The following is a 114,087-nucleotide window of genomic DNA, read 5'->3' as shown; positions in this document are numbered from 1 at the left end:
AGCCATTACGTCAATATTCCTGGCGGATAAACCGCCGAAAGTTAATTAATTACCGTTAAATTTTTGCGGTAACTGTTCGGTGTGAATGAAGTCATTTTCTTAAAGGTTTTAATAAACAGGCTGGGGCTGCTGTAACCCGATTCGTAAGCGATATCGGTGACAGAGTAGTTAGTAATTTCCAGCTGTTTTTTGGCAAAATTGATGCGGATTTCATTAATAATTTGAACAGGCGTTTTACGGTAATAGCGCTGCGTGGCGCGCGTTAAATATTCCTGCGATTTACCCGACAGCGCCACCATGTTTTCCAGGGCGTTATCGCTGAACTGTCCTTTGTCGTGCATCAGCTCCACGGTACTGCGCAGCCACTGAGGAATATCATCCACCACCTGCTGTTCTTCACGGTGATGGCGAAGACGGTTCATGACGTAGAACGTCACGGTTTCAATAAATTCATCAAATTCATTGTCGCGGAAATTCAGCGAGGCGATAACCGTTTCAATCCAGGTCATAAACTCATTTTTAACGCGATACACCTGTGACGCCACAAAGCAGAACGGAACCAGCGGCAGATAGTGCTTCTCGAAGAAACGCCTGCTCACCCCTACGTTAAGAATGCGCGTCGCACCAAACTCATAAAAGCTCTGGTGATAGGACCCCATCGGCAGGAAGACGAAATCGCCACGCTCAAGCAGGACGCGCTTACCGTTAATCTCCTGATAGTAGCGGCCGGTCAGAACAATCGTGAACTCGTAGTAGTCATGCTGGTGCAGACCGCTGGCGCTCTCCGTTTTGTTGTAAATCACCACGTGAAAATTCTTGCCATTAAACAGCTGCTGCTCATGTGCGGTTTTGATTTCCATCGTGCCGACCTCCTGGTGCCTGTTCAGACTTACTGCATCTTCTCGTGAAGCTCGATGAGCTCCGCTACCATCTCGCGCGCCAGCATGGAGGTCATCAGGTGATCCTGCGCATGTACCAGCACCAGACTCACTTTCATCTTCCCTTCGCCCTGGTCGCTTTCGATGAGTTTCGTCTGCACCAGATGCGCTTCGTTTAACGCCGTACGGGACTGCTCCATCATGGTTTTCGCGGCAACAAAATCGCCCTGCTTAGCCTGCTTAAGCGCCGCATACGCCAGGCTTCGCGCCTGCCCGGAATTGATGATGAGCCCCATCACCACCTCTTCCAGATCGTTCACTGCGGTTTCTTCGGCAACGATACTCTCTAAATCTAACATCTTTAAGCTCCTTTACGCTGGCGCGGGTTGCCCCGCGCCGTGCAATTTTAGAATTTCAGTGCGAGGGCGATATCCTCCTCGCTCTCTTCTTCATCGATAACCGTTGCAGCCTTGTTCGCAATCGCCACGAACGGCATGTAGAGCAGGGTTGCAATCCCGAGGTTGAATATCGCCAGCAGGAAGGCGGCCACGCTACCGTTGGTGTTGAAGAACGCGCCCAGACCAGCTGGCATCGTCCACGGCGCAATGTTGGTCACCGGCGGGATAATGCCCAGGTAATACGCCGTCAGCGTAATCGCGGCCAGCAGCGGCTGAACCAGGATGAATGGAATGAACATCACCGGGTTCATGATAATTGGCAGACCAAACAGGATCGGCTCGTTAATCTGGAAGATGCCTGACGGCAGGGCCAGCTTCGCAACCTGACGATGGTCGGCGCGGCGAGAGACAATAAAGACCGCGATGATCAGACCCAGCGTCGCCCCGGTACCGCCCAGGAAGATATAGGAGTCAAGCATCGGCTTCGCCCACACATGGAAGGTTTTACCGGCCGCCAGCGCCGCATCGACGGAGCCGTACTGCTGGTAAAGCGCGACGTTTTCCAGTGCCCACGGGGTCATAATACCGCTGTCCAGCGCCGCCAGTGCCAGTGAACCATGCACGCCGAAGAACCACAGCAGGGAGGTAAAGATGACATACGCCCAACCGACCACGCTACCCATCGACGCCAGCGGCGTTGAGATAGAGTCCATAATGATCTGGTGGAAGTTAGTCCCCCAGTGTGAGAGCGCCCAGGCAATAATCCCCATGATGGAGAGAATAATGAAGCCCGGTATCAACGCGGAAAATGAACGAGAAACGGAGGCCGGAACGCTATCCGGCAAGCGGATAACCCAGTTGCGGCGAATAATAAAGGTGAACATTTCGGCCACCACCAGTCCGATAATAATACCGGAAATGATGTTTGCCCCACCCAGCCAGTTGGCGCCCACGGCGTAAGCGTCGCCCACGCTGTACGGCGTGACGGTCATAAACGCGGCAATGGACAGTAAGCCCGCCGCCAGCGGATCCACCTTACGCTCTTCCGCCAGGGCCATTCCAATAAAGAAAGGCGCCATTAGCGACATAATACCCAACGTACCGTTGTATACGTTGCCGCCAATGGCTTTTAAACCATTAAGGGTTTCAATAGTGGAAGCATCTAACCTAATTCCTAATGAATAAAAAAAGGAACCTTCTCCAAAGCTGAGAAAAACGTTGTTAATTAAAACGAACATTGCCCCGGCTAATGTCAACGGCATTAATTTAATAAAGCCGTTCTTAATGGCATTAACGTGAGGCTGCTTTCCTATTTTAACAGCAAAAGGAAGGAGTACCTTTTCAAGTGAAGCGATGACTTTACTCATAGGAAAATACCCTTAAATGCCGCAACGACCGTTACGGCGTATTGTGTGTGAAATAACTCTTTGACGGGAAAAATAAAAAATTAATTAGCAGCTTTTTTAATCGCCGCAACAGCAGTTTTTAATACACCTAAACCATCAATCTTGCCGTATAAAACGGAATCGATCACTTCGACCGGCTTATTAGGGAGCAAACGTTGAATTTCTGGCAGCATATAAGCGATTTGCGGCCCGAGTAAAATTACATCTGCTGTCTGACCCTTTTCGCCCGCCAGCGTTTCCGGAAACGCCTCAATCACCACAGGGACTTCATATTTTTCGGCCTGCGCGCGCATTTTTGAAACCAGCAGCGAAGTGGACATGCCCGCAGAGCAGAACAAGTAGATATGTTTCTTTTCCATGATAATTTCCCTCTTATTGGTCTGACCGCCGTCGCGCTATCACTCGACTCGCTATCCTGGCTGACGGGCAGTGTGCTGAACATTGTTTGTCGTTGAAGTGAGTATACGCAATGGTACAGGGAGGGGATAATTCTGGATAGACTCAAATTGTCTCTCATTGACCTGGCTTGTTGACTACCTTCACATTTCAGGCAAATATTTCGCGCTAAGAAATAAGATTTACGTATGCATAAAAAAACCGGCCATCAGGCCGGTTTGTTAACACTTTCAGGCAAGCGCGGTTACTGCGCCTTAGGTGCCTGTGGATCGGTGTCGTATTCAGCGCAGCTCTGGTAGCCCGAATTGATCACGTGACCGGTATCATCCAGGGCGACAAAGTAGGTTTCTGCCTTACCATTACGTTGACCCAGAATATAGGTCTGGCAGGTGCCACGCGCGTGGATCATAGTGACTTCTGAAGAAGGTTTACCGGCAATGGCTGCAACCTGGGAACGCGTCATGCCTTTTTTGACGTCTTTTACCACTGGCTGTGTGAACTGATCTGTGGTGCGATCGTAAGCTGTACACCCAGCCAGCATAGTCAGTACCGCCGCTGCGCTTAAAATTCCTGCTACGTTCTTGTTCATATTCCGTCCTCTTGTTTATCAGCGTGTTAACTAAGCATGGGATAAAAATTACTATTGTTCAACTTTGCGAGTTACGCCAGACGAATTTCGGAAAATTCTAATAAAACAACGATAAGCTGCTAAATCGCTGTAAAACAGTACACTCAAAACTGTGATCCTTGTCGTTTCCCCGACAAAGGGTTAGTTTTAACAGATCACACTTTCTGTTTGGTTCTGCATAGGGAGGGCGTAATGGCTCTGCAACAAGAAATTATTCAGGCGCTGGGCGCGAAACCTGCGATTAATGCCAATGAAGAGATCCGTCGTAGCGTTGATTTTTTGAAAGCTTACCTGTCCGCACACCCTTTCCTGAAGACGCTGGTACTGGGTATCAGCGGCGGTCAGGACTCCACTCTGGCCGGTAAACTTAGCCAGATGGCCATCACCGAGCTGCGTGACGAGACCGGTGACACCGCACTGCAATTTATTGCCGTACGTCTGCCGTATGGCGTGCAGGCCGACGAGCAGGACTGTCAGGATGCGATCGCCTTTATTCAGCCGGACCGTGTTCTTACCGTAAACATCAAAGGTTCGGTACTGGCAAGCGAGCAGGCCTTGCGTGAAGCCGGTATTGAACTGAGCGATTTTGTTCGTGGCAACGAGAAAGCCCGTGAGCGCATGAAAGCGCAGTACAGTATCGCAGGGATGACCAAAGGGGTCGTCGTCGGCACCGACCACGCCGCGGAAGCCATCACCGGTTTCTTCACCAAATACGGCGATGGCGGCACGGACATCAACCCCCTCTTCCGCCTGAACAAGCGTCAGGGTAAGCAACTGCTGGCGGCGTTGGGCTGCCCGGAGCACCTGTATAAGAAGGCGCCAACGGCAGACCTGGAAGACGATCGCCCTTCCCTGCCGGATGAAGCCGCGCTGGGTGTGACCTATGACAACATCGATGATTATCTGGAAGGCAAAACGCTCGACGAGGGTACCGCAAAAATTATTGAAGGCTGGTATCTGAAAACCGAGCACAAACGCCGTCCACCCATTACGGTGTTTGATGATTTCTGGAAAAAGTAAAAGCAAAACGGTAACTCAGTTTTGCAGGCCGGGTAAGGCGTAACCGCCACCCGGCTCTTTTTTAACCACCAAACACCTGCTACACTGTATGCCTGAACAGTATATGGAGCAGTATGTGAGCAGGCGTCAATCCGCCCCGCGTCTTGAGTTTGAAGCGGCGGCTATCTACGAATATCCCGAGCATCTTCGCCCCTGGCTTGAGGCGCTGCCTAAACAGCCTGGCGTCTATTTCTTCCACGGCGACAGCGACACCATGCCGCTCTATATCGGCAAAAGCGTAAATATCCGCAGTCGGGTGATGTCGCACCTGCGTACGCCGGACGAAGCGTCGATGCTCAGACAGTCCCGGCGGATCACCTGGATCGAGACGGCAGGTGAACTGGGCGCGCTTCTGCTCGAAGCCCGGCTCATCAAGGAACAGCAGCCGCTGTTTAACAAACGCCTGCGCCGCAACCGCCAGCTGTGTTCCTTGCAGGTTAACGCGGGAAAACCGCAGGTCGTTTATGCCCGGGAAGTGGATTTTTCGCATGAACCGAATCTTTACGGTCTGTTTGCCAACAAACGTGCCGCACTGCAAACTCTGCAATCCCTTGCTGATGAATTACAGCTTTGTTACGGCCTGTTAGGACTGGAAGCGACTACCCGCGGTCGCGCCTGTTTCCGCTCCGCGTTGAAACGCTGCGCCGGGGCGTGCTGTGGAAAAGAGAGCGTTGAAGAACATCATGCCCGGTTTATGGCTGGCCTGGCCTCAATCAGCGTCAACTGCTGGCCGTGGGAAGGCGCGGTGGCGTTGAAAGAGACCCGCGATGCGATGACGCACTATCACGTCATCCGCAACTGGCTCTGGCTTGGCGCGGTTGAAAGTCTGGATGACGCTGCCGCCCTGCTGCGCACACCTGCCGGGTTCGATCAGGATGGCTACAAAATTCTCTGTAAGCCGCTGTTAACCGGTAAATATGAGATAGTCATGCTCAATGACCCGGCAGCCAGGTAATTTCACTGAACAGCAGCGACCCCTTCGTTTCCAGTAGACGGAGGGTATGGCTGCCCTCTTGCCAGCTGGCGCCCTGATCGGCGGTCAGTAATTTATCGCCCAGTTGCCAGGCGCCGCTTAATACGAACGCCACGCCACCGCGTGATGCGAAGGTAGTGAACGTCCGGGTAGCAACGCGCACTTTTGCCTGGCAGTGCTCCCGTCGGGTCATGACATTGAAATCCATCGACATCTGCCCCTCCGTGAGCACGGCTTTCACCGTCAAATCGCCCGCAAAGCCGTAAGGCTGATGGTGTTTCAGGGTATGGCAAAACGCCCTCCCCGCATCCAGCGTCACCTCGCCGCCTTCCAGCAGCGTAATCACCCGGTCAACGCCCGGAAACGCGGAGAATTCGCCGTTACTGGCGATGGAGGCGATGCTGGCCCGCCAGGAAAAATCCCGCGTCGCGGGAGGGAAACAGCAAATCTCACGCGTCTCACCCGCGCCGTTACGCCAGAGACTGACGGGTATTTTACGGATATCAAAGAATTCCATGACCACTCCTGAAGGACGCACCGTGCGCCAGGGCATTTTCACAGACGTATTATCGGCAACGGTATGGCCAGACCTTAGGCATGGGGCAAAAGAAAAACCGCCGGTCCTGTCCACAGCGTTTTCGCTTGTGTAGACAGGAGCCCGGCGGTCTTAAGAGAGTGAACCGATTATTCGGCTGGTGCAGGCATTTTACCTTCCGGCGCTGCACGTTCTGTCAGACGCTTCTCAAAATTGGCATTAAATTGCTTTTTCTGTTCCGGCGTCAGAATGTTGTAAATCTTGTTCTGGGTTTCCATGTGGGCCAGCATGCGCGCTTTATGCTGCTCGGCCATTTTGTCGATCTGCGCTTCTGCTTTTGCTTTGTCGAAGCTGTCGCTGGCAATGATGTCATGCATCGCGCGGCGCTCTTCCAGCGGAGGACGTTTCATCTGGTCACGCTGACTTTTCCTGATGTCGCGGATCTGCTGCTTCTGCGCATCGGTCAGGTTCAGATCTTTAAACATCATCATCTCATGATGCATACCCGGCTTGCCTTTATGATGCATCATCATTTTGCCTTCTGCCGGCGCGGCGGTAGTGGTCGCGGTATCGGCGGCGAACGCCATGCTGGTAGCGCCCAGAGCCAGGGTAGAGGCAACAAACAGTGCAGTTAATTTACGCATAATGTCTTTCCTTACTTTCAGTTATTCTTCGGCGCTATGCCGTGTTGACGAGATTAACTTTACGGGGTTTATCGTCAATTAGTCAGAGCAACGGTAAAACAATGAAAGTATAAAAAACACGTTTTCGCCAATTATGGAGAAATTAAGGAAAAAGCGTGGAGAGATGAAACAAAAATATTCAACAGGATGATTTTAAAGAGATTATGGAGGAGTATAGCGAAGTGCCGTTTAATAATAAAGCAATTCTCCAGGAATATTCCGCAAACACTTCCAGAGCGCTTTTAACGTTAAGAAATTAATTCTTCGTTTCCCCTCCGGTCTGCGCGAGGGGAGACAATCAGGGCATTTTTTCCAGCATCAACCCGGCTCGTAAACCAAACGCGACTGACGGGTTAGGAAATAAAACATATTCCGTGGGGTTCTGTACCGCATAGCGCGTCTCACCATCTTCCGCCAGCAGGACGCCCTGGCGAAACGGCGTGAAGTTCAGCGTATGGGGCGCCATATGAAGCTGGAAAGCTTCACTTTGACGCGTGATCTGCTGTACGACCCGATAGCGCACGACGGGTTCCCGGGTGGGTTCCGGCGCAACCCCTGCGAGCAACGCCCGAAGCGCCTGATGCGTAGGGGCAAAACGCGTCAGGTCGTTTTGCCCGAACGGCAGCGCTTTTCCCAGCTCCAGCGTGCAGGACAGCGCGCCGAAATTCTCGCAGGTGAAGTGGGTAAACGTGCCGCCCGGCGTCTGGTGGAAAACCAGCGCTTCCAGTCCCGCGTCGCCAAGCCAGGTCAGAAACGCCTCATCCCACGGCTGATGGCGCTGCGGTAACACGCCAAAACGTACGTGGTACGAGGCGCGGATGGCGGTATGCAGATCGAGGTGCCAGCGCGTCTCCCCCGCCCCGGCAAAAAACGCCGTGACCACCTTCTCCAGCCATTGCGCACGTGTCGTTTCATCACTCTGTGGAAATTGCGCCCAGCGGCCACCAAACATTCGGTTGATGTCGCTCACGAGATACCGTTTGTTTTGCGCCAGCGCAGGCGGATTTCCCAGTACCACCAGCAGACGGCAGTGCAGCGTGATCTCTGCGCGATACAGCGCGCGCAGCAACAGATCGACAATCTCCACGGGCGCGGTTTCATTCCCGTGAATGCCGGTAGAAAGCAGCAGCGACAGGTTATATTGCCCCGTCGGCATCAGTTCAAGCACGCCCGGCCCCAGCCATCGCCAGTGGAACGAGGGGCCTTCCCCCTCGTGCCGCTCCGGTGTCTCTTCAGCCAGCGTCAGCGCCAGAAAGTTTTCCATATCGTCTCCTTAGCGCTGGAACGGATAAACCGATCCCAGTTGCAGGATGGTTGATAATGCATCCAGCGTCTCGCGGCCTTCGCGCAGCAGCTGCGGATCAACCAGATCGGCCTGAACCAGACGGTCACGATAGTAGCGGTCCACCCAGTCATTGAGGGTATTGAACAGCGTGTCGTTCATCATCACCGACGGATTCACGGCCTGCATTTCCTCCGGCGTTAACACCACGCGCAGTCGCAGGCACGCCGGTCCCCCGCCGTTGGCCATACTTTCCCGCAGATCAAACACGCGCAGTTCATCAATCGGGTTATCCGCCTGTACCAGTTCGCTGAGATAGCGCCAGACGCCCTGATGGTTGCGGGACTCCTGCGGCAGCACCAGCATCATGCTGCCGTCATCCCGGCTCAGCAGCTGGCTGTTGAACAGATACGTTTCGACCGCATCCTGCACGCTTACCGCCTGCGTGGGCACCAGAATCGGCATAAATCCCGGCACGCGTTCGCGCAGCGTGGCCAGCAACTTTTCCTGATGGGCAAACGCCTGCTCGTGGCAGAACAGCACCTGACGGTTGGAAACGGCAATCACGTCGTTATGAAACACGCCCTGGTCGATCACCTGCGGATTTTGTTGGGCAAAAATCACCTGAGTAGGATTAACCTGGTTCAGCCGTGCAACCGCCTGGCTTGCGGCTAAGGTTTGTCTCGCCGGATAACGAACCGGCGCGGCGTGGCCGCCCTCTTCCCGTCCATAGATAAACAGCTGCAAACCCGGATCGCCGTAATCGCCACCCAGACGGTTGTGGTTTGCCGCCCCTTCGTCGCCAAACATCGCGACCTGCGGCAGCGCCGAATGCACCTCAAAATGCGCATCATGATTAAAAATGGCGCGCAGCACGCGCCCGGTGGTCTCCGCTTCGCTGGCGCGGTGGAATTTGTTGTTCAGGTTAGCGACGGTCAGATGCACTTTGCCGTCCAGCGTATCCGCCGACGGCGCGACGGTGGCGGCATTCGCTACCCACATTGAAGAGGCTGAACTGGCCGCGGAAAGCAGCTGTGGGGACTGCGTACCGGCTTTTTCAACCACCTGTTCATCCGTACCGCTGAAGCCCAGCTGGCGCAGCACGGCCACGTTCGGCCGCTCCTGCGGCGGGATTACCGCCTGCGGGAAACCGGCATCGGACAGCGCCTTCATTTTCAATAGCCCCTGCTTGGCCGCCAGCTTCGGGTTCGAGACCTGGAAACGGTGCTTCGTCGAAGCTTCATTGCCGAACGACAGCCCGGCATAGTGGTGCGTCAGCCCCACCAGTCCGTCAAAGTTAACCTCACGCGCTTTCATGGGCGTCACCCTCTGTAAAATCCAGCCCCGGATTCAACGTCTCCGGCAGAGTCAGCGCCGGGGTTTCCAGGCTTGCCATCGGCCACGCGCAGTAATCGGCGGCATACCAGGCGCTGGCGCGATGGTTGCCCGATGCCCCTACGCCACCAAACGGCGCGGTGCTCGCCGCGCCGGTCAGCGGTTTGTTCCAGTTCACGATCCCGGCGCGCGCTTCCAGCAGCAGCTGGTCGAATTTCTCGCGATGCGGGGATATCAAGCCGCTCGACAGGCCGTAGCGGGTGTTGTTGGCCATCTCGATCGCCGATGCAAAATCGTCATAGCGCCAGACGCACAGCAGCGGGCCAAAGACCTCTTCATCCGGCACGTTGCTCGTCGCACTCATCTCAATAATCCCCGGCGTCAGCAGCGATGTGCCCGGCATTACCTGCTTCGGCTCCAGCAGGGTTTTCGCCCCGCGCGCCACGTGCTCCTGCCACGCTTTCAGCACGTTCAGCGCCGCCTGCCCGGAGATCAGCCCGCCGATAAACGGCTGCGGCTCGGTATCCCATTTCGCGGGAACCAGACGCCCGCTCACCTCCACCAGACGCTTAAGAAACGCATCCCCCTGCGCGCCGCGTTTAACCAGCAGGCGGCGGGCGCAGGTGCAGCGCTGTCCGGCGGTAATGAATGCCGACTGAATGGTCAGGTGGACCGCAGCATCGATATCATCCGGATCTTCCACAATCAGCGGGTTGTTGCCACCCATCTCCAGCGCCAGAATTTTTTCCGGCTGCCCCGCCAGCTGACGATGCAGCTGATAACCCGTTCCGGCACTGCCGGTAAACAGCAGACCGTCAATGTCGCTCAGCGCACTCAGCGCCTGACCGGTTTCACGCCCGCCCTGCACCAGATTCAGCACGCCCGGCGGCAGCCCCGCCTGCTCCCAGAGTTTTACCACCGCTTCTCCGGTTAAGGGGGTTAACTCACTCGGCTTGAAGATGACGGTATTTCCCGCCAGCAGCGCAGGCACAATATGCCCGTTCGGCAGATGCCCGGGGAAGTTGTACGGGCCAAACACCGCCAACACCCCGTGCGGACGGTGGCGCAACGTGGCGGCGCCGTCCGGCATCCCGGTATGCTGCTCACCGGTGCGGGCGTGGTACGCCTTCACCGATATACCGATTTTATTGATCATCGCCGTCACTTCGGTTGTTGCCTCCCAGCGCGGCTTGCTGGTTTCGCAGGCAATGATGCGGGTCAGCTCTGCTTTATTGGCCTCCAGCAGCGCAGCAAATTTCTCAACCAGCGCCTGGCGCTCGGAGAATGGCCGTTTCGCCCATGCCGGAAACGCGCGGCGTGCAGCCTGGCAGGCCTGCTCAACCTGCCCGGCGCTGGCGTCGCTCCCCGACCAGAGCACCTCCTGGCCGACCGGGTTAGTTTTTGTCCGCGCATCACCTTCGCCCGTTACCCAGTCACCGTTAATCCATAGAGTCATGCTGTTTTCTCCTCAGGGCAGAGCCGCACCAGGCGAACCGTGTCGCCAGCGTTACATTTCAGGGCATCCAGTTGCGCAGCCGTCAGTACCAGACGCTCGCATGTTGGGTTGGTTCGCACCAGCATGGCGCGGAAGTTGGCGTAATTCTCGTTCGAGACCAGGCAGGCTGGCCACTCGCCCGGCGCGGGCTGGCCTTCTGAAACCTCAACCAGGCGGCTTTTACGGATGGCGCGTACGCGGTCAATATCGCATTCCAGCGTTGGACCGCCGTCAAAGATGTCGACGTAATTGCGGTAGCGAAAACCCTCTTTCTCCAGCACTGCACGGGCCGGGGCGGTTTGCGGGTGAACTTCGCCGATCACCGCCTGCGCTTCCGGCGTTAAGAAATGGGTATAAATAGGATGCTTCGGCATTAACTCGGCGATAAACGCCTTCTGACCGGTACCGCACAGGTAATCCGCCCGGCTAAATTCCATGGAGAAGAAGCGTTCGCCCAGGCTCTCCCAGAACGGCGAGTAGCCCGTCTCATCAATTACGCCGCGCATCTCCGCGACCACTTTTTCGTTGAAGCGGTCGCGAAAGGCGGCCATAAACATGAAGCGCGATTTGGAGAGCAGATAACCGTTACCCTCTTTGCGCCAGTCCGGATCGAGAAACAGGGTGCAGAGTTCGCTGGCGCCGGTATGGTCATTACAGAGAAAGAGCGTCGGCAGCGCGTTGTAGACGTTCAGCTCTTTCGAGGCGTGGACCATCGTGCCGACGCGGTAGTTGTACCACGGATCGTTGAGCCCGACGGCCACTTCGATAGCGCAAATCCCCGCCACGGTTCCCGTGTCGGTCTCTTCCAGCACGAACACATAGCCCTGTTCGCTTTTTGGCAACGTCCCCTGCCAGGTTTGCAGGGCGCGCTCAATGCGCGCCGACAGCGTTTTTTCATCGGCAGGCAGCGAGGTCAGCCCGCCCCCTGTCTTACCGGCAAGCTGCATAAGCCCGGCGAGATCGCCGTGCGCAACGGGACGGATGACCATCATGATGACACCCCGGACTTCACCTGTTCGCAGGCCAGCGCAAAACGATCTAACCCGGTTCTGACCTCTTCCTCACTGACGATCAGCGCAGGGGCAAACCGCACCACGTTAGCGCCGGCAATCAACACCATCACGCCCTGCTTTGCCGCTTCCTGTGAAATCAGCTTCGCTTTGCCAGCAAACTCAGGGGCAAGCTCACAACCTATCAACAGCCCCAGACCGCGGATCTCTTTGAACATGCCGGTCTGGTTATTGATGGCGGTAAGACGCTCAACAAACCACTGGTGACGCTGCTTCACGCCGCTAAGCACCTCAGGAGTGTTGATGATATCCAGCACCTGTCCGGCGACAGCGGTTGCCAGCGGGTTACCGCCGTAAGTGGTGCCATGGGTGCCCACGGTCATCACGCTGGCGAATGTATCGGTGGTCAGCATCGCCCCCACCGGGAAGCCGCCGCCGAGCGCTTTGGCTGTTGAAAGCACATCCGGGGTCACGCCATAGTGCATGTAGGCGTACAGCTCACCCGTGCGGCCCACGCCGGTCTGGACTTCGTCAAAAATCAGGACCGCGTTATGCCGATCGCACAGCTCGCGCAGCCCTTGCAGGAACGCTTTCTGGGCGGGCATGACGCCGCCTTCCCCCTGCATGGGCTCGACAATCACCGCACAGGTGGTGTCGTCAATCAGCTCGCTGGCAGAGTGTAAATCGTTATACGCCGCATGACGGATATCCGGCGGCAGCGGCGCAAAATCCTGAGAATATGAGGGCTGACCACCCGCACTGACGGTAAACAGCGTGCGGCCATGGAAGGCATTTTTAAAGGCTACGATGCCGCTCTTGTGCGGGCCGAATTTATCGTGCGCATATTTGCGCGCCAGCTTCAGCGCCGCTTCGTTCGCTTCCGCGCCGGAGTTACAGAAAAAGACTTTTTCTGCGAAAGTGGCGTCGATCAGCTTCTTCGCCAGACGCAACGCCGGTTCGTTGGTATAACCGTTGCCGGTATGCCAGAATTTCGCCGCCTGATCATTCAGCGCCTGCCGCAGCGCCGGGTTTGCATGCCCCAGCGCATTCACCGCAATCCCACCCGCAAAGTCGATATACTCTTTGCCCTGCTGATCCCACAGGCGAGAGCCCTCCCCACGTACCGGAATAAAAGCCGCCGGAGCGTATACCGGCATCATCCATTCATCGAAATTTTCACGCGTAACTGACAGAGACATAGCGACCTCATCCGGTAAATAAAAGGTTGTTTAAATGTTAAATAATTGAGTGTTTGCACTGTGAATGTAGATTGCAGCGTTCGTGCCAGCCAGCGATAAAAATGCATAAACGGATTTGGGCAACACAATATCAATGAGTTACAATATGGAGTTATTCACTGTTAATGCATAAATAGTGAATATTTTCACGACAAGCGGCGCTTTGCCGCACGAAAACAAGAAAGAGTATGCACATGCCAAATATAATTCTGGAATTGTGATCGCTCGCGAAATTTATCGGTCCTTTACGCCCTGTTCGAGGGCAAAACGCGTCGAAATGGTGCAAATATTGCACCGTCGGCATTATCTGTCGCAGTAATTGGACGAAGCGGATAACAGACGACGTAAATTCTGCTACCATCCTTGCACTATTCACCTTGCATTGGCAGCGACTATGAAATTTGTCTCTTTTAATATCAACGGCCTGCGTGCCCGCCCTCACCAGCTCGAAGCGATTGTTGAGCAACATCAGCCAGATGTGATCGGCTTGCAGGAGACAAAAGTTCACGACGATATGTTCCCGCTCGAAGAGGTAGCGAAGCTGGGCTATAACGTTTTTTACCACGGTCAGAAAGGCCACTACGGCGTTGCGCTGCTGACCAAAGATACGCCGGTGTCGGTGCGTCGTGGCTTTCCGAGTGACGGTGAAGAAGCACAGCGTCGTCTCATCATGGCTGAGCTGCCTTCCCCGCTGGGTAACATCACAGTGATTAATGGTTACTTCCCGCAGGGTGAAAGCCGCGACCACCCGACCAAATTCCCGGCCAAAGCCAAATTTTATCAGGATCTGCAAAACTACCTTACGACCGAACTCAACAAAGATAATCCGGTGCTGATCATGGGGGATGTGAATATCAGCCCGACTGATCTGGACATTGGCATTGGCGAAGACAGCCGCAAGCGCTGGCTGCGCACCGGGAAATGTTCCTTCCTGCCGGAAGAGCGCGAGTGGATGCAGCGCTTGCTTGACTGGGGGCTGGTGGATACCTTCCGCACCGCTAACCCGGAGACGCAGGATCGCTTCTCGTGGTTTGACTACCGCTCTAAAGGCTTCGATGACAACCGGGGCCTGCGTATTGATCTGCTGCTGGCGAGCGCCCCCCTGGCCGAACGCTGCATCGAAACCGGTATCGACTATGATATTCGCAGCATGGAAAAACCGTCCGACCATGCGCCGGTATGGGCAACGTTCAAGCTGTAATCCTCAGTGAATATTAAAAAAATCAGTCTCCTGTGCGCCCTTCTGGGCGCATTTGTTTTGATCGTTGTTTTGCTTCCTCCGGGCATGCTCTCCCTCGACACGCTAAAAATACACCAGCAAACGTTGCTTGATCGTGTGGAGCAGGCGCCCCTTCAGAGCGCGCTGATCTATTTTGCGGTTTACGTTCTGGTCTCTGCGCTGTCGATACCCGGGGCTGCGCTTCTGACGCTGCTCGGCGGGGCGATTTTCAGCCTGTGGGAGGCGACGCTGTTGGTGTCATTGGCCTCGACGCTCGGCGCCACGCTTGCCATGCTCGTCAGCCGTTATCTGCTGCGTGACTGGGTGCAACGGCGCTTTGCCGCACAGATGAACACGATCGATGCGGGGATGGTTCGCGATGGCGCGCGCTACCTTTTTGCCCTGCGCCTGATGCCGTTGTTTCCGTTCTTTCTGGTCAATTTGCTGATGGGGCTAACCCGTATCCAGGTGCGTCACTACTGGTGGGTCAGCCAGCTTGCGATGCTACCTGCCACCGTCATTTATCTGAACGCCGGACGCGAGCTGGGAAAACTCACCACGCTGCGCGATATTCTGTCGCCGGGACTGCTGTTCGCCTTTACACTATTAGGGTTATTACCGCTGGTCACTCGCTGGCTGTTTTCCCGTTACATCCCTTCGATTAAAAAGTGAGGCATTATGCGCCGGGTGCGTTTTTGCGCGTTTCTGACGAGTCTGCTGCTGGCAACCTCTGCCTTCGCCGCAGAAAGCTGGCAATCCATTCAGCAACAGGCCACCGGGCAGACCGTCTGGTTTAACGCCTGGGGCGGTGACGAGGCCGTTAACCGCTACCTCGACTGGGTGAGCGGCGAGATGAAAACGCACTACGCCATTAACCTGAAGATCGTTCATCTGGCCGATGCCGCCGATGCGGTGAAGCGGATCCAGACGGAACAGGCCGCAGGACGCAGCAGTAACGGGTCGGTGGATCTACTCTGGGTAAACGGGGAAAACTTCCGCACGCTGAAGGAGGCAAACCTGCTGCTCACCGGCTGGGCGCAAACCCTACCCAACTGGCGTTACGTCGATACCCGTAAACCGGTCACGGAAGATTTTGCCATCCCGACCGATGGGGCGGAATCCCCATGGGGCGGCGCGCAGTTAACCTTCATCGCCCGTAAAGCGAGTATGCCGATGCCTCCGGCAGATCCCCACGCGCTGCTGGCTTACGCTCAGCAGCACCCTGGCAAGGTGAGCTATCCGCGACCGCCGGATTTTACCGGCACGGCGTTTCTTGAACAGCTTCTGCTGGCATTGACCGCCCATCCGGAGGCATTAAAAAACGCGCCGGACGGCACCTTTGCAGAGATCACCGCGCCGCTGTGGAACTATCTTGATACGCTGCATCCCCTGCTGTGGCGCGAAGGGAACGATTTTCCGCCATCGCCTGCGCGCATGGATACGCTGCTGGCCAGCGGCAGCCTGAACCTGTCGCTCACCTTTAACCCCGCTCATGCGATGCAAAAGGTGGCGAGCGGTGAACTGCCTGCCGACAGCTACAGTTTCGGCTTTCTCAAAGGCATGATCGGCAACGTCCATTTTGTCGCTATCCCGGCAAATGCCAGTGCGAGCGCAGGGGCGAAAGTGGTGGCAAATTTCCTGCTGTCACCGCAGGCGCAGATCCGCAAAGCCGATCCTGCCGTCTGGGGTGACCCGAGCGTGCTGGATGGTGCCAAACTACCTGCGAAAGCGGCAAAACAGCTTCATGCCTTTACCCCTTCAGGCACGCCTGATGTGCTTCCCGAACCGCACGCCGCCTGGGTTAACGCCCTGGAGCAGGAATGGCTTCGCCGCTACGGAACCCGCTAAGCGGGCTGGTATGGGCGGCAATGGCGGTCATCTATCTGCCACTGCTTCCCGCCAGCGGCATGCTGCTGGCCCCGGCGTTTTCTCTCAGTAACTGGGCGGCGCTGTTTGCCGACCCGCAGCTGCCGCAGGCGCTGGCCGCTACGCTGGTATCAACCCTCATCGCGACGCTGGGTTCACTGTTTATCGCCCTGAGCCTGCTTGCGCTTCTCTGGCCGGGTGATGGCTGGCAGCGCCTGAGCACCCGTCTGCCGTGGCTGTTAGCCGTGCCGCACGTCGCCTTCGCCACCAGCGCGCTGCTGCTGTTTGCGGAAGGCGGTCAGTTTTACCGGATCTGTACAGTCTGTTCGCCGCAGCTTGACCGCTACGGTATCGGGCTTGGCCTGACGCTTGCGGTCAAAGAGAGCGCGTTCGTTCTGTGGGCAATCTACGCCGCACTGCCTGAAAAGCGCCTCGCACAGCAGAAAATTGTCCTGCATACCTTCGGCTACGGACGAATGCAGGCGCTTAACTGGCTCGTCCTCCCGGCTATCGCCCCCGCGCTGGGCGCCGTGATGCTGGCGGTGCTCGCCTGGTCGCTTTCCGTGGTGGATGTGGCGATCGTGCTCGGGCCGGGCAACCCACCTACGCTGGCGGTGCTGGCCTGGCAGTGGCTCACGCAGGGCGATGCGCAGCAGCAGACAAAAGGAACGTTGCTGTGTCTGGTGTTGCTCCTGCTGCTGGCCGCACTTGCCGCGGTGGGATACAGCCTCTGGACGGCTTGGCGGCGCGCCCAGCCTGATGTCTCGGGGGTACGTCGCGCTTCGCATACCGCGTTGCCCGCACGGACGCTGGGCGGGTTACTGCCGCTGTGCGGCGTGCTCTGTGCGCTGGTTCTGCTGATGCTGGCACGCCGGGGCGACATCGGCCCCGTCAGCGACAGCCTTTCACTGGGACTGCTGTCCAGCCTGACAGCGCTGGCCATCCTCATGATCTGGCTTGAGTGGGGACCCCAGCGCGGCGCGGTGTGGATCTGGCTGCCGCTTGCCCTCCCGGCGCTGCCCCTCGTGTCCGGGCAGTATGCCGTGGCGCTGTGGCTGGGCATCGACGGCCAGTACGCTGCGGTGCTCTGGAGCCATATGCTCTGGGTTCTCCCGTGGATGCTCCTGGTGCTGCAACCGGCCTGGCGCAGGCTCGATCCCCGGCTTATCCTCACCGCCAGAACGCTGGGCTGGCGACAGGCGAAAATTTTCTGGTTAGTGAAATGTCCCCTGATGGTTCGTCCGGCCCTGCTGGCCTTTGCGACCGGCTTTTCCGTGAGCATGGCCCAGTACATGCCCACCCTCTGGCTGGGAGCGGGTCGTTTTACTACTCTGACGACGGAGGCGGTCGCCCTCAGCAGCGGCGGCAGCGTTCCGATCCTCGCCAGCCGGGCGCTGGGTCTGTTGCTGTTAACCAGCAGCGTATTTGCCCTTGCCGCACTGCTCGCCCGGTTCGTGGGCCGTTACAGACAAGGATTACGTTAATGCTGAACGTGAAAAATCTCACCATTGCGCCACTCTTACGTGAGGTCAACTTCCGCGTCCCGGCAGGGGAGATTCTCACGCTGATGGGACCCTCCGGGAGCGGGAAATCGACCCTTTTCGCCTGGATGGTGGGCGCGTTATCCGCTGATTTTAAGGCGCACGGCGAGCTGTGGCTGAACGATCGACGCTGCGATCTGCTCCCCGTGGAAACGCGCGGGATCGGCATTCTGTTTCAGGATGCCCTGCTGTTTGACGCCTTCAGCGTGGGGCAAAACCTGATGCTGGCGCTGCCGGCGCACGTTGCCGGACGCGCGCGGCGCGACGCGGTAGAGCAGGCTCTTGAATCTGCCAGGCTGGCAAACCTCTACGCCAGCGATCCGGCGACCCTTTCCGGCGGCGAGCGCGCCCGGGTCAGCCTGCTGCGCGCCCTTCTCGCCCAGCCGCAGGCATTGCTGCTCGACGAACCGTTCAGCCGACTGGATAAAACGCTCCGCGCCTCATTCCGGGCGTGGGTATTCGAAACCACTCGCCAGCGCAAGATCCCGGTGGTGCTGGTCACGCATGATGAGGAAGATATCCCGCCCGGCGGAGAGGTGATTGAGATTTCTCGCTGGCAATAATGTGCTAACGCAATGTTTTTGGCTTCAGGAGAGACGACAATGCCACCCTCTTTTAATGACGTCAGGTTTTTCGATGAAACGTGTTTCTCAACTGACCGCGCTGGCTCTGATCTGCGGCCTCGCCTCACTCTCCTCCATGGCGGCTGATATGCCCCACTCCCTCACGCTGGACCAGCTCCAGGCGCAAAACGGCGCGGTAATTGATACGCGCATCAGTGCGTTCTATAACGGCTGGCCGCAGACGCTGCGCGGAACGTCCGGGCATGAACCCGCCGCGCTTAATCTCTCTGCAGGCTGGCTTGGGGCAATGAGCGATGAACAGCTCAGCGGCTGGGCAAAACAGCATCGGATTACGCCCGACATGCCGGTTGCGCTCTATGGCCACGATGATGATAACCAGACCGTCAAAACGCGGCTGGAAAAAGCGGGTTTTACCCACGTTTCCATCCTGAGCGATGCCCTGCAACAATCCGACCGTTTGCAACGTCTGGCACATTTTGAACAGCTGGTTTATCCGCAGTGGATCCACCTGTTGCAGCAGGGCAAACCCGTTACTGCCGCACCAGCCGGAGAGTGGAAGGTGATCGAGGCTGGCTGGGGTGCGCCGAAGCTTTATCTCCTGAGCCACATTCCCGGCGCGGGCTACATCGACACCAATGAAGTGGAAAGCGAACCGCTGTGGAATAAGGTCGCTGACGAAAAGTTGAAAGCGATGCTGGCGAAGCACGGGATCCGTCACGATACCACCGTCATTCTGTACGGTCGCGACGTATATGCCGCCGCGCGCGTGGCGCAGATCATGCTCTACGCGGGCGTGAAGGATGTGCGAATTCTGGACGGCGGCTGGAAGGCATGGTCAGACGCCAGCCTGCCCGTTGAGCGCGGAACGCCTGAGAACGTGAATCCAGCCCCTGATTTTGGCGCGCCGATCCCGGGCCAGCCCCGGCTGATGGTGGATATGGAACAGGCCCGGGGAATGCTGCACCGTCAGGATGCATCCCTGGTGAGCATTCGTTCCTGGCCAGAGTTTATCGGTGAAACCAGCGGCTACAGCTATATCAAGCCAAAAGGTGACATTGCCGGTGCGCGCTGGGGCCATGCGGGTAGCGACGCGACCCACATGGAAGATTTCCACAATCCGGATGGCACCATGCGCAGCGCCGATGACATTGCCGCCATGTGGAAGACGTGGAATATCCTGCCGGAGCAGCACGTTGCGTTTTACTGCGGCACCGGCTGGCGCGCGTCTGAAGCCTTCATGTACGCCCGCGCCATGGGCTGGCAAAACGTTGCCGTCTACGACGGCGGCTGGTACGAATGGAGCAGCCATCCGCAGAACCCGGTCTCCACCGGGGAGCGTGGACCGGAGAGTACACGCTAGCGGGGGAGTGACTTCAGCGTCACGTAACCGCTCCAGATTCGCGTTGTGGTGGTCAGCCAGCACAACGCGCCAAACGCCCAGGCGAACAGCGTGAAGTGTGCCGGAAACAGGCAGCACAGCACAAACAGCGCGATGGTCTCCGTTCCTTCCGTTAATCCTCCAATGTAATAAAGCGACTTGTGCGCGTAGCCGGGGTTGTCGATATTATGCTTCCCCGCCAGCGCGGCAAAGGCCAGGAAACTGCTGCCCGTCCCCATAAACGCGAACAGCAGCCAGGCGGCGGCGATCGCATTGTCAGCCGGAGCGGCCAGCGCGAAGCCAAACGGTACCAGCGCGTAAAACAGGAAGTCGAGGGCGATATCAAGAAATCCTCCCGCGTCCGTCATGCCACGGCGACGCGCCAGCGCACCGTCCAGACCATCCAGCAGCCGGTTCAGCACAATGGCGACCAGCGCCGCCAGATACCAGCCCAACGCCAGAAACGGTAACGCCAGTACGCCAATCGCAAACCCGGCGAGCGTTAACCCATCAGGCGTAATAAACGGTTTATCCAGCGCGGCGGCCAGCTGATTTAACCCGGGCTTCAGCCGTGGATGCAGATGTTTATCCAGCATGCGGTTCACCTTTAAACGTGGCACACAGGCCCTGAGCCGGGATATCCAGCGCGGCGTTAAAGCGGGCGGAAAGGTTCTGAAAGGCAATCAGAGCCGTCATTTCGGTGATAGTCTCTTCGCTAAAGTGGCGCTTCAGCTGGTTTTTGATATTTTCATCCACCTGAGGCGGCGTGGCGGTGACCGCTTCCGCATAGGCCAGCGCCGCGCGCTCCTCTTCGCTGAACAGGGTGGAATTTTGCCAGTCGTTGACGGCCTGCACTTTATCCAGCGCCCCGCTCCGCTCGGCCAGACGCAGGCTGTTGGCATCAATACAAAATGCGCAGTGGCAGATCTGCGAGACCCGCGTCATTAGTAACGAACGCAGAACCGGCGTCAAACGCGCCTTGCGCCGCTCCAGATAGCCGACAAATAGCGCTACCAGCCAGAAAAGACGCGGCATACGCCCCCACCAGCGCGTGGGGTTCAGCACCGCGCCGAAGTGTTTTTTCTGCATGGCAGCAATGGGCTTGAGGCTGACGGGAAGGGTTTCCATGGGCGCAACCCAGGCGGCTGTCTCTTTCACCTGATTCTCCTGATGGCTGGACTCTTTGGCAGGGCACGATAATATGTCGTTTTCCGCTATTAATTATTGACGAACATGCTGAAAACACTCGATGTTGTTGCGGCCATCCTCGAAAAAGAGGGCAAGATCTTGCTGGCGCAGCGTCCCGAACATGCCGATCAGCCAGGAATGTGGGAATTTGCGGGCGGAAAGGTTGAAGCCGGTGAGACCCAGCAGGAAGCGCTGATCCGCGAACTACGCGAAGAGCTCGGCATTGAAGCCGTGCCCGCGCGGTATGTGGCAAGCCACCAGCGGGAAGTGTCGCAGCGGCTGATCCACCTCCACGCCTGGCACGTGCCGGAATTTAGCGGCGAGCTGAAGGCGCACTACCACTCGGCGCTGGTGTGGTGCACGCCAGAAGACGCGTTCACGTATGATTTAGCCCCGGCGGATATACCGCTTCTGGAAGCGTTTATTCTTTTACGCGACGCCAGACCAGCGGGTTTGTACTGAGGGTGCGCTCATCACGCTGGCACTGCAACAGCACGCCATCCGCCCTGACCACTGCGCCTTCGGAATAGTTTTGATCCTGATAGATACAGCACTGATTACACGGCTGCGCACGCTGTCCGCCAGCGCTAAAAACCTCTGGCGGCACGTTAACTTCGACATCCGGGCGAATGCGATCAGCCTGTGCCCCGGCGGACACCATCAAACATAACGCGGCCATTGCGAAACGGTTCATAGACTTAATTTCCTTTGCATCGTTTATATCTATAACGGTAGATCCTGACGGGATCTTTAATTTATCTCGTCATCGCTTTTGGTTATGACGCGCGGCTTGTCATTAATTTCCCTTTCGGCCTAAATTTCTGCTTGCCTCTCAAAGCGGTGCGGGTGGTATAGTCAAAAAAACGACACAAAACATCTCCGCCACACGCACAAATTATTATAAGAGGTTCTTATATCTATGGATCAGACACGCTCTCTGGAAAGCTTTCTTGCCCATGTTCAGCAGCGCGACCCGCACCAAAGCGAGTTTGCCCAGGCCGTTCGTGAAGTCATGACCACCCTGTGGCCCTTCCTTGAGGAAAATCCGCGCTACCGCCAGATGGCGCTGCTTGAACGTCTGGTGGAGCCAGAGCGCGTCATCCAGTTCCGCGTGGCGTGGGTGGACGATCGCAATCAGGTACAGGTCAACCGCGCGTGGCGCGTGCAGTTTAACTCCGCCATTGGGCCGTTTAAGGGCGGAATGCGCTTCCATCCCTCGGTGAACCTGTCGATTCTGAAATTCCTCGGCTTCGAGCAGACCTTTAAAAATGCGCTCACTACCCTGCCGATGGGCGGCGGTAAAGGCGGGAGTGATTTCGATCCGAAAGGCAAGAGCGAAGGCGAAGTGATGCGCTTCTGCCAGGCGCTGGTCACTGAGCTCTATCGCCACCTTGGGCCGGACACCGACGTTCCTGCCGGGGATATCGGCGTGGGTGGTCGTGAAGTGGGCTTTATGGCCGGGATGATGAAAAAGCTCTCCAACAACAGCGCCTGCGTCTTTACCGGCAAAGGTCTGTCGTTTGGCGGCAGCCTGATTCGTCCGGAAGCGACGGGTTACGGTCTGGTCTATTTCACTGAAGCGATGCTTAAGCGTCACGGGCTGAGCTTCGAGGGGATGCGCGTGGCGGTCTCCGGCTCCGGCAACGTGGCGCAGTACGCTATCGAGAAAGCGATGGAGTTTGGCGCGCGCGTAGTGACCGCCTCCGACTCCAGCGGCACCGTGGTGGATGAAGCTGGCTTCACAGCAGAAAAACTGGCGCGTCTGTGCGAAATCAAAGCCAGCCGTGACGGCCGCGTGGCGGATTATGCCCGAGAGTTTGGCCTGACCTATCTGGAAGGTAAACAGCCGTGGGGTGTGCCGGTGGATATCGCCCTGCCGTGCGCGACGCAAAACGAGCTGGACGTGGATGCCGCCCGGACGCTGATTAGCAATGGCGTGAAGGCGGTAGCGGAAGGGGCAAATATGCCCACCACCATTGAAGCGACCGATCTGTTCCTGGACGCGGGCGTACTCTTTGCGCCAGGCAAGGCGGCGAACGCGGGCGGGGTGGCAACATCCGGTCTGGAAATGGCACAAAACGCCGCGAGAATGGGCTGGAAGGCGGAGAAAGTGGATGCCCGTCTGCACCACATTATGCTTGATATTCACCATGCCTGCGTGGAGTACGGCGGTGAGGCTTCACAGACCAACTACGTGCGCGGTGCCAACATCGCCGGGTTCGTGAAGGTGGCCGATGCGATGATCGGGCAGGGTGTGATTTAGTTTCGCTGCATTCTCGCCCTTGCAGGCCCGGTAAGCGTTAGCGCCACCGGGCTTTTTTCAGGCCGCAGAGCTGCTTTTTGCCGGGTGGCGGCTTCGCCTTACCCGGCCTACGGTTTAAGCGGTGGTATTTTTGGCTGCGCTTTTTTTCTTTTTGAACGGTTTCTTCGCCCCGCCACCCGGGGCAACCATCCCCCGGAATCGCTTCACTGGCGTGCTGCGCGCCTGATCAATCAGCTGATAAAGCGTCCCCACCAGCGGCTGCATAAAGTCCTGGTAACGGCACTGCTTTTCGCTGATCTGCGTCAGCACCGACTCCCAGTGCGCGGTCATGTCCGGTCTGGCGGCCAGCTCTGGCAAGGAGTGAATCAGTGCCCGGCCCGGCTCTGTCGAATGGATATAGCGCCCTTTTTTCTCGAGAAAACCACGCTTAAACAGCAACTCGATAATCCCCGCGCGGGTTGCTTCCGTACCCAGACCGTCGGTGGCGCGGAGGATCTTCTTTAGATCTTTATCCTGCACAAAACGGGCGATCCCGGTCATGGCCGAAAGCAGCGTCGCATCGGTGAAGTGGCGCGGCGGCTGGGTCTGACGTTCAACCACTTCGCCTTTTTCGCACAGCAGTTCATCGCCTTTGGCTACGACCGGCAGCGGCGTGCCGTCGTTCTCTTCGTCACGCTCTTTGTTGCCGAGCAGCGTGCGCCAGCCCGCTTCCGCGAGGAAACGCGCTTTGGCGATAAATTTGCCTTTGGCAATTTCCAGCTCAATAACGCACTTGCGGAAAACCGCGTCCGGGCAGAACTGCATCAGATACTGACGCGCGATCAGGTTATAGACCTTTGCTTCGTTGTCGGTCAGGTTGACGTTGCTGGTGCGCGCCGTCGGGATTATCGCGTGGTGGGCATCGACTTTTTTATCGTCCCAGCAGCGGTTATGGGTATCCGGGTTTACCGCCGGTTGCGGCAACAGATCCGGCGCATGGACACCAATGGCATTCATCACCGAGTGGCGTCCGGCGAAGTGTTCCTCCGGCAGATAGCGGCTGTCCGAACGCGGATAGGTGATCAGCTTGTGGGTTTCATAGAGCTTCTGGCAGATATCGAGCACGTTCTGCGCGCTCAGGCCAAACTTTTTCGCGGCCTCGATCTGCAACGCCGAAAGGGAGAACGGCAGCGGTGCGGGCTCTGATTCCCGTTTGTCGTTATAGCTGGTAACGATCGCGGGCTGGCCGGTAATGCGGTTAACCACGTGCTCCGCCAGCGGACGATGTAGCAGCCGCCCCTCTTCGTCCTGATATGACTCACAGGCATCGCTCGGCTGCCAGACGGCGGTAAAGCGTTCGTCTTTCGGCGTGACGATATGCGCTTTGACTTCGAAGAAGTCTTTGGCGACGAAATTTTCGATCTCTTCGTCGCGACGCACCACCAGCCCCAGCACCGGGGTTTGAACACGCCCAACAGAGAGTACGCCCTGATAGCCCGCATTGCGTCCCAGGATGGTGTAGGCGCGGGTCATGTTGATCCCGTACAGCCAGTCGGCACGCGCACGCGCCAGCGCGGAGACACACAGGGGAATAAATTCGCTGTTGGCGCGCAGGCGCGAAATCGCGCGCTCCACCGCCTGCGGGTTGAGGTCGTTAATTAAACAGCGCTGCACCTGCTGGCGCTTTTCCGGTGCCAACTCCAGGTAGTCGAGCACTTCGTCGACAAGCAGTTGCCCTTCCCTGTCCGGGTCACCCGCGTGGACCACTTCCGTCGCCTCATGCAGGAAACGCTTAATGACGTTGAGCTGTTTGGTGACGGAAGGACGCGGTTGCAGACGCCACTTTTCCGGCACGATCGGCAGATCGTTGAGGTTCCAGCGGGCGTAGCGGTTGTCGTAGACATCCGGCTGCGCCTGTTCAAGCAGGTGACCGATACACCAGGTGACCACCTGCCCGTTACCGCATTCGATAAAACCATCACCTTTGCGATGCGGCTTGGGCAGCACGTCGGCGATGGCTCGCGCCAGACTCGGCTTTTCGGCAATAAACAACCGCATCGAATTAACGGATCTCAATCATCGGGCGGCCACCGCGGGCGGTCACCAGCTCGCCAATGGCCGTCAGGGTGATGCCAAACTCGGCCGCCGTTGCCTGAACGTCAGCTTCTGCTTCCGGCGTCACCGCCAGCAGCAGGCCGCCGGAGGTTTGCGGATCGCACAGCAGATTGCGCCACGCTTCCGGCATTTCGCCCATTAAATGGCCGTAGCTGGCGAAGTTGCGCTGCGTCCCGCCCGGAACGGCGCCCTGAGCAATGTACTCTTCCACGCCCGGCAGCTTCGGCACATCCTGATACCAGACCTGCGCCTGCACGCCCGCGCCCTGACAGACTTCAGAGAGGTGTCCCAGCAGACCAAAGCCGGTCACGTCGGTCATGGCCTTCACGCCGTCGATACTGGCGAATGCCGCACCGGCAAGGTTCATCTGGCACATCACTTCCGTTGCCAGACCAATATGCTCGGGCTTCAGCAGGGATTTTTTCTCGGCGGTTGTCAGTACGCCAATGCCCAGCGGCTTGGTGAGGAACAGCTTGCAGCCCGCCTGCGCGGTGCTGTTGCGCTTCACGCGTTCGGTCGGCACCACGCCGGTGACGGCCAGGCCGAAGATCGGCTCCGGCGCATCGATAGAGTGACCACCGGCCAGGGCAATACCCGCCTGCTGGCAGGCAAAGCGTCCGCCTTCGATGACATCGCGGGCAATCTCCGGCGGGAGGGTGTTAATCGGCCAGCCCAGAATGGCGATCGCCATAATCGGCTTACCGCCCATCGCGAAGATATCGCTGATGGCGTTGGTGGCCGCAATGCGTCCGAAGTCGAACGGGTTGTCGACAATTGGCATAAAGAAGTCAGTGGTGCTGATAATGCTGGTGCCGTTACCTAAGTCATAAACCGCTGCATCGTCACGCGTTTCGTTACCGACAAGCAGGTTCGGGTCGACAAACTTCGCCTGTTCACTGTGCAGGATGGTCTCCAGCACTTTCGGGGAAATTTTACAACCGCAACCGGCTCCGTGGCTGTATTGCGTTAAACGAATGGTTTGCTCGCTCATGGACGTCTCCTGTCATCTCAATCGCGCTATGGTAGCGCTCATTCCATAAAGAGGTAAGTATGACTGTCTGAATTCTGCGGCGGATGCTCAGAATCCAGACAGTTTAGCGCGTGTAATTAAAAACGGCTGACGAAAGGCGTGGTGTCCGGCACGCTAATGGTGCTGGAGGCTTTAAGTTGCGGGGTGCCGAGATAGAGGAAGCCGACAATTTTATCGTGTTCACCGCAGGAGAAGCCTTCCCGCACGGCGGCGCTCCCGGTCAGCGGCCCGGTACGCCAGATGCCGTTAAAGCCCTGCGCGACGGCGGCCATCTGCATTGCCATTACCGCGCAACCGGCAGACATCTCCTGCTCCCAGACCGGCACTTTATGGTCGGCCTGGCATTTAGCGACTACCGCGATGATCATCGGCGCACGGAACGGCGCGTTACGGGCTTTATCAATCCCCTTCTCATCCTGGCCTGCGGCAACCGCCCCCTGCTCCAGCAGCTGGCTGAAGCGGTCGCGCCCTTCGCCTTCAATAATAAAGAAGTGCCAAGGCTGCAATGTGCCATGGTCCGGCGCACGCATTCCGGCACGCAGAATGTTTTCCAGCTGTTCGCCGACGGGGGCCGGGTCGGCCAGGCGGGAAGCGCTACGACGGTTAACAAGCAGTTCAAGTGCGTCCATTGGTTAACTCCTTTCGTGAAATTTACTCACAAAATTAACACGACAGCAGAATTTGTTACAGCGTGGCAGGCGATTCCTGCTGACAAGTGGCGGTTGGGTCATTACGATAACCGCACATTACCGTCCTGTGGCGACGGAAACAGTCCTTTTCTGGTTAGGGAGAATACATGCGAACCCTTTGGCGAATCTTTGCCGGTTTCTTTAAATGGACGTGGCGACTGCTCAACTTCGTCCGCAACCTGGTGATGAATATCTTCTTCATCTTCCTGGTCCTGGTATGCGCAGGTATCTGGATGCATCTCAGCAGCGCCAGCCAGGCGCAGAATTCGACGCGCGGCGCACTGCTCCTTGATATCACCGGGGTGATTGTTGATAAGCCATCGACCAGCAACCGTCTGGGCGTGATTGGCCGCCAGCTGTTCGGCGCGACTTCAGACCGCCTGCAGGAAAACTCCCTGTTTGATATCGTCGACACGATCCGTCAGGCCAAAGACGATCGCAACATTACCGGTATCGTGCTGGATCTGAAAGATTTTGCCGGAGCCGATCAGCCTTCGATGCAGTACATCGGGAAAGCGCTGCGGGAATTCCGCGACAGCGGTAAACCGGTCATTGCCGTCGGCGACAGCTACACCCAGGGGCAATATTATCTGGCGAGCTTTGCTAACAAAATCTGGCTCTCTCCGCAGGGCACGGTCGATCTGCATGGCTTCGCCACAAATGGTCTGTACTACAAATCGCTGCTCGACAAGCTGAAGGTCACTACCCACGTCTTCCGCGTCGGGACCTATAAATCTGCCGTGGAGCCGTTTATCCGTGATGATATGTCCCCTGCCGCCCGTGAAGCGGACAGCCGCTGGATTGGCGAGCTGTGGCAGAACTATCTCGGCACCATTGCCGCTAACCGTCAAATGACCGCTGAGCAGGTCTTCCCGGGCGCGCGCGGTGTGCTGGAGGGCCTGCGCAAAGTGGACGGCGATACAGCGAAATACGCGCTTGATAACAAACTGGTCGATCGGCTGGGTTCCAGCGCTGAAATCGAAAAAGCGCTGACCAAACAGTTCGGCTGGAGTAAAGAGGACAAGAACTACAGCGCCATCAGCATGTATGACTACGCCGCGAAAAAGCCGGATGACAGCGGTGACAGCATCGCCGTGGTGTTTGCTAACGGGGCCATTATGGACGGTGAAGAAACGCCGGGGAACGTCGGCGGGGACACCACCGCGTCGCAGATCCGCGATGCGCGTCTGGATCCGCAAGTGAAGGCGATTGTCCTGCGGGTGAACAGCCCTGGCGGCAGCGTCAGCGCCTCCGAGGTGATCCGTGCTGAGCTGGCCGCCGCGCGTGCCGCGGGCAAGCCGGTCGTGGTCTCGATGGGGGGCATGGCGGCTTCAGGGGGGTACTGGATCTCGACGCCAGCCAACTACATTGTGGCTAACCCAAGCACGCTGACCGGCTCGATTGGCATCTTCGGCGTGATCAACACCGTAGAGAACAGCCTGGATTATCTCGGCGTTCATACCGACGGCGTTTCCACCTCGCCGCTGGCGGATGTGTCCGTGACTAAATCTCTGCCGCCTGAGGTGTCCGAGATGATGCAGCTCAGCATTGAGAGTGGCTATAAGCGCTTCATCACGCTGGTGGCGGATTCCCGTAAAAAGACGCCAGACCAGATTGACCAGATCGCGCAGGGCCACGTCTGGACCGGCCAGGATGCGAAGAGCAACGGTCTGGTAGACAGCCTGGGTGACTTCGACGATGCCGTGAAGAAAGCGGCGGAACTGGCGAAGCTCAAGCAGTGGCACGTTGACTATTATCAGGACGAACCGACGTTCTTCGATATGGTCATGGACAGCATGTCCGGCTCCGTCCGCGCCATGCTGCCGGAAGCGCTTCAGGCGTATCTGCCGGCGCCGGTGGCGACGGCGGCTAAAGCCATGAAAGCGGAGAGCGATAAGCTCGCGACTTTCAACGATCCGCAAAGCCGTTACGCGTTTTGCCTGACCTGTGCGAACGTGCGTTAAAAACCGTCCCCTCTTCCCGTGAAGAGGGGATTTTTTCTTTTGAAGAACAAGAACTCATTACCATGCAGAAGAAATCAATATATGTCGCCTATACCGGCGGTACCATCGGTATGCAGCGCTCAGAAAATGGCTATATCCCGGTTTCTGGCCACTTGCAGCGCCAGCTGGCGCTGATGCCTGAATTCCACCGTCCGGAAATGCCGGACTTTACCATCCACGAATATGAGCCGCTGATGGACTCCTCCGACATGACGCCGGAAGACTGGCAGCATATTGCGGACGATATTAAAGCCCATTACGACCAGTACGACGGCTTCGTGATCCTGCACGGCACCGACACCATGGCGTTCACCGCCTCGGCGCTCTCCTTCATGCTGGAGAACCTAGGCAAGCCCGTCATCGTGACCGGTTCGCAGATCCCGCTGGCGGAACTGCGTTCAGACGGGCAGATCAACCTGCTTAACTCCCTGTACGTGGCCGCAAATTACCCGATCAACGAGGTAACGCTGTTCTTCAACAACCGACTGTACCGCGGGAACCGTACCACTAAAGCGCACGCTGACGGCTTTGACGCGTTTGCCTCACCTAACCTGCAACCGCTGCTGGAAGCGGGGATCCATATCCGTCGTCTGGGCACGCCGCCCGCGCCAAATACTGCAGGCGAGCTGATCGTTCACCCGATCACCCCGCAACCGATTGGCGTGGTGACGATTTATCCGGGTATTTCCGCCGACGTGGTGCGCAACTTCCTGCGCCAGCCGGTGAAGGCGCTGATCCTGCGCTCCTATGGCGTGGGTAACGCCCCGCAGAACGGTGAGTTCCTGAAAGAGTTGCAGGAGGCGAGCGATCGCGGGATTGTGGTGGTGAACCTCACTCAGTGTATGTCCGGTAAGGTCAATATGGGCGGCTACGCCACCGGCAACGCCCTGGCGCACGCTGGCGTGATCAGTGGTTTCGATATGACCGTTGAGGCAACGCTGACTAAACTTCACTATTTACTGAGTCAGGATCTGGATATTGATTCCATTCGCCGCGCCATGATGCAAAACCTGCGCGGTGAACTGACGCCGGACGAATAAGGAGTTCCCATGAAGCAACGCGCCCTGTTACTGGTCGATTTGCAAAATGATTTCTGTGCGGGTGGTGCGCTGGCCGTCGCGGAAGGCGACAGCACTGTAGACATCGCGAATTCGCTGATTGAGTGGTGTAAGGCTCGTGGTGAAGCGGTGGTGGCGAGTCAGGACTGGCATCCGGCAAACCACGGCAGCTTTGCCAGCCAGCACAACGTTGAGCCTTACAGCCAGGGCGAACTGGACGGACTGGCGCAAACCTTCTGGCCCGATCACTGCGTGCAGCAGACGGAAGGCGCTGAGCTGCATCCGCTGCTGAACCAGAAAGCCATCGACGCGGTGTTCCACAAAGGTGAAAATCCAACCATCGACAGCTACAGCGCATTCTTCGATAACGGTCACCGCCAGAAGACGGCGCTTGACGCATGGTTACGCCATCATGAGATCACCGAGCTGATTGTGCTGGGCCTGGCGACGGATTACTGCGTGAAGTTCACCGTGCTGGATGCGCTCCAGTTGGGCTATACCGTGAATGTCATTACCGACGGCTGTCGCGGGGTGAATATTCAGCCGCATGACAGCGCCCAGGCGTTTATGGATATGGCCGCAGAAGGCGCAACGCTGTATACGCTGGCTGACTGGATGGAGACGCAGGCGTAAGCTTTTTTAGCCGTGTGGCGGCTTCGCCTTACCCGGCCTACTTTCTCTGGTTTTGTAGGCCGGGTAAGCATCAGCGCCACCCGGCAAAACCCCCTCCCCGATCTCCCATAAAGTGAACTCCCTCGCATCACAAGCGAGGCGGCGATGGTATTCTCTTCAGGCTGTTTTTTCGCCACGCCTTTTCTGTGGCGTGGTTATTTTTATTCAGTCAAAGAGGAACTTATATGAAACGTTTGCCCTTGCTGGCAGCATTACCCTTGCTTTGCGCGTCACTGGCTTCCGCCGCGCCCCTGATGTCCGTGGGCTACTTCAATGGCGGTGGCGATGTTACCGCCGGACCGGGTGGCGATATCAATAAACTCGATGTCCGCCAGATCACACACCTCAACTACTCGTTTGGTCTGGTCTATAACAACGAGAAAGACGAGACCAACCCTGCACTGAAAGATCCGGCAAGACTGCATCAAATCTGGTTATCACCCAAGGTGGCATCCGACCTGGCGTTACTTCCTCAGCTTCGTAAACAAAACCCGAATTTAAAAGTGCTGCTTTCCGTTGGCGGCTGGGGCGCACGTGGTTTTTCTGGCGCAGCGGCTACCAAAGAGAGCCGCGCGGTGTTTATTCGCTCCGCGCAGCAGATCGTCAGTCAATACGGCCTGGACGGGATCGATCTCGACTGGGAGTTCCCGGTCAACGGCGCGTGGGGACTGGTCGAGAGCACCCCTGCCGACCGGGATAATTTCACCGCGCTGTTAAAAGAGATGCGTGACGCGTTTGGTAAGAAAAAACTGGTCACGATTGCGGTGGGCGCAAATGCAGAAAGTCCGAAAAGCTGGGTGGATGTGAAGGCCATTGCCCCCCTGCTTGATTACATCAACCTGATGACCTACGACATGGCGTACGGGACGCAGTATTTTAACGCGAATCTGTATGACTCCAGCGCCTGGCCAACGGTGGCTGCCGCAGACAAATACAGCGTTGATTTTGTGGTGAATAACTATCTGGCCGCCGGCCTTAAGCCGCAGCAAATGAACCTCGGAATCGGTTTTTACGGTCGTGTACCGAAGCGCGCCGTTGAACCGGGTATCGACTGGAGTAAACCGGACGCGCAAAACAATCCGGTCACCCAGCCCTACTTCGGGCCGCAGGAACTGGGCCTGTTCAAATCGCTTGGCTATGACCTGACCAAAGATACCTACGTGAAATACAACGATATCGTCCGCAAACTGCTAAACGATCCGCAGAAACGCTTTACCGAACACTGGGACGAACAGGCGAAGGTACCGTGGCTGTCGGTAAAATCCGCCGACGGGAAGGCGCTGTTTGCGATCTCCTATGAGAACCCGCGTTCCGTGGCGATTAAAGCAGATTACATCAAGGAGAAAGGTCTCGCCGGGGCGATGTTCTGGGAGTATGGCGCGGATGACAACAACCAGTTAGCGAAGCAGCTGGCGGAGTCGCTTGGGATCCCGCACTAAGGTGTAGTGTGCCGGGTGGCGGCTTCGCCTTACCCGGCCTACATAGGAGATTTATTTGAAGGTTGCAATCGGCTTCGGCGTGATGCCGAAGTCTTCTTTCAGTTCGCGCTTACTTTTCATCACCATCTGACCGTTAGTGTCGATGGTCATGTGCTGGGCGTTGGTATTGTGACGCGCCTGCCACAGCATCACCAGCTGCAAGCTGTTCTCTTTTTGCTCAGGTGTGAGCGCCACACCGTCCGGCCATTTTCCCAGCTCAACGGCCGTCACCAGGCGCTGATAAACCTCCGGGGTCATGCCTGCAATCATGTCATCAATATTCACGATCTCTCCCTTTCAAAGGAATAATTTGCTGAATCGTTTTTTCAACCCTTGGTCTGGTCGCCGTTTTCGTCATCGGTAAAGCTCATCGAAGCCGAATTTACGCAGAAACGCTCCCCCGTCGGCTGCGGGCCATCCGGGAAGACATGCCCGAGATGGGCGTCGCAATTCCCACAACGAATTTCGGTGCGCACCATGCCGTGCGAGGAGTCCGTCAGATAGCGGATCGCATCATCGCTGACAGGCTCGTAAAAGCTTGGCCAGCCGCAGCCAGAATCGTACTTAGTCTGGGAGTTAAACAGCGGTGCATCACACACCAGGCAGTGGTAGACGCCTTCCCGTTTATTGTGCAGCAAACGCCCGGTAAACGGCGGTTCCGTGCCGTGATTTTGCGTTACGTAAAACTGCATCTCTGTAAGGTTTTTTTTCAAATCGTCGGGGTTATGTTGGTTCGACATATGCTTACATCTCGCTGTTGAAACAGACATCTTTTAACCCAGATTCTAACAAAACATTAACACCCGCGCGTGCACTTTTGATCTAAACTTATGTGTCGCGAAAAGGCGGTCAGGCAATTGTGATCAATTTCACATTTTAATCCTGCGAGGCCTTTAAAATTCCGGGCGCAGCCCCCATGTGGTTGCTAGCTCAAAGGGAAAGTGAGGCGAGTCAGTCGCACAAACGTTAGTCACAGGATTGATTTGTCGCAATGATTGACACGATTCCGCTTGACGCTGCGTAAGGTTTTTGTAATTTTACAGGCAACCTTTTATTCACTAACAAATAGCTGGTGGAATATATGACTATCAAAGTAGGTATCAACGGTTTTGGCCGTATCGGCCGTATTGTTTTCCGTGCTGCTCAGAAACGTTCTGACATCGAAATCGTTGGTATCAACGATCTCCTGGACGCTGAATACATGGCGTACATGCTGAAGTACGACTCAACTCACGGTCGTTTCGACGGCACCGTTGAAGTGAAAGACGGCCACCTGGTTGTTAACGGCAAAACCATCCGCGTTACTGCTGAGAAAGACCCAGCTAACCTGAAATGGAACGAAATCGGTGTCGACGTTGTAGCTGAAGCTACCGGTATCTTCCTGACCGACGAAACTGCACGTAAACACATCACTGCGGGTGCGAAGAAAGTTGTTCTGACTGGTCCTTCCAAAGACAACACCCCAATGTTCGTTCGCGGTGCAAACTTCGAAACTTACGCTGGCCAGGACATCGTTTCCAACGCATCCTGCACCACCAACTGCCTGGCACCGCTGGCTAAAGTTATCAACGACAACTTCGGCATCATCGAAGGTCTGATGACTACCGTTCACGCTACCACCGCTACTCAGAAAACCGTTGATGGCCCGTCTCACAAAGACTGGCGCGGCGGCCGTGGCGCGGCTCAGAACATCATCCCATCTTCTACCGGTGCTGCTAAAGCAGTAGGTAAAGTACTGCCAGAACTGAATGGCAAACTGACTGGTATGGCGTTCCGCGTTCCAACTCCTAACGTATCCGTTGTTGACCTGACCGTTCGTCTGGAAAAAGCTGCTTCTTACGAAGAAATTAAGAAAGCAATCAAAGCTGCTTCCGAAGGCCCAATGAAAGGCGTTCTGGGTTACACCGAAGACGACGTTGTATCTACCGATTTCAACGGCGAAGTGTGCACTTCCGTGTTCGATGCTAAAGCAGGTATCGCACTGAACGACAACTTCGTGAAACTGGTTTCCTGGTACGACAACGAAACTGGCTACTCTAACAAAGTACTGGACCTGATCGCTCACATCTCCAAATAAGTTGAGATGAGTGCTTGATCCTAAAAGGCGACTTCGGTCGCCTTTTTTATTGTTTTTAGACAGAGGATTGCTTAATGATTAATAAAATTTTTGCACTTCCGGTAGTCGAACAACTTACCCCTGTGCTCTCCCGCCGTCAGATTGACGGCGCCGATATCATCGTCGTCGATCATCCGCGCGTTAAAGCCTCCGTAGCGCTCAATGGCGCCCACCTGCTCTCCTGGAAACCAGAAGGCGAAGAAGAAGGCCTGTGGCTGAGCGAGGCCACCTCGTTCAAAAAAGGGGCGGCGATCCGTGGCGGCGTACCGATCTGCTGGCCATGGTTTGGTCCGTCAGCGCAGCAGGGATTGCCGTCTCACGGTTTCGCCCGTAACCAGCAATGGACGCTGAAAGCCCACAACGAAGATGATAACGGCGCGGTGTTGACCTTTGAACTTCAGGCAAATGATGAAACGCGCGCCCTATGGCCACATGAATTCACCCTCTATGCCCGCTTCAAGCTGGGTAAAACCTGCGAGATTGAACTGGAAGCGCACGGCGAATTCGAAACAACGTCCGCCCTGCACACCTATTTCAACGTAGGCGACATTCAGGCCGTTAAGGTGAGCGGACTTGGCGATACCTTTATCGACAAAGTGGACAACGCGAAAGAAGGCAGGCTGGACGACGGCGTTCAGAGCTTCCCGGACCGTACCGATCGCGTGTATCTGCACCCGGAAGCCTGTAGCGTCATCCACGACAGCGCGTTGAACCGCGGCATTGACGTGGTTCACCACCACCATAGCAACGTGGTGGGCTGGAACCCGGGCCCTGCCCTTTCCGTCAGCATGGCAGATATCCCGGATGACGGTTACAAGACCTTCGTGTGTGTGGAAACCGCGTGCGTGACCGCCCCGCAGAAAACCAGCGAAGAAAAACCGTCCCGCTTAGGCCAGACGATCAAGATTGTGAAGCGCTAATATTTATCAGGCATCATAAAAAACAAACGGGGCGCAAGCGCCCCGTTTTAATACATCACGTTCTGGTCAGAACTTGTAGGTCACACCCACGGAGAAGATGCCGGACCAGGACTTGTCGACCATCGGGCTGTCCTTCACTTCGTCGCTCAGACGGGTATAACGGCCAGTACCGTACACGTTCCAGTCACCGAGGAAGTTATACGAGGCGGTGAGTTCCAGGTACGGATCCCAGCCATCATCAGCGCTGTAGCTCTTCAGACCACTGCGGCGAGACTCATCCTTTGACACACCATAGTAGTAGTCATTGTAATTCTCGCTGCTGTACTGCACACCGATACCCGGCGTCAGGGTCACCGCGCCGTTGGTATAGCGATAAAGCCACGCCAGATCCCAGATGAAGCCATTGCTGTTGTCCAGGGTATCGCCCGCCAGCGCCGTGCGCAGGAAGCCATACTGGGTGTTATGCACATATGAAAGCCCGGCCATCAGTGAGCTTCTGCGCTTGTCCAGCTGACGAAGCGCATTGCTGTCGCTGTCGCCTGGTTTAAAGTACGTTGGGTCGTAATAGGCCATGATGGAGAGCTTATCGGCCGTATCGTTCCACAGATAGTAGCCGCCGCCCAATCCACGGAACCAGAAGTTATCGCCTTCATAGGTGACAACGGGGACAGGATAAACGTCGCGGTCATACTGCTTGTACGGGCTGTTGATCACGCCAGCACCCGCGCCAACAGTCCACTGGCTCTCAGCCTGTACGGTGCTCGCTGCGGTCGCGGCAAGGATGCCCAATGCCAGAAGTTTGAGTTTGGTCACAATCCATTCTTTCCTGTAGTCAAATAATCAGCGGGTGAAGTGTAACCGCCATTCCCGTACATCCCAAAATTTTTTGCGCGCGAATCCATTTGATTAACCCGTTATTTTTCATTTTTCAGATGACATCCCGCTTTCATTTATGTGACCGATAAATGAAAAACCCCCTTTTCGCTTATAACCGCAGTGGAAATTTTTGGATGAGTTATTGATATGTCATTGAAAGTAGATTTTATCCGTATGCAAGTTTTGCAATTGCCATCTACGCTTTAATTTAAGAAGAGGTTTTGCTGAACACCCTGCGGTTCATAGCCTTCGACCTGGCACACAGGTTGCTGCTCTGGCAGTGAGGTGCGAAAGATTCTCTTCCGGGAGCCTCCACTACTCATACGAACGGCTCTTATCCTGTGCTAAAAAACGAAAGGACGGCATGCCATGAATATATTCGATCACTATCGCCAGCGCTACGAAGCTGCCAAGGACGAAGAGTTCACACTGCAGGAGTTTCTTACCATTTGTCGGCAAGATCGCAGTGCCTATGCCAATGCGGCAGAACGGCTATTGATGGCTATCGGTGAGCCAAACATGGTTGATACTGCCCTGGAGCCACGGCTTTCCCGTCTTTTTTCGAATCGGGTAGTCGCCCGATACCCGGCGTTTGAAGAGTTCTATGGTATGGAAGATGCCATTGAGCAGATCGTCTCCTACCTGAAGCATGCCGCTCAGGGGCTGGAAGAGAAGAAACAGATCCTTTACCTGCTGGGTCCCGTCGGCGGGGGTAAATCCTCCCTGGCTGAACGGCTGAAAGCGCTGATGCAGCGCGTGCCGATCTATGTGCTGAGCGCCAACGGCGAGCGCAGCCCGGTCAATGACCATCCGCTGTGCCTGTTTAATCCGCAAGAGGATGCGCAAATTCTGGAAAAAGAGTTTGGCATTCCGCATCGCTATCTCGGTACGATCATGTCGCCGTGGGCGGCAAAACGCCTGCACGAGTTTGGTGGGGACATCACCAAATTCCGCGTCGTGAAAGTGTGGCCGTCTATCCTCGAGCAGATCGCCATTGCTAAAACTGAACCCGGTGACGAGAACAACCAGGACATCTCGGCGCTGGTGGGTAAAGTCGATATCCGTAAGCTGGAACATCACGCGCAAAACGACCCGGATGCCTATGGCTATTCCGGTGCGCTGTGCCGCGCCAACCAGGGGATTATGGAATTCGTCGAGATGTTTAAAGCACCGATCAAAGTGCTGCACCCGCTGCTGACCGCCACCCAGGAGGGGAACTACAACGGGACGGAAGGTATTTCCGCCCTGCCGTTTAACGGGATTATCCTCGCCCACTCGAACGAATCTGAATGGGTGACCTTCCGTAACAACAAAAACAATGAGGCGTTCCTTGACCGCGTGTACATCGTCAAAGTGCCTTATTGCCTGCGGATCTCCGAGGAGATCAAGATTTACGAAAAACTGCTCAACCACAGTGAGCTGGTCCATGCCCCCTGCGCACCGGGAACGCTGGAAACGCTGTCGCGCTTCTCGATTCTGTCGCGCCTGAAAGAGCCGGAAAACTCCAGCATTTACTCCAAAATGCGCGTGTATGACGGCGAAAGCCTGAAGGATACCGACCCGAAAGCCAAATCGTACCAGGAATACCGCGATTACGCCGGGGTCGACGAAGGGATGAACGGTTTGTCGACGCGTTTCGCGTTTAAGATCCTCTCCCGCGTCTTTAACTTCGACCACGCGGAGGTGGCCGCCAACCCGGTTCATCTGTTCTACGTGCTGGAACAGCAAATTGAACGTGAACAGTTCCCACAGGAGCAGGCTGAACGCTACCTGGAGTTCCTGAAAGGCTACCTGATCCCGAAATACGCCGAGTTTATCGGCAAAGAGATCCAGACCGCCTACCTGGAATCCTATTCCGAATACGGCCAGAACATTTTCGATCGGTACGTCACCTACGCTGACTTCTGGATCCAGGATCAGGAGTACCGCGACCCGGATACCGGCCAGCTGTTTGACCGTGAATCCCTGAACGCAGAGCTGGAAAAAATTGAGAAACCGGCCGGGATCAGCAACCCGAAAGACTTCCGAAACGAGATTGTGAACTTCGTGCTGCGCGCCAGAGCGCATAACAACGGCCGCAATCCAAACTGGACCAGCTACGAAAAACTGCGCACAGTTATAGAGAAGAAAATGTTCTCTAACACGGAAGAGCTGTTGCCGGTTATCTCGTTCAACGCCAAAACCTCAACCGACGAGCAGAAAAAGCACGACGATTTTGTCGACCGTATGATGGAAAAAGGCTATACGCGCAAACAGGTCCGCCTGCTTTGTGAATGGTATCTGCGCGTGCGTAAATCGTCTTAAAACAAGTGCCCGGTAACGCGCTTACCGGGCCAACAAAATGTCCGGCACTTACGGACGCTGCAAGTTGGCAAATGCAGTACGGGGGATATATGACCTGGTTTATTGACCGGCGTCTTAACGGCAAAAACAAGAGCACGGTGAATCGCCAGCGCTTCTTGCGCCGTTATAAAGCGCAAATTAAACAGTCGATCTCCGAGGCCATCAACAAACGCTCGGTGACCGACGTCGACAGCGGCGAATCCGTCTCCATTCCCAACGATGACATCAGCGAACCGATGTTTCATCAGGGGCGTGGCGGTCTTCGCCATCGCGTGCACCCAGGTAATGACCACTTCGTCCAGAATGACAGAATCGAGCGGCCACAAGGCGGAGGCGGCGGTTCTGGCAGCGGTCAGGGACAGGCCAGGCAGGACGGTGAAGGCCAGGATGAGTTCGTCTTTCAGATTTCAAAAGACGAATATCTCGACCTGCTGTTTGAGGATCTGGCCCTGCCGAATCTGAGAAAGAATCAGCACCGTCAGCTCAACGAATACAAAACCCATCGCGCGGGTTATACCGCAAACGGGGTGCCCGCCAACATCAGCGTGGTGCGTTCACTGCAAAACTCGCTGGCGCGACGCACGGCGATGACGGCAGGCAAACGTCGCGAACTGCGCGAGCTGGAAACCAACCTGAAAGTGGTGGAAAACACCGAACCGGCGCAACTACTGGAAGAGGAGCGCCTGCGAAAAGAGATTGACGAACTGCGGGCGAAGATCGACCGGGTGCCGTTTATCGACACGTTCGACCTGCGCTATAAGAACTACGAAAAACGTCCGGAGCCTTCCAGCCAGGCGGTGATGTTCTGCCTGATGGACGTGTCAGGTTCAATGGATCAGGCCACCAAGGATATGGCTAAGCGTTTTTATATTCTGCTCTATCTGTTCCTGAGCAGAACGTATAAGAACGTGGAGGTGGTCTACATCCGTCATCACACTCAGGCGAAAGAGGTGGATGAGCATGAGTTTTTCTACTCGCAGGAGACCGGTGGCACCATCGTGTCGAGCGCCCTGAAGCTGATGGATGAGGTGGTGAAGGAGCGCTACGACCCGGCGCAGTGGAACATCTACGCCGCCCAGGCATCGGATGGCGATAACTGGGCGGATGACTCGCCCCTGTGTCATGAAATTCTGGCGAAGAAGATCCTGCCGGTGGTGCGCTACTACAGTTACATTGAAATTACCCGTCGCGCCCACCAGACGCTGTGGCGAGAGTATGAGCATCTGCAAGCGATGTTCGATAACTTTGCGATGCAGCACATTCGTGACCAGGATGACATCTATCCGGTCTTCCGGGAACTGTTCCAGAAACAGTCTTCCACCAGCAACGCATGAATCAACAGCCAGCGCTCCCGCTGGCTGTTTTCTTTCAGCCCTCTCCCTCCCGTGCTAATGTAGCAAGCTACGTATTGGCTAATCACAGGTGAAATCGTTATGTCTGATGACGTGACCGGGACGACAACCCATCAGCAGCTAATCAGCTTATTAACCGAGCAGGAGGCGCACTTTCGTGTGGTGGCGCATGAGGCCGTAGGGAAATGCGAAGCGGTCAGTGAAATTCGCGGGACCGATCTCCGCCAGGGAGCAAAAGCGCTGGTCTGTAAGGTAAAAGGCAACGGCGTTAAGAAACATATTCTGGCAATCCTCGCCGCCGATCGGCAGGCCGATCTGAGCCTGCTGGCCAGCCATTTCGGAGGGCTTAAGGCATCTCTCGCCAGTCCGGCCGAAGTGGATGCGCTTACCGGCTGCGTTTTCGGCGCCATTCCCCCCTTCAGCTTTCACCCGGATCTGACGCTGGTCGCCGATCCGCTGCTGTTTGAGCGCTTTGACGAGATCGCCTTTAACGCCGGTCTGCTGGAAAAATCGGTGATTATGGATACCCAGGACTATCTGCGTATCGCCCGTCCTGAACTGGTGTCGTTCCGTAAACAATAAATACAGAGGCTGGCTAACGGTCAGCCGTTTTCCAGCAGCAGCACGGAAGCAATCAAAATAATCGCGATGATAAAAAACGATGAGGAGATAATCAGCGTTTCGACAAACATAGGATCGTTCATGATGCCCTCTGCCTTGCCCATTTCCCTTTTTTTTACTCCCGCAAAATGACAGTTAAATGACAATGACGCGTTCGCGAAATGACAATTTTTCGCTGAAACGATTCGCTGTTAACTCCCCTCCCCCGTTTAAAGTCACTGTTTAAATACTTTATTTGTTACCGGTATCACGAAAAGAAATTTACGTAACCCCGATGCCAGATCTCGCAATTGTTAACCTTTTCATGATGGTTAACCTTGTTTACGGAGCACCTCATAAATAAACCTTACACTGGCAAGGTGAATACAATGACCGAGATAATTACCCGTAAAGAAAAAATCAGTTATGGGTTAGGCGATATGGCGAGCCATATTGGGCTGGATAACGTCATTATTTTTCTGACGTTTTACTATACGGACGTGGTGGGGTTACCTGCCGCATTCGTGGGCACTATGTTTCTTCTGGCGAGAACCGCCGATGCCATAATTGATCCGGCGATGGGCTATATCGCAGACAGGACGCGTACCCGCTGGGGAAAATTCCGCCCCTGGATGCTGTGGCTGGCGCTGCCCTTTGGCGCAAGCTGTCTGCTGACCTACGCCGTGCCGGCGTCGCTCGACCTGCACGGTAAAATGATTTTCGCCACCGTCAGCTATACCCTGATGATGCTGATGTATACCGCAATCAATATTCCCTATTGCTCCATGGGCGCGGTGATTACGCCCGACAACGATGCGCGAATTTCCCTTCAGTCTTATCGCTTTTTCCTTGCCACGCTGGGTGGTGCGTTGTCGACATTCTTTATGATGCCGCTGGCAGAGTTTTTAGGCGGCGACGATAAATTACTGGGCTACCGCTGGGCGATGGCCATTATGGCGACCGTCGCGGTCATCATGTTCTGGATCTGCTTCGCGAATACGCGTGAACGTATTAAGGCTCCCGCCACCCACAATAATTATCTTGCGGAACTACGGGATTTATTACGAAACGACCAATGGCGAGTTGTCGCCGTCCTGGTATTAACCAATATTGGTTTTGGCGTTATTCGCCTTGGCGCAATGATGTATTTCGTCACTTATTATCTCGGTAGCGCAAGCTATTTTATGTGGATGCTCGGGGCGCATATTCTCGGGAAAGCCGCAGGCAGCGCGCTGGCCAAACGTCTGACGCAGAACGTCAGCAAAGTGCAGATGTTTGGATATTGTTCCGTACTGGCGGGGGTACTCAGCATCGCCCTGTTCTTTGCGCCTAAGTCGGTGCTTATTCTGGTGCCCATGACGTTTATCGTCTCCACCCTTTACCAGGCCACCACCACGCTAATGTGGGTGATGATGGCGGATGTCGCCGATTACGGCGAATGGAAACAGGGCAAACGCATGGACGGCGTGATCTTCTCCACCTTCCTCGCCGTACTCAAGCTGGGGATGGCGATCAGCGGCGCGATTGTTGGCTGGACGCTGGGCTTAAGCGGCTATGTTGCCAATGCCCCGGAACAAACCACCACGGCCATGTACTGCATCATCGCCCTCTTCACCGTCGTACCTGGCATCTTGTCGCTCTGCGCGTTTGCCACGCTGCGCTGGTACAAGCTCGACGACAGCACAATGCAATCCATCCATCTCGCCAAACACCCTGTTTAGAAGGACGCATTATCCATGAGTGAGCTGATTCAACATTCCAACTGTATCGAATGGCGTTTTGAACGCCAGATCCTGCGCATCGAACCCTGGGGAGAAAACAGTCTTCGCGTCAGGGCCACCTGCTCCCCGGCATTTGATGACGCCTTACAGGCACTGTTACCCGCCGCCCCTTGCCAGGCCGAGATTGTCGCCGAAGCGGAAAGCCTGACGCTGCGCAACGGCAATATTACCGCGACCCTGAACCTTAAAGGTCAGTTGGCCTTCTACAATCAGCGCGGCGAACTGCTGCTGGAGGAGATGTGGCGCCAGCGTTCAACGGTGGGTATCGGTGCCAGCGAGAAGAGTCAGGATAAATATGTCAGCGCCCTGAAGCTGGATGGCCGCGAATTTAAACCGCTGATGGGCGGCAAATATCAGCTCACCGTCCGGTTTGAATCGCGTCCGGATGAACGCATCTATGGCATGGGTCAGTATCAACAGCCGTGGCTGGATCTGAAAGGCTGTACGCTGGAGCTGGCTCAGCGCAACTCCCAGGCCAGCGTGCCCTTTATGCAGTCCAGCCTTGGCTATGGCCTGCTGTGGAACAACCCGGCGATTGGTGAAGCCAGCTTTGCAAAAAATCAGACGGAATGGCGCGCCCGCGTCACAGGAGAGATGGACTACTGGATCACCGCCGCTGACACGGTGGCGGAGATCACCCGCCAGTATGTGAAAGCCACCGGTACTCCGCCCCCCGCCCCGGCGTTTATCAGTGGACTGTGGCAGTGCAAATTGCGATACCGCACCCAGCAGGAGGTGCTTGAGGTTGCGCGGGAGTATCGCCGCCGTAATCTGCCGCTGTCGGTGATGGTCATCGACTTTTTCCACTGGCCGAATCAGGGCACCTGGTGCTTCGACCCCGTAGACTGGCCCGATCCTGAAGGCATGGTCGACGAGCTGCGCGAAATGGGTATTGCGCTGATGGTGTCGGTGTGGCCAACGGTAGAGGCGCGCAGCCCCCTCTACCCGCTGATGAAAGCCAAAGGCTGGCTAGTCAGCAGTGAGCGCGGCGTGCAGGTCAACCTCGATTTTATGGGCAATACCACCTTCTTTGATGCGACCCATCCAGAGGCGCGGAAATTCGTCTGGGATACGGTGAAGAAAAATTACTACGACATGGGCATTAAGCTGTTCTGGCTGGACGAAGCGGAGCCGGAATATCGCGCCTATGATTTTGACAACTATCGCTACCACGCCGGTCCGGTACTGGAAGTGGGCAATCGCTACCCGCGTGACTTTGCGCAGGGCTTTTACGATGGGCTCCAGGCAAACGGCGAAACCGACATTGTTAACCTGGTACGCTGCGCCTGGGCTGGCAGCCAACGCTTCGGCGTGCTGGCGTGGTCGGGTGATGTCCACTCCTCGTTCCATGCTTTTCGCAATCAACTCGCCGCAGGACTGAATATGGGGCTGGCGGGGATCCCATGGTGGACGACCGATATCGGCGGCTTCCAGGGAGGGAACGTTAACGACCCGGCATTCCATGAATTGCTGATCCGTTGGTTCCAGTGGGCGGTGTTTACACCGGTACTGCGCATGCACGGCTATCGCGAACCGCAGATCCAGCCCCCGGAGCGCTACCGTGACGGCATTCCTCAGTGTAACAGCGGTTCGCCTAATGAGCTGTGGAGTTACGGAGAAGAGAATTACGCCATCATGCAGCACTGGCTTACCGTGCGCGAAACCCTGCGCCCGTATATTGACGCGTTGTACCGGCAGGCTCATCTGCACGGAGACCCGCTCATGCGTCCGCTGTTCTGGCACTATCCGAAGGATAAGCAGAGCTGGGCGTGTGAAGATCAGTATCTGTTTGGTGAAGATCTTCTGGTGGCGCCGGTTATGCAGGCCGGTCAGCGTGAGCGCGATGTCTGGCTGCCGACGGGCAATAGCTGGATCGCCCTCAACGGTGAGCGCTACGCCGGTGGGGAGCATATCCGGGTGCCTGCGGCGCTGGAAACCATCCCGGTGTTTATCCGCGAAGGGAGTCCGCTTATCCAGCAACTGGTGGACTGACGTCAGGCAAGTGCCCAAAAATAGACAATTTTTTCAGTAAAGCCTGCCTGCCGTCGCGTTTACGCGTAAAGTAAGCAGGCTTACTATTTTTGGCAAGGATCCCGTCATGTTCGACCCTACACTACTCATACTTCTGGCCCTGGCTGCTCTGGGTTTTGTCAGCCACAATACCACCGTCGCGATTTCCATTCTGGTCCTGATCATCGTTCGCGTCACACCGTTGAACACCTTCTTCCCGTGGATAGAAAAACAGGGGCTTACCATCGGGATCATTATTTTGACCATCGGTGTGATGGCCCCGATTGCCAGCGGAACGCTACCGGCCTCAACGCTGCTGCACTCCTTTGTGAACTGGAAATCGCTGGTGGCGATTGCAGTGGGCGTTTTTGTCTCATGGCTTGGCGGGCGCGGCGTGACGCTGATGAGCAGCCAGCCTTCTCTGGTGGCCGGGCTGCTGGTGGGCACCGTGTTAGGCGTGGCGCTGTTTCGTGGCGTGCCGGTTGGCCCGCTGATTGCTGCCGGACTGGTTTCGCTGTTTATCGGGAAGTCGTAGTCAGGCTGGCGATATAGCGGGCGGGCGTCTGTCCCAGTCCTTTCTTGAACATGGTGATAAAGGCGGTGGTGGAGTCATACCCCAGCGCCTGCGCCGCCTGCTGAACCGACTTTCCGCCGATCAAAAACTGCAATGCGACAATCAGCTGGAGCTGGTGTCGCCAGCGGCGAAAGCTTAAGCCGGTCTCTTTCACCACCAGTCGCGCCAGATTGCGCTCGCTCATGGCAAAGTGGCTGGCCCACTGCGCCAGCGTCTGCCAGGCGGCAGGTTCGTTTGCCATGGTCTCACTCATCAGACGAATTTTCGGATGCGGAGATACCGGCAGCTGGAGATGCTCCTGCGGTTGCAGGGGCAGTTCATCAAACAGGACGTCAACCAGCCTTCCGGTAGCGGGAAGAGGCAGTTCCTCCTGTGACCTGTCCGCGAGCGCCAGCACCAGCTCCCGCACCAGGGGCGATATTTTCAACGTACAGGTACGCGTCGGCAATTCGAGCGCGCCGGGTTCAATAAACAGCAGGCAGAGCTGCGCGCCGGGCGTCGCCTTGTTGCTGTGCGGCGTTTGACCCGGGATCCACACCGCATACTGGGGCGGCACCATCAGCATCGCGTTCTCTACTTCACAGGTGATCGCTCCTCCCAGCGCCATAATCAGCTGCCCTTTGCGGTGCTGATGCAGCGGAATGTACTGTTCTTGTGCCACCACGCGGATGCGAAAGGCCACCGCCGCGTCGTGCTGGCTATCGGGATCGTAGCCGTCGAGTCCCAGTCCATACATAAAGTTGTCCGATATTAGCGATAAACTGTCATTTTAGCCTGATTTCAACCACGACTTAAATCGGTATGGTATGCGCTCGCCTGAACGTAAGAGACAATAATGACTACTGCTATTCAACCTTCCGGGAAACAGGGCGCGCTGCTGGTTGCAGGCATCCTGATGATCGCCACGACGCTGCGCGTCACCTTTACCGGGGTCGCCCCCCTGCTCGACACCATCCGACAGGACTATGGCTTAAGCACGGCGCAAACCGGCCTGCTCACAACGCTGCCTCTGCTGGCCTTCGCCTTTATCTCTCCCCTTGCCGCAGGCGTCGCCCGGCGCCTGGGCATGGAGCGCAGCCTTTTTATCGCTCTGCTGCTGATTTGCATCGGGATTGGCGTACGTTCGCTGCCGTCGGCCTCGCTGCTGTTTATCGGTACGGCGATCGTGGGCTGTGGGATTGCGCTGGGCAATGTCCTGTTACCCGGATTAATCAAACGTGATTTTCCGGGCCAGGTCGCAAAACTGACGGGGGCTTATTCGCTGACGATGGGGGCTGCCGCTGCCGCAGGGTCGGCGCTGATCGTCCCGCTGTCGCTGGGGAATGCTGGCTGGCACGGGGCGCTGTTGATGCTGATGTTCTTCCCGCTGGTGGCGCTGCTGCTGTGGTTACCGCAATGGCGCCAGAGGCCGGCCGCCACCCTGACCGGCGCGGGCGCGTTGCACAATCGGGCAATCTGGCGCTCGGCACTCGCCTGGCAGGTGACGCTTTTTCTGGGCATTAACTCGCTGATTTACTACGTCATTATCGGCTGGTTACCCGCGATTTTACTTAGCCACGGCTACAGCGAAACGCAGGCTGGCTCCATGCACGGACTTCTCCAGCTGGCAACCGCTGTTCCCGGTCTCGCCATTCCGCTGATCCTGCACCGTCTTAACGATCAGCGTGGCATAGCCGGGCTTGTCGCTCTGATGTGCGCCGTCAGTGCGGCCGGGTTCTGGTTCGCGCCGGGGCTGGCCGTCGTCTGGACGCTGGTGTTTGGCTTTGGATCCGGCGCCACCATGATCCTCGGCCTGACGTTTATCGGACTGCGGGCCAGCTCGGCCCATCAGGCCGCCGCGCTCTCCGGCATGGCACAGTCGATTGGCTATCTGCTGGCGGCCTGTGGCCCACCGCTGATGGGGAAAATTCACGATACCGCCGGAGACTGGCGCATTCCGCTGCTGGCCTGCGCGCTGGCTGCGGTAGTGATGGCCCTGTGCGGCATGCTGGCCGGGCGTGACCGGGAGATCACACCCCGCTGACATTCAAGGCAGACCTGACGGTCTGCTTTTTTTATCCCTGCGCCGCCCGCAGCATGGCCTGTACCAGCACCACCGGGCGCCCTTGAAGCGCAGCCCGCTCATGCTGGAACAGGGTGATGACAAAGAAAGGATGGGTCAGCAGCTCTGCCGCGCGGATCTCGCCCTGCTCGTCCCAGCCCGTTACGCGCATGTCGCCCCGCTCAAGCTGGCTGGCAAACTCAGACGAGACGCCGTAATTGCAGTGATAACCTTCCTGAATTTCCGGCTTGCCGTACGCTTTGGCAATCAGCGTGTTGTTCCGCAGCTCAATCGCGTCGGTTTTTTCCACCAGCGAGCAGGCCAGCGGCGCAATCACCATCCTCCCCTCGGTATCGGTTTCGGCATGGCCTGCATCGTGCCAGCCCAGCACATTACGGGCATACTCAATCAGCGCGTGCTGGAACCCGCCGCAGGTGCCGAGAAAAGGGATGCTGTTCTCACGCGCGTAACGCGCGGCAATAAACGCCGCCTCGGTGTTTTTATACGGGCTTGCCGGTACCAGCCAGATGGCATCATACCCGACCAGGTCTTCGGGGTTGGTCAGCTCAGGCGTGGCGAGCCAGTCATAATCAGCGGTGAGATCCAGAACCGCAGCGGCGTCGTCAATCGCCAGCGGGATCGCCTGGTGCGCAATAACATCGGGATTGTAATCACCAACCAGCGCAATGCGCAGCGTCGTTTTAACCGGGGAGAGTTCCATGAGAGATTCCTTATGCCGGAGGATTTTCAGATAACATAAGGAACCTCAGACTACCGATCTTTTGCAATTATCACAATACCTTAAATTGGGTGGTTAAACGCCGGGTGCTATAGTGTTCTTGCCGAACGTCGCACGGTAGGAGGAAAACGGATGATTCAATGTAAGCGCGTCTATGAACAGGCAACGTCAGACGATGGTTACCGGGTGCTGGTAGACAGACTCTGGCCGCGAGGGATAAAAAAGACCGACCTCGCCTGTGATGAGTGGTGTAAAGCGCTAACGCCGTCCAGCGAACTGCGGAAAGCCTTTCACAGTGAAACGATCGATTTCACCGCGTTCAGTGAAGCCTATCGTAAAGAGCTGGCGCAGCAGCAGGATGAAGGCAAACGCCTGGCGGCCCTCGCCCGACAGCAGACCGTGACGCTACTCTATGGGGCGAAAAATACGGAGCAGAATCACGCGCGGGTACTGGCGGACTGGCTGCGTGAACTGTGATTAACCGATTGCCAGCTCATCCACGTTGTGTGGCATCTCGTCGGGAGTAAGCGGCATCAAATGTTCCGGGCGAACAAACGCAAAACCGTGCTGATTATCAAAGGCGTAAACATCACCGGTGACCAGCCACAGCGCACGCGCTGATGTATCAGGTAATTGCGTCATGACGCCGTTAACCGGGTTCACAAAACGCTGGCCCGGCTGACAAAGGCCAAACAGCTCCACGGATTTACCGATATTTCGACGGCCCGCCGTCGTACGCGCACCCACAATTATCGCCATGCTGCCCGGTTTTAACTGAAACATACTTCTTCTCGCAAACGTACCGCCAGAAACTGGCTAAGAATAATCCTAAAGAGAAGTGTATCGCAGTTTTATTGCCGTTGTCATCTGGTCGGTTGCGGATGATCGCGGCGGTAGAGATCCCATTCATCGATCACTTCCCCGCCTGGCAATTTACACTCGGTACGTACACCCTGCGGGCTTTGAACAGGGATTTGCTCTCCCCCTTTTTCCAGACAGTACACTGACGCCGGATTTGCCATACCAATAGCGTGCGGCGGTTGAGGCGCATCGGGAGGAGGTGTCTTTGTTGAGCATGCGGCCAGCGGTAAAACCAGCGCCAGGAGAAGATATTTCATTATCATGATCCTTCAGGGTGTTGAAAACGTCAGAGTAACGGGTCATCGCCGTTTTCTCCATGATTTCTCCATTAAACCTGCACGATTCATCCCTATAGTGGTGTCTGTTCTCACTCTGACCAGAGAACATCATTCCGTAATCAAGATGTTTTGCCCCGATCTCAACATCGGGGCTTTTTTTTAGCCTCTCCTTCATCCGCTTTCAGAAGAATCTATAAAATTAATCCAGTTCATGTTTTACTATGACCGGAGTCTATATTTTCAGCATAACATGCAGATACAGAGGTCTTCTGCATGGGAGTCAACCTGCCTCATGTCAGATATCATTCTTGCCCGTGTTTCAGAAACCCTCTCCACCGAGCAATCTCTCGACAGTCTAGTGCGTCATCTACTGGAAATGCTGGAAATTGTGACGGATATGGAATCAACCTACCTGACCAAAATCGATATCAACGCGCGTTTGCAGCACATTTTATATGCCCGTAACAGCAAGCAAATGCAGATCCCGGAAGGGTTCAGCGTGCCCTGGGACGAAACGCTCTGTAAGCGCGCCATGGATAGCGACACCTTGTTCAGTAACGAGGTGCCCGACCGCTGGCCGGAGTGTGAAGCGGCAAAAGCACTGGGTATTACAACCTATATGAGCGTGCCGGTTCACCTGGCTGACGGTTCTCTGTACGGCACGCTTTGCGCTGCCAGCACCGCACAGAAACAGTTCAGCGAGCGTGGCGAGCAGGTGATCAGGCTCTTTGCCGGGTTAATTGGTCAGTACATTCAGAAAGAGTCGCTTGTGCTTCAGCTTCGTGAAGCAAATGCGGCGCTCATTGCCCACTCTTACACCGACGCCCTTACCGGCCTGCCGAATCGTCGCGCCATTTTTGAAAACCTTAGCACCCTGTTCTCACTGGCGCGCCATCTTAACCGCAACGTCATGATTGCCTTTATTGATCTCGATGATTTCAAGCGAATCAATGATCAGTACGGTCATGAAGCGGGCGATCGGTTCCTCGTTCAGGTCGGCAATCGACTGACTCACCAGCAAACGCAGGACGAAATTATCGGCCGGCTCGGCGGCGATGAATTTCTGGTTGCCAGCCTGAGTCACAGCGATGATGGCGACGCCAGCACAGAGGTCAACGCTATCAAAACCCGCCTCAACGGCCGTATCGCGGGTGAATATGGGTTAGGTAATGTCACTATTCTCTATCCCGGTGCAAGCTATGGCGTCGTTATTGTTGATCCTCACTGCACAGATGAAGATAGTGCCCTGCGCACCGCAGACCTCGCGATGTATCAGGATAAAAAAGGAAAAAACAAAACAGGCTTTGTCGCGTTAGATTAAAACCGTACACTCTACGGCCTTATACAAACTCAAACAGGTGATGGCATGAGAATAGGGATCCTCTTTCCGGTGGTTATTTTTATCACGGCAGTAGTGTTTTTAGGCTGGTTTTTCCTTGGCGGTTACGCCGCGCCGGGGGCATAAATGAGAAAAACGACCCTCATCATGCTGATTGTCGCCATCGTGGCCGTCGCCGGTACGCAGTTAGGCTGGTGGTAACGCCCAAAGTAAAAAGGCCGCCCTCAGGCAGCCTTTTTTAACACAGGTCAGATTTAGCTTTTGATTTTTCTGTAGATAAACAGAACAACCAGCGCGCCAATCACCGCGACGACAAAGCTGCCGAAGTTGAAGCCATCAACTCTGCCAAAGCCGAACAGGGTACTGATCCAGCCACCGACGACTGCACCCACAATCCCCAGAACGATCGTGACGATGAAACCGCCGCCATCTTTGCCCGGCATAATCCACTTCGCCAGGATCCCCGCAATCAGCCCAAAGATAATCCAGGATAAAATTCCCATAGCTTTCCTCTCTGTATGGTTTTTGTCATTAAATCAACGACACAGAAAAGGATAGCACAGGATCTGAGAAAGGAAATTTGTGATAAGAATCACACGGTTCGTTTGAGTAAAATCTGAGCAATAAAAATTGCCGTTCCACACTCATCGTGGGGTTGCATCTTTTACTGAGAAAGATTATCTTTCTCATTACTGAATAGTTGATCAAATCACTCAGGTATTCAGTACGACATTGCTCACATTGCTTCCAGTATTTCTTGCCCACTTTTTAGTGGGCTTTTTTTTGCCTCACCCCACCAAAATCTGGCGTTTTTTCCCAGGAGGTGAACCGCTATTCTCTGTGGCTACTGAACAGCAAAGTGAATCTGATAACATGAACGTATCGAGCAAGTTCGTCATCTGCCTTAATCTTGTTTCTGCCAGTACGCTACTGTTACTGCTCTCAACACGGTTTGAGTGGTTCTGAGATGTAATGAGTCGGCATGGTGGCTTTCCTTTCAATCACGTGCGGGCTTAACGCGCATACTTGTAGCTTTAATGACCTGTGTTAAGATCCCTGCACCTCAGGACGTGGCGGGACAGCAGGAAAATGAACAAGGCCATTGCCGTTGCTATCATCTCAACCTTTATGGTCGTCCTGTCGCTGTATGCGGTTAACGCCATTATCGTTGAGCAGCAAAAGGACCGGCAGAGGGAGATCTCCCACACGCTCTTACGCTATTCCGAAGACTTGACGCAAAATATCGCCAGTACGCTTAAAAATACCTCCGCGAAGGGATGCGATAACGCCAGCCTGAACGTCTACCGTAATTTAAAGATGCAGAGTCTCTATTTCGCCGATGTGGGGTTTATTGAAAATGGGAAAATTACCTGCACCGCATTTTGGGGCAAGCTGGCAAATCCCATCGCCCTTCCCTCTGAGCTTCACAACACCCTGAACGGATTCAGTCTGGCGCAATTTTCACAGAAAGATTTTTTTGTAGGCAATGCGACAATTTATAACCATCTTATTATCTTCACATCACGTTCAGCCTACGATAAATTCTCTCCGGTCACCGCCAACTATTCACTTCGTTCTACCACGAAAGATTTCGACCGAACCTTTTTTACCGTTACGTCACCTACAGAAAACCTTAGCCGCTTGTCGTCACTGTTATTCACACAGACCGTGACGCAGTGCAGCACGCGCTGGGATTTGTGTGTTACCGTCACCCACCACAATGCCGGACTGGCATCGCTCTCCCGCGTAGTGATGGTGCTCCTGTGCCTGTTTTTATACTTTATCTGGGTATCCCTGACGCTGTTTTCTCTTCGACTTTATGAAGATCGACTTTCTCTTGAGCGAACGCTGGTCAAGGCGGTGATAGCGAATACTATCAGCGTTCATTTTCAGCCCATAATTCGGGTTGCTGATAAGAAAATCGTCGGGGTTGAAGTCTTATCAAGATGGCAGGATAACAATCACAAAGAGGTTTCTCCTGAGCTGTTTATCCCGTTAATTAAAAAAATTGGTCTGTATAACGTTTATTATCAGAACATGATAAAGAAATCCCTGGCGGAAATTGCCGGGCTGGCGGCCGAACATCAGTTAATGATTTCACTGAACGTTGGCCGGACGGAAATTGAAGACGGCAAATTTCTGGCGGTATTACGTCATGCATGCTTAGAGAACGCTATTCCCTTATCGTTAATCAAAGTTGAGGTATCCGAGAATGGCGTTTCCACCTCGGCCATCCTTGAAGAGTTTTGTGAGGATCTTAAATCGGCAGGCGTCAAAATTTCAATAGACGATTTTGGCGTGCAAAACTCTAATCTGGCAAGGCTGTCCAATCTCAAATATGACGAAATCAAAGTGGATAAGTCGTTAGTGGATGGCATCAACGAGCATTATAAACAGGATATCCTGGTGATCTTTAGCGACGCGCTCGCTAAACTGCACAAAACCCTGGTGTTTGAGGGAGTCGAAAGCGAAACGCAATATCAGTTCATCGCGCAGAGATACCCCGATGCCCTCGTGCAAGGCTGGTACTTTTCAAAATCACTAACCCGGCACGACCTCGCCAGCCTGCTGGCTTACTCAGCGCGATGAAGCGTTATTCATTGCCCCATTGATTCAGGAAGTTCGCAATATCGTCAATGCGCGCTTCATCTATCTCCGCCTGGACAGCCATCTCCCGCTGCGCCTCTTCACTGATTTCCTCATTGTTGTATAAGCGAGTGAGCAGCAGCTGAAAATAGTGTGCCAGTGGCGTACGCTCTGCCTCTTCTGGCGGTTTTGCCGTTTCAGTCGCATACTCGTCGACGATGTCATAATACTTGAGCGGGATATCATGGGTCATAGCGTTGTTTTCCGTCTTGTGTGCATAAAAAACGGGAACCCTCAGGCTCCCGTTGTCATTTAACCCAGCGAGTGGATTACATGTTCGCGATAATCGCGTCGCCAAACTCTGAGCATTTCAGAAGTTTAGCGCCTTCCATCAGACGTTCAAAGTCATAGGTGACGGTTTTGGCGTTAATCGCGCCTTCCATACCCTTAACGATCAGGTCTGCGGCTTCGAACCATTCCATATGACGCAGCATCATCTCTGCGGACAGAATGATAGAGCCTGGGTTGACTTTGTCCTGGCCTGCATATTTCGGTGCAGTACCGTGAGTTGCTTCAAACAGGGCGCACTCGTCACCGATGTTCGCGCCCGGGGCGATACCGATACCACCGACCTGCGCTGCCAGCGCATCAGAGATGTAGTCGCCGTTCAGGTTCATACAGGCGATCACGTCATATTCAGCAGGACGCAGCAGGATCTGTTGCAGGAACGCATCGGCGATCACATCTTTAATGATGATCTCTTTACCGGTGTTCGGGTTTTTAATTTTCTGCCATGGGCCGCCGTCGATCAGTTCACCGCCGAACTCTTCGGTCGCCAGCTGGTAGCCCCAGTCTTTGAACGCGCCTTCGGTGAACTTCATGATATTGCCTTTGTGAACCAGGGTCACAGAGTCACGATCGTTGGTGATAGCGTATTCGATGGCGGCACGCACCAGACGCTTGGTCCCTTCTTCGGAGCACGGCTTGATGCCGATGCCGCAATGCTCAGGGAAGCGAATTTTCTTCACGCCCATCTCTTCGCGCAGGAATTTAATCACTTTTTCTGCATCAGCAGAATCCGCTTTCCATTCGATACCGGCGTAGATGTCTTCAGAGTTTTCACGGAAGATGACCATGTCGGTCAGTTCCGGGTGCTTAACCGGGCTTGGAGTGCCCTGGTAGTAACGCACCGGACGCAGACACACATACAGATCCAGTTCCTGACGCAGCGCCACGTTCAGGGAGCGAATGCCGCCGCCAACTGGCGTGGTCAGAGGGCCTTTGATAGCAACGCGATAGTCGCGGATCAGGTCCAGCGTTTCGGCTGGCAGCCAGACGTCCTGGCCATAAACTTGAGTCGATTTTTCACCGGTGTAAATTTCCATCCAGGAAATTTTACGCTCGCCTTTGTAGGCTTTCTCAACAGCGGCATCAACCACTTTCAGCATTGCCGGGGTAACGTCTACACCGATACCGTCACCTTCGATGAACGGAATAATCGGGTTGTGAGGAACGTTAATCTTGCCGTTTTGCAGGGTGATCTTTTTACCTTCCGCCGGAACAACTACTTTGCTTTCCATTAACCTCTCCTTCGAGCGCTTCTGGTTGTTACTGATCTTATGTTAATAAATTGTAATGAGCCTTCCGATAGTACCTGATTGTCCGACGCCATGAAAGGTCTTCGTTATTAGGCTATAATGCGGCAATTGATAGAGCCTGAAAATACCATGAAGAAAACTTCTTTTAGAAAACACCGGGTTGAGCGATTCAGCTCACGACAAGCCACCAGAAGAACGCCAGAACCCCAGCCAACGCGGGTCATACTGTTCAATAAACCCTATGATGTATTGCCGCAGTTTACCGACGAGGCCGGGCGCAGCACGCTGAAGGATTTTATCCCCGTTCAGGGGGTCTACGCGGCCGGGCGTCTGGATCGCGACAGCGAGGGGCTGCTGGTGCTTACCAATGACGGCGTGCTCCAGGCCAGGCTTACTCAGCCGGGCAAACGTACCGGAAAAATTTACTATGTGCAGGTTGAAGGCGAGCCGGACGACGCGTCGCTGGCAAAGCTGCGCAACGGCGTAACGCTGAACGATGGTCCTACCCTGCCAGCTGGTATTGAGCGCGTGAATGAACCCGAGTGGCTGTGGCCGCGCAACCCGCCGATTCGTGAGCGCAAATCGATTCCCACCAGCTGGCTTAAAATCACCCTTTATGAAGGCCGCAACCGACAGGTCAGGCGCATGACTGCGCATGTGGGCTTCCCTACCCTGCGACTCATTCGCTACGCCATGGGCAGCTACACGCTGGACTCGCTGGCAAACGGGGAATGGCGGGATGTTACCCCTAAGGAGAAATGATGTTTAAACCCCATGTTACGGTCGCCTGCGTGGTCCACGCGCAGGGGAAATTCCTTGTGGTGGAAGAGACCATCAACGGCAAAGCGCTTTGGAATCAGCCAGCCGGGCATCTTGAAGCCAACGAAACCTTATTGCAGGCAGCGAAACGCGAGCTCTGGGAAGAGACGGGTATCCGCGCCGAACCGCAGCACTTTATCCGTATGCATCAGTGGATAGCGCCTGACCAGACACCTTTCCTGCGCTTTTTATTCGCCGTTGAGCTTAACGAAACGTGCGCCACTGAACCGCACGACGACGATATCGATCGCTGCCTGTGGGTGACCGCAGACGAGATCATGAACGCGTCAAACCTGCGCTCGCCGCTGGTTGCGGAAAGCATCCGCTGCTGGCAGTCTGCGGCTCGCCTGCCGCTGGATGTCATTGCAGAATTTAACTGGCCGTTTACAGAGGGTGTCAATGGTGGGGGGGCGTGATAGAATACGCCGCCTTGAAGTTCAATGTCGTGAGTATTCCATGTCAGATAACAGCCAGAAAAAAGTGATCGTCGGCATGTCCGGCGGTGTCGATTCCTCCGTTTCCGCCTACCTGTTGCAGCAACAGGGCTATAAGGTGGAGGGCCTGTTCATGAAGAACTGGGAGGAAGACGATGGCGAGGAATACTGCACTGCCGCTGCGGATCTCGCCGATGCGCAGGCCGTGTGCGATAAGCTCGGCATCGAACTGCACACCGTTAACTTTGCCGCAGAATACTGGGACAACGTTTTTGAACTCTTCCTCGAAGAGTACAAAGCGGGCCGCACGCCAAACCCGGATATCCTGTGTAACAAAGAGATCAAATTCAAAGCCTTCCTGGAATTCGCCGCGGAAGACCTGGGCGCAGACTACATTGCGACCGGCCACTACGTGCGTCGCGCGGATGTGAATGGTAAAAGCCAGCTGCTGCGCGGTCTGGATGGCAATAAAGATCAGAGCTACTTCCTCTACACGCTGAGCCATGAACAGATTGCCCAAAGTCTGTTCCCGGTCGGCGAGCTTGAAAAGCCGGAAGTACGTAAGATTGCTGAAGATTTGGATCTGATCACCGCGAAGAAAAAAGACTCCACCGGTATCTGTTTTATCGGCGAGCGTAAATTCCGCGAGTTCCTGGGGCGCTACCTGCCTGCACAGCCGGGCAAAATCGTCACCGTTGACGGTGATGAGATTGGTCAGCACCAGGGGCTGATGTACCACACTCTCGGCCAGCGTAAAGGTCTGGGTATCGGCGGCACCAAAGAGGGCAGCGAAGATCCGTGGTACGTGGTCGACAAAGATGTCGAAAACAATATTCTGGTGGTGGCTCAGGGTCACGACCATCCGCGCCTGATGTCCGTTGGACTTATCGCGCAACAGCTGCACTGGGTCGATCGCGAGCCGCTGAAAGGCACGCTGCGCTGCACCGTGAAAACGCGCTACCGCCAGACGGACATCCCTTGCACCGTCACCGCACTGGATGACGATCGCATTGACGTGCGTTTCGACGAACCGGTTTCCGCCGTTACCCCTGGCCAGTCAGCTGTTTTCTACAGCGGCGAAATTTGCCTCGGCGGTGGGATCATTGAACAGCGCCTGCCGCTGCCTGCTGTTTAAACCGTTTGCACACATAAAGGAGACCGTGTGGCGAAGAACTATTACGACATCACCCTGGCGCTGGCGGGAATTTGCCAGTCAGCCCGTCTGGTGCAACAGCTGGCGCATCAGGGTCATTGCGACGCTGATGCCCTGCACGTTTCACTCAACAGCGTTATCGATCTTAACCCAGGCTCCACGCTGGGCGTCTTTGGCGGCAGTGAAACCAATCTTCGTCTCGGTCTTGAAACCCTGCTCGGCGTGCTCAACGCCAGCAACCGTCAGGGGTTGAACGCGGAACTGACCCGCTACACCTTAAGCCTGATGGTGCTGGAACGTAAGCTGAACGCGGCGAAAGGCGCAATGAATACCCTGGGCGATCGCATCGCCGGGCTACAGCGCCAGCTCGACCACTTTGACCTCCAGTCTGAGACCCTGCTGAGCGCGATGGCCGGTATCTACGTCGACGTAATTAGCCCGCTCGGCCCGCGTATTCAGGTCACCGGTTCGCCTGCCGTATTGCAAAGCCCACAGGTACAGGCGAAGGTACGCGCTTCGCTGCTGGCAGGCATCCGTGCCGCCGTGCTGTGGCAACAGGTCGGCGGTGGCCGCCTACAGCTCATGTTTTCTCGTCATCGCCTGACGACTCAGGCAAAACAAATTCTTGCTCATTGTTAACCTCCCGGAGTTGCGAATTATGGAATTATCCTCACTGACCGCCGTATCCCCTGTCGATGGACGCTACGGCGATAAAGTCAGCGCGCTGCGCGGGATCTTCAGCGAATATGGCCTGCTGAAGTTCCGTGTTCAGGTTGAAGTGCGCTGGCTGCAAAAGCTGGCCGCCCAGACAGCAATCAAGGAAGTTCCTGCTTTTGACGTAAAGGCAAACGATTACCTTGATAAAATCGTTGCTGAGTTCAGCGAAGAAGATGCCGCGCGTATTAAAACCATCGAACGCACCACCAACCACGACGTGAAAGCGGTTGAATACTTCCTGAAAGAGAAAGTGGCAAGCGTCCCTGCCCTGCACGCGGTATCTGAATTTATTCACTTCGCCTGTACCTCTGAAGATATTAACAACCTGTCTCACGCGCTGATGCTCTCTACCGCACGGAAAGAGGTGGTACTCCCTTACTGGCGTAAAATCATCGATGCGGTGAAAGCGCTGTCCGTGGAGTACCGCGATATTCCGCTGTTGTCCCGTACTCACGGCCAGCCAGCAACCCCATCCACCATGGGTAAAGAGATGGCGAACGTGGCGTACCGCATGGAACGCCAGTATCGTCAGCTGGAGCAGGTTGAGATCCTCGGCAAAATCAACGGCGCGGTGGGTAACTACAACGCCCACATTGCGGCGTACCCGGAAGTGGACTGGCACCAGTTCAGTGAAGAGTTCGTGACGTCTCTGGGGATCCAGTGGAACCCGTACACCACCCAGATTGAGCCGCACGACTACATCGCTGAGCTGTTTGACTGCATTGCGCGCTTCAACACCATCCTGATCGACTTCGATCGTGACGTCTGGGGCTACATCGCCCTGAACCACTTCAAGCAGAAGACCATCGCCGGGGAAATCGGTTCGTCCACCATGCCGCACAAAGTGAACCCAATCGACTTCGAAAACTCCGAAGGTAACCTGGGCCTGGCGAATGCCGTGTTGCAGCATATGGCGAGTAAGCTGCCGGTCTCCCGCTGGCAGCGCGACCTGACTGACTCCACGGTGCTGCGTAACCTGGGCGTGGGTATTGGCTACGCGCTGATCGCCTACCAGTCCACCCTGAAGGGTGTGAGCAAGCTGGAGGTGAACCGCGACCGTCTGCTGGACGAGCTGGATCACAACTGGGAAGTGCTGGCGGAGCCGATTCAGACCGTGATGCGTCGTTATGGCATCGAAAAACCGTACGAGAAACTCAAAGAGCTGACCCGCGGTAAACGCGTTGATGCTGAGGGTATGAAACAGTTTATCGATGGTCTGGCGCTGCCCGAAGAAGAAAAAGCGCGCCTGAAAGAGATGACCCCGGCAAACTATATTGGCCGCGCCATTACCATGGTTGACGAGCTGAAGTAATCTCCCTCCCCCTTTCCACCCGGAAAGGGGGCTGCTTTTCATCATCGTGTCGACGTTCACACCCCGTTACAGGCTCTGCCGGGATTACAACCTGTTGTCAGGCTGGTTGTTATTTTTCGCCGTGGAATAACTTTCCGGAATATATCGTTTTAAGCCGAACGGGCATAGCCTGAACTGGCACGGGGTCTCAACCGTGCATGGACGATCCATCTCCTGCCGGTTACCTGGACACGCGTTTTTCTGTTTGAACCCCATCCAGCCTATTGATGTATAGGGCATTGCCTGCGCTATCCATACCCTACGCCGCCGATCGTTAATCAGGATACCCTGGTTTGAGGTGGTGATGATTTCACCGGCACGAACGTAATAATCCCCTTTTAGCCAAAGGATATAATTCAGGCCATATTGTGTTTCAACTTTGCAAAAGATGGTTCCACTTTCCGGGCTCGCAATAGTCTCAACAACCTTCCATTCCATAGAATCCTCTTTACTCGCTATATTGCTGTTTTGTTGTGTAAAAATGCTGATTTTCTGGCACATCTTATGCAAATCTAATTTCGCACCATAAAATAAGCGTAGACAAAGACAGACATAGTGAGAACATCCTTACAAAAAAAAGGGCAATCTTTACAAAACTGGCGTGCCCGTTCTGTCAAAAAAGCGACTCGCCTTCAACCGTTCATAAACGGATGGATGTTTTATCCGGATTGCGGAAGCGTGCGAAAACAAGTCAGTTTATATTACCCGCGCCTTCTGGGGGCGTATGAGGCTTATGTGAGGTGGGTGGGCGATATGAAACAGGATCAGGTCAACATACTTAATAATCAGATGCCTGGGGTATTACCACCTGTCTTCGGAAGCATGAAAAAAATCATTTAATTTCATAACGCTGGTGTCAACCTGGATAATCAGCGTTAAACTATTCATACCATTTATAAAGGGAGAAATGATGATGCGCGTACTGGTTGTTGAGGATAACGCATTGCTACGTCATCACCTGAAAGTTCAACTTCAGGAGATGGGTCATCAGGTGGACGATGCTGAAGACGCAAAAGAGGCCGATTATTATCTCAATGAACACCTGCCGGACATCGCCATTGTCGATTTAGGGCTGCCGGATGAAGACGGATTATCTCTTATCCGCCGCTGGCGTAGCCATGACGTTTCCCTGCCGGTACTGGTGCTGACTGCTCGCGAAGGCTGGCAGGACAAGGTTGAAGTGTTGAGCGCAGGCGCAGATGACTACGTGACCAAACCCTTCCATATTGAAGAAGTCGCCGCGCGTATGCAGGCGCTGCTGCGCCGCAACAGCGGGCTGGCGTCACAGGTGATCTCTCTGCCGCCGTTCCAGGTGGATCTCTCCCGCCGCGAATTTTCAATAAATGATGAAGTAATCAAGCTGACCGCATTCGAATACACCATCATGGAAACGCTGATCCGTAACAACGGTAAAGTGGTGAGCAAAGATTCCCTGATGCTTCAGCTTTATCCGGATGCCGAACTGCGCGAAAGCCACACCATTGACGTGCTGATGGGCCGCCTGCGCAAAAAAATTCAGGCACAGTACCCGCACGACGTGATTACCACCGTGCGTGGTCAGGGCTACCTGTTCGAATTACGCTAAATGAAAGGGATTTTGCGCCACATTTTACCCCTTTCACTGCGGGTTCGCTTTCTGCTGGCAACCGCCGCCGTCGTGCTCGTGCTGTCCCTCTCTTACGGAATGGTGGCGTTGGTCGGGTACAGCGTAAGCTTCGATAAAACCACCTTCCGCCTGCTTCGCGGCGAAAGTAATCTGTTCTATACCCTGGCGAAATGGGAGAACAACCAAATCACCGTCGAGATGCCGGAAAACCTGAACCAGCAGAGCCCAACGCTGGCACTCATTTACGATGAAAAAGGAAAATTGCTGTGGGCGCAGCGCGACGTCCCCTGGCTGAAAAAGCGCATCCGTCCGGAATGGCTTAAAACCAATGGTTTTCACGAAATAGAAGCCGACCTCAACTCTACCAGCATCCTGCTGCGTGACGATCGGGCGTTACAGAACAAGCTCAATGAGATCCGCGCTGAAGATGACGACACGGAGATGACCCACTCGGTGGCCATCAACCTGTATCCCGCCACTCTGAACATGCCGCAGCTGACCATTGTAGTGATCGATACCATACCGGTTGAGCTAAAACGTTCGTATATGGTCTGGAACTGGTTCGTGTACGTTCTGGCTGCCAACCTGCTGCTTGTGATCCCTCTCCTGTGGGTTGCTGCTTGGTGGAGCCTCCGCCCGATTGAATCCCTTGCCAAAGAGGTGCGCGAGCTGGAGGAACATCACCGCGAGAAGCTTAACCCTGAAACTACGCGCGAACTGACCAGCCTGGTGCGCAACCTCAACCGCCTGCTGAAAAGCGAACGTGAACGTTACGACAAGTATCGCACGACGCTCACCGATCTTACGCACAGCCTGAAAACCCCGCTGGCAGTGATGCAAAGTACACTGCGTTCAATGCGCAGTTCGAAAATGAGCGTGGATGACGCCGAGCCGGTAATGCTGGAGCAAATCAGCCGTATTTCACAGCAGATTGGTTATTACCTGCACCGCGCGAGCATGCGTTCCGGAAGCGCCTTATTGAGCCGTGAACTGCACCCGGTAGCCCCACTGCTGGATAACCTCACCTCTGCGCTGAACAAGGTTTACCAGCGTAAAGGGGTAAACATCAGTCTGGATATCTCACCGGAAATAAGCTTTGTTGGCGAGAAGAATGACTTTATGGAAGTGATGGGAAATCTGCTCGATAACGCCTGCAAATATTGTCTGGAGTTTGTCGAGGTGTCCGCGCGCGTAACGGATAACGAACTGCATATTATCGTTGAGGATGATGGTCCTGGCATTCCCCATAATAAACGCGAAGTGGTATTCGATCGCGGTCAGCGCGCCGATACGCTGCGCCCGGGCCAGGGTGTCGGATTATCCGTCGCCCGGGAAATTGTCGATCAGTACGAGGGCAAGATTGAAACCGGCGAAAGTCTGCTGGGCGGTGCCCGTATGGAAGTCATTTTTGGCCGCCAACAGCCCGTATTGAACGATAGTTAACCCGAAATGTGAAAAATACGCGGATCTCGCAGCCAGGGGTCGGTGCTTCCGTTATAATCCGTCTCAGTAAGAGCCTGCGGAATACAAAAATATGGATTATCAATTAACGCTTAACTGGCCCGAATTTATTGAACGTTACTGGCAAAAACGCCCGGTCGTTCTTAAACGCGGGATCAGCAATTTTATCGACCCTATTTCTCCTGACGAACTCGCTGGTCTGGCGATGGAAAACGAGGTAGACAGCCGTCTGGTGAGCCATCAGGACGGGAAATGGCAGGTCAGCCACGGTCCCTTTGAAAGCTACGATCACCTGGGCGAAAGCAACTGGTCTTTACTGGTGCAGGCGGTCAACAACTGGCACGAACCCACCGCAGCCTTGATGCGTCCCTTCCGCGCCCTCCCAGACTGGCGAATGGACGATCTGATGATCTCCTTCTCTGTTCCCGGTGGCGGCGTGGGTCCGCATCTTGATCAGTACGACGTGTTTATCATTCAGGGTACCGGTCGCCGTCGCTGGCGAGTGGGTGAAAAAGTGCCAATGAAGCAGCACTGCCCGCACCCGGATCTGCTTCAGGTTGATCCGTTTGAAGGGATCATTGATGAAGAGCTGGAGCCAGGCGACATTCTGTATATCCCGCCAGGCTTCCCGCATGAAGGTTATTCCCTGGAAAACTCGCTAAACTATTCGGTTGGTTTCCGCGCGCCAAGCGGCCGCGAGATGATCAGCGGATTCGCTGACTATGTTTTACAGCGCGAGCTGGGCAGCCATCGTTACAGCGATCCGGATGTTCCGGCGCGTGAGCACCCGGCCGATATTCTGCCAGAGGAGCTGGATAAGCTGCGCGGTATGATGCTGGATCTGATCAACGAACCGGAGCACTTCAGACAGTGGTTTGGCGAGTTTATCAGCCAGTCGCGTCACGAACTGGACGTCGCACCGCCAGAGCCGCCGTATCAGGCAGATGAAATTTATGATGCCCTCCAGCAGGGCGATAAGCTGGTTCGTCTGGGCGGATTACGTGTATTGCGCATTGGCGAAGAGGTATTCGTCAACGGCGAGCGCCTGGACTCTCCACACCGTCCGGCACTGGAAGCGATTGCCAGCCATATGGTGCTGTCTGCGGATACCTTTGGCGACGCGCTGGACGATCCCTCCTTCCTCGCCATGCTGGCCGCGCTGGTTAACAGCGGGTACTGGTTTTTTGAGGACTGAGTCATGATGTTTGCCGGGTGGCGGCTACGCCTTACCCGGCCTACAAAAGCCGTTCCCGTAGGCCCGGTAAGCGATGCGCCACCGGGCTTTTTTTACTTCCGCTCCCCCGCCGCAAAATCCTCAATCTCACCCGCCCAGTCTGCCGGATATAACCCCTCCCGCACGTCCCGATGAAACGTTGAATAGGGCCAGTCGACGACTTTCCCGACATAGCCATGCTTCAGCGGATTGATGTAGACGTAATCCATATGCCGCCGGTAATCCTGTTCATTGCGAATGGTGTGTTCCCAGAAACGCGGTTGCCAGACGTGGCGCATCTCAATGTTGCGGCTAAACATTTTTTTGATGTCGCGCCAGCGCGCCGAAAAGTCACTGTCCCCTTCCGGTAAGGTCCAGATACAGTGCATATGTTCAGGCAGGATAACCCAGGCGTTAATGGTGAAGGGCTTCGCATGCTTAACCGTGGCGGTAGCGGAACGCAGGCTGTCGATGTAGCGGGTAAGTAAATCGCTCTGGCGGTTTTGCAGATTGACGGTGAAAAACCAGGTCCCACCGGGGATGTAGTGGCGGCGGTAGTTTGACATTGGCACTCCTTGCCCATTGCCCGGTGGCGCTTCGCTTACCGGGCCTACGATCGAAATGTAGGCCGGGTAAGGCGTAGCCGCCACCCGGCATGAAACATTACCGCTTCGCGGTTAACTCTGCTATCCGCACAATCACCTGCACCGCTTTTTCCATCCCTTCCAGCGTCACGAACTCATGCTTGCCGTGGTAGTTATATCCACCGGTAAACAGGTTCGGGCACGGCAGGCCCATAAATGACAGCTGCGAACCATCGGTTCCACCACGGATCGGTTTCATCACCGGCTCGATATCACAATCGCGCATCGCCTGCTGGGCGATATCAAGAATGTGCGGATGCTCCATCACCTTCTCGCGCATATTGTAATAGCTGTCTTCGATGATGAGCTCAATATAGCAATCCGGATGCAGCCCCTTGCCGACCTTTTTCGCGATCTCCATCATCTTACGCTTGCGCGCTTCAAAGGCTTTGCGGTCAAAATCGCGGACGATATAGTGCATCTGCGCGCTGTCCACGTTCCCCTTGATGCTGGTCAGATGATAAAAACCCTCATACCCTTCCGTCATCTCCGGGCTCTCTTCGGCAGGAACTTCCGCATGAATACGCGCAGCCAGCGACAGCGCATTCACCATCACCCCTTTCGCAGAGCCCGGGTGCACGTTATTCCCGACGATTTTGATCGTCACCGATGCCGCGTTAAAGTTTTCATACTCAAGTTCACCCACGCCGCCACCGTCGACGGTGTAGGCCCACTGAGCGTTAAACGCCTCGACGTCAAAATGTTTCGCGCCTTTTCCTACCTCTTCATCCGGCGTGAAGGCCACGCGGATATCGCCATGTGGGATATTTTTGCCCTTCAGCACCGCCAGCGCCGTCATGATCTCGGCGATACCCGCTTTGTCATCGGCCCCCAGCAAGGTTTTGCCGTCGGTGGTGATTAACGTCTGCCCCAGCAGCTGATGCAGTACCGGGAACATCACCGGCGACAGCACTTCGTCGCCAATGCCCAGCGCAATATCTCCGCCGCGGTAGTTTTCAACAATCTGCGGATTAACGTGTTTACCGCTAAAATCAGGTGAGGTATCGACATGAGAAATAAAGCCAATCGCCGGGATATCTCCCTCAACGTTGGCCGGCAGCGTTCCCATCACGGTCCCCTTTTCACTGAGCGTGACATCAACCAGCCCCATGGCCTCCAGCTGCTCTTTCAGCAGATTTAGCAGCTTCCACTGGCCTTCGGTGCTTGGCACCTGTCGGACCCCCGGCTTAGATTGGGTATCCAGCGAAACGTAATGTAAGAAACGCTCAAGTAGTTTATCCATGCAGTCACCCTCACTTTTTGTGACAACATTATCATTAAGCAGCAAAACGCAAATATTGCGTCAGGTCACTTTTATCCCGCAAACGAGAACTTTTTACGTTTATATCGTTCTGCGTTAATAAATGTAGCTTATGAATAAGTGAGAAGGATTGGCGATTCAATGGGTTTGCCGTAGAATGTCCGCCCTCATTACGAGTCACCAAGGTGGTTACACACAAACCCCGCTTCAGTCTGCTGCCTGAGGCGTCTATATGGGACAGCGCGAAAATTGAATACACAACCCCGTTCCCTTTCACCGCTGGTGCAACTGGAACGAATTCGTAAAAGTTTCGATGGCAAAGATGTCATTTCCGATCTTAATCTGACCATCAATGACGGTGAGTTTCTCACGCTGCTTGGCCCCTCCGGCTGCGGCAAAACCACCGTCCTGCGCCTTATTGCCGGGCTGGAAAGCGTCGATAACGGCCATATCCATCTTGAGAACCAGGACATTACCCAGGTCCCTGCCGAAGATCGCCACGTCAATACCGTCTTTCAGAGCTATGCCCTGTTCCCGCACATGACCGTGTTTGAGAATGTGGCGTTTGGCCTGCGGATGCAAAAAACACCCGCCAGCGAGATCCCGCCGCGCGTTACCGAAGCCCTGCGCATGGTGCAGCTGGAGGCATTCGCCCAGCGCAAGCCGCATCAACTTTCTGGTGGTCAGCAGCAGCGTGTGGCCATTGCCCGCGCCGTGGTCAACAAACCACGCCTGCTCCTGCTGGATGAATCCCTCTCCGCGCTGGACTACAAGCTGCGCAAGCAGATGCAGAACGAGCTGAAAGCGCTTCAGCGTAAGCTCGGCATCACGTTCGTGTTTGTCACTCACGATCAGGAAGAAGCCCTGACTATGTCAGACCGTATCGTGGTGATGCGTGAGGGCAAGATTGAGCAGGACGGCACGCCGCGTGAAATTTACGAGGAGCCGAAAAACCTGTTCGTCGCCAGCTTCATTGGCGAAATCAATATTTTCAACGCCACGGTGATTGAGCGTCTGGACGAGCAGCGCGTGCGCGCCAACGTGGAAGGCCGCGAATGCAACATCACGGTGAACTTTGCCGTGGAAAAGGGACAAAGGCTCAACGTTCTGCTGCGCCCGGAAGATCTTCGCGTCGATGAGATCCACGACACGGCTGACGCCGAAGGTCTGATCGGTTACGTTCGCGAACGCAACTACAAAGGGATGACCCTCGAATCCGTTGTGGAACTGGAAAACGGCAAAATGGTGATGGTTAGTGAGTTCTTCAACGAGGACGATCCGGACTTCGACCACTCGCTGGATCAGAAGATGGTCATCAACTGGGTAGAAAGCTGGGAGGTTGTACTGGCTGATGAAGAACACAAGTAAGTTCCAGAATGTGGTGATTGCCACGATCGTCGGTTGGCTTGTGTTGTTTGTCTTTCTTCCCAACCTGATGATCATTGTAACCAGCTTCCTGACCCGCGACGACGCGAACTTCGTCGCGATGGTCTTTACGCTGGACAACTACGCACGCCTGCTCGATCCGCTCTACTTTGACGTGCTGCTGCACTCGCTCAATATGGCGCTGATTGCCACCGTTGCCTGTCTGGTGCTGGGGTATCCGTTCGCGTGGTTCCTGGCTCGCCTGCCGCAAAAAGTGCGTCCGCTGCTGCTGTTTTTACTGATTGTGCCATTCTGGACCAACTCGTTAATCCGCATATATGGGCTGAAAATCTTCCTCAGCACCAAAGGTTATCTTAACGAGTTTCTGCTGTGGCTTGGGGTTATTGATACGCCGATCCGCATTATGTTCACTCCGAGCGCGGTGATCGTCGGCCTGGTCTATATCCTGCTGCCGTTTATGGTGATGCCGCTTTACTCAAGCATTGAAAAGCTTGATAAACCACTTCTGGAAGCCGCGAGAGACCTGGGGGCCAGCAAGCTGCAAACCTTTATCCGCATCATTATCCCGCTGACCATGCCGGGCATTATTGCCGGATGTCTGCTGGTCATGTTGCCTGCGATGGGCCTGTTCTACGTGTCGGACCTGATGGGCGGGGCGAAAAACCTGCTGATCGGCAACGTGATCAAGAGCCAGTTCCTGAACATCCGCGACTGGCCGTTCGGCTCGGCCACCAGCATTACGCTGACGGTGGTAATGGGGCTGATGCTGCTGGTTTACTGGCGTGCCTCACGCCTGCTGAATAAGAAGGTGGAGCTGGAATGATCGGTCGACTGCTTCGCGGCGGTTTTATGACCGCCATTTATGCCTATCTCTATATTCCAATAATCATTTTGATCGTGAACTCCTTTAACAGTTCACGCTTCGGGATCAACTGGCAAGGGTTTACCACCAAATGGTATGGCCTGCTGATGAACAATGACAGCTTGCTACAGGCCGCACAGCACTCGCTGACGATGGCGGTATTCTCTGCCACCTTCGCGACGCTGATTGGCTCGCTGACCGCCGTGGCGCTGTACCGCTACCGTTTTCGCGGTAAGCCGTTCGTCAGCGGTATGCTGTTTGTGGTGATGATGTCCCCGGACATCGTGATGGCCATTTCACTGCTGGTGCTGTTTATGCTGCTGGGCGTCCAGCTCGGTTTCTGGTCGCTGCTGTTTTCGCATATCACCTTCTGCCTGCCGTTTGTGGTGGTAACCGTCTACGCGCGACTGAAAGGGTTCGACGTACGCATGCTGGAAGCGGCGAAGGATCTGGGAGCCAGCGAGATGACCATTCTGCGCAAAATCATCCTGCCGCTGGCGATGCCTGCCGTGGCAGCCGGATGGCTGCTCAGCTTTACCCTGTCGATGGACGACGTGGTCGTGTCCTCCTTCGTCACCGGGCCGAGCTACGAAATTCTGCCGTTGAAGATCTACTCAATGGTGAAAGTCGGTGTTTCACCCGAAGTGAACGCGCTGGCGACTATTCTGTTGGTGTTATCGCTGGTTCTGGTGTTTGCCAGCCAGGTTATTGCTCGTGATAAAACAAAATCTCAGGGGACACAGAAATGAAAAAAATGCTTGCCGCTGCGGCACTGGTGCTCGGAATGGGTGCCGCGCATGCTGATGACAGCAAAACGCTCTATTTCTACAACTGGACCGAGTATGTGCCGCCGGGCCTGCTGGAGCAGTTCACCAAAGAGACGGGCATCAAGGTGATCTATTCGACCTACGAGTCGAATGAAACCATGTACGCCAAGCTCAAAACCTATAAAGATGGCGCGTATGACCTGGTGGTGCCGTCGACCTATTTCGTCGACAAGATGCGCAAAGAAGGCATGATCCAGAAGATCGATAAAACGAAGCTAACCAATTTTTCAAACCTCGATCCTGAGATGCTAAACAAGCCATTCGACCCGAACAACGATTATTCCATTCCGTACATCTGGGGCGCGACGGCAATTGGCGTCAACAGCGATGCCGTTGATCCAAAAACGGTTTCATCCTGGGCTGATCTGTGGAAGCCGGAATACAAAAGCAGCCTGCTGTTAACCGATGATGCGCGCGAAGTGTTCCAGATTGCGCTGCGTAAACTCGGCTACTCCGGCAACACCACCGATCCGAAAGAGATCGAAGCGGCGTATAACGAACTGAAAAAGCTGATGCCAAACGTGGCGGCGTTCAACTCGGATAACCCGGCTAACCCGTATATGGAAGGTGAAGTGAATCTGGGGATGGTCTGGAACGGCTCTGCGTTTGTGGCGCGTCAGGCCGGTACGCCGCTGGAGGTGGTCTGGCCGAAAGAGGGCGGCATCTTCTGGATGGATAGCCTCGCGATCCCGGCTAATGCGAAAAACGTCGATGGCGCCCTGAAGCTGATTAACTTCCTGCTGCGCCCGGATGTGGCAAAACAGGTGGCGGAAACTATTGGTTACCCGACACCAAACCTGGCCGCGCGGAAGCTGTTAAGTCCTGAAGTGGCGAATGATAAATCGCTTTATCCGGACGCTGAAACCATCAGCAAAGGGGAATGGCAGAACGACGTCGGTGACGCGAGCCGCCTGTATGAAGAGTATTATCAGAAGCTAAAAGCAGGCCGTTAATGCACAACGGGCGACGCAAGGTCGCCCGTTACCCTTACAGCCCCTTCAGGAGTTTATCAACAAAGGCTGGCACCACCTCGCTGGCCAGACCGTAATGCTTCTCTTCAAACTCACTCCCGACCTGGCTTGGCTCAAGATTAAGCTCCACCGTATGGGCACCTTGCAGTCGCGCTTCGTGAACAAACCCCGCCGCCGGATAGACATGTCCTGAGGTACCAATGGCGATAAAGACGTCCGCCATGGCCAGGGCGCTGTAGATCTCATCCATTCCCAGCGGCATTTCGCCAAACCAGACCACATGGGGACGCAGACGCGAAGGGAACTGACAGCAGTGGCAGCGGTCTTCGTCCAGCACGTCCTCTTTCCACTCCAGCACCTGCCCACTCCATGCGCACCGCACCTTGAGCAGTTCGCCGTGCATGTGAATGATGTTGTGGTTTCCGGCTCTTTCATGAAGATTGTCGATGTTTTGCGTCACCAGCAGAAAACGATCCCCCAGCGCCTCCTCCAGCTTTGCCAGCGCCAGGTGCGCCGCGTTTGGCGCAATCTCCGGCTGCTGAAGCTGGCGACGGCGGGCGTTGTAAAACGCCTGAACCAGCGCCGGATCGCGGGCGAAACCTTCCGGCGTCGCCACATCTTCTACTCGGTGTTCTTCCCACAGCCCGTCCGCCGCGCGGAAGGTCTGAATACCGGATTCGGCGGAGATCCCCGCCCCGGTCAACACCACCACTCTGGGTTTATCCATCGCTTCTGGCACCATCCTGTCTCTGAAAAAGATCCGCTGACGCAGGCGTTCACGTAAGCGGCGTTTATTTTTGCGAAAACGGCTGAGTCGACCCTGGCGACGCGACAGCATAGTAACCTCGTAAACTAATCGGTGAGATGAAGGAATGCGGCTCCGCGCATGCCTCCTGCGTCCCCGTGTCGCGCACGCTCAATGCGCGGCACGCGGGCGACCGGCAATAAATGTCGGGGCAAACGCCCGGACAGTTGTTCCGTAATCGCAGAGAAATTTGACAGCCCTCCCCCGATCACCAGCAGATCCGGGTCGACGATGGTCAGGATATTCCCCAGACACACCGCCAGCAAATCAAGATAGCGCTCAACGTGCTCACGCGCCTGCGCGTCTCCCTGCTCCCACAGCGTAATGATTTGAGGGGCCTCAAGTTTCTGATGATAGAAGTGTTCATAAAGCCATGCAAACCCGCGCCCTGAAAGGTAACTCTCAATGCAGCCGTGCTGACCACAGCCGCAGCGGGTAAGCGGGAAATCACGACCAACGACGTCCAGCGCATCCACCGGCAGACGGATATGACCAAATTCTCCGGTAATGTAGCTGCGCCCGGTAATGGGCTTACCGTTAATGACAATCCCGCCACCGACGCCCGTTCCGAGGATCAGCCCCATCACCAACGGATAGCGACGAAACTCGTCGTCCCAGGCCTCTGAGAGAGCAAAACAGTTGGCATCGTTGTCTAAGCGCACGTCGCGCTCAAGGAGAGCAGAAAGATCGGCACGCAGCGGTTTGCCGCTGGCAGCAGGAACGTTGGCGGCATACAGCGTGCCGTCGTCGGTTTCGGGCATACCCGGTATACCAATGCCGACGCTGCCTTTGACGCCAAAGCGTTCATCCGCCTGCGCCACCAGCGCGGCAATGGCGGTTAAAAATTCATCGTAGCTATCGCGCGGCGTAGGCACGCGGGTTTCCCATTGTAGCTTAAGGTCTTTATCGAACACGCCGAGCGCAATCTTGGTGCCGCCAATATCAAATCCGTAATACATGATGCATTCCTCTGTTTGATTCAGCGGCCAAAAGACCGCTAAACCATGACGAAATTACTGGCCACTTAATACCCTTGCCGGATCAATTCGGCTTGCGCGACGCGCCGGATACCAGCTTGCCAGCAGACTCAGTAAAAGTGCTGTAACCAGCACATAAATGACGTCCAGCCAGTGCAGTTCAGACGGCAGGAAGTCAATAAAATAGATATCGCCTGACAGGAATTGATGGCCGATAAGCGCCTCAATCCCGTTGATAATCGGCGTCAGCTGAAGAGACACCACCACGCCGATGACCACGCCGCAGAGGCTACCAAACAGCCCCGCCAGCAAACCGTACCAGACGAAGATGGCGCGAATAAGACCGTCTTTCGCCCCTAAGGTACGCAGCACGGCAATGTCGCCGCTCTTGTCCTTAACAGCCATGACCAGCGTAGAGACGATATTAAAGCACGCCACGCCAATCACCAGCACCATCGCCAGATACATAATCGCGCGGATCATCTGGATATCACGGTACATATACCCGTAAGTGCCGATCCAGCTTTTGATGTAGACATAGTTATTGGTCACGCTGCCAGCGTCACGCACCAGTGTATTGGCGTTGAAAACGTCGTTAACCTTAATGGCAATGCCCGTCACGCTGTCGCTCATATCCAGATACTGGCGCGCATCTTCCAGCGGCACCATCGCGAAGCTGTGATCGAGCTGGCCGCTCAGCTGCAAAATACCGGTGACGTGCAGACGCACGCGCTTAGGCTGCTGCAATTTGTGATCAGCGCTGGCGTTCGGGATCATGATCGAGACCCAGTCGCCCTGCTTCACCTTCAGTGCATCGGCAACGCCTTTGCCCATGATGATCTGCTGTTCGCCAGCCTTAAAGGTTGCCCATGCACCATTTTGCACATAGCGAGGCAGCGCGCTCAGACGCTCCTCCTGACGTGGATTCACCCCTTTCACCTGAATGGCGCGCAGGTTTACCCCGCTCTCTACCAGCCCGGTAAAGTTGATGTAAGGTGCAGCCGCCGCAATGCCGGGTACCTTTTCCACTTTGTTCAGGGCATCACGCCAGCTGGACCACGGCTGGTTAACCGGCTCGATTTCACCGTGGGGTACAACGGCCAGAATGCGGTTATTCAGTTCTCGCTCAAAGCCATTCATGGCGCTTAAGCCCACGATTAGAACCGCCACGCCCAGGGCGATACCGATGGTGGAGATCACGGAGATAAGGGAAACCATCCCGCTCCGGCGACGACCGCGGCTAAAGCGTAACCCAATGAGTAACGATAACGGTGAAGCCATTACTCCGCTCCCATCAGCGTCAGTTCTGCATTCAGACGACCGTCGCGCATTTCCAGCTGACGGCCCATCCGCTTAGCCAGCTGCAAATCGTGCGTGACCACCAGAAACGCGGTTCCCTGCGCGGCGTTCAGTTCGCCGAGAAGCTGGAAAATGCTGTCTGCGTTACGCGCATCGAGGTTACCTGTCGGCTCATCCGCCAGCACCAGGCGCGGGTTGTTGACCAGCGCACGGGCGATGGCCACACGCTGACGCTCGCCGCCGGAAAGCTCAGACGGACGATGATTCCCGCGATGACCCAGCCCTACCGCGTTTAGCATGTCGCTGGCGCGGGCATTGATTTCTGCGGGTTTCTTTTTACCAATCAGCAGCGGCATCGCCACGTTTTCCAGCGCCGTAAAGTCCGGCAGCAGGTGGTGGAACTGATAGATAAAACCCAGCTCACGGTTACGCAGCTCGGCTTTCGCCGTAGACGACATTTTACTCAGCGGCTGCCCGGAAAAGATCACATCGCCTTCGGTTGGCGTGTCCAGCCCGCCCAGCAGGTGCAGCAGCGTACTTTTGCCGGAGCCGGAGCTGCCAACAATCGCCATCATCTCGCCTTCACCCACGCTAAAGCTGACATTGTGCAGCACGTCGGTCTGCACAGCGCCTTCCTGATAGCGTTTGGACAGGTTGTCGCACTGCAACAGGATCTTATTCATAACGTAAAGCCTCAGCGGGTTGAGTGGCGGCAGCCCGCCAGGAAGGATAAAGCGTAGAGAGCAGCGCAATAGCCATCGCGGCCAGCGCAATACCGACCACCTGGAGCGGCTCGATAGCCACCGGCAGCGCCGCACCATCAAGCAGCGCGCCGATAATCGGCATGAGATTGTTGAGCTGGCTGGCGAGCAGCGCACCCAGCGCCGCGCCGAGCAGCGCGCCGATGATGCCAGCGCTGGCACCCTGCACCATAAATACCGCCATGATCTGGCGCGGCGTCAGCCCCTGGGTTTGCAGAATGGCGACTTCGCCTTGCTTCTCCATCACCATCAGCCCGAGCGAGGTGATGATATTAAACGCGGCAACGGCCACGATCAGGCTCAGCAGCAGCCCCATCATGTTTTTCTCCATGCGCACGGCCTGGAACAGTTCGCCTTTGCGGTCGCGCCAGTCCTGCCATTTCGTTCCTTCCGGTAGCGTCTGCTGGCTAAGGGTATCCACCTTCAGCGGCGCATCAAGCCACAGACGCCAGCCGGTGATATTTCCCGCCGGGTAGCGCATCAGACGAGAGGCGTCCTGAATGTTAACCAGCATCTGGTAACCATCGACTTCGCTGTTCGCCGCAAACGTGCCAATCACGTTGAACAGGCGCTGGCTTGGCAGACGCCCCATCGGCGTAAACTGACTGGCTGAGGGCACCATCACGCGCAGTTGATCGCCACGGTTGACCCCGAGCTGCCCGGCAAGCTGCTCACCGAGGATGACGTTGTATTTACCCGCTTCCAGGTCGGTTTGTTTCACATTGACCAGGAACGGCGTCAGCGGATCTTTTTGCGCCGGATCGATACCCAGCATCACCCCGACCGCCACGCTGCGGGCGCTTTGCAGCACCACATCGCCCGTCGTGAGGGGCGCAACGCGCGTGACACCCTGTAACTTCACCGCGCTTTCCGGCAGCTGTTGCGGGTTAACGGAGCCCTGAGTGGAAGAGAGAACGGCCTGCGGCATCAGCCCCAGGATATTGTTTTGCAGCTCGCGCTCGAAGCCGTTCATGACGGAAAGCACCGTCACCAGAGCCATCACGCCAAGCGTAATGCCAATAGTCGAAAGCCAGGAGACAAAGCGACCGAAGCGGTCCGCGGCGCGCCCACGCATGTAACGTAAGCCTATGAAGAGTGCGACAGGTTGATACATGAAATCCGTCTGTTTGCTGATAGCAGACCCACGAGTATATAAGCGAATCCGCTAAGCGTAAATGACTGAAACCGTAAGATTCGGTAATCATTTTTCCGAAAAATTCAGATAAATCATCATGCTACTGACTGAACTTCCGCCATACAGCCTCCACCTTTTCCGAAAATCGTCCTGATACAGACTGTTACCCGTTACATCGGGGTTTCATTTTACAACAATCGACCTTTCGTTTATGGCAACAAGGTCGTCACGCACAATGAAACAAAAAGCATTATGGATTAACCAGATAAAAGGGCTGTGCATCTGCCTGGTGGTGATTTACCACTCGGTGATCACCTTTTATCCTCACCTGGACGGGCTACAGCATCCGTTATCGGGCCTGCTCGCCAAATGCTGGGTCTACTTTAATCTTTACCTCGCACCGTTCCGTATGCCGGTGTTTTTCTTCATCTCCGGCTATTTGATTCGTCGATATATTGACGAGGTGAACTGGCGCACCAGTCTCGACAAGCGGATCTGGAGCATTGTCTGGGTGCTGGCCCTGTGGGGCGTCCTGCAATGGCAGGCGCTGACCCATCTGAATGCCTGGCTCGCCCCCGAGCGTGAACTGGCGACAGCATCCAATGCGGCCTACGCCGATTCCGTTTCAGGGTTTGTACTGGGAATGCTCACGGCCAGCACCAGCCTGTGGTACTTGTACGCTTTAGTGGTCTACTTCACGCTCTGTAAACTGCTGAGCCGCTGGAAACTGCCGATGCTGGGGCTTCTGGCGCTGGCAAGCATCGCCATTAACTTCCTGCCTTTACCATGGTGGGGAATGAACAGCGTGGTGCGCAACATGATCTACTACAGCCTCGGCGCATGGTACGGCGCGCAGTTGATGACGTGGATGAAAGGGATGAATTTGCGCCGCAGCTGGCTGGTACTTATCGCCTCTGGCGCGGTGTCGGTAGTGCTGTGGTTCGCTAATGTTCCTCTGCCGCTCTCACTGCTGTCGATCGTGGTCATCATGAAGCTCTTTTACAGCTTCGAGCAGCGTTATGCCGTTCATCCCAATAATCTGCTGAACGTCATCGGTTCAAACACCATCGCGATTTATACCACTCACCGCATTTTAATTGAGGCGTTTAGCCTGCTCCTGATTCGCGAAATGAATGCGGCGTACTGGCCGATCTGGGCGGAGTTAACGCTGATTCTGGTCTATCCGTTCGTCAGCCTGCTCGTCTGCACGCTGGTTGGACTGGGCGCACGTAAGCTCTCGACCGCCCTCTTTGGCGACCTTTTCTTCTCCCCTCCCGCACGGCTTACGCCACAGCTCGCCAGCCGCTAACCTACCCTGCCCCCATCCGGGGGCACTTTTCCTCTTGTGCGGTTACGATTTGCTTATGCATAACGATCGAGGATAATAAAGACATTGCGTATCAGTGATATGCCCCAATACTGTTGGTATATCCCCAAGAGACCCTGACATAGCCATGCCTGAACACTATCGTTTTTCCTTGCCTGTAAAAGCAGGTGACCAACGCCAGCTGGGCGAACTGACAGGCGCGGCCTGCGCTACGCTGGTGGCGGAAATTGCCGAGCGCCATCCGGGGCCGGTGGTGCTGGTTGCCCCGGACATGCAAAACGCCCTGCGCCTGCACGACGAAATTCGTCAGTTCACCGACAGTCTGGTATTCAGCCTGGCCGACTGGGAAACGCTTCCCTACGACAGTTTCTCTCCGCACCAGGAGATCATCTCCTCACGCCTGTCGACGCTGTATCAGCTCCCCACCATGCAGCGCGGCGTGCTGATTGTGCCGGTGAATACCCTGATGCAGCGCGTCTGTCCGCACAGCTATTTGCACGGCCATGCGCTGGTGATGAAAAAAGGCCAGCGCCTGTCGCGCGATGCCCTGCGCGTGCAGCTTGACGGAGCCGGTTACCGTCATGTCGATCAGGTGATGGAGCACGGCGAATACGCGACGCGCGGTGCGCTGCTGGATCTCTATCCAATGGGCAGCGACCAGCCGTATCGTCTGGATTTCTTCGATGATGAGATCGACAGCCTGCGCGTGTTCGACGCCGACACCCAGCGCACGCTGGAGGAAGTGGACTCCATTAATCTGCTGCCCGCCCATGAGTTCCCGACGGATAAAACCGCCATCGAACTGTTCCGCAGCCAGTGGCGCGACAGGTTCGACGTGAAACGTGATGCCGAACATATCTACCAGCAGGTCAGCAAAGGCACCCTTCCGGCCGGGATCGAGTACTGGCAGCCCCTGTTCTTTAACGAACCGCTGCCGGCGCTGTTCAGCTACTTCCCGGCCAATACGCTGATTGTTAACACCGGGGATATCGACGCCAGCGCCAGCCGCTTTGAAAGCGAAACGCGCGCCCGCTTTGAAAACCGGGGCGTTGACCCGATGCGTCCGCTGCTGCCGCCGGAAATGCTGTGGCTGCGTACCGACGAGCTCAACGCCGAGCTAAAACGCTGGCCGCGTATGCAGCTCAAAACCGATTCGCTTGCCGATAAGGCGGCGAACACCAATCTCGCGTTCCGGACGCTGCCCGATCTGGCCGTCCAGGCGCAGCAGAAATCCCCGCTCGATAACCTGCGCAAGTTTCTTGATTCCTTCACCGGGCCAGTGGTGTTCTCCGTTGAGAGTGAGGGTCGTCGTGAAGCGCTGGGCGAACTACTAGGACGGATCAAAGTTGCACCGAAGCGCATTCATCGCCTGAGCGAAGCGACCGGAAATGGTCGTTACCTGATGATCGGCTCCGCCGAGCACGGATTTATTGATACGCTCAATAACCTGGCCTTGATTTGTGAAAGCGACCTGCTGGGCGAGCGCGTGGCGCGCCGTCGTCAGGACAGCCGTCGCACCATCAACCCGGACACCCTGATCCGCAACCTGGCCGAACTGCACCCCGGTCAGCCGATCGTTCACCTGGAACACGGTGTGGGTCGCTATCAGGGAATGACCACCCTCGAAGCAGGCGGCATCAAAGGTGAATACCTGATGCTGACCTACGCGAACGACGCCAAACTGTACGTGCCGGTGTCGTCCCTGCACCTTATCAGCCGCTACGCCGGTGGCGCGGAAGATAACGCGCCGCTGCATAAGCTGGGCGGCGAGGCCTGGTCACGCGCGCGGCAGAAGGCGGCGGAAAAAGTGCGCGACGTGGCCGCCGAGCTGCTGGACATTTACGCCCAGCGTGCGGCCAAAGAGGGTTATGCGTTTAAGCATGATAAAGAGCAGTACCAGCTGTTCTGCGACAGCTTCCCGTTTGAAACTACGCCGGATCAGGCTCAGGCCATAAATGCCGTGCTGAGCGACATGTGCCAGCCGCTGGCGATGGATCGCTTAGTCTGCGGCGACGTGGGCTTCGGTAAAACCGAGGTAGCAATGCGTGCCGCTTTCCTGGCGGTGGAAAACAACAAGCAGGTGGCGGTGCTGGTGCCGACTACCCTCCTCGCCCAGCAGCACTTCGACAACTTCCGCGACCGCTTCGCCAACTGGCCGGTACGCATTGAGATGCTGTCGCGTTTCCGCAGCGCCAAAGAGCAGACGCAAATCTTGGAACAGGCAAGCGAAGGCAAAATTGACATTCTGATCGGCACCCACAAGCTGCTGCAAAGCGACGTAAAGTGGAAAGATCTGGGGCTGCTGATCGTCGATGAAGAGCACCGCTTTGGGGTGCGCCACAAAGAGCGCATCAAAGCGATGCGCGCCGACGTCGACATTCTGACCCTGACCGCCACGCCGATCCCGCGCACCCTGAATATGGCGATGAGCGGCATGCGCGATCTGTCGATTATTGCCACCCCGCCGGCGCGCCGTCTGGCGGTGAAAACCTTTGTTCGCGAGTACGACAATCTGGTGGTTCGCGAGGCGATCCTGCGTGAAGTGCTGCGCGGCGGCCAGGTATATTACCTGTATAACGACGTTGAAAACATTCAGAAAGCCGCCGACAGGCTGGCAGAGCTGGTGCCGGAAGCGCGCATCGCCATTGGTCACGGCCAGATGCGCGAGCGCGAGCTGGAGCGGGTGATGAACGACTTCCACCATCAGCGTTTCAACGTGCTGGTATGTACCACCATCATTGAGACCGGGATCGACATTCCGACGGCGAACACCATCATCATCGAACGCGCGGATCACTTCGGCCTGGCCCAACTGCATCAGCTGCGCGGGCGCGTCGGGCGTTCGCACCATCAGGCCTACGCGTGGCTGCTGACGCCGCATCCGAAGGCGATGACCACCGACGCGCAAAAGCGTCTGGAAGCTATCGCCTCGCTGGAAGATCTGGGTGCTGGCTTTGCGCTGGCGACGCACGACCTGGAGATCCGCGGCGCCGGTGAGTTGTTGGGTGAAGACCAGAGCGGCTCCATGGAAACCATCGGTTTTTCTCTGTATATGGAGCTGCTGGAAAATGCCGTCGACGCGCTTAAAGCCGGACGTGAACCGTCTCTGGAAGATCTCACCAGCCAGCAGACCGAAGTGGAACTGCGCATGCCTTCCCTGTTGCCGGATGATTTTATTCCTGACGTGAATACCCGTCTGTCGTTCTACAAACGTATTGCCAGCGCGAAAAGCGAAGGCGAGCTGGAAGAGATTAAAGTCGAACTGATTGACCGTTTTGGGATATTGCCCGATGCGGCGCGCAACCTGCTGGATATTGCCCGCCTGCGTCAGCAGGCGCAGAAGCTGGGCATTCGTAAGCTTGAAGGCAACGAGAAAGGCGGCGTAATTGAGTTTGCCGAGAAGAACCACGTCGATCCGATGTGGCTGATTGGCCTTCTGCAAAAACAGCCGCAGCATTTCCGTCTTGATGGCCCGACGCGTCTGAAATTTACTCAGGATCTGACGGAACGTAAAATCCGCATGGACTGGGTGCGTAACTTTATGCGTCAGTTGGAAGAGAACGCCATCGCATAACGGTTTCCCCCGCCAGCGCCCGGCTGGTGGGGGACAATTTACAAACTCTTTGCACTTCGCCCGATCTTCCCGACCATACATTCGCCATAATTATCATTAACGCCTTATAAAACAATAACCTTATCATTTGTATGGATTATGATAATGATGATTTCTTCGCGTTTTACCCGCTGGTTAACTGTGGTTGCGCTGGCCGCGACGGTTGCCGTCGCGCTCCCTGCTCGCGCCAATACCTGGCCTCTTCCGCCCGCCGGCAGCAACGTGGTAGGTGAAAACCGCTTTCACGTGGTTGAAAACGATGGCGGTTCGCTGGAAGCGATTGCTAAAAAATATAACGTCGGGTTCCTGGCGCTGTTGCAGGCCAACCCGGGCGTAGATCCCTATGTGCCCCGGGCGGGCAGCGTACTGACGATTCCGCTGCAAACCATCCTGCCGGACGCGCCGCGTCAGGGCATTGTAATTAACCTCGCCGAACTGCGTCTGTATTACTACCCGCCGGGCAAGAACGAAGTGACCGTTTACCCTATCGGTATTGGTCAACTGGGGGGCGATACGCTGACCCCTACCATGGTCACCACCGTCTCTGATAAGCGCGCTAATCCAACCTGGACCCCGACGGCAAACATTCGCGCCCGTTATAAAGCTCAAGGTATCGACCTGCCTGCCGTGGTGCCTGCTGGCCCGGATAACCCGATGGGGCACCATGCAATTCGCCTGGCGGCATATGGTGGGGTTTATCTTCTGCACGGAACGAATGCGGATTTTGGGATCGGGATGCGCGTCAGCTCCGGCTGCATTCGCCTGCGCGATGACGACATCAAAACGCTCTACCGCGTGATCGCCCCTGGCACGAAAGTGAATATCATCAATACGCCGATTAAAGTGTCTGAAGAGCCGGGTGGCGTCCGTCTGGTTGAGATCCACCAGCCGCTATCGAAAAACATTAATGACGATCCGCAGACGCTGCCGATTAATCTGAATGCCTCGATGGTGAGCTTTAAAACGAATGCAAACACCGATGGCGCAGTGATGGAGCGGGCGATGGAAGCGCGCTCGGGGATGCCAACCGATGTCACGCGGCATCATGAGGTTGCTCAGCAGTCAATGTAAACGGTAATAACGACAAACGCCCTGCATTAGCAGGGCGTTTTTTTGCAGTGGCATAACGGAGGGTTGCGTTACGCTTATTTGTAGATAACTGCGGTACCGTGCAGGGTGTTAGGACCGGTCACAGAGGTGATGCGGAATGATTTCGCACCCATTTCGTCAGCTTTTTGTGCCAGCTGATCTTCCAGAGAGCCGAGGTTAGTCCCGGCAGTGGCAGAGATGGTACCGACTTTCTGCTGGTCTGCTGGAGTGGATTGCACTTCAACAGCAGCGAAGCTTGCGAAAGAGAGTGAACTCAGAACGGCGGCAGCGATGAGGGTTTTAACGTTTTTCATGATTTTATACCTTTGGGCAGATGATGTAGTGGTCGTTAGTTATTTAGTTAACGTTCGATAGGTAAATGATAGATGTGATCCAGGTCACACGTCAACCCATTTTTATAATGGTCGTTAAATTAATTTCATTTTCCTTATATTTCATAAAGATAAAATTAAATTATTTTTAAGAAATCACCGCTGGTCGTCGCAGACGTTTATTTTTATAATGACTATTCAACAAAACAACAGAGGACCAACGGCACATGACAACCGATGTCACGCGTTGCGCAAAGAAAAGCCGTGGCCGACCAAAAGTGTTCGACAGGGATGCGGCGCTCGATAAGGCCATGACGCTCTTCTGGCAGCATGGGTATGAAGCCACGTCGCTCTCCGACCTGGTGGAAGCAACGGGCGCGAAAGCCCCTACCCTGTACGCAGAGTTCACCAACAAAGAAGGCTTATTCCGGGCCGTTCTGGACAGATACATCTCGCGCTTCGCGGCAAAACACGAAGCCCAGCTATTCTGTGAAGAAAAAACGGTTGAGCAGGCATTGCAGGATTATTTCTGCGCAGTCGCAACCTGCTTTACCAGTAAAGACACGCCCGCGGGCTGTTTTATGATCAACACCTCCGCGACCCTCGCGGCATCGTCGAAAGAGATTGCCAACACGGTCAAATCGCGCCATGCGATGCAGGAGGAGACGCTCAGCACGTTTCTGGCTCAACGCCAGCAGCGCGGTGAAATTCCGGCGCATTGCCGTCCGCAGGAGCTGGCCCAGTATCTGAGCTGTATTCTACAGGGGATGTCCATCAGCGCCCGTGAAGGCGCGACGCTGGAAAAACTGCAGGGGATTACGCAAATAACGCTGCGCCTGTGGCCTGAACTTCTTAAACTCTGACGCAAAAAAAAAGCTCCTCAGCCTGAGCGCATGAGGAGCTAAGTTCAGAGAACATCTTTTTTACACTTTGTTATTCAGTATCAGCTGACCATTGCTGTCGAGAGGGATCTGCGTACCAGGATCTTTATCCATGCGGATTTTGCCCTGCTGATCGCCAATTTTGTAGGTTACGTCGTAGCCCAACATTTTTTCAGACTTGTCATACACGGTTTTACAGCGCTGCTGCGTTGTGGTGTAGGTATCATTTTCCTGCATCGCACCCTGCACCTGGTTACCGGCATAACCGCCGCCCAGCGCACCAACCACCGTCGCGACATCCTTACCACGGCCACCACCAAACTGATGACCAATCACCCCACCAGCAACCGCGCCCAGCACGGAGCCAGCGATACGGTTTTCATCCTGAACCGGACGACGATGGGTGACAGAAACATTACGGCACTCCTGACGAGGCGTCTTGACCGTCTCTTTGATCGGTGTAGCGGAAACCACCTGCGCATACTGCGGGCCACGATCAAGTACGTTCAGACTGGCAACGGCAGCCACACCTAACGCAGCTGCGACGCCAATCCCTATACCCGCCAACATTGATTTATTCACGGGACTTCCTCCTTTGTTGCAATTGGTAGCAATTTTGCAGCGCAATAAACGCTTCGCCAATAAGATAAAGGATCAAAAAACCGCGGGATGAGCTGGGATAGCGTCTGTTTAAGAGAACTCTTAAGCGTCAGGAGCGAAATGCACAGCATGATGTGCTAAGAATTCCCTCCGGAGAGCCCGGAGGGAGGGAGAAATTAGTGCAGCTTCAGGCGTGGGCGGATAACGCGGTTGATGCGGCCGACCAGCATCATCAGGCCGGTTTTGAAGTAGCCGTGCAGCGCAATCTGGTGCATACGGTACAGAGAAATGTACACGAAGCGGGCGATGCGCCCTTCCACCATCATGGAGCCGCGCATCAGGTTGCCCATCAGGCTACCCACGGTGGAAAAGTTTGAGAGCGACACCAGAGAGCCGTGGTCTTTGTAGACATAGGCTTTCATCGGTTTGCCTTTCATCTGCGCCAGGATGTTATGCAGCACGAGGCTTGCCATCTGGTGCGCGGCCTGGGCGCGAGGAGGCACAAACCCGCCTTCCGGACGCGCGCAGGAGGCACAGTCGCCGATAGCGAAGATGTCCGGATCCCGCGTGGTTTGCAGCGTCGGCTCTGTCACCAGCTGGTTAATACGGTTTGTCTCCAGCCCACCGATATCTTTCATGAAATCAGGCGCTTTGATCCCCGCAGCCCAGACCATCAGGTCGGCCTGGATGTATTCGCCGTCTTTGGTATGCAGTCCGCCCTCATCCGCGCTGGTCACCATGGTCTGGGTCAGCACGCGCACGCCCAGTTTGGTCAGCTCGTTGTGCGCCGCGCCAGAAATACGCGGCGGCAGCGCAGGCAGAATACGTTCACCTGCTTCCACCAGCGTCACATTCAGCGCTTCATTAGTCAGTCCTTTGTAGCCGTAGCTGTGCAGCTGTTTGACCGCATTGTGCAACTCCGCCGATAATTCAACGCCCGTTGCGCCGCCGCCCACGATAGCAATGTTAACCTTGCCGTTAGCACCCATGTTGTTGGTGTACTTCAGGAACAGGTTAAGCATCTCCTGATGGAAACGACGCGCCTGATGCGGGTTATCCAGGAAGATACAGTGCTCTTTTACGCCTGGGGTGTTGAAATCATTGGACGTACTGCCCAGGGCCATCACCAGCGTGTCATAGGCCAGCTTGCGCTCAGGAACCAGCAGCTCGCCTTTATCATCACGCAGCTCAGCCAGCGTGATGGTTTTATTTTCACGGTTGATGTCCACCACCGAACCCAGCTGGAACTGGAAGTGGTGGTTACGCGCATGTGCCAGATAGCTGAGCGCATCCACGCCCTCATCCAGCGACCCGGTCGCCACTTCGTGCAGTAACGGCTTCCACAGATGGCTGTGGTTACGATCCACCAGCGTGATTTTGGCTTTCTTACCGCGACCCAGTTTCTTACCCAGCTGCGTCGCCAGCTCCAGTCCGCCAGCACCACCGCCGACAATCACTATCTTTTTCAATGGCGTAGTCAACGTGACCCCCTCAAATTATTAACCAATTGTTAATTAAAAGTTATATAAATAACCCTTAATTAACAACAGGTTACTGCGCTGAAACCATTCAGATTCATTGAGAATAGCACGTCAGGCGCATTGGTCATACCAAAATTGATATGTATCAAGTTTTGATGGTTTAAAAGTAGACAACTCTGACAAAAAAGAGGCCCGGCACGCTTTCACGTACCGGGCCTTTGTCATGTTCAGGGAGTTCAGCCCAGCGTTTTAAAGGCCTTAATACGCTGCAAGTGCGGGGAAATATTTTTGAACTTGTGGGTCTGCTCTTCGTCCCAGACAATTTCGTAGTAATGATGCAGAAGTTCGGCAGCGCGGGAGCTGTCCAGCGCTTCATCGTTGCGGGAGAGGATCGCCAGACACCGGTCGCGGTTCTTTTCGCGGAAATTGCTCACGCATTTTGTTGCGATATCGGCGTACTCTTCCGGACGGTCAATCTTGCCTTCCATGTTTTCGTTTGGAAACAGGTTAGGATTAAAAATGACCTGACGGATATCGCACAAAAAACCGATGCGCTCTGCCCAGTATCCCCCCAACCCCACGCCGCAGATCAGCGGACGATCGTCGATATTGAGCTGCAACATTTTGTCCACTTCTTTAAGCAGATGCTGCATGTCATGTTTCGGATGACGCGTGCTGTAACTGATCAGCCGGACATCCGGATCGATAAACTGCAGTTGCAGCACTTTCTCATGATTACCAGGACTGTTTGAGTCAAAACCGTGTAAATAAATGATCATCGTCTCACCACGCTACGCCTTCCGGGATGAATTAAAGGGCTGCTTTATGTGCCTGCCAGCGCTCGTTCAGGGCTTCAAGCCGGGCGTTTACCGTTTTCCAGCGCGCCGAGTCCATCAGCTCCTGACGACTAAATGAACCTTTATGATACAATTGTGTAACACGTTCAGCATTGATCGGCGACAGGTTATCCAGCACGCTCACCGCCCCTTTACGATTATTGCAGACGAGGATCATATCGCAACCTGCATCCAGCGAAGCCTGCCCACGTTCGGCATAGCTTCCCATGATCGCCGCCCCTTCCATGGATAAATCGTCAGAGAAAATAACGCCATTGAAGCCCAACTCCTGACGCAGCACGGTTTTAAGCCAGTGCGGAGAGCCGCTGGCCGGACGCGGATCAACGTCACTGTAGATGACGTGCGCAGGCATAATAGCGTCCAGCTTGTTATCGGTAATCAGCGAGCGGAAAACAGACATATCTTTAGCGCGAATGTCTGCTTCCGGGCGCGGATCGCGCGGGGTTTCTTTATGGGAATCCGCCGTCACCGCCCCGTGGCCCGGGAAATGCTTGCCGGTGGTTTTCATGCCCGCATCGTGCATACCGTCAATGAAGCGCGTCGCCATTGCCAGCGCGATACGTGGATCGTCATGATACGAACGCTCACCTATTGCCGCACTAATGTGTCCTACGTCCAGCACCGGGGCGAAGCTGATATCGATATCCATGGCGATCATCTCGCTCGCCATCAGCCAGCCTGCGTCCTGCGCCAGTTGACCGCCCTCTTCAGCACCCAGCAGCGCAGCAAAAGATTGTGCGGCGGGTAAACGCGTAAACCCTTCGCGGAAACGCTGCACGCGTCCACCTTCCTGGTCGACGGCCACCACCAGGCGATTGCGTGACGCCGCGCGGATCTGGCGAACCAGCTCGCGCAACTGCGCCGGATCGTGATAATTGCGGGTGAAAAGAATCAGCCCCCCTACCAGCGGGTGCGCCAGAATTTCGCGCTCTTCCGCATCAAGCTCAAACCCTTCAACATCCAACATTACTGGACCCACACCAACCTCTCTTATCCTTTCGTTTGTAACTGACGCCAGGCATCATTTGCCAGCGCAATAAATTGTTCGTCATCTGTCTGCTGAAGGCGCATTTCAAACCATCCCGCCATCAGCATCAGCACCCACGGACGCCAGCGCGCGACCTGCCGCGCAAGGGTGAGTACATTTATGTTGGCGTTTCGGGCATAGGCGGTTATCAGCTGCACGCGCGAAGCCTCATCAGGCATCCAGACCGCAGCGAGTTCAAGCGCCACGTCACCGTCCCCTGCATATTCCCAGTCGATAAGTTTCTCGCCCGCCGTGGTATGAACGATATTCCCCGCATGGACATCCATATGCAGCGGCGCCAGACGTAACGCCTTCGGCTCTCCCGCTTTACGCAGCCGCTTAAGCTGCGCCAGCCAGAAGGGCGTGCGTCGTCCAGGCGCAGCCTGCTGCCAATAGCTATCCAGTAATGGAAGTAACGTCACCCGCCAGCCCAGACGCGGCTGTCGATGCAGATGATACAGCATGGCTGCCAGCGTGGGCGTATCGGGAAGCTCGCTTTTGATCTCACCCGCAATAAACGCCACCGCCATCCAGTCCCTGATAAAGAGATGAGGTTTCGGGGCAAGGTCGGCGGGAAGGCGCTTCAGGGCGCGGAACTGGCGACGAAAATGGGCGGCAGGCGCGGCGGCATCGTGATGCTGGCGTAATACCAGCCGATGGTCGCCACGCTCAATAATGCAACTCGCGCCGCCAAGCCCGACGGGGGCTTGCGGCGCGATAACACGGTACTGGGGGAAATAACGCGTCTGGACATCCTGACGCGTGCGCTTATTGTTGCGTAACGGCACCTTTACCTGACCAGATAATTTCGCCGGTTTGAACCAGCATTAACTGCATCTGCAACGACGGCGTGTTCACGTTGCCTGTCGCGTTAGAATAAAGGACATACTGCGCACCAACGTTGCGGGCGATACCAATCGCTTTACTGCGCGAACCCAGGCTGTCCTGAGGCGACAGACCAAGCTGTTGCTTGGCGACCGCGAGCTGCTGGGCTGAGACCAGCGTAAATTTACCGTTGTTTGCCAGCGCGTTGCGCAGGGTTTCCGTCGCTTCTCCCGCATTCAGGGAACCGTTTGTACGGTTGTTCACGCTGTCCACCAGCAGCACACTGCCAGGCGTAACGCCCTGTGCCTGCAACATTTTGCCCACCATCGGCTGCATCGCGCCGTTCCAGTCATAGTGCCGCACTCGCGGCGCAGGCTGCGCGGTATCGTCCGGATGTTCGATCGGGCCAGGCTGCGCCGGAATAGTCGGTACAGACGGCACGGTTGGAACAGGTTGCGCCGGTGTTGTTGGCTGTTCCGTTCCCGGCTTCGCCTGATCCACCGGTGCAGGTTCTTCCGTTCGCGTCACACAGCCTGCCAGAAAGAGTGCGAACGCACTCAGGAGCGCATAACGGCTCATTGTTTTAATCAAGGTTCACTCCTTACAAATAAAGATAAAGTCTCACCTTATGTGCACCCAGATAGCTGGCGCTGCCGTAGAGCGTGACCGACGATCTTGCCGGGACCGTCACGCTACGCGGCGCCTCAAGCGGGTGCATCTCAAGACCTCTCACGTCATACCAGTAGAAGCGATAATGCACCGTCACTGGCTCTTGCCTTTCGTTATAGAGCGTAGAGGAGGCAGAAGACTGGATTTCGCTTATGGTCAACGAAGGATTTTCCGCCGTGATGCCCGCAGCAAGCACTGAGGACTCCATCACCAGCGTCTGTTCTTCACTGACCGGGATGGCGGGACGCGCGCTGCACCCAACCATAACCAGCGTCACGATCAGCGCTGCAATACGCCCAGTTAACATATTAAAGACCTTTATGTGCCAGCATCGGTCCCAGTGGACGTCCACCCAGAAGATGCATATGAATATGATAGACTTCCTGGCCGCCATGGCGATTACAGTTCATGATCAAACGGTATCCATCTTCAGCAATCCCTTCCTGCTCAGCAATTTTCGCGGCCACCGTAAGCATACGGCCCAGCGCAACTTCATGCTCGGTTTTAACGTCATTGACGGTCGGAATCAGAATATTGGGAATAATAAGGATGTGCGTCGGCGCCTGGGGAGAAATGTCGCGGAAAGCCGTGACCAGTTCATCCTGATAGACAATATCCGACGGAATTTCCCGGCGGATAATTTTACTGAAAATCGTTTCTTCAGCCATGACCTTTTCCTTTTATGTTTAATCTGGCGTCGTGCGTCCGTTGTTAACACACATTGTCTGTTTTACTGTGTGACACAACACAAGAGTATGAGCGAGTTTCTCCTGTCCTTTCAACCTTCTCCCGTTATTTCTTTCCTGATTATCGCCCATCTGGGTGAAGAGGCATCGCTTTAGGACATTTCTTTTCTGAAACCTGATTTCAGTTCATCCCGAAACATCTGTTTACAGCGTTAATCACAATGCGTATATTTCGCATTTGCATTTTCATGCGCATTTTTAACATAGAAAACGACGTCAGCCCGTGCTAGCGGGACTGTCGCGCACTACCTTCACCATTCACTAAGGGTTTGATGATGTCTTTCATTAATCACACCAGGGATGGGCAACGTCAGCCTGCCGCAACACCTTCGTTGCTGGCCGCCTGCATTGCTATGGCATTGACGCCAACCACCGCTTTCGCTGCTTCAACAGCCGAAGATACCGTCGTCGTTGATGGGGGTTTTGATAACACACAGGATCTTTCTGCCAGCCAGGATCAGGATTACAGCGTAAAAACCACCACCACCGGCACCAAACTGTTGCTGGTTCCCCGCGACATCCCACAGTCCGTCAGCGTTATCAGCCAGCAACGTATGGCTGACCAGAATCTGCAATCCATCGGCCAGGTGCTGACGAACACCACGGGCATTACGGCGCAGGTGCAGGACAGCGATCGTACCGTATTTTACTCACGCGGATTTTTCGTCAGCAACTACGCCTATGACGACCTTCCAACGTCCATCAGTGAAGTGTGGAACTTTGGTGATACCGCCGCCGATACCGCAATTTATGACCGCATTGAAGTGGTCCGCGGCGCCACAGGCCTGATGTCCGGGACGGGCAACCCGGCGGCGTACGTTAATATGGTGCGCAAGCATGCGGACAGCCAGGAATTTAAAGGCAACGTCTCCGCCAGCTACGGCAGCTGGGACAAGCAGCGTTACGTGCTGGATCTCCAGGCGCCGCTGGTGGAATCAGGTAAGGTACGGGGTCGTCTGATCACGGGTTATCAGGACAACGACAGCTTCGTGGATAACTACCACTACCGGAAGAAATTCCTCTACGGCGTGATGGATGCAGATGTTACCGACAGCACGACCCTCTCGGTAGGGTATGAGTATCAGGAAAGCCATACCGCCGACCCAACCTGGGGTGGGCTGCCGACCTGGTACAGCGGCGGAAGTAAGACCAACTACAATCGCAGCCAGACCGTCGCGCCTGACTGGGCCTATTCAGATAAAGACAGCACCCGCATCTTCGCTAACCTGACCCAGCGTTTCGATAATGGCTGGGAAGCGCACATCAACGGCATGCATGCTGAAACCAACTTTGACTCTAAGCTGATGTATATGTCCGGTTATCCGGATAAAGAGACCGGCGCTGGCCTGGTGGGTTACGGCGGCTGGAACCGCGGGGAACGTAAACAGGATGCGGTCGATGCCTTCCTGCGCGGCGGCTTCGATCTCTTTGGCCGTCAGCACGAGATGATGTTCGGCGGCAGCTTTAGCCGTCAGCGTAACCATTACGACAACACCATGCCGGATGCAGTATACGGCATGGTTGATGTCGGCAACTTTAAGAACTGGAACGGGAACATTGCCGATCCGCAGTGGACGCCGTGGAAACTCTACAGCAAGGATGATATTCGCCAGTCTTCAGCCTATTCCTCTGCGCGTTTCTCACTCGCCGATCCGTTGCATCTGATCCTGGGGGCGCGTTACACCCAATACAACATTCGCTATAACCCCGCTGGTTCGCCGAATACACGTCTGGAAAGCACCAAAGATGATGTCACGCCGTATGCCGGCCTGGTGTATGACATCAATGAGGACTGGTCGACCTACGTCAGCTATACCTCTATCTTCCAGCCGCAGGATAAGCGCAATGCCAGTGGACGTTATCTCGACCCTACCACGGGTAAAAGCTACGAAGCCGGGGTGAAGGCAGACTGGTTTAATACCCGCCTCACCACCTCGTTGGCGATTTTCCGCATTGAGCAGGATAACGTGGCCAGCAACACGTATACCTACATGCCGAGCGGTGAGTCGATTTATGAATCGCTGGACGGGGTGGTCAGCAAAGGGGTCGAGTTTGAGCTCAACGGTGCACTGACCGATAACTGGCAGCTGACCTTTGGCGCGACGCGTTACATTGCAGAAGATAAGAATGGCAACGCCGTCAGCTCCGATCAGCCGCGCACAACCATGAAGCTGTTCACCCGTTATCAACTGCCAATGCTGCCGGAACTGACCGTGGGCGGTGGCGTAAACTGGCAGAACAAAGTGTGGACGGACGTGGAAGGCGGTCCGGCAGGACGTTCCCGCGCGGAGCAAGGCAACTATGGGCTGGTGAACCTGTTCAGTCGCTATCAGGTCACCAAAGACTTTGCTGTTCAGGCTAACGTCAACAACCTGTTCGACAAAGAGTATTACGACTACGTCGGATCGTATGTAGTGTATGGCGCGCCACTGAACGTTTCGGTGAGCGCGAGCTACGATTTCTGAGTATTAAGCCCGGTGGCGCTGCGCTTACCGGGCCTACCCATCACGTAGGCCGGGTTAGGCGCAGCCGCCACCCGGCACCACAAACCGAGTAATAAAAAAGGCAGCCATTCGGCTGCCTTAGTCTCCCCAGATCACAGCTTAGTTGTTGCGGATGTACTCATCCATTTCGGTTTTCAGGTTATCGGATTTCGTTCCGAAGATTGCCTGAACACCAGAACCTGCAACAACGACGCCTGCTGCGCCCAGTTTTTTCAGACCCGGCTGGTCGACTTTCGCAACGTCGGCAACGCTCACACGCAGACGAGTGATACACGCGTCCAGGTTAGTGATGTTCTCTTTACCGCCGAAAGCAGCAACCAGAGCAGGTGCCATTTCGCTGGTCGCACCGGCTTTGCTGTCTTCCGTTGCATCTTCACGACCCGGCGTTTTCAGGTCCAGTGCTTTGATCAGCACGCGGAAGACGGTGTAGTACACCACTGCGTAGCCCGCACCCACGATTGGGAACAGCCACAGCTTGCTGCTGTTACCGGACAGAACGATGAAGTCGATCAGGCCGTGAGAGAATGACGTACCGTCACGCATACCCAGCAGGATACAGATTGGGAATGCCAGACCTGCCAGTACCGCGTGGATGATGTACAGGATCGGCGCAACGAACATGAAGGAGAACTCGATCGGCTCGGTGATACCGGTCAGGAACGAGGTCAGCGCTGCGGAGATCATGATACCGCCCACTTTTGCACGGTTCTCTGGTTTAGCAGAGTGCCAGATAGCAATTGCAGCGGCCGGCAGACCGTACATTTTGAACAGGAAGCCACCAGACAGTTTACCTGCCGTTGGGTCGCCCGCCATGTAGCGTGGGATGTCGCCGTGGAACACCTGACCTGCTGCGTTGGTGTATTCACCAATCTGCATCTGGAATGGAACGTTCCAGATGTGGTGCAGACCAAATGGTACCAGGCAGCGCTCAATGAAGCCGTAGATACCGAACGCCACAACCGGGTTCTGGTAAGCTGCCCACTGAGAGAAGGTCTGGATTGCCGTACCGATTGGTGGCCAGATGAAGGACAGGACCACACCGGTGAAAATCGCGGCCAGACCAGAAATGATCGGCACAAAACGTTTACCCGCGAAGAAGCCCAGATACTCAGGCAGCTTGATGCGATAGAAGCGGTTAAACATATACGCTGCAATCGCACCGGAGATGATACCACCGAGAACACCGGTGTCCGCCAGGTGCTTAGCGGCAATCTCTTCAGCAGGTAAATGCAGTACCAGCGGCGCAACCACAGCCATGGTTTTCACCATGATGCCGTAAGCAACAACGGACGCCAGAGCGGAAACACCGTCGTTATTGGTGAAGCCCAGAGCAACACCGATAGCGAAGATCAGCGGCATGTTAGCAAAAACAGAACCGCCTGCTTCGGCCATCACGTGGGAAACTACGGCTGGCAGCCAGCTGAAGTTTGCAGAACCGACACCCAGCAGGATACCTGCGATAGGCAGTACGGATACTGGCAGCATCAGCGATTTACCGACCTTTTGCAGGTTAGCAAATGCATTCTTAAACATAATTGAGAGTGCTCCTGAGTATTTGTGCTTTTTTTTACGTTTTCACGCATTGGCCCGGGGGGAGTACCGCGCCGTGGACAGGACATCTAAGCGCCCTTTATTTATTACACAGAGTAAAATAATTCCCTCTGAGTTTGTTTGACGGCTATCACGTTTCAGTTCAAGACGGCCAAAAAACTTGCAGATATTTACATAAAGCATGTCTGGATGTGTCTAAAAACGCCATCACCGCCCCGAATGAGGCGGTGAACTTTACTCGCTTTAGTTATTAATTACGAGCCTAAAAATAACAGGTGTATCAGACAGATTGCAGGCGGGCGGGGTCGATATGGAACAGACTGGCGAAGTTTTCCGTTGTCACGCGAGCCAGTTCTTCAATACTGACACCTTTCAGAACGGCCATATACTCAGCGACATCCCGGGTCATCGCTGGCTGGTTCTCTTTGCCACGATGAGGCACCGGCGCCAGGTACGGGGAATCGGTTTCCACCAGAATACGATCCAGCGGAACATAGCGCGCCGCATCACGCAGTTGCTCAGCATTACGGAACGTGACAATCCCCGAGAACGAGATATAAAAGCCCAAATCAAGCAGCTTACCCGCCGTTTCTCTGTCTTCTGTGAAACAGTGTAGTACGCCACCGCAATCCGTCACCTTTTCTTCCCGCAGGATACCCAGCGTGTCGGCGCGCGCATCTCGGGTGTGAACGATAACCGGCTTATTCAGTTCCCGGCCAATGCGGATGTGGTTACGGAAGGATTCCTGCTGGCGAGGTTTCGTTTCCGGAGTGTAGAAATAGTCCAGGCCGGTCTCGCCCATCGCCACTACGCCCTCTTCTGCGGCAAGACGGCGTAAATCCTCAACGTCGTACGCTTCATCCTGATTCAGCGGATGCACGCCGCAGGAGAAGACGACATTATCGCGCTCGCCTACCAGTTCACGCATGGAGCGGTAACCCGGCAACGTGGTTGCCACGGCCAGGCAAAATTTCACATCGCGCGCGGCGGCTTTCGCCAGCACGTCGTCCACATTTTTATGCAGGGATTGATAATCCAGGCCATCGAGATGGCAGTGTGAGTCGACTAAAAACATAATGTCTCTCTCAGAGGTGGGAAACCGGCGGTATGACACCCGGTTGCAGGTAGTGTTCGATACGCAGTAACTGGTCAGTCAGTAAAAGCTCGCGATTGAGACCGGTTACCGTCAAAAGTTGTTCACGACTCTGGCAGATATCATGAAGGATAGCGTGCAGCGACTGCCCTGACAGGCGATTCGCCAGCGTGGTGACCAGCGCCCACACGTCAGGGTTAGTCAGAAGCGTAGCCCCCTGCTGAATTTTGAGCGCATCCAGCAGCAGCGCGGCCAGCCAGTGCAGCCGTTCCGGAGCCTGATCGCTGTTCAGCGCTGGCAGCACGCTCAGCCAGTCATGGATGTCGAGGGCTGATTCAACCGCACGACACAGCGTTTCACGCTGGGACCACACCTCGGGCTGTAATAAGGCCAGCGCAGCCGCAGGCGCACCGCTGCACAGGCGCAACGCTGAGAGCGCCGCGTCTTGTGACACCGTCACTTCCCGCTCAAGCCAGGCGAGTGCCCAGGATTCCTGAGGGACAGCAAGGTGGTGAAGACGGCAGCGACTGCGCAGCGTCGCCAGCAAGCGTTCCGGCTCGCGGCAGGAGAGGAAAAACCAGGTGTTTTCTGGCGGCTCTTCCAGGGTTTTTAACAGCGCGTTGGCTGCGGCTTCCGTGAGCAGCGCGGCATCTTTCAGCCACACCACTTTCGCCCCCACCAGACGCGCATATTCGTACAGTTTCTCACTGACCTCACGCACCGCGTCGATACCGAGCGTATTTTTGCCCTTCTCAGGTTCGAGGGTGTAATAGTCAGGATGCGTGCCCGCCTGCATGAGCTGGCAACCCCGGCACTTACCGCAGCTTTTATGTCCTTCCGGCTGTTGGCACATCAGAAAGCGGGTGATGGCGTAAATCAACGCATCATCACCCATTCCCGGCAGCGCCTGGATCAGTAACGCATGATGCCCCCGACCAACCTGATAGCTGCCGATCAGCTGTTCAAAGTGTGGGCGCAACCATGGATACCATTTCATGCCTGCTGCTCCTGTAGCCACTGCGTAACGGTCTGCTGAATATCACATGTAACGTCTTCAAGGGATTGCGTCGCATCGATGGTACGAATGGTCTTGTCCTGCCCGGCCAGTTCCAGATAACGCGCACGGGTGCGGTTAAAGAAATCAAAAGACTCCTGTTCGATGCGGTCCAGTTCGCCGCGGGCACGGGCGCGCTTCAGGCCCACCTCAGGGGTCACGTCCAGATACAGCGTCAGGTCAGGACGGAAATCGCCCAGAACCGCGTCGCGAAGCGTAGCCAGCATGGCCTGATCGATACCCCGGCCACCGCCCTGATACGCCTGGGTTGAGAGATCGTGGCGATCGCCAATCACCCATTTGCCTTCTGCCAGAGCGGGTTTGATCACCGTCTCCACCAGCTGAACGCGCGCCGCATAGAACATCAGCACTTCCGCTTTGTCGGTAATAACTTCATCGCCAACGGATTTGATATCCAGAACCAGGCTGCGCAGTTTTTCCGCCAGCTGCGTACCGCCCGGCTCGCGGGTGAAGACCATGTCGGCGACGCCAAGCGATTTCAGCGTATCCACCACCACGTTACGGGCGGTGGTTTTGCCCGCCCCTTCGAGTCCCTCAATGACAATGTATTTACTGCGCATTTTTTTCCTTAAGTGCCTTCAGATAGTCCTGAACGGAGCGATTGTGACTGGCCAGGTTGGTATTGAACGTATGCCCCCCTTTTCCGTCAGCCACAAAATAGAGATACGGCGTTTTGGCCGGGTGCGCGGCGGCCTTCAACGATGCTTCACTCGGCGTCGCAATCGGTCCAGGCGGCAGGCCGCTAATCACGTAGGTATTATACGCCGTTGGCGTTTCCAGATCTTTTCTGGAAATCCTGCCGTTGTAGTTTTCGCCCATGCCGTAGATGACGGTAGGATCGGTTTGCAAACGCATGCCGATGCGCAGACGGTTAATAAACACCGAGGCAACCTGGTCACGTTCGGCAGCAACGGCCGTCTCTTTCTCGATGATCGAGGCCATCGTCATGAACTGGTTTTGATCTTGATAAGGCAGGCCCTCTGCTCGCCCTTTCCAGGCAGCGTCTACCGCCGCGACCATTTTGTTGTGCGCTCGCTTCAGAATTGCCACATCCGTCGTGCCTGCCGTATACATCCACGTATCGGGCCAGAACCAGCCTTCCACCCACTCGGGATGTTCGAATTTTAAGGCGTCTGCCACGGTCTGGTAGCGGTCATCTTTCAGCGTATGCTTGATGTACGGCGCGTCACGCAGTTGCCTGAGATAATCGCTCAGACGCATACCTTCCACAAAACGCAATGGGAACTGGGCTTCTTTACCACTCTCCAGCAGTTGCAGCATCTCGCGCACGGTCATGCCAGGGGTGAAACGATAGGTACCGGCCTTGAAATGGGACAGGTCCGGCTGAATACGCAGCAGCCACTGGAATACGCGTGGACGATTGATAATTTTGTCGTCATACAGCTGCTGACCAAGCGCCTGCCGCCCGGTCCCCGCTTTCAGGGTAAAAATCGTCTCGTCTTTAATCAGGATCTGACTTTCAGCCAGCTGACGGACTTTCCACACTCCCGCTCCGCCAGCGATTCCGAACGCAACGATAAGAAGGAGGACAAAGCGTAACATTTTCTTCATGACTACCTGGTTTGCTCACATAACGGGGCCAGAAACTGGAACAGCTCGCGGGATGACCAGCACTTGCGGTCATAAGCGCGAACGGGGACAACGGGCATCAGCGCATTGCAGATAACAACTTCTTCGGCAGCCAGCAGCGCCTCTTCCTTAGCGTTAACTTCGACAACGCGAAAGCCTGCGCGTGCCAGCTGTTGCAAACAAAACTGCCGCATAATGCCGTTGACTCCGGCCTGCTCCAGCGAAGGCGTGAATACGTCACTGCCCTTCCGCCAGAGTAAATTAGCCGCACAGCATTCCGTAATGTACCCTTCGCTGTCAAGAACCAGCGCCTCCCCGGCCTCCGTCTGCTCAAGATGAGTACGAATAAGCACCTGTTCAAGACGGTTAAGATGTTTTATGCCAGCGAGCATCGGGTTTCGCCCCAGACGTACCGGGCTAAGCGCCAGGACTACGCCCTCTTCACGCCAGTGCGCGTAATGGGAAGGATAATCTGAAACGGAAAGGATCCGCGCAGGATGCTGGCAGGCAGAACCGCTATAGCCCCGACCACCGCTGCCGCGGCTGATAATGACTTTCAGGACGCCGCTTGCTTTCTCTGACGCCAGCCGACGCATTTCACTTTCAAGAATGTCCCACTGCGAGAAGGGGATCAGTAATGCTTCGCAGGCTTTTTGTAAACGAAGGATATGGGCCCCGAGCAGGCACACGCCACCGTCGAGAATACGCGCGGTCGTGAAACAGCCATCGCCAAACTGGGTCGCCCTGTCGCTTGCCGGCAGCATTTCTTGCTCAAGGCCATTAATTAAAAACATAGTGGCTCCTTATGCATGGAGGCTCAGTCTGGCAGGATGTGGTTAGCCGGACAAGGGGATATCACCTAATAAAAAAGGCCCGGCAAGCGGACCTTTATTATCGTCAGCGACTAACCAGACTCAGACCTTTTTGAAGATCAGAGAACCGTTAGTCCCACCGAAGCCGAAGGAGTTACACAGGGTGTACTCCATACCGCTAACCTGGCGCGCTTCGTGGGGAACGAAGTCCAGATCGCAACCTTCATCTGGATTATCCAGGTTGATGGTTGGCGGTACAGCCTGATCGCGCAGCGCGAGAATAGAGTAGATTGATTCTACTGCACCCGCCGCACCCAGGAGGTGACCGGTCATGGATTTCGTGGAGCTCACCAGTACACGGCTGGCAGATTCGCCGAAGATAGACTTAACCGCCTGCGCTTCTGCTTTATCGCCCGCAGGGGTAGATGTCCCGTGCGCGTTAACGTAGCCAATCTGTGCCGGCGTAATGCCCGCATCACGGATGGCGTTTTCCATCGCCAGCGCAGCACCTGCGCCGTTCTCTGGAGGAGACGTCATGTGGTAAGCATCGCTGCTCATGCCAAAGCCAACAACTTCAGCATAAATTTTCGCGCCACGTTTTTTCGCGTGTTCGTACTCTTCCAGTACGATCATGCCTGCACCGTCACCCAGCACGAAACCATCACGGTCTTTATCCCACGGACGGCTCGCCGCCTGAGGATTATCGTTTCGGGTAGAGAGCGCACGCGCTGCACCGAAGCCACCGACGCCCAGCGGGGTACTGGCTTTTTCAGCACCGCCCGCAACCATAGCATCTGCATCGCCGTACGCGATGATACGCGCGGCCTGGCCGATGTTATGCACGCCAGACGTACAGGCTGTCGCGATTGAGATGCTTGGACCACGCAGGCCGAACATAATGGTCAGGTGACCTGCCACCATGTTTACAATCGTAGACGGAACGAAGAACGGGCTGATTTTACGCGGGCCGCCATTCACCAGAGATGTATGGTTTTCCTCGATCAGGCCAAGACCGCCAATCCCGGAGCCGATAGCAGCGCCGATACGGGTAGCGTTCTCTTCCGTAATCTCAAGGCCAGAATCCTGCATGGCCTGAACGCCAGCGACAATTCCATATTGAATGAAGGCATCCATCTTGCGCTGTTCTTTGCGCGAGATGATCTCTTCACAGTTAAAATCCTTTACTAAGCCAGCAAATTTCGTTGCATAGGCGCTAGTATCGAAATGGTCGATTAGGCTGATGCCGCTCTGACCGGCAAGAAGAGCTTTCCAGGTGGACTCTACGGTATTGCCGACAGGAGACAACATGCCAAGTCCGGTCACAACTACACGACGCTTAGACACGTTTGTCCTCCAGGGAGGGATAAAAAAAGAGATTCGTGGGACTACAAAAGATAAAACTCAGGCGGTCGAATGACCGCCTGGAGATGTTCACTTACGCCTGGTGACCGTTGATGTAATCAATGGCAGCCTGAACGGTGGTGATTTTCTCAGCTTCTTCGTCCGGAATCTCAGTATCAAACTCTTCTTCCAGAGCCATTACCAGCTCAACGGTGTCAAGAGAATCTGCGCCCAGGTCTTCAACAAAGGAAGCGGAGTTCACAACTTCTTCCTGCTTAACGCCCAGCTGTTCGCCGATAATTTTCTTAACGCGTTCTTCGATAGTGCTCATACTCTTAAATTTCCTATCAAAACTCGCTTTCGCGATGGTTTTCGTAGTGTATAAAATGTTGAAAAATTTGCAACTAAATCCCGGCAGGTCTTACCACGATTTTACGTTATTTTGAGGCCATTTGCCCAAATAACGCAAATATTTTCGATCGTGATTAAACCATGTACATCCCGCCGTTGACGTGGAGGGTTTCACCAGTGATGTAACCCGCTTCGTCAGAGGCTAAAAATGCAACCGCGCTGGCGATTTCTTTAGGGTCGCCAAGACGACCCGCTGGAACTGCCGCCAGCGTACCCGCACGCTGATCATCGGTCAGCGCACGCGTCATGTCCGTTTCAATAAAGCCCGGAGCAACAACGTTTACAGTAATTCCGCGGGACGCGACTTCGCGCGCCAGCGACTTACTGAAACCGATCAGACCTGCTTTCGCCGCAGCGTAGTTAGCCTGACCAGCATTTCCCATGGTACCAACCACAGAACCTACAGTGATAATACGTCCATGACGCTTTTTCATCATAGCGCGCATTACCGCTTTTGACAGACGGAATACCGATGACAGGTTGGTTTCGATAATATCGTTCCACTCATCATCTTTCATTCGCATCAACAGGTTGTCGCGAGTGATCCCGGCATTATTGACCAGAATATCCACTTCGCCAAACTCTGCGCGAATATTTTCCAGAACAGATTCGATAGATGCTGGTTCAGTCACATTCAGTACCAGACCTTTGCCGTTCGCACCCAGATACTCGCTGATGGCCTGTGCGCCATTCTCGCTGGTCGCAGTCCCGATCACCGTCGCGCCGCGCGCAACCAGTGTTTCAGCAATAGCACGCCCGATACCGCGGCTTGCGCCGGTCACCAGGGCAATTTTTCCTTCAAAACTCATGGTATTCCTCTTTTATTGCGAGAGTGCCGCTTTCATTGCTTCCGGCTCGTTAATCGCCGAGGCAGTCAGGGTGTCTACAATACGTTTTGTCAGACCGGTAAGTACCTTACCTGGACCGACTTCATACAGATGTTCAACGCCCTGAGACGCCATAAATTCAACGGTTTTGGTCCACTGAACTGGGCTGTAGAGCTGGCGAACCAGCGCGTTACGGATAGCCTCCGGCGCGGTTTCGCACTTCACATCAACGTTATTCACAACGGAAATCGTCGGTGCGTTAAAGGTCATTTTTTCCAGCTCAACCGCCAGCTTATCGGCAGCGGGCTTCATCAGCGCACAGTGAGACGGCACGCTCACCGGCAGCGGCAGTGCACGTTTTGCACCCGCAGCTTTACAGGCAGCGCCTGCACGCTCAACCGCTTCTTTATGACCCGCGATAACTACCTGGCCTGGCGAGTTAAAGTTTACCGGAGAAACGACCTGACCTTCAGCAGATTCTTCACAGGCTTTAGCAATAGAAGCATCATCCAGACCGATGATGGCAGACATGCCGCCCGTGCCTTCTGGCACCGCTTCCTGCATAAACTTACCACGCAATTCAACCAGACGGACCGCGTCAGCGAAGGCAATCACCCCTGCGCAGACCAGCGCAGAGTATTCACCCAGGCTATGACCCGCCATCAGCGCCGGCGTTTTGCCGCCCTGCTGCTGCCATACGCGCCACAATGCGACGGAGGCTGCCAGCAGTGCCGGTTGAGTCTGCCAGGTTTTGTTCAGCTCTTCAGCTGGGCCCTGCTGGGTCAGCGCCCACAGATCATAACCCAGCGCGTCAGAAGCTTCACGGAAAGTCTCTTCAATAACCGGATAGTTTGCTGCCATTTCAGACAACATCCCAACAGTTTGTGAGCCCTGTCCCGGGAACACAAAAGCAAATTGCGTCATTTTTTAATCCTTATCCTAGAAACGAACCAGCGCGGAACCCCAGGTGAACCCGCCACCAAAGGCTTCAAGCAAGACCAGTTGGCCCCGTTTAATTCGTCCATCGCGTACCGCTTCGTCAAATGCGCACGGTACCGATGCCGCAGAGGTGTTGCCGTGGCGATCAAGCGTCACCACAACGTTATCCATAGACATGCCCAACTTCTTCGCCGTCGCGCTGATAATACGCAGGTTAGCCTGATGCGGTACCAGCCAGTCGAGTGCGGCGCGATCCAGATTGTTCGCTTCCAGTGTCTCATCAACAATGTGAGCGAGTTCGGTCACGGCCACCTTGAACACTTCATTACCCGCCATTGTCAGGTAAATCGAACTGTCCGGATTAACGCGATCGGCGTTAGGCAGCGTTAAAAGCTCGCCGTAGCGACCGTCAGCGTGCAGGTGCGTGGAGATGATGCCTGGTTCTTCGGACTGCCCCAGCAGCACCGCGCCCGCGCCATCGCCAAAAATAATGATTGTGCCGCGATCGGTTGGATCGCAGGTACGCGCCAGCACATCAGCACCGATCACCAGCGCATATTTTACGGCACCCGATTTAACATACTGATCGGCGATGCTCAGCGCATAGGTGAAACCCGCGCACGCCGCTGCAACATCAAATGCCGGGCAGCCTTTGATGCCGAGCATGTTCTGCACCTGGCACGCTGCGCTTGGGAAGGCATGCGTGGCAGATGTTGTCGCCACCACAATAAGCCCGATCTGTTCTTTATCAATGCCAGCCATCTCAAGCGCACGCTGAGCGGCTTCGTAGCCCATGGTGGACACAGTTTCGTCTGGCGCGGCGATACGACGTTCACGGATACCTGTGCGCGTGACAATCCACTCGTCAGACGTATCTACCATTTTTTCAAGATCGGCGTTGGTACGCACTTGTTTTGGCAGGTAGCTGCCGGTACCTAAAATCTTCGTATACATGTACGCTCAGTCACTTTTAGCTAATACAGATCCCAGGCGAGCGGCAATCCTCTGAGGGACTTGTCGCTGCACCGCCTGCACTGCCTGTTCAATCGCGACGGTAAATGCTCGCTGATTGGCGGCGCCATGACTCTTAATCACGATGCCGCGCAATCCTAACAGACAGGCGCCATTATACTGGTCGGGGTTGAGGTGACTGAATCGCCGCGTCAGGCTTTTTTGTAACCAACGCTTTAATAAAATCAGCCACCAGGACCTTTTTTTACCTTCTCCCTGCGATTTCAGCAGAGAAAGGAACATTCGTACGACCCCTTCCATGGTCTTCAACGTCACGTTTCCGGTGAAGCCATCACACACTAATACATCCGTTTTGCCCGTCAGCAACTCATTGGCTTCGAGATAACCAATATAGTTGATGGAGGGAACCTGTTTGAGTATTTCCGCAGCGTCGCGGATACTGTCCAGGCCTTTGGTCTCTTCTTCACCAATATTCAATAACGCAACGCGGGGATTGGTAATTCCGACCACGTCTTCTGCCAGCACCGACCCCATCACGGCAAACTGAGCCAGCATTGTACTATCACAATCTACGTTAGCGCCCAGATCGAGCACCACCGTTTTGCCCTTCTGCTGATGCGGTAACACCGTCACCAGCGCCGGACGCTCAATGCCCTCAATCGGCTTGAGCAATAATTTCGACAGCCCCATCAGCGCGCCAGTATTTCCCGCGCTGACGCAAGCCTGCGCTCGCCCTTCTTTCACCAGCTCCAGCGCCATGCGCATAGAGCTGCCGCGGCTATTACGAATAGCCTGCGATGGCCGGGCATCACTGGCAATAACTGACTGCGCAGGAATAATCCGCAGACGCGAACGTTGTTCAAAGTCAGCTTTTGCAAGTAATGGCGTGATTGTGTCGGGATTACCGACTAAAAGAAGTGTGAGTTGCGAATTAGAATTCAGTGCCTGCAATGCTGCAGGCACTGTCACGGTAGGGCCAAAATCTCCCCCCATGACATCTAACGCCAGGGTTAGACGTGTCAAGGTATCGTCGCAGCCTGGTTCGGTAAACTCCCCGTTTTCACGGGGAAGTTCCTCACTAAGCCTAATCACGCTGACGCGTGATTACTTAGTGATAACCTTGCGGCCGCGGTAGAAACCGTCAGCGGTGATGTGGTGACGCAGGTGTTTCTCACCAGAAGTCTTGTCTACAGACAGGCTGGTAACTGCGGTCAGCGCGTCATGGGAACGACGCATGCCACGTTTGGAACGGGTTGGTTTATTCTGTTGTACGGCCATGGACCTTACTCCTCAATTACTTACGCTTTAAGCTGGCTAATACGGCAAATGGATTTGGTTTTTGCGCTTCATCAGGCAGTTCCCCAAAGACCATGTCCGCCTCGGACACTTCACAGTGTTCAGAATCATGCACCGGAACGACTGGCAGGGAGAGGATGACTTCATCTTCAACCAGCGCCAGAAGATCGATTTCACCGAATTCGTTAACCTCAATCGGTTCATACGCTTCCGGGAGTGCTTCAGCCTGTTCGTCAGAACGAACCGGACTGAAACAATACGTTGTGTGAACATGCTGTACAAACGGTTTCCCGCAGCGCTGACATTCGAGCGTTACCATCACCTTTGCATCACCGGTTAAAACGGCGAGGCGCTGGTTGTCGATAGCGAACGACATGGAGCACTCTACATCACTGTCCACACTGACTACAGATTCGGCAATACGCTCAGCCTGATCGGAAGAATAGATTCCTTCGTAATCGAGGCGTTTTTGAGCCGTACGAACCGGATCAAGAGTCAGGGGTAATTTTACCTTTTGCATAGGGCGCGCATATTAACTTTGTAACGTCATAGAGTCAAAGAAAAAGGCAACCAGAGCTGCCTTTTGCCAATTATTCGCACACATTGCGGCCTGTAGTTTAAAATGGCTGGCATCGATACGCTATATCTGGTGATAAAAATATGCCAAATCTCGTCCTTGCTTCCACTTCACCTTATCGCCGAATGCTGCTGGAAAAGCTCGGGATCCCGTTTGAATGCGCCGCGCCGGAGGTGGATGAAACGCCACAGCCGGGCGAGTCACCGCGTCATCTGGTGACCCGTCTCGCGAAAGAGAAAGCACAGTCGCTGGCCGTACGTTACCCCGCTCATCTGATTATAGGCTCCGATCAGGTTTGTGTGCTGGACGGCGAAATCACCGGTAAACCGCATACGGAAGAAAACGCCTGCCAGCAGCTTTTGCGTGCGCGAGGCAGTATCGTGACCTTTTATACCGGCCTGGCGCTTTATAATTCCGCCTCCGGTCATCTGCAAACCGAGTGTGAGCCATTTGATGTGCACTTCCGTCATCTCAGCGAGGAGGAGATTATGGATTACGTGCGTCGGGAACGTCCTCTGAACTGCGCAGGGAGTTTCAAAAGTGAAGGACTGGGAATTGCACTGTTCGACAAGCTGGACGGGCGGGATCCCAACACGCTGGTGGGGTTGCCGCTGATTGCGCTGTGCCAGATGTTAAGGCGAGAAGAGTGTAATCCGCTGACGATGTGATTTTTGCCCAGCAGCGCTTCGCTTGTATGGGCCTACGGGTTTCGTAGGCCGGGTAAGCGCAGCGCCACCCGGCACATAATCAGCCGCGCAGAACTTTCAGGCAGCGTTTCAACTGATCATCCAGCGGCGCTTCAATACGGATAACTTCACCGGTATTAGGATGGGTAAACTTCAGCGCTGCCGCATGCAGGAACAGACGCGACAGCCCCGTACCCGCCAACTGCTTATCAAACTCGCGATCGCCATAGCGATCGTCGAACGCAATCGGATGGCCTGCAAACTGGGTATGGACGCGAATCTGGTGAGTACGCCCCGTCACCGGACTACAGCGCACCAGCGTGGCGAATTCGTAGCGCTCTTCTACTTTAAATCGCGTCTCAGACGGTTTCCCTTCCTGATTAACACGAACAATGCGCTCACCGCTTTGCAGAATATTTTTCAGCAGCGGCGCCTGCACCACTTTCACGTGGGACTGCCACTGGCCGCGCACCAGCGCCAGATAATCTTTCTGCATCCCTTTTTCGCGCAGCTGTTCATGCAGGGAACGCAGTGCAGAACGTTTTTTCGCCACCAGCAGCACGCCTGAGGTATCACGGTCAAGACGGTGAACAAGTTCGAGGAAACGCGCTTCCGGGCGCAGCGCACGTAAACCTTCGATCACGCCGAAGCTCAGACCGCTCCCCCCGTGTACCGCCGTTCCGGACGGTTTATTCAGCACCAGAATGTGGTCGTCCTCATAAAGGATAACGTCGCTCAAAGCCGCGACTTTTTGCAGCTTCGGAGAAACGACCTCTTCTTCACGCTCTGCAACACGTACCGGTGGAATGCGGACTTCATCGCCCGCCTCGAGCTTGTACTCGGGCTTCACACGTTTTTTGTTCACCCGCACCTCACCCTTACGCAAGATGCGATAAATCATACTTTTTGGCACACCCTTCAATTGGGTGCGCAAAAAATTATCGATACGTTGCCCCGCCTCGTCGTCGGCGATGGCAACCATTTTTACGGCTGGAGTCTCTGTTTTCATGGTTGGCGATTCTAAATAGCGTCTGACATTAGCGCCACTCATTTTTCTATGCTTATATTTACTTTTATCCGGACCACTCCCCTTTCGCGCAATCGATTTGGTGGTTATTAAACCAATCACCCCGTTGAAGTGAAGAAACTGTGAGTAACCGGGTGATAATTGGTAAAAGTCATCTTGCTATAACCCGGCGAGCAGTGGAATAATGAATCCGTTTTCCGCGTTAAATCCGGGTTTTGTAAGGATGTCGACGGAATGACCAATTTTGTCTGACCGATCATCCACGCAGCAATGGCGTAAGACGTATTGATCTTTCAGGCAGTTAGCGGGCTGCGGGTTGCAGTACTTCCCGGTATAAGGATTGTTCTCTGGAGAGTTTTCCCAGGCAATTCCCCTGATAATTGCGCTGTGTTTCCCTATGAAATACAGGCAACCGACACTCTGCGCCTCTTAAGCGAGCGACAACCGTGAGGTTGGCGACGTGAATAGACACGAGGCCATCGGTTCATACCCCGGAAAGCGTCACCTTGCCCGCAGCTTTGTCGTCAATGTAAGAATAACGAGTAAGTTACGATGAAAAGAATGTTAATCAACGCAACTCAGCAAGAAGAGTTGCGTGTCGCCCTTGTGGATGGGCAGCGCCTGTACGATCTGGATATCGAAAGTCCTGGACACGAACAGAAAAAAGCGAACATTTACAAAGGCAAAATCACCCGCATTGAACCAAGCCTTGAAGCTGCATTTGTCGATTACGGTGCTGAGCGTCACGGTTTCCTTCCTCTCAAAGAAATCGCCCGCGAATATTTTCCTGCAAACTACAACTCCCATGGCCGTCCGAACATCAAAGATGTTCTGCGTGAAGGTCAGGAAGTTATCGTCCAGATCGATAAAGAAGAGCGTGGCAACAAAGGCGCCGCGCTGACCACCTTTATCAGTCTGGCAGGAAGCTATCTGGTATTGATGCCAAACAACCCGCGTGCGGGTGGCATCTCTCGCCGTATCGAAGGCGATGACCGTACCGAGCTGAAAGAAGCACTGGCAAGTCTTGAACTGCCAGACGGCATGGGCCTTATCGTGCGCACCGCAGGCGTTGGCAAATCTGCCGAAGCGTTGCAGTGGGACCTGAGCTTCCGCCTGAAACACTGGGAAGCCATCAAGAAAGCGGCAGAAAGCCGTGCTGCGCCGTTCCTGATCCACCAGGAAAGCAACGTCATCGTGCGTGCCTTCCGTGATTATCTGCGTCAGGACATCGGTGAAATTCTGATTGATAACCCGAAAGTGCTTGAGCTGGCTCGCCAGCACATCGCCGCACTGGGTCGCCCGGATTTCACCAGCAAAATTAAACTGTACACCGGTGAAATCCCGCTGTTCAGCCATTATCAGATTGAATCCCAGATCGAGTCTGCCTTCCAGCGTGAAGTGCGTCTGCCATCCGGCGGTTCTATCGTTATCGATACCACCGAAGCGTTGACCGCCATCGACATCAACTCCGCGCGAGCAACCCGCGGCGGCGACATCGAAGAGACCGCCTTCAACACCAACCTTGAAGCCGCTGATGAAATCGCCCGCCAGCTCCGCCTGCGCGACCTGGGTGGTCTGATCGTTATCGACTTCATCGACATGACCCCGGTTCGCCACCAGCGTGCGGTTGAAAACCGTCTGCGTGAAGCGGTGCGCCAGGATCGCGCGCGTATCCAGATCAGCCATATTTCTCGCTTTGGCCTGCTGGAGATGTCCCGTCAGCGCCTCAGCCCGTCTCTGGGTGAGTCCAGCCATCACGTCTGCCCGCGCTGTTCCGGTACAGGTACCGTTCGTGACAATGAATCTCTCTCCCTCTCTATTCTGCGTCTGATTGAAGAAGAAGCGCTGAAAGAGAACACCAAAGAGGTTCACGCTATTGTTCCGGTGCCGATTGCCTCCTACCTGCTGAACGAAAAACGTGCAGCGGTGAGCGCAATCGAAGCGCGTCTGGGCGGCGTTCGCTGCATCATCGTGCCAAACGACGAGATGCAAACCCCGCACTATCATGTGCTGCGCGTGCGCAAAGGCGAAGAGACAAGCACCCTCAGCTACCTGCTGCCGAAGCTGCATGAAGAAGAAATGGCGCTGCCGTCTGATGAAGAGCCTGCCGAGCGTAAACTGCCTGAGCAGCCAGCTTTAGCGACCTTCATCATGCCGGAAGCACCGCCAGAAGCGACGCTGGAAAAACCAGCGGAAAAACCTGCTGTGCAGAAAGTGGCTCCTGCCGCGCCAAAAGCGCAGCCTGAGCAGCCTGGTCTCCTGAGCCGCATCATCGGTGCGCTGAAAAAAATGTTTGCCGCCGAAGAAGTTCAGCCTGAGGAGCCGAAAGAAGCGCCAAAAGAAGCGAAACCAGAGCGTCAGCAGGACCGTCGTAAGCGTCAGAACAACCGTCGCGACCGCAACGACCGTGGCGATCGTAATGAGCGCCGTGATAATCGTTCCGATAACAACGAAGGTCGTGAACAGCGCGAGGACAACCGTCGCAACCGTCGCGAGAAGCAACAGCAGAACGTTGAAGATCGTGAGATTCGCCAGCAGGCGGGCGATGAGTCCGAGAAGAGCAAACAGCGTGACGAGCAGCAGCCTCGCCGCGAGCGTAACCGTCGTCGTAACGATGACAAACGCCAGGCTCAGCAGGAAGTCAAAAACCTGAATCGCGAAGCGCCTGTAGAACAGCAGGACACTGAGCAGGAAGAGCGTACTCAGGTTATGCCGCGTCGTAAGCAGCGCCAGCTGACCCAGAAAGTACGTGTGGGTGTTGTTCAGGCCGAAGAAAACGACGTTATCGCGGTTGAAGCGGTTGAAAGCACAACGGGTACTCAGGTTGCGAAAGTTGACCTGCCAGCCGTAGTGGAAAATCAGGTTGAGCAGGACGAAAGCAGCGAAAACCGTGATAACGCAGGTATGCCGCGTCGCTCCCGCCGTTCTCCACGCCATCTGCGCGTGAGCGGTCAGCGTCGCCGTCGTTATCGTGACGAGCGTTACCCGACCCAGTCTCCAATGCCAATGACCGTGGCGTGCGCGTCACCTGAGATGGCATCCGGTAAAGTCTGGATCCGTTATCCGGTTGCACGTCCGGAGCAGGCTGTTGAAGAACAGGCTGTGACCGAAGAGGTGATTGCACCAGTCGTCGCGGTGGAAGACGTCGTGACTGAAGCGGCAACCGTGGTCGAACCGCAGGTTGTTGAAACAGCGCCGCCGCAGGCTGTGGAAGTGGAAACGACCCATCCTGAAGTGATTGCTGCACCGGTTGATGCCGCACCGCAGATCATTGCCGAAGAAGATACCGTGGTGGCTGAAGAAGTCGCGGAAGACGCTAAGCCTGTATCCGCAGCAGAAGAGCCCGCAGACGTTGCCGTCGAAACGGTGACGGAAGAGGTTGTTCAGGACGTCGAGATTCAGGTTGAACCTGTTGTCGAAGAGGTCAAAGCGCCTGAAGTGAAATCTGAGCCGGTTGAGATCGTTGAAGCTATAGCGCCTGCTCACATTGCTACCGCGCCAATGACTCGTGCCCCGGCACCTGAGTACGTGCCTGAAGCACCACGCCATAGTGACTGGGTTCGTCCGGAATTCAACTTCGAAGGTAAAGGTGCTGCCGGTGGTCACAGTGCGACGCACATGGCTACTGCCCCAGCTACTCGTCCTCAGCCTGTTGAATAACGCACGCTAAGACTGAAAGCCGACCTTCGGGTCGGCTTTTTTATGGCTGTTGCAGCGGCTGTCTCATACCGGTGACCTCCGGCATTATCTGCCGCATCAGCTCCAGAAAACGCCGCAAGCGCGCCGGATAATAGCGTGACCAGGGATAAACCAGATGTACCGGTAGCGCTGCTGGCTGCCACTCTGGCAGTAAATGCACCAGTCGCCCTTCCCGAATATCATCCTGTACCGTCCAGCTGGATACCACCGCCACGCCTAGCCCGGTGAGTGCCGTATTGCGCGCTACATACAGGCTGTCGGTACTCAGGCGTGGCGTAATGGTAACTCTCGCCGGGGTGGGTGTTGCCTCGTGGAAAAGTTCCACATGGCGTTGATAAAAAGAGCTGATTGCAATCCAGGGGAGATGTTGCAGATCGTCCGGCGTGTTAACCGCGGGAAAACGGGCAAGGAGTGCCGGTGACGCTACCACCGAGCGCGGCACTTCAGCCAGTAGCACAGACACGGTTGCCGGATCGACTTCCACGCCCACCCGAATAGCACAGTCAAGGTTGTCGCCGAGGAAATCAACCGAGCGATCGTTAAGCATCCACTCAACAGAAAGCTGGGGATAGCGCTGCAAAAATTGGGTTAACGGTTTTAGTAGCTGATCCTGGCCAAACGCGTGAGGCGCGCGCACCCTCAGCACCCCGACCGGTTCATCTTCCGTCTGCCCCACCTCGTCTTCCAGCGCCAGCCAGCTGTCAATTACCCGTCGGGCATGCTGATAGCAACGTTCACCGTCATCGGTAAGCCGTGTGGTATGGGTTGTGCGCAGTATCAGGCGCACGCCCAGCATGGTTTCAAGTGACTGCAACCGTCGGCTCACCGTGGCCTGGGTTGTTGCCAGCTGACGTGCCGCCGCAGAAAGGGACCCCGCCTCCACAATGCGAACAAAGGTTCGCATCAGTTCTACACGATCTATACGCTCAGTCCGTTTCATATCATTTGCACCCATACGCTACACGTATAAGCGTTTTACCACCGCGCCCGCTACCGTCGCAAGGCGTACTGATAAAAAATAGCCGCACACGACGAATGAGGAACATCTTATGAACACAACCACCACCCGGGCCGTAAGCCGCTGGGTAATCTTAATGCTGGCGCTCGGTGCGGGCTTCAGCGTGGCATCCATCTATTATGCCCAGCCTCTGCTGCCGCTGATGGGCTCAGACCTGCACCTGAGCATCGAAGGCATGGGCATGGTCCCGACGCTCACCCAGGCGGGTTATGCCTTAGGCATCCTGTTTCTGCTCCCGCTCGGCGATCGTTATGACCGCAGAACGTTGATCCTGATAAAAAGTGCAGCTCTGGCGCTGTTCCTGCTGAGTTGTAGCCTGACCGGACAACTGCATTCCCTGCTGCTCACCAGCCTGCTGATTGGCATGGCCGCCACCATGGCGCAGGATATTGTCCCGGCCGCAGCGATCCTCGCGCCGGAAGGCAAACAGGGAAAAACAGTCGGCACGGTGATGACCGGCCTGCTGCTGGGGATTTTGCTCTCCAGAACCGTGAGCGGCGTGGTGGGTGAAGCCTTTGGCTGGCGAGTGATGTATCAGCTGGCCGCCGCAAGCATTGCCTTTATCGGCGTGGTGATGTGGGCCGTACTTCCCCGCTTCGCCGTTCATTCCACGCTGAGCTACCCGGCACTGATGCGCTCCATGGAACACCTCTGGCGTCGCTACCCGGCGCTGCGTCGGGCTGCGCTGGCTCAGGGTTTTCTGTCGATTGCCTTTAGTGCGTTCTGGTCGACGCTGGCGGTCATGCTGCTGGAACGGTATCACCTTGGCAGCGCCGTGGCGGGTGGTTTTGGTATTGCCGGAGCCGCAGGCGCGCTGGCCGCACCGCTGGCAGGCGGTCTGGCCGATAAGCTGGGCGCCGGTAAAGTGACCCAACTGGGTGCCGCGCTGGTGACCCTCTCGTTTGCTCTGATGTTCCTGATGCCAGCCCTGGGTGTACACGGCCAGTTGCTCCTGATTGCCCTCTCCGCGGTCGGTTTCGATCTCGGTTTGCAGTCCAGCCTCGTGGCGCACCAGAACCTGGTCTACAGCCTTGAGCCGCAGGCCCGTGGGCGCCTTAACGCCCTGCTGTTTACCGTCATTTTCATCGGAATGGCGCTGGGTTCGGCATTAGGCAGCAATATCTATACGCTGGCAGGCTGGACGGGCGTGGTAGCACTGGCAACCCTGTGTGGTGCCATTGCGCTGGCTATCAGAGTGATTGAAAGCGCCCGGGTGGTGTCCGCTCAGGCAGAAAGTGTGTAAAAAAAATGCCCAACCCGGACGGGTTGGGCAGTCAAAACATGCCCAGTTTCAAGACATGTCAAACAGGTCAGAGTCTTATCTGTTCATCTGGAACAAAGACATACCCTGCATATCGCTAAAGGCTTTATACGAGGCCTGCAACGCCGCCTGCTGCATGGTGTAGGACGAAATCACCGAGTTCCAGTCTACGTCAACCAGGTTACTCATCTGCTGGGTCTGACCCAGCGCGCGGTCTTCACCCAGAGCGTCCAGCTTGCCCAGCTCGTCCAGCTTGATGCCGAGATCGGCGCGCACGGTCAGCACGTTGTTGAGGGAGTTGCTCAGGCCACGGTTGGCTTTATCAATAGCCGCCGTAAATGCTTCAGCCTTCGTTTCGTCATCGCCAATCGGCTTATTCAGCGCTTCAATTGCGGAGTCGAGGATCTTGAACAAATTCGTTTCCGGCGTACTACCATCTGGCTCTGGCTTCGCATTGCTGGTGAAGCTATCGAAAACTTCAGTGCCCGTATGGCTGATTTGCATCGTGCGCGCAGAGTCAACCTGCTGGCTGATTGGCGTTCCGCCGCCCTTATAATCACCCGTAGCCTGGTCGAAAGCCGCCGCTTCGGTTTTGTAACCGGAAAAAATATAGCGACCGTTACCGTCCGTGCTGTTAGCCAGGTTCATGAGCTGATCGCGAATACCTTGCAGGTTCGTTGCCAGCGAAGCGCGGTCATCGTCACTTAACGTACCGTTGCCCGCATTGACAATCTTTTCCTGAGCAGCCTGGATAGCGGTTGTCACTTGCGATAACACGTTTTCTTCCAGCGAGACTTTCGTCGTAGCGAAAGAACGTGCCAGCGCATACTGGCTGTTTTGCGTTTGGGCCTGAGAGAGCACAACGGCCTGCGAGGCGGCAATCGGATCGTCAGACGGACGGTTGATACGCTTCCCCGTAGACATCTGCTCGCCGTAGCTGAGCCAGAGACCTTGGGAGTTCGTCACGCCGCGCATGCTTTGCTCATACATCATTTGAGTACTAATACGCATTTTTATGCCTCAGCCTTAGCGGATATTGATCAATGCATCAAACAGCGTGCTCGCCGTTTGCAGCACCTGCGCATTCGCCAGATAGTACTGCTGATAGCGTTGCAGGTTGCCATACTCTTCATCCAGGTTAACCCCGGAGATTGACTGCTGTTGTTTGGTCAGCTGCGTCACCACGTTAACTTTGGTTTCGCTGCTGGTTTTCAGCGACGCCGTGGTGCTGCCCACCGTACTGACCAGCGCGGCATAAGCATCGTTAAAGGTTTTGTTCCCTCCCACCAATTTGGCGCTCTGTAAATCCAGCAGCTTCTGGCCATTGGTATTGTCGCTTTCGCCGCTTCCTTTCGCGGAGGCCATCGCCAGTTTGGATTCGTCGCTGATCGCAACGTCCATATTCACGATAACGTCATTCACCGGTTTGACGATGAAACTGTCTTTATTATCGGCTGAGCCGCTAATCTTAACGTTGAGACCATCAAACGACAGATTACCGCTGGCGTCAGGCTTGGCCGTGAAGCTGGTATTGTCCGACAGACGCGTGATTGTCCAGTCAGTACCGTTGTACTCAACTTTATAGTTTGTCGCCTGAACCTTGGTACTGTCCGTCATCGTGGCCGTAACGGACGCGCTTCCGGTGTTTTTACCGTTACTCAGCACTGCCGGAGAGCCAAAATCAAACAGCTTGCCGCCTGCATCCCCGTTGGCATCAAAGCCAGCCTGGTGCTGGGTATTCATGGCATCCGCAAACGCCAGCGCCATCTGGTTAAGCGTATTTCGCGCCTGATCCAGATCCTGAGAACGGAACGTTAACAGCCCCCCAAGCGACCCCGTGGTGATCTGTTTTTCTGAGATCTCCACGTTGCCCGCAGCGGCATCCACATACGCAATTGTTGTACGCGCTGGGTCCGCACTGGATTTCACCGCCGCCAGCTGGCTGGCGTTGCTGCCCTGTACCAGTGTGTAACCATTGGCGATAGAGATGTTGTAGGTGCCGCTGTCCTGTACGGTGACGTCCACACCGACAATCTTGTTCAGTTCACTCACCAGCTGATCGCGCTGATCGAGCAGTTCGTTCGGGGATGCGCCCGCCCCTACGCCAGTCAGCCGGGAGATCTGATCGTTAAGATTGGCAATCTGTTTCGCGTAGTTATTGATCTGATCGACGCTGGTAGAAATCGCCGTATTGACCTGCGCATCCTGATCGCGGAGATATTGATCGTTGGTTTTAAACTGGTTTACCAGACCATCCGCCTTCCCGAGTACCGTCTGGCGAGCAGCCGGATCTTCTGCGTTACTCACCAGCGTTTGCAGGCTTTTAAAGAAATCCTGGAGGTTGGCAGAAAGCGAGTTCGTGGTATCCGACAGCACGTCGTCAATTTTTGACATCTGCTGGTAGCGCGTGGTCAGCCCACTGCTCTGGTTCTGCGCCGCGCGCAGCTGGTTGGTGATAAACGCATCATATTCACGCTGAACACCGGAGACATAGACCCCGTTACCCACCCAGCCACCGCCGGTCAGGGTGCTGTTTGAAGCCCCCAGAATGGTGGTCTGGCGGGTATAACCTGCCACGTTGTAGCTTGAAATATTATTACTGACGGTATTGAGTGCCGACTGCGCAGCACTGAGGCCACTCATGGCGCTGTTAATCAAACTGGACATGGGGGTTCCTTTTATACGTTCAGACACGAGTCCTGATGAAGGTTATCGGCAACCTCCACCGGGACTTGAGAACTTTCAGAACAGATTTTCGAGATCTGTGCTATACGCTTTGCTGACCTTCTCAGACATGGATTTCAGCTGCTGGATCATGCTGGTCAGCTTGCGTGCATAGTTTGGATCGGTCGCGTAGCCAGCATTCTGCAATGCCTGAGCGCCCTGCTCTGGCGTGGCGGCCTGGGTCACGGCGGTGTAGCGCGGATTCCGGCTCAACAGCCCGACATAATCCGACAACGCTTCCAGATACGAGCTGTAGACGCGGAATTTGGCTTTCACCTTCACTGCCGCACCGTTCTCATATTCGGTGGTGGTAATTTCCGTGGTCGGCCCCTTCCAGCTGGAGGTGGCCTTCACGCCAAAGATGTTGAAGCTCGGCTCGCCGTTCTCCCTGCGGATCTGACGTTGCCCCCAGCCCGACTCCAGCGCCGCCTGCGCCAGAATCAGATGGTGTGGCACGCCGCTTTCTTCACTGGCAAGACGCGCCGGCAGGGAGAGCTGCGCCAGGAAGTCTTTGCTGTCGCCGGAGAGCGGCTCGTCACGCGTTTCTGCCGGCTTTGGCATCGCCTTACGCACCATCTGGGTCAGCGCCTGATTTTGATAACTGGTCACCTTTTCCAGATCAAACTTCAGCGGCACCTGCGGCGGAGCCTCTTCAGGTGGCAGCCCCTGAGCGGCTGCGGTCTGTTTCACAATCATGTCCGCCAGGCCGAGCCCCTTTCCGGCGGTCATTTGCTGGGCAATCTGCTGATCGTACATGCTGGTGTAAAGCCGTGTGGAATCGCTGCTGAACATGCCATCTTTCGGCAGGGTTTCACGCATGCTTTTCAACATCATCTGCACGAATATGCCTTCCACCTGACGGGCAACCGGGCGGATATTCGCCGCCGGATCCTTGCCCGCTTTGGTTTTGAGCTCGTTGAGCGACTGGGCATCCCAGGCGGCACTGGTCAACAGTTTGCTATCGGTCAGCATTTAGATGATTTCCAGTTTAGCGCGCAGGCAGCCTGCACTTTGCATGGATTGCAGAATGGACATCAGATCCATTGGCGTTGCACCCAGCGCGTTCAGGGCACGTACCACGCTGTTCAGGTTGGCGCTGGAGCGCACGCTCTGCAACGATCCGCCGCTCTGTCGTAAATCAATCTGCGTTTGCGGGGTCACT

At 55.4% G+C, this 114,087-nt stretch carries 115 protein-coding genes (1 of these 115 running past the window's edge); 49 read left to right on the top strand and 66 right to left on the bottom strand.

Features of this window, described 5'->3' with window-relative positions:
- Positions 1-41: 41 nt before the first annotated feature.
- From chbR to osmE, 5 genes are all read right to left on the bottom strand, one after another.
- Positions 42-887 (bottom strand): transcriptional regulator ChbR, encoded by an 846-nt coding sequence (gene chbR / locus CKK19_RS19210; protein ID WP_263053871.1) that lies wholly within the window; start codon positions 885-887, stop codon positions 42-44.
- 2 nt (positions 888-889) lie between these two features.
- Positions 890-1,237 carry a PTS N,N'-diacetylchitobiose transporter subunit IIA gene (chbA, locus tag CKK19_RS19205; RefSeq protein WP_022647820.1) on the bottom strand — a complete coding sequence of 116 codons (348 nt, stop codon included), beginning with the start codon at positions 1,235-1,237 and terminating at the stop codon, positions 890-892.
- A 47-nt stretch (positions 1,238-1,284) separates the two neighbouring features.
- A complete protein-coding gene (gene chbC / locus CKK19_RS19200; protein ID WP_017384664.1) occupies positions 1,285-2,643 on the bottom strand; it encodes a PTS N,N'-diacetylchitobiose transporter subunit IIC in 1,359 nt (452 codons plus the stop codon).
- A gap of 80 nt (positions 2,644-2,723) precedes the next feature.
- Complete coding sequence (chbB, locus tag CKK19_RS19195) at positions 2,724-3,047, bottom strand: PTS N,N'-diacetylchitobiose transporter subunit IIB (protein WP_265349372.1); 324 nt, start codon at positions 3,045-3,047, stop codon at positions 2,724-2,726.
- Positions 3,048-3,322: 275 nt separating this feature from the next.
- Entirely contained in the window at positions 3,323-3,667 is a 345-nt protein-coding gene (osmE, locus tag CKK19_RS19190; protein WP_063854036.1) for an osmotically-inducible lipoprotein OsmE, read from the bottom strand.
- 231 nt (positions 3,668-3,898) lie between these two features.
- Between osmE and nadE the strand changes: the two genes are divergently transcribed.
- Both nadE and cho read left to right on the top strand, forming a co-directional pair.
- Entirely contained in the window at positions 3,899-4,726 is an 828-nt protein-coding gene (gene nadE, locus CKK19_RS19185; RefSeq protein WP_022647817.1) for an ammonia-dependent NAD(+) synthetase, read from the top strand.
- A gap of 115 nt (positions 4,727-4,841) precedes the next feature.
- Positions 4,842-5,720, top strand: coding sequence for an excinuclease Cho (gene cho, locus CKK19_RS19180; RefSeq protein WP_032624399.1), 879 nt, complete (start codon positions 4,842-4,844; stop codon positions 5,718-5,720).
- Here the strand turns inward: cho and ves are convergent.
- The 7 genes from ves to CKK19_RS19145 form a co-directional block, all read right to left on the bottom strand.
- Entirely contained in the window at positions 5,698-6,255 is a 558-nt protein-coding gene (gene ves / locus CKK19_RS19175) for an environmental stress-induced protein Ves (RefSeq protein WP_022647815.1), read from the bottom strand. The two genes, cho and ves, sit on opposite strands and share 23 nt — an antisense overlap.
- Before the next feature lie 167 nt (positions 6,256-6,422).
- Positions 6,423-6,917 carry an ATP-independent periplasmic protein-refolding chaperone Spy gene (gene spy / locus CKK19_RS19170; protein ID WP_022647814.1) on the bottom strand — a complete coding sequence of 165 codons (495 nt, stop codon included), beginning with the start codon at positions 6,915-6,917 and terminating at the stop codon, positions 6,423-6,425.
- Between the two features lie 337 nt (positions 6,918-7,254).
- Entirely contained in the window at positions 7,255-8,220 is a 966-nt protein-coding gene (gene astE / locus CKK19_RS19165) for a succinylglutamate desuccinylase (RefSeq protein ID WP_023305958.1), read from the bottom strand.
- A 9-nt stretch (positions 8,221-8,229) separates the two neighbouring features.
- Positions 8,230-9,555: an N-succinylarginine dihydrolase gene (gene astB / locus CKK19_RS19160; RefSeq protein ID WP_063854037.1), complete on the bottom strand. Its 1,326-nt coding sequence runs from the start codon at positions 9,553-9,555 to the stop codon at positions 8,230-8,232.
- Complete coding sequence (astD, locus tag CKK19_RS19155; RefSeq protein ID WP_063849316.1) at positions 9,542-11,029, bottom strand: succinylglutamate-semialdehyde dehydrogenase; 1,488 nt, start codon at positions 11,027-11,029, stop codon at positions 9,542-9,544. Before astD ends, astB begins: the two co-directional genes overlap by 14 nt.
- Positions 11,026-12,060, bottom strand: coding sequence for an arginine N-succinyltransferase (astA, locus tag CKK19_RS19150; protein WP_022647810.1), 1,035 nt, complete (start codon positions 12,058-12,060; stop codon positions 11,026-11,028). The genes astD and astA overlap by 4 nt, the downstream gene beginning before the upstream one ends.
- Positions 12,057-13,277 (bottom strand): aspartate aminotransferase family protein, encoded by a 1,221-nt coding sequence (locus tag CKK19_RS19145; RefSeq protein ID WP_022647809.1) that lies wholly within the window; start codon positions 13,275-13,277, stop codon positions 12,057-12,059. The genes astA and CKK19_RS19145 overlap by 4 nt, the downstream gene beginning before the upstream one ends.
- Positions 13,278-13,710: 433 nt before the next feature.
- Between CKK19_RS19145 and xthA the strand changes: the two genes are divergently transcribed.
- The 6 genes from xthA to CKK19_RS19115 all read left to right on the top strand — a co-directional run bounded on the left by xthA (position 13,711) and on the right by CKK19_RS19115 (position 19,886).
- Positions 13,711-14,517 carry an exodeoxyribonuclease III gene (gene xthA, locus CKK19_RS19140; protein ID WP_063854038.1) on the top strand — a complete coding sequence of 269 codons (807 nt, stop codon included), beginning with the start codon at positions 13,711-13,713 and terminating at the stop codon, positions 14,515-14,517.
- 6 nt (positions 14,518-14,523) lie between these two features.
- Positions 14,524-15,207 carry a TVP38/TMEM64 family protein gene (locus CKK19_RS19135; RefSeq protein ID WP_038415883.1) on the top strand — a complete coding sequence of 228 codons (684 nt, stop codon included), beginning with the start codon at positions 14,524-14,526 and terminating at the stop codon, positions 15,205-15,207.
- A gap of 6 nt (positions 15,208-15,213) precedes the next feature.
- Positions 15,214-16,383: an ABC transporter substrate-binding protein gene (locus CKK19_RS19130; protein ID WP_074174430.1), complete on the top strand. Its 1,170-nt coding sequence runs from the start codon at positions 15,214-15,216 to the stop codon at positions 16,381-16,383.
- Positions 16,356-17,885 carry an ABC transporter permease subunit gene (locus CKK19_RS19125; RefSeq protein ID WP_063854039.1) on the top strand — a complete coding sequence of 510 codons (1,530 nt, stop codon included), beginning with the start codon at positions 16,356-16,358 and terminating at the stop codon, positions 17,883-17,885. The genes CKK19_RS19130 and CKK19_RS19125 overlap by 28 nt, the downstream gene beginning before the upstream one ends.
- Positions 17,885-18,505, top strand: a complete 621-nt coding sequence (locus CKK19_RS19120; protein ID WP_063854040.1) for an ATP-binding cassette domain-containing protein — start codon at positions 17,885-17,887, stop codon at positions 18,503-18,505. The genes CKK19_RS19125 and CKK19_RS19120 overlap by 1 nt, the downstream gene beginning before the upstream one ends.
- Positions 18,506-18,578: 73 nt before the next feature.
- Positions 18,579-19,886: a sulfurtransferase gene (locus tag CKK19_RS19115; RefSeq protein WP_063854068.1), complete on the top strand. Its 1,308-nt coding sequence runs from the start codon at positions 18,579-18,581 to the stop codon at positions 19,884-19,886.
- Here CKK19_RS19115 and CKK19_RS19110 read toward each other — a convergent pair.
- Both CKK19_RS19110 and CKK19_RS19105 read right to left on the bottom strand, forming a co-directional pair.
- Positions 19,883-20,500 (bottom strand): CDP-alcohol phosphatidyltransferase family protein, encoded by a 618-nt coding sequence (locus tag CKK19_RS19110; protein WP_063854041.1) that lies wholly within the window; start codon positions 20,498-20,500, stop codon positions 19,883-19,885. The two genes, CKK19_RS19115 and CKK19_RS19110, sit on opposite strands and share 4 nt — an antisense overlap.
- Positions 20,490-21,062, bottom strand: coding sequence for a carboxymuconolactone decarboxylase family protein (locus CKK19_RS19105; RefSeq protein ID WP_038415879.1), 573 nt, complete (start codon positions 21,060-21,062; stop codon positions 20,490-20,492). Before CKK19_RS19105 ends, CKK19_RS19110 begins: the two co-directional genes overlap by 11 nt.
- Before the next feature lie 75 nt (positions 21,063-21,137).
- Between CKK19_RS19105 and CKK19_RS19100 the strand changes: the two genes are divergently transcribed.
- Positions 21,138-21,554, top strand: a complete 417-nt coding sequence (locus CKK19_RS19100) for a pyrimidine (deoxy)nucleoside triphosphate diphosphatase (RefSeq protein ID WP_022647800.1) — start codon at positions 21,138-21,140, stop codon at positions 21,552-21,554.
- On the opposite strand, the gene CKK19_RS19095 is transcribed toward CKK19_RS19100, so the two are convergent.
- Positions 21,514-21,786 (bottom strand): YnjH family protein, encoded by a 273-nt coding sequence (locus CKK19_RS19095; protein WP_022647799.1) that lies wholly within the window; start codon positions 21,784-21,786, stop codon positions 21,514-21,516. The genes CKK19_RS19100 and CKK19_RS19095 overlap by 41 nt on opposite strands.
- A 225-nt stretch (positions 21,787-22,011) precedes the next feature.
- On the opposite strand from CKK19_RS19095, the gene gdhA reads away from it, so the two are divergent.
- Positions 22,012-23,355 (top strand): NADP-specific glutamate dehydrogenase, encoded by a 1,344-nt coding sequence (gdhA, locus tag CKK19_RS19090; RefSeq protein ID WP_022647798.1) that lies wholly within the window; start codon positions 22,012-22,014, stop codon positions 23,353-23,355.
- Between the two features lie 114 nt (positions 23,356-23,469).
- Here gdhA and CKK19_RS19085 read toward each other — a convergent pair whose 3' ends face one another.
- The 3 genes from CKK19_RS19085 to CKK19_RS19075 form a co-directional block, all read right to left on the bottom strand.
- On the bottom strand, positions 23,470-25,392 hold the full coding sequence (locus CKK19_RS19085) for a DNA topoisomerase III (protein ID WP_063854042.1): 1,923 nt from the start codon (positions 25,390-25,392) through the stop codon (positions 23,470-23,472).
- 4 nt (positions 25,393-25,396) lie between these two features.
- Positions 25,397-26,440 (bottom strand): selenide, water dikinase SelD, encoded by a 1,044-nt coding sequence (gene selD / locus CKK19_RS19080; protein WP_022647796.1) that lies wholly within the window; start codon positions 26,438-26,440, stop codon positions 25,397-25,399.
- Positions 26,441-26,556: 116 nt separating this feature from the next.
- Positions 26,557-27,108, bottom strand: a complete 552-nt coding sequence (locus CKK19_RS19075) for an NAD(P)H nitroreductase (RefSeq protein ID WP_022647795.1) — start codon at positions 27,106-27,108, stop codon at positions 26,557-26,559.
- A 167-nt stretch (positions 27,109-27,275) separates the two neighbouring features.
- Here CKK19_RS19075 and sppA point away from each other — a divergent pair, with 167 nt between their 5' ends.
- The 4 genes from sppA to CKK19_RS19055 all read left to right on the top strand — a co-directional run bounded on the left by sppA (position 27,276) and on the right by CKK19_RS19055 (position 32,340).
- A complete protein-coding gene (gene sppA, locus CKK19_RS19070) occupies positions 27,276-29,132 on the top strand; it encodes a signal peptide peptidase SppA (protein ID WP_058647222.1) in 1,857 nt (618 codons plus the stop codon).
- Positions 29,133-29,194: 62 nt separating this feature from the next.
- On the top strand, positions 29,195-30,211 hold the full coding sequence (gene ansA / locus CKK19_RS19065; RefSeq protein ID WP_023305945.1) for an asparaginase: 1,017 nt from the start codon (positions 29,195-29,197) through the stop codon (positions 30,209-30,211).
- A gap of 9 nt (positions 30,212-30,220) precedes the next feature.
- Positions 30,221-30,862, top strand: coding sequence for a bifunctional nicotinamidase/pyrazinamidase (gene pncA / locus CKK19_RS19060; RefSeq protein WP_063854043.1), 642 nt, complete (start codon positions 30,221-30,223; stop codon positions 30,860-30,862).
- 224 nt (positions 30,863-31,086) lie between these two features.
- Positions 31,087-32,340 (top strand): glycoside hydrolase family 18 protein, encoded by a 1,254-nt coding sequence (locus CKK19_RS19055; protein ID WP_063854044.1) that lies wholly within the window; start codon positions 31,087-31,089, stop codon positions 32,338-32,340.
- A 51-nt stretch (positions 32,341-32,391) separates the two neighbouring features.
- On the opposite strand, the gene CKK19_RS19050 is transcribed toward CKK19_RS19055, so the two are convergent.
- The gene (locus tag CKK19_RS19050; RefSeq protein ID WP_022647791.1) at positions 32,392-32,664 is read right to left on the bottom strand and encodes a YeaC family protein; all 273 of its coding nucleotides are present in this window, start codon (positions 32,662-32,664) and stop codon (positions 32,392-32,394) included.
- 41 nt (positions 32,665-32,705) lie between these two features.
- Positions 32,706-33,119, bottom strand: coding sequence for a peptide-methionine (R)-S-oxide reductase MsrB (gene msrB / locus CKK19_RS19045; protein ID WP_022647790.1), 414 nt, complete (start codon positions 33,117-33,119; stop codon positions 32,706-32,708).
- Between the two features lie 341 nt (positions 33,120-33,460).
- Here msrB and gapA point away from each other — a divergent pair, with 341 nt between their 5' ends.
- Positions 33,461-34,456: a glyceraldehyde-3-phosphate dehydrogenase gene (gene gapA / locus CKK19_RS19040; RefSeq protein ID WP_006809136.1), complete on the top strand. Its 996-nt coding sequence runs from the start codon at positions 33,461-33,463 to the stop codon at positions 34,454-34,456.
- Between the two features lie 74 nt (positions 34,457-34,530).
- On the top strand, positions 34,531-35,415 hold the full coding sequence (locus CKK19_RS19035) for a D-hexose-6-phosphate mutarotase (protein WP_022647789.1): 885 nt from the start codon (positions 34,531-34,533) through the stop codon (positions 35,413-35,415).
- 66 nt (positions 35,416-35,481) lie between these two features.
- On the opposite strand, the gene CKK19_RS19030 is transcribed toward CKK19_RS19035, so the two are convergent.
- A complete protein-coding gene (locus tag CKK19_RS19030) occupies positions 35,482-36,228 on the bottom strand; it encodes a MipA/OmpV family protein (protein WP_063854045.1) in 747 nt (248 codons plus the stop codon).
- A gap of 432 nt (positions 36,229-36,660) precedes the next feature.
- Here CKK19_RS19030 and yeaG point away from each other — a divergent pair, with 432 nt between their 5' ends.
- The 3 genes from yeaG to CKK19_RS19015 all read left to right on the top strand — a co-directional run bounded on the left by yeaG (position 36,661) and on the right by CKK19_RS19015 (position 40,568).
- Positions 36,661-38,595: a protein kinase YeaG gene (gene yeaG, locus CKK19_RS19025; protein ID WP_006809140.1), complete on the top strand. Its 1,935-nt coding sequence runs from the start codon at positions 36,661-36,663 to the stop codon at positions 38,593-38,595.
- Positions 38,596-38,684: 89 nt separating this feature from the next.
- Positions 38,685-39,968 carry a YeaH/YhbH family protein gene (locus tag CKK19_RS19020; RefSeq protein ID WP_225455203.1) on the top strand — a complete coding sequence of 428 codons (1,284 nt, stop codon included), beginning with the start codon at positions 38,685-38,687 and terminating at the stop codon, positions 39,966-39,968.
- A gap of 99 nt (positions 39,969-40,067) precedes the next feature.
- Positions 40,068-40,568: a YbaK/prolyl-tRNA synthetase associated domain-containing protein gene (locus CKK19_RS19015; RefSeq protein WP_023299826.1), complete on the top strand. Its 501-nt coding sequence runs from the start codon at positions 40,068-40,070 to the stop codon at positions 40,566-40,568.
- 20 nt (positions 40,569-40,588) lie between these two features.
- On the opposite strand, the gene yoaI is transcribed toward CKK19_RS19015, so the two are convergent.
- Positions 40,589-40,690, bottom strand: a complete 102-nt coding sequence (yoaI, locus tag CKK19_RS19010) for a small membrane protein YoaI (RefSeq protein WP_017384693.1) — start codon at positions 40,688-40,690, stop codon at positions 40,589-40,591.
- A 285-nt stretch (positions 40,691-40,975) separates the two neighbouring features.
- Between yoaI and CKK19_RS19005 the strand changes: the two genes are divergently transcribed.
- From CKK19_RS19005 to CKK19_RS18995, 3 genes are all read left to right on the top strand, one after another.
- Positions 40,976-42,307: a glycoside-pentoside-hexuronide (GPH):cation symporter gene (locus CKK19_RS19005; protein ID WP_023305891.1), complete on the top strand. Its 1,332-nt coding sequence runs from the start codon at positions 40,976-40,978 to the stop codon at positions 42,305-42,307.
- A gap of 15 nt (positions 42,308-42,322) precedes the next feature.
- Complete coding sequence (locus tag CKK19_RS19000) at positions 42,323-44,359, top strand: TIM-barrel domain-containing protein (RefSeq protein ID WP_063152009.1); 2,037 nt, start codon at positions 42,323-42,325, stop codon at positions 44,357-44,359.
- A gap of 106 nt (positions 44,360-44,465) precedes the next feature.
- The gene (locus CKK19_RS18995; RefSeq protein ID WP_003857881.1) at positions 44,466-44,912 is read left to right on the top strand and encodes a DUF441 domain-containing protein; all 447 of its coding nucleotides are present in this window, start codon (positions 44,466-44,468) and stop codon (positions 44,910-44,912) included.
- Here CKK19_RS18995 and CKK19_RS18990 read toward each other — a convergent pair.
- A complete protein-coding gene (locus CKK19_RS18990; RefSeq protein WP_023305889.1) occupies positions 44,896-45,687 on the bottom strand; it encodes an AraC family transcriptional regulator in 792 nt (263 codons plus the stop codon). The genes CKK19_RS18995 and CKK19_RS18990 overlap by 17 nt on opposite strands.
- A 99-nt stretch (positions 45,688-45,786) precedes the next feature.
- Here CKK19_RS18990 and CKK19_RS18985 point away from each other — a divergent pair, with 99 nt between their 5' ends.
- The gene (locus CKK19_RS18985) at positions 45,787-46,974 is read left to right on the top strand and encodes a CynX/NimT family MFS transporter (protein WP_023299822.1); all 1,188 of its coding nucleotides are present in this window, start codon (positions 45,787-45,789) and stop codon (positions 46,972-46,974) included.
- 31 nt (positions 46,975-47,005) lie between these two features.
- On the opposite strand, the gene CKK19_RS18980 is transcribed toward CKK19_RS18985, so the two are convergent.
- Positions 47,006-47,713 (bottom strand): CTP synthase, encoded by a 708-nt coding sequence (locus tag CKK19_RS18980; RefSeq protein WP_022647780.1) that lies wholly within the window; start codon positions 47,711-47,713, stop codon positions 47,006-47,008.
- Positions 47,714-47,863: 150 nt separating this feature from the next.
- Between CKK19_RS18980 and CKK19_RS18975 the strand changes: the two genes are divergently transcribed.
- Positions 47,864-48,208: a DUF488 domain-containing protein gene (locus tag CKK19_RS18975; protein ID WP_022647779.1), complete on the top strand. Its 345-nt coding sequence runs from the start codon at positions 47,864-47,866 to the stop codon at positions 48,206-48,208.
- On the opposite strand, the gene CKK19_RS18970 is transcribed toward CKK19_RS18975, so the two are convergent.
- Positions 48,209-48,514, bottom strand: a complete 306-nt coding sequence (locus CKK19_RS18970; protein ID WP_022647778.1) for a hypothetical protein — start codon at positions 48,512-48,514, stop codon at positions 48,209-48,211.
- Positions 48,515-48,594: 80 nt separating this feature from the next.
- Positions 48,595-48,849, bottom strand: coding sequence for a DUF333 domain-containing protein (locus tag CKK19_RS18965; RefSeq protein ID WP_022647777.1), 255 nt, complete (start codon positions 48,847-48,849; stop codon positions 48,595-48,597).
- A 313-nt stretch (positions 48,850-49,162) separates the two neighbouring features.
- Here CKK19_RS18965 and CKK19_RS18960 point away from each other — a divergent pair, with 313 nt between their 5' ends.
- Genes CKK19_RS18960 through yoaJ form a run of 3 tightly spaced genes read left to right on the top strand, consistent with a single transcriptional unit; the run spans position 49,163 to position 50,410 of the window.
- The gene (locus CKK19_RS18960) at positions 49,163-50,191 is read left to right on the top strand and encodes a sensor domain-containing diguanylate cyclase (RefSeq protein WP_063853824.1); all 1,029 of its coding nucleotides are present in this window, start codon (positions 49,163-49,165) and stop codon (positions 50,189-50,191) included.
- A 45-nt stretch (positions 50,192-50,236) separates the two neighbouring features.
- Positions 50,237-50,335 carry a YoaK family small membrane protein gene (locus CKK19_RS18955; protein WP_015570793.1) on the top strand — a complete coding sequence of 33 codons (99 nt, stop codon included), beginning with the start codon at positions 50,237-50,239 and terminating at the stop codon, positions 50,333-50,335.
- A complete protein-coding gene (yoaJ, locus tag CKK19_RS25450; protein WP_071785224.1) occupies positions 50,336-50,410 on the top strand; it encodes a protein YoaJ in 75 nt (24 codons plus the stop codon).
- Between the two features lie 53 nt (positions 50,411-50,463).
- Here yoaJ and CKK19_RS18945 read toward each other — a convergent pair whose 3' ends face one another.
- On the bottom strand, positions 50,464-50,712 hold the full coding sequence (locus tag CKK19_RS18945) for a GlsB/YeaQ/YmgE family stress response membrane protein (protein WP_022647775.1): 249 nt from the start codon (positions 50,710-50,712) through the stop codon (positions 50,464-50,466).
- Positions 50,713-51,082: 370 nt separating this feature from the next.
- On the opposite strand from CKK19_RS18945, the gene yncL reads away from it, so the two are divergent.
- Together yncL and CKK19_RS18935 are read left to right on the top strand one after the other, a co-directional pair.
- Positions 51,083-51,175, top strand: coding sequence for a stress response membrane protein YncL (yncL, locus tag CKK19_RS18940; RefSeq protein WP_071524166.1), 93 nt, complete (start codon positions 51,083-51,085; stop codon positions 51,173-51,175).
- 123 nt (positions 51,176-51,298) lie between these two features.
- Complete coding sequence (locus tag CKK19_RS18935; RefSeq protein ID WP_063853823.1) at positions 51,299-52,798, top strand: cyclic diguanylate phosphodiesterase; 1,500 nt, start codon at positions 51,299-51,301, stop codon at positions 52,796-52,798.
- Between the two features lie 4 nt (positions 52,799-52,802).
- Here the strand turns inward: CKK19_RS18935 and CKK19_RS18930 are convergent, their stop codons facing one another.
- A complete protein-coding gene (locus CKK19_RS18930; RefSeq protein ID WP_022647773.1) occupies positions 52,803-53,048 on the bottom strand; it encodes a DUF2543 family protein in 246 nt (81 codons plus the stop codon).
- 76 nt (positions 53,049-53,124) lie between these two features.
- Positions 53,125-54,375: an NADP-dependent isocitrate dehydrogenase gene (gene icd / locus CKK19_RS18925; RefSeq protein ID WP_003857898.1), complete on the bottom strand. Its 1,251-nt coding sequence runs from the start codon at positions 54,373-54,375 to the stop codon at positions 53,125-53,127.
- 117 nt (positions 54,376-54,492) lie between these two features.
- Between icd and rluE the strand changes: the two genes are divergently transcribed.
- From rluE to purB, 5 genes are read left to right on the top strand one after another with little or no spacing between them, the layout of a single operon-like run.
- A complete protein-coding gene (rluE, locus tag CKK19_RS18920) occupies positions 54,493-55,155 on the top strand; it encodes a 23S rRNA pseudouridine(2457) synthase RluE (protein ID WP_063853822.1) in 663 nt (220 codons plus the stop codon).
- Positions 55,155-55,628 carry an NUDIX hydrolase gene (locus tag CKK19_RS18915; RefSeq protein WP_038415864.1) on the top strand — a complete coding sequence of 158 codons (474 nt, stop codon included), beginning with the start codon at positions 55,155-55,157 and terminating at the stop codon, positions 55,626-55,628. The genes rluE and CKK19_RS18915 overlap by 1 nt, the downstream gene beginning before the upstream one ends.
- Positions 55,629-55,668: 40 nt before the next feature.
- Positions 55,669-56,781, top strand: coding sequence for a tRNA 2-thiouridine(34) synthase MnmA (mnmA, locus tag CKK19_RS18910; protein WP_032103856.1), 1,113 nt, complete (start codon positions 55,669-55,671; stop codon positions 56,779-56,781).
- A 27-nt stretch (positions 56,782-56,808) separates the two neighbouring features.
- Positions 56,809-57,438 carry a high frequency lysogenization protein HflD gene (gene hflD, locus CKK19_RS18905; RefSeq protein WP_006809213.1) on the top strand — a complete coding sequence of 210 codons (630 nt, stop codon included), beginning with the start codon at positions 56,809-56,811 and terminating at the stop codon, positions 57,436-57,438.
- Positions 57,439-57,457: 19 nt separating this feature from the next.
- Positions 57,458-58,828: an adenylosuccinate lyase gene (gene purB, locus CKK19_RS18900; RefSeq protein WP_063147583.1), complete on the top strand. Its 1,371-nt coding sequence runs from the start codon at positions 57,458-57,460 to the stop codon at positions 58,826-58,828.
- A gap of 84 nt (positions 58,829-58,912) precedes the next feature.
- On the opposite strand, the gene CKK19_RS18895 is transcribed toward purB, so the two are convergent.
- The gene (locus CKK19_RS18895; RefSeq protein WP_022647769.1) at positions 58,913-59,305 is read right to left on the bottom strand and encodes a hypothetical protein; all 393 of its coding nucleotides are present in this window, start codon (positions 59,303-59,305) and stop codon (positions 58,913-58,915) included.
- A 475-nt stretch (positions 59,306-59,780) separates the two neighbouring features.
- Here CKK19_RS18895 and phoP point away from each other — a divergent pair, with 475 nt between their 5' ends.
- From phoP to CKK19_RS18880, 3 genes are all read left to right on the top strand, one after another.
- Positions 59,781-60,452, top strand: coding sequence for a two-component system response regulator PhoP (phoP, locus tag CKK19_RS18890; protein WP_026094318.1), 672 nt, complete (start codon positions 59,781-59,783; stop codon positions 60,450-60,452).
- Positions 60,453-61,916, top strand: a complete 1,464-nt coding sequence (gene phoQ, locus CKK19_RS18885) for a two-component system sensor histidine kinase PhoQ (protein ID WP_022647768.1) — start codon at positions 60,453-60,455, stop codon at positions 61,914-61,916.
- A 91-nt stretch (positions 61,917-62,007) separates the two neighbouring features.
- Positions 62,008-63,129, top strand: coding sequence for a cupin domain-containing protein (locus CKK19_RS18880; RefSeq protein ID WP_022647767.1), 1,122 nt, complete (start codon positions 62,008-62,010; stop codon positions 63,127-63,129).
- A 92-nt stretch (positions 63,130-63,221) separates the two neighbouring features.
- Here the strand turns inward: CKK19_RS18880 and CKK19_RS18875 are convergent, their stop codons facing one another.
- Positions 63,222-63,713, bottom strand: coding sequence for an REP-associated tyrosine transposase (locus CKK19_RS18875; protein ID WP_023305882.1), 492 nt, complete (start codon positions 63,711-63,713; stop codon positions 63,222-63,224).
- A 97-nt stretch (positions 63,714-63,810) separates the two neighbouring features.
- On the bottom strand, positions 63,811-65,034 hold the full coding sequence (gene pepT, locus CKK19_RS18870; RefSeq protein ID WP_032624465.1) for a peptidase T: 1,224 nt from the start codon (positions 65,032-65,034) through the stop codon (positions 63,811-63,813).
- A 237-nt stretch (positions 65,035-65,271) separates the two neighbouring features.
- Here pepT and potA point away from each other — a divergent pair, with 237 nt between their 5' ends.
- Genes potA through potD form a run of 4 tightly spaced genes read left to right on the top strand, consistent with a single transcriptional unit; the run spans position 65,272 to position 69,080 of the window.
- The gene (potA, locus tag CKK19_RS18865; protein WP_163385517.1) at positions 65,272-66,420 is read left to right on the top strand and encodes a spermidine/putrescine ABC transporter ATP-binding protein PotA; all 1,149 of its coding nucleotides are present in this window, start codon (positions 65,272-65,274) and stop codon (positions 66,418-66,420) included.
- Positions 66,404-67,261 (top strand): spermidine/putrescine ABC transporter permease PotB, encoded by an 858-nt coding sequence (gene potB / locus CKK19_RS18860; RefSeq protein ID WP_022647763.1) that lies wholly within the window; start codon positions 66,404-66,406, stop codon positions 67,259-67,261. Before potA ends, potB begins: the two co-directional genes overlap by 17 nt.
- On the top strand, positions 67,258-68,049 hold the full coding sequence (potC, locus tag CKK19_RS18855; RefSeq protein ID WP_023305879.1) for a spermidine/putrescine ABC transporter permease PotC: 792 nt from the start codon (positions 67,258-67,260) through the stop codon (positions 68,047-68,049). The genes potB and potC overlap by 4 nt, the downstream gene beginning before the upstream one ends.
- Positions 68,046-69,080 carry a spermidine/putrescine ABC transporter substrate-binding protein PotD gene (potD, locus tag CKK19_RS18850; RefSeq protein ID WP_022647761.1) on the top strand — a complete coding sequence of 345 codons (1,035 nt, stop codon included), beginning with the start codon at positions 68,046-68,048 and terminating at the stop codon, positions 69,078-69,080. The genes potC and potD overlap by 4 nt, the downstream gene beginning before the upstream one ends.
- A 34-nt stretch (positions 69,081-69,114) precedes the next feature.
- Here the strand turns inward: potD and cobB are convergent, their stop codons facing one another.
- From cobB to lolC, 5 genes are read right to left on the bottom strand one after another with little or no spacing between them, the layout of a single operon-like run.
- Complete coding sequence (gene cobB / locus CKK19_RS18845) at positions 69,115-69,936, bottom strand: Sir2 family NAD+-dependent deacetylase (RefSeq protein WP_063853821.1); 822 nt, start codon at positions 69,934-69,936, stop codon at positions 69,115-69,117.
- Between the two features lie 14 nt (positions 69,937-69,950).
- The gene (nagK, locus tag CKK19_RS18840) at positions 69,951-70,862 is read right to left on the bottom strand and encodes an N-acetylglucosamine kinase (protein WP_045622612.1); all 912 of its coding nucleotides are present in this window, start codon (positions 70,860-70,862) and stop codon (positions 69,951-69,953) included.
- A 54-nt stretch (positions 70,863-70,916) separates the two neighbouring features.
- Positions 70,917-72,161 (bottom strand): lipoprotein-releasing ABC transporter permease subunit LolE, encoded by a 1,245-nt coding sequence (gene lolE, locus CKK19_RS18835; RefSeq protein ID WP_032624470.1) that lies wholly within the window; start codon positions 72,159-72,161, stop codon positions 70,917-70,919.
- Positions 72,161-72,862 (bottom strand): lipoprotein-releasing ABC transporter ATP-binding protein LolD, encoded by a 702-nt coding sequence (lolD, locus tag CKK19_RS18830; protein ID WP_032624471.1) that lies wholly within the window; start codon positions 72,860-72,862, stop codon positions 72,161-72,163. The genes lolE and lolD overlap by 1 nt, the downstream gene beginning before the upstream one ends.
- The gene (gene lolC / locus CKK19_RS18825) at positions 72,855-74,054 is read right to left on the bottom strand and encodes a lipoprotein-releasing ABC transporter permease subunit LolC (RefSeq protein WP_017384712.1); all 1,200 of its coding nucleotides are present in this window, start codon (positions 74,052-74,054) and stop codon (positions 72,855-72,857) included. Before lolC ends, lolD begins: the two co-directional genes overlap by 8 nt.
- A 256-nt stretch (positions 74,055-74,310) precedes the next feature.
- On the opposite strand from lolC, the gene CKK19_RS18820 reads away from it, so the two are divergent.
- The 3 genes from CKK19_RS18820 (at position 74,311) to ldtC (ending at position 80,086) form a co-directional block, all read left to right on the top strand.
- Positions 74,311-75,384: an acyltransferase family protein gene (locus CKK19_RS18820; RefSeq protein WP_022647756.1), complete on the top strand. Its 1,074-nt coding sequence runs from the start codon at positions 74,311-74,313 to the stop codon at positions 75,382-75,384.
- Positions 75,385-75,529: 145 nt separating this feature from the next.
- A complete protein-coding gene (mfd, locus tag CKK19_RS18815; RefSeq protein ID WP_063853820.1) occupies positions 75,530-78,976 on the top strand; it encodes a transcription-repair coupling factor in 3,447 nt (1,148 codons plus the stop codon).
- A gap of 144 nt (positions 78,977-79,120) precedes the next feature.
- Positions 79,121-80,086: a L,D-transpeptidase LdtC gene (gene ldtC, locus CKK19_RS18810; RefSeq protein ID WP_023299804.1), complete on the top strand. Its 966-nt coding sequence runs from the start codon at positions 79,121-79,123 to the stop codon at positions 80,084-80,086.
- A 74-nt stretch (positions 80,087-80,160) separates the two neighbouring features.
- Here ldtC and bhsA read toward each other — a convergent pair whose 3' ends face one another.
- Positions 80,161-80,418, bottom strand: coding sequence for a multiple stress resistance protein BhsA (gene bhsA / locus CKK19_RS18805; protein WP_006809234.1), 258 nt, complete (start codon positions 80,416-80,418; stop codon positions 80,161-80,163).
- Between the two features lie 245 nt (positions 80,419-80,663).
- Here bhsA and CKK19_RS18800 point away from each other — a divergent pair, with 245 nt between their 5' ends.
- Entirely contained in the window at positions 80,664-81,299 is a 636-nt protein-coding gene (locus CKK19_RS18800) for a TetR/AcrR family transcriptional regulator (RefSeq protein WP_023305873.1), read from the top strand.
- Positions 81,300-81,359: 60 nt separating this feature from the next.
- Here the strand turns inward: CKK19_RS18800 and CKK19_RS18795 are convergent, their stop codons facing one another.
- The 8 genes from CKK19_RS18795 to hinT all read right to left on the bottom strand — a co-directional run bounded on the left by CKK19_RS18795 (position 81,360) and on the right by hinT (position 87,444).
- Positions 81,360-81,899, bottom strand: coding sequence for a glycine zipper 2TM domain-containing protein (locus tag CKK19_RS18795; protein WP_017384715.1), 540 nt, complete (start codon positions 81,897-81,899; stop codon positions 81,360-81,362).
- A 194-nt stretch (positions 81,900-82,093) separates the two neighbouring features.
- Entirely contained in the window at positions 82,094-83,398 is a 1,305-nt protein-coding gene (locus CKK19_RS18790; protein WP_017693633.1) for an NAD(P)/FAD-dependent oxidoreductase, read from the bottom strand.
- A gap of 236 nt (positions 83,399-83,634) precedes the next feature.
- Entirely contained in the window at positions 83,635-84,177 is a 543-nt protein-coding gene (ycfP, locus tag CKK19_RS18785) for an alpha/beta hydrolase YcfP (RefSeq protein WP_022647750.1), read from the bottom strand.
- Between the two features lie 31 nt (positions 84,178-84,208).
- Positions 84,209-85,234: a beta-N-acetylhexosaminidase gene (gene nagZ, locus CKK19_RS18780; RefSeq protein ID WP_022647749.1), complete on the bottom strand. Its 1,026-nt coding sequence runs from the start codon at positions 85,232-85,234 to the stop codon at positions 84,209-84,211.
- Positions 85,235-85,245: 11 nt separating this feature from the next.
- Positions 85,246-86,070: a thiamine kinase gene (gene thiK / locus CKK19_RS18775; RefSeq protein ID WP_063147626.1), complete on the bottom strand. Its 825-nt coding sequence runs from the start codon at positions 86,068-86,070 to the stop codon at positions 85,246-85,248.
- Positions 86,051-86,695, bottom strand: a complete 645-nt coding sequence (gene lpoB, locus CKK19_RS18770) for a penicillin-binding protein activator LpoB (RefSeq protein WP_085929697.1) — start codon at positions 86,693-86,695, stop codon at positions 86,051-86,053. Before lpoB ends, thiK begins: the two co-directional genes overlap by 20 nt.
- A gap of 13 nt (positions 86,696-86,708) precedes the next feature.
- The gene (locus CKK19_RS18765; RefSeq protein WP_022647747.1) at positions 86,709-87,083 is read right to left on the bottom strand and encodes a YcfL family protein; all 375 of its coding nucleotides are present in this window, start codon (positions 87,081-87,083) and stop codon (positions 86,709-86,711) included.
- Position 87,084: 1 nt separating this feature from the next.
- Positions 87,085-87,444: a purine nucleoside phosphoramidase gene (gene hinT, locus CKK19_RS18760; protein ID WP_006809243.1), complete on the bottom strand. Its 360-nt coding sequence runs from the start codon at positions 87,442-87,444 to the stop codon at positions 87,085-87,087.
- A gap of 353 nt (positions 87,445-87,797) precedes the next feature.
- Between hinT and fhuE the strand changes: the two genes are divergently transcribed.
- The gene (gene fhuE, locus CKK19_RS18755) at positions 87,798-89,987 is read left to right on the top strand and encodes a ferric-rhodotorulic acid/ferric-coprogen receptor FhuE (RefSeq protein WP_063853819.1); all 2,190 of its coding nucleotides are present in this window, start codon (positions 87,798-87,800) and stop codon (positions 89,985-89,987) included.
- 138 nt (positions 89,988-90,125) lie between these two features.
- Here the strand turns inward: fhuE and ptsG are convergent, their stop codons facing one another.
- From ptsG to yceD, 14 genes are all read right to left on the bottom strand, one after another.
- Positions 90,126-91,559: a PTS glucose transporter subunit IIBC gene (ptsG, locus tag CKK19_RS18750; protein WP_003857942.1), complete on the bottom strand. Its 1,434-nt coding sequence runs from the start codon at positions 91,557-91,559 to the stop codon at positions 90,126-90,128.
- A gap of 298 nt (positions 91,560-91,857) precedes the next feature.
- Complete coding sequence (locus CKK19_RS18745; protein WP_023299800.1) at positions 91,858-92,652, bottom strand: metal-dependent hydrolase; 795 nt, start codon at positions 92,650-92,652, stop codon at positions 91,858-91,860.
- 10 nt (positions 92,653-92,662) lie between these two features.
- A complete protein-coding gene (gene holB / locus CKK19_RS18740; protein ID WP_048966197.1) occupies positions 92,663-93,667 on the bottom strand; it encodes a DNA polymerase III subunit delta' in 1,005 nt (334 codons plus the stop codon).
- A complete protein-coding gene (tmk, locus tag CKK19_RS18735; RefSeq protein ID WP_022647743.1) occupies positions 93,664-94,305 on the bottom strand; it encodes a dTMP kinase in 642 nt (213 codons plus the stop codon). Before tmk ends, holB begins: the two co-directional genes overlap by 4 nt.
- The gene (gene yceG, locus CKK19_RS18730; protein ID WP_038415832.1) at positions 94,295-95,317 is read right to left on the bottom strand and encodes a cell division protein YceG; all 1,023 of its coding nucleotides are present in this window, start codon (positions 95,315-95,317) and stop codon (positions 94,295-94,297) included. Before yceG ends, tmk begins: the two co-directional genes overlap by 11 nt.
- Positions 95,318-95,319: 2 nt before the next feature.
- A complete protein-coding gene (pabC, locus tag CKK19_RS18725) occupies positions 95,320-96,129 on the bottom strand; it encodes an aminodeoxychorismate lyase (RefSeq protein ID WP_023299796.1) in 810 nt (269 codons plus the stop codon).
- Between the two features lie 120 nt (positions 96,130-96,249).
- Positions 96,250-97,491 (bottom strand): beta-ketoacyl-ACP synthase II, encoded by a 1,242-nt coding sequence (gene fabF / locus CKK19_RS18720; protein WP_022647740.1) that lies wholly within the window; start codon positions 97,489-97,491, stop codon positions 96,250-96,252.
- Positions 97,492-97,582: 91 nt separating this feature from the next.
- A complete protein-coding gene (gene acpP / locus CKK19_RS18715; RefSeq protein ID WP_003857954.1) occupies positions 97,583-97,819 on the bottom strand; it encodes an acyl carrier protein in 237 nt (78 codons plus the stop codon).
- Between the two features lie 154 nt (positions 97,820-97,973).
- Positions 97,974-98,708: a 3-oxoacyl-ACP reductase FabG gene (gene fabG / locus CKK19_RS18710; protein WP_022647739.1), complete on the bottom strand. Its 735-nt coding sequence runs from the start codon at positions 98,706-98,708 to the stop codon at positions 97,974-97,976.
- A 12-nt stretch (positions 98,709-98,720) separates the two neighbouring features.
- On the bottom strand, positions 98,721-99,650 hold the full coding sequence (fabD, locus tag CKK19_RS18705; RefSeq protein ID WP_022647738.1) for an ACP S-malonyltransferase: 930 nt from the start codon (positions 99,648-99,650) through the stop codon (positions 98,721-98,723).
- Between the two features lie 15 nt (positions 99,651-99,665).
- Positions 99,666-100,619 carry a beta-ketoacyl-ACP synthase III gene (locus tag CKK19_RS18700; RefSeq protein ID WP_003857960.1) on the bottom strand — a complete coding sequence of 318 codons (954 nt, stop codon included), beginning with the start codon at positions 100,617-100,619 and terminating at the stop codon, positions 99,666-99,668.
- 6 nt (positions 100,620-100,625) lie between these two features.
- On the bottom strand, positions 100,626-101,660 hold the full coding sequence (gene plsX, locus CKK19_RS18695; protein WP_202816191.1) for a phosphate acyltransferase PlsX: 1,035 nt from the start codon (positions 101,658-101,660) through the stop codon (positions 100,626-100,628).
- An 81-nt stretch (positions 101,661-101,741) separates the two neighbouring features.
- On the bottom strand, positions 101,742-101,915 hold the full coding sequence (gene rpmF / locus CKK19_RS18690) for a 50S ribosomal protein L32 (RefSeq protein WP_003857964.1): 174 nt from the start codon (positions 101,913-101,915) through the stop codon (positions 101,742-101,744).
- A 16-nt stretch (positions 101,916-101,931) separates the two neighbouring features.
- Positions 101,932-102,453 carry a 23S rRNA accumulation protein YceD gene (yceD, locus tag CKK19_RS18685; protein WP_063853817.1) on the bottom strand — a complete coding sequence of 174 codons (522 nt, stop codon included), beginning with the start codon at positions 102,451-102,453 and terminating at the stop codon, positions 101,932-101,934.
- A 140-nt stretch (positions 102,454-102,593) separates the two neighbouring features.
- On the opposite strand from yceD, the gene CKK19_RS18680 reads away from it, so the two are divergent.
- Positions 102,594-103,178 carry a Maf family protein gene (locus tag CKK19_RS18680; RefSeq protein ID WP_032622147.1) on the top strand — a complete coding sequence of 195 codons (585 nt, stop codon included), beginning with the start codon at positions 102,594-102,596 and terminating at the stop codon, positions 103,176-103,178.
- Positions 103,179-103,257: 79 nt separating this feature from the next.
- Here CKK19_RS18680 and rluC read toward each other — a convergent pair whose 3' ends face one another.
- Positions 103,258-104,205: a 23S rRNA pseudouridine(955/2504/2580) synthase RluC gene (gene rluC, locus CKK19_RS18675; protein ID WP_041907418.1), complete on the bottom strand. Its 948-nt coding sequence runs from the start codon at positions 104,203-104,205 to the stop codon at positions 103,258-103,260.
- Between the two features lie 570 nt (positions 104,206-104,775).
- On the opposite strand from rluC, the gene rne reads away from it, so the two are divergent.
- Positions 104,776-107,883 carry a ribonuclease E gene (gene rne / locus CKK19_RS18670; protein ID WP_063853816.1) on the top strand — a complete coding sequence of 1,036 codons (3,108 nt, stop codon included), beginning with the start codon at positions 104,776-104,778 and terminating at the stop codon, positions 107,881-107,883.
- Positions 107,884-107,923: 40 nt separating this feature from the next.
- On the opposite strand, the gene CKK19_RS18665 is transcribed toward rne, so the two are convergent.
- Positions 107,924-108,862 carry a LysR family transcriptional regulator gene (locus CKK19_RS18665; RefSeq protein WP_202816190.1) on the bottom strand — a complete coding sequence of 313 codons (939 nt, stop codon included), beginning with the start codon at positions 108,860-108,862 and terminating at the stop codon, positions 107,924-107,926.
- A gap of 109 nt (positions 108,863-108,971) precedes the next feature.
- On the opposite strand from CKK19_RS18665, the gene CKK19_RS18660 reads away from it, so the two are divergent.
- Entirely contained in the window at positions 108,972-110,183 is a 1,212-nt protein-coding gene (locus tag CKK19_RS18660; RefSeq protein WP_046618356.1) for an MFS transporter, read from the top strand.
- A gap of 75 nt (positions 110,184-110,258) precedes the next feature.
- On the opposite strand, the gene flgL is transcribed toward CKK19_RS18660, so the two are convergent.
- The 4 genes from flgL to CKK19_RS18640 all read right to left on the bottom strand — a co-directional run.
- A complete protein-coding gene (gene flgL, locus CKK19_RS18655; protein WP_063853814.1) occupies positions 110,259-111,212 on the bottom strand; it encodes a flagellar hook-associated protein FlgL in 954 nt (317 codons plus the stop codon).
- A 15-nt stretch (positions 111,213-111,227) separates the two neighbouring features.
- Entirely contained in the window at positions 111,228-112,868 is a 1,641-nt protein-coding gene (gene flgK / locus CKK19_RS18650) for a flagellar hook-associated protein FlgK (RefSeq protein ID WP_032670131.1), read from the bottom strand.
- Positions 112,869-112,943: 75 nt separating this feature from the next.
- Entirely contained in the window at positions 112,944-113,897 is a 954-nt protein-coding gene (gene flgJ / locus CKK19_RS18645; protein ID WP_063853813.1) for a flagellar assembly peptidoglycan hydrolase FlgJ, read from the bottom strand.
- Positions 113,898-114,087, bottom strand: the 3' portion of a protein-coding gene (locus CKK19_RS18640; RefSeq protein ID WP_022647728.1) for a flagellar basal body P-ring protein FlgI. It continues 908 nt past the right edge of the window; the window shows 190 of its 1,098 coding nt (coding positions 909-1,098); its start codon lies beyond the right edge, outside the window; the stop codon is at positions 113,898-113,900.

Source organism: Enterobacter sp. CCUG 70166, assembly GCF_020224095.1.
Lineage (GTDB): Bacteria > Pseudomonadota > Gammaproteobacteria > Enterobacterales > Enterobacteriaceae > Enterobacter > Enterobacter intestinihominis.
This window is presented reverse-complemented; position numbering and strand designations above follow the sequence as displayed.

Bases quoted from the DNA above. Each gene is read 5' to 3' on its own strand.
- chbA (WP_022647820.1), bottom strand. From the start codon at position 1,237: ATGTTAGATTTAGAGAGTATCGTTGCCGAAGAAACCGCAGTGAACGAT.
- chbC (WP_017384664.1), bottom strand. From the start codon at position 2,643: ATGAGTAAAGTCATCGCTTCACTTGAAAAGGTACTCCTTCCTTTTGCT.
- osmE (WP_063854036.1), bottom strand. From the start codon at position 3,667: ATGAACAAGAACGTAGCAGGAATTTTAAGCGCAGCGGCGGTACTGACT.
- nadE (WP_022647817.1), top strand. From the start codon at position 3,899: ATGGCTCTGCAACAAGAAATTATTCAGGCGCTGGGCGCGAAACCTGCG.
- ves (WP_022647815.1), bottom strand. From the start codon at position 6,255: ATGGAATTCTTTGATATCCGTAAAATACCCGTCAGTCTCTGGCGTAAC.
- spy (WP_022647814.1), bottom strand. From the start codon at position 6,917: ATGCGTAAATTAACTGCACTGTTTGTTGCCTCTACCCTGGCTCTGGGC.
- astE (WP_023305958.1), bottom strand. From the start codon at position 8,220: ATGGAAAACTTTCTGGCGCTGACGCTGGCTGAAGAGACACCGGAGCGG.
- astB (WP_063854037.1), bottom strand. From the start codon at position 9,555: ATGAAAGCGCGTGAGGTTAACTTTGACGGACTGGTGGGGCTGACGCAC.
- astD (WP_063849316.1), bottom strand. From the start codon at position 11,029: ATGACTCTATGGATTAACGGTGACTGGGTAACGGGCGAAGGTGATGCG.
- astA (WP_022647810.1), bottom strand. From the start codon at position 12,060: ATGATGGTCATCCGTCCCGTTGCGCACGGCGATCTCGCCGGGCTTATG.
- CKK19_RS19145 (WP_022647809.1), bottom strand. From the start codon at position 13,277: ATGTCTCTGTCAGTTACGCGTGAAAATTTCGATGAATGGATGATGCCG.
- xthA (WP_063854038.1), top strand. From the start codon at position 13,711: ATGAAATTTGTCTCTTTTAATATCAACGGCCTGCGTGCCCGCCCTCAC.
- CKK19_RS19130 (WP_074174430.1), top strand. From the start codon at position 15,214: ATGCGCCGGGTGCGTTTTTGCGCGTTTCTGACGAGTCTGCTGCTGGCA.
- CKK19_RS19125 (WP_063854039.1), top strand. From the start codon at position 16,356: ATGGCTTCGCCGCTACGGAACCCGCTAAGCGGGCTGGTATGGGCGGCA.
- CKK19_RS19120 (WP_063854040.1), top strand. From the start codon at position 17,885: ATGCTGAACGTGAAAAATCTCACCATTGCGCCACTCTTACGTGAGGTC.
- CKK19_RS19115 (WP_063854068.1), top strand. From the start codon at position 18,579: ATGAAACGTGTTTCTCAACTGACCGCGCTGGCTCTGATCTGCGGCCTC.
- CKK19_RS19110 (WP_063854041.1), bottom strand. From the start codon at position 20,500: ATGCTGGATAAACATCTGCATCCACGGCTGAAGCCCGGGTTAAATCAG.
- CKK19_RS19100 (WP_022647800.1), top strand. From the start codon at position 21,138: ATGCTGAAAACACTCGATGTTGTTGCGGCCATCCTCGAAAAAGAGGGC.
- CKK19_RS19095 (WP_022647799.1), bottom strand. From the start codon at position 21,786: ATGAACCGTTTCGCAATGGCCGCGTTATGTTTGATGGTGTCCGCCGGG.
- gdhA (WP_022647798.1), top strand. From the start codon at position 22,012: ATGGATCAGACACGCTCTCTGGAAAGCTTTCTTGCCCATGTTCAGCAG.
- CKK19_RS19085 (WP_063854042.1), bottom strand. From the start codon at position 25,392: ATGCGGTTGTTTATTGCCGAAAAGCCGAGTCTGGCGCGAGCCATCGCC.
- selD (WP_022647796.1), bottom strand. From the start codon at position 26,440: ATGAGCGAGCAAACCATTCGTTTAACGCAATACAGCCACGGAGCCGGT.
- CKK19_RS19075 (WP_022647795.1), bottom strand. From the start codon at position 27,108: ATGGACGCACTTGAACTGCTTGTTAACCGTCGTAGCGCTTCCCGCCTG.
- sppA (WP_058647222.1), top strand. From the start codon at position 27,276: ATGCGAACCCTTTGGCGAATCTTTGCCGGTTTCTTTAAATGGACGTGG.
- ansA (WP_023305945.1), top strand. From the start codon at position 29,195: ATGCAGAAGAAATCAATATATGTCGCCTATACCGGCGGTACCATCGGT.
- pncA (WP_063854043.1), top strand. From the start codon at position 30,221: ATGAAGCAACGCGCCCTGTTACTGGTCGATTTGCAAAATGATTTCTGT.
- CKK19_RS19055 (WP_063854044.1), top strand. From the start codon at position 31,087: ATGAAACGTTTGCCCTTGCTGGCAGCATTACCCTTGCTTTGCGCGTCA.
- msrB (WP_022647790.1), bottom strand. From the start codon at position 33,119: ATGTCGAACCAACATAACCCCGACGATTTGAAAAAAAACCTTACAGAG.
- gapA (WP_006809136.1), top strand. From the start codon at position 33,461: ATGACTATCAAAGTAGGTATCAACGGTTTTGGCCGTATCGGCCGTATT.
- CKK19_RS19035 (WP_022647789.1), top strand. From the start codon at position 34,531: ATGATTAATAAAATTTTTGCACTTCCGGTAGTCGAACAACTTACCCCT.
- yeaG (WP_006809140.1), top strand. From the start codon at position 36,661: ATGAATATATTCGATCACTATCGCCAGCGCTACGAAGCTGCCAAGGAC.
- CKK19_RS19020 (WP_225455203.1), top strand. From the start codon at position 38,685: ATGACCTGGTTTATTGACCGGCGTCTTAACGGCAAAAACAAGAGCACG.
- CKK19_RS19015 (WP_023299826.1), top strand. From the start codon at position 40,068: ATGTCTGATGACGTGACCGGGACGACAACCCATCAGCAGCTAATCAGC.
- yoaI (WP_017384693.1), bottom strand. From the start codon at position 40,690: ATGAACGATCCTATGTTTGTCGAAACGCTGATTATCTCCTCATCGTTT.
- CKK19_RS19005 (WP_023305891.1), top strand. From the start codon at position 40,976: ATGACCGAGATAATTACCCGTAAAGAAAAAATCAGTTATGGGTTAGGC.
- CKK19_RS19000 (WP_063152009.1), top strand. From the start codon at position 42,323: ATGAGTGAGCTGATTCAACATTCCAACTGTATCGAATGGCGTTTTGAA.
- CKK19_RS18995 (WP_003857881.1), top strand. From the start codon at position 44,466: ATGTTCGACCCTACACTACTCATACTTCTGGCCCTGGCTGCTCTGGGT.
- CKK19_RS18990 (WP_023305889.1), bottom strand. From the start codon at position 45,687: ATGTATGGACTGGGACTCGACGGCTACGATCCCGATAGCCAGCACGAC.
- CKK19_RS18985 (WP_023299822.1), top strand. From the start codon at position 45,787: ATGACTACTGCTATTCAACCTTCCGGGAAACAGGGCGCGCTGCTGGTT.
- CKK19_RS18980 (WP_022647780.1), bottom strand. From the start codon at position 47,713: ATGGAACTCTCCCCGGTTAAAACGACGCTGCGCATTGCGCTGGTTGGT.
- CKK19_RS18975 (WP_022647779.1), top strand. From the start codon at position 47,864: ATGATTCAATGTAAGCGCGTCTATGAACAGGCAACGTCAGACGATGGT.
- CKK19_RS18970 (WP_022647778.1), bottom strand. From the start codon at position 48,514: ATGTTTCAGTTAAAACCGGGCAGCATGGCGATAATTGTGGGTGCGCGT.
- CKK19_RS18965 (WP_022647777.1), bottom strand. From the start codon at position 48,849: ATGAAATATCTTCTCCTGGCGCTGGTTTTACCGCTGGCCGCATGCTCA.
- CKK19_RS18960 (WP_063853824.1), top strand. From the start codon at position 49,163: ATGTCAGATATCATTCTTGCCCGTGTTTCAGAAACCCTCTCCACCGAG.
- CKK19_RS18955 (WP_015570793.1), top strand. From the start codon at position 50,237: ATGAGAATAGGGATCCTCTTTCCGGTGGTTATTTTTATCACGGCAGTA.
- CKK19_RS18945 (WP_022647775.1), bottom strand. From the start codon at position 50,712: ATGGGAATTTTATCCTGGATTATCTTTGGGCTGATTGCGGGGATCCTG.
- yncL (WP_071524166.1), top strand. From the start codon at position 51,083: ATGAACGTATCGAGCAAGTTCGTCATCTGCCTTAATCTTGTTTCTGCC.
- CKK19_RS18935 (WP_063853823.1), top strand. From the start codon at position 51,299: ATGAACAAGGCCATTGCCGTTGCTATCATCTCAACCTTTATGGTCGTC.
- CKK19_RS18930 (WP_022647773.1), bottom strand. From the start codon at position 53,048: ATGACCCATGATATCCCGCTCAAGTATTATGACATCGTCGACGAGTAT.
- icd (WP_003857898.1), bottom strand. From the start codon at position 54,375: ATGGAAAGCAAAGTAGTTGTTCCGGCGGAAGGTAAAAAGATCACCCTG.
- rluE (WP_063853822.1), top strand. From the start codon at position 54,493: ATGCGGCAATTGATAGAGCCTGAAAATACCATGAAGAAAACTTCTTTT.
- CKK19_RS18915 (WP_038415864.1), top strand. From the start codon at position 55,155: ATGTTTAAACCCCATGTTACGGTCGCCTGCGTGGTCCACGCGCAGGGG.
- mnmA (WP_032103856.1), top strand. From the start codon at position 55,669: ATGTCAGATAACAGCCAGAAAAAAGTGATCGTCGGCATGTCCGGCGGT.
- purB (WP_063147583.1), top strand. From the start codon at position 57,458: ATGGAATTATCCTCACTGACCGCCGTATCCCCTGTCGATGGACGCTAC.
- CKK19_RS18895 (WP_022647769.1), bottom strand. From the start codon at position 59,305: ATGGAATGGAAGGTTGTTGAGACTATTGCGAGCCCGGAAAGTGGAACC.
- phoP (WP_026094318.1), top strand. From the start codon at position 59,781: ATGCGCGTACTGGTTGTTGAGGATAACGCATTGCTACGTCATCACCTG.
- phoQ (WP_022647768.1), top strand. From the start codon at position 60,453: ATGAAAGGGATTTTGCGCCACATTTTACCCCTTTCACTGCGGGTTCGC.
- CKK19_RS18880 (WP_022647767.1), top strand. From the start codon at position 62,008: ATGGATTATCAATTAACGCTTAACTGGCCCGAATTTATTGAACGTTAC.
- CKK19_RS18875 (WP_023305882.1), bottom strand. From the start codon at position 63,713: ATGTCAAACTACCGCCGCCACTACATCCCCGGTGGGACCTGGTTTTTC.
- pepT (WP_032624465.1), bottom strand. From the start codon at position 65,034: ATGGATAAACTACTTGAGCGTTTCTTACATTACGTTTCGCTGGATACC.
- potB (WP_022647763.1), top strand. From the start codon at position 66,404: ATGAAGAACACAAGTAAGTTCCAGAATGTGGTGATTGCCACGATCGTC.
- potC (WP_023305879.1), top strand. From the start codon at position 67,258: ATGATCGGTCGACTGCTTCGCGGCGGTTTTATGACCGCCATTTATGCC.
- potD (WP_022647761.1), top strand. From the start codon at position 68,046: ATGAAAAAAATGCTTGCCGCTGCGGCACTGGTGCTCGGAATGGGTGCC.
- cobB (WP_063853821.1), bottom strand. From the start codon at position 69,936: ATGCTGTCGCGTCGCCAGGGTCGACTCAGCCGTTTTCGCAAAAATAAA.
- nagK (WP_045622612.1), bottom strand. From the start codon at position 70,862: ATGTATTACGGATTTGATATTGGCGGCACCAAGATTGCGCTCGGCGTG.
- lolE (WP_032624470.1), bottom strand. From the start codon at position 72,161: ATGGCTTCACCGTTATCGTTACTCATTGGGTTACGCTTTAGCCGCGGT.
- lolD (WP_032624471.1), bottom strand. From the start codon at position 72,862: ATGAATAAGATCCTGTTGCAGTGCGACAACCTGTCCAAACGCTATCAG.
- lolC (WP_017384712.1), bottom strand. From the start codon at position 74,054: ATGTATCAACCTGTCGCACTCTTCATAGGCTTACGTTACATGCGTGGG.
- CKK19_RS18820 (WP_022647756.1), top strand. From the start codon at position 74,311: ATGAAACAAAAAGCATTATGGATTAACCAGATAAAAGGGCTGTGCATC.
- mfd (WP_063853820.1), top strand. From the start codon at position 75,530: ATGCCTGAACACTATCGTTTTTCCTTGCCTGTAAAAGCAGGTGACCAA.
- ldtC (WP_023299804.1), top strand. From the start codon at position 79,121: ATGATGATTTCTTCGCGTTTTACCCGCTGGTTAACTGTGGTTGCGCTG.
- bhsA (WP_006809234.1), bottom strand. From the start codon at position 80,418: ATGAAAAACGTTAAAACCCTCATCGCTGCCGCCGTTCTGAGTTCACTC.
- CKK19_RS18800 (WP_023305873.1), top strand. From the start codon at position 80,664: ATGACAACCGATGTCACGCGTTGCGCAAAGAAAAGCCGTGGCCGACCA.
- ycfP (WP_022647750.1), bottom strand. From the start codon at position 84,177: ATGATCATTTATTTACACGGTTTTGACTCAAACAGTCCTGGTAATCAT.
- CKK19_RS18765 (WP_022647747.1), bottom strand. From the start codon at position 87,083: ATGTTAACTGGGCGTATTGCAGCGCTGATCGTGACGCTGGTTATGGTT.
- hinT (WP_006809243.1), bottom strand. From the start codon at position 87,444: ATGGCTGAAGAAACGATTTTCAGTAAAATTATCCGCCGGGAAATTCCG.
- fhuE (WP_063853819.1), top strand. From the start codon at position 87,798: ATGTCTTTCATTAATCACACCAGGGATGGGCAACGTCAGCCTGCCGCA.
- ptsG (WP_003857942.1), bottom strand. From the start codon at position 91,559: ATGTTTAAGAATGCATTTGCTAACCTGCAAAAGGTCGGTAAATCGCTG.
- CKK19_RS18745 (WP_023299800.1), bottom strand. From the start codon at position 92,652: ATGTTTTTAGTCGACTCACACTGCCATCTCGATGGCCTGGATTATCAA.
- holB (WP_048966197.1), bottom strand. From the start codon at position 93,667: ATGAAATGGTATCCATGGTTGCGCCCACACTTTGAACAGCTGATCGGC.
- tmk (WP_022647743.1), bottom strand. From the start codon at position 94,305: ATGCGCAGTAAATACATTGTCATTGAGGGACTCGAAGGGGCGGGCAAA.
- yceG (WP_038415832.1), bottom strand. From the start codon at position 95,317: ATGAAGAAAATGTTACGCTTTGTCCTCCTTCTTATCGTTGCGTTCGGA.
- pabC (WP_023299796.1), bottom strand. From the start codon at position 96,129: ATGTTTTTAATTAATGGCCTTGAGCAAGAAATGCTGCCGGCAAGCGAC.
- acpP (WP_003857954.1), bottom strand. From the start codon at position 97,819: ATGAGCACTATCGAAGAACGCGTTAAGAAAATTATCGGCGAACAGCTG.
- fabG (WP_022647739.1), bottom strand. From the start codon at position 98,708: ATGAGTTTTGAAGGAAAAATTGCCCTGGTGACCGGCGCAAGCCGCGGT.
- fabD (WP_022647738.1), bottom strand. From the start codon at position 99,650: ATGACGCAATTTGCTTTTGTGTTCCCGGGACAGGGCTCACAAACTGTT.
- CKK19_RS18700 (WP_003857960.1), bottom strand. From the start codon at position 100,619: ATGTATACGAAGATTTTAGGTACCGGCAGCTACCTGCCAAAACAAGTG.
- rpmF (WP_003857964.1), bottom strand. From the start codon at position 101,915: ATGGCCGTACAACAGAATAAACCAACCCGTTCCAAACGTGGCATGCGT.
- yceD (WP_063853817.1), bottom strand. From the start codon at position 102,453: ATGCAAAAGGTAAAATTACCCCTGACTCTTGATCCGGTTCGTACGGCT.
- CKK19_RS18680 (WP_032622147.1), top strand. From the start codon at position 102,594: ATGCCAAATCTCGTCCTTGCTTCCACTTCACCTTATCGCCGAATGCTG.
- rluC (WP_041907418.1), bottom strand. From the start codon at position 104,205: ATGAAAACAGAGACTCCAGCCGTAAAAATGGTTGCCATCGCCGACGAC.
- rne (WP_063853816.1), top strand. From the start codon at position 104,776: ATGAAAAGAATGTTAATCAACGCAACTCAGCAAGAAGAGTTGCGTGTC.
- CKK19_RS18665 (WP_202816190.1), bottom strand. From the start codon at position 108,862: ATGAAACGGACTGAGCGTATAGATCGTGTAGAACTGATGCGAACCTTT.
- CKK19_RS18660 (WP_046618356.1), top strand. From the start codon at position 108,972: ATGAACACAACCACCACCCGGGCCGTAAGCCGCTGGGTAATCTTAATG.
- flgL (WP_063853814.1), bottom strand. From the start codon at position 111,212: ATGCGTATTAGTACTCAAATGATGTATGAGCAAAGCATGCGCGGCGTG.
- flgK (WP_032670131.1), bottom strand. From the start codon at position 112,868: ATGTCCAGTTTGATTAACAGCGCCATGAGTGGCCTCAGTGCTGCGCAG.
- flgJ (WP_063853813.1), bottom strand. From the start codon at position 113,897: ATGCTGACCGATAGCAAACTGTTGACCAGTGCCGCCTGGGATGCCCAG.